Genomic DNA, 112,598 nt, shown 5'->3' on the forward strand with positions numbered 1-112,598 from the left:
GGAGCCGGCATTCCTGGCTCGCCGCGTGGAGGGCTATTACCGTGAGCGAGTCCAGAATACTTGGGACGGTGGGCATATCATGCGTGGCAGGCAGCCCGGGGAGGGCGCTATCCATTTGAGCAGCAACGACTACTTGTCATTGGCACGGCATCCGAAGATTCTGCGGGCGGCCGCAGAGTGCCTGCTGAAAAGTGGCAATGGCTTGCTGATGTCGGGTATTTTCCTGCACGGCGCCAATCCGCTGCTCGAATTCGAAAAGCGGTTGGCGAATTTCATGGGCGCGCAGGCCGGTGTGCTTTGCCAATCGGGCTTTGCCGCCAACACGGGGCTGGTTCAGTCCATCGCCGACGAGAACACACCGGTTTACGTGGACAAGATGGCTCATATGTCGTTGTGGGAGGGCATCCGTAGTGCCGGTGCGCAGGCTGTGGCCTTCCATCATAACGACATGGAACATTTAAATCGCCAAATCCTTAAATACGGTCCCGGCGTGATCCTGGTCGACTCCGTCTACAGCACCAACGGCAGCGTATGCCCGCTGGATGTGCTGGTCGAGGTGGGCGCCTCGCACGGATGCGTGCTGGTGGTGGACGAATCCCATTCGCTGGGTACCCATGGCGTGCATGGCGAGGGTCTGGTCGCGGCGCTAGGCTTGTGCGACAAGGTGCATTTTCGCACGGCGAGCTTGGCCAAGGCGTTTGCCGGGAGAGCGGGGTTTATTACTTGCTCCGAGCGCTTCAGCGAGTATTTCAAGTTCGAAGCGAACCCGGCGATCTTCAGTTCGACGCTGCTGCCCCACGAGATCGCCGGTCTCGATGCCACGCTGACGGTGATCCGCGACGAACCCTGGCGGCGCAAAGCGTTACACGGCAATGCCGCTTACCTGCGCGATCATCTGGACGATCTAGGCTACAACCTGAACGGTTGCCAGTCGCAGATCATCGCCCTGGAGTCCGGCACCGAGCGGCAAACCATTGCACTGCGAGATGCGCTCGAGGCCCGGGGGATCTTCGGTTCGGTCTTTTGCGCACCGGCCACGGCGAAGAATCGCGCGCTGATCCGGCTGTCGATCAACGGCACGCTGACGGATGACGAACTGGCGCGCATCGTCGACGTTTGTCGCCAGATCCGCGACGAGGTCGGCATGGCCGACTGGGCCTCGACACGTCGCAAGAAGGCGCAGCCGCCGGTGATCGAGCATCGCGAGGCAATCGCCGCCGTCGCGTAAGCCGGGGCGCGGGAGGGGGACTATTGTTGGCCCCCCTCCTGCTGGTCTAGCCATTCTAGGAAAGCGTTATAGGAGACGATCCCTTTGAGATCCCCGCCGGTCGGATTCGAGACCACGGCGTAATGGTACAGCTCCTCGCCCAGGAAAGCGGTCGCGGGGTGGAGATAGGCCTGCCAGTTACGACAGTGGGGCATGTACTCGCCTTCCGGTGTAGGAAAGTAAGGCACGTACAGCCTGCTGGCCAGGCGTTGCAGCAGCGCCGCGGGCGCGCCCTGGTCTTGAGCGATATCGTAATGGCTGCGCAGATCCTCTTCCGTCTTGATGATCATCAGATGCGCCTTGCCCTGCGCATCCAGCATCAAAAAACCATCTGGCGTGGCGGTCAAATAAAACTCGACGATGTTGAGCCGCGCGCGCAGTTCGGCAAACGCCACGGCGAAGTGCGCATCTCGCAGAAAGCGGTACGAACCCAGCGACAAGGCTTCCATGACCGTGCGCGCCATGTGTTCGAAATAGGCTACTTGCAGTTCCGCAATCGCCTGATTCAGCGTCGGGATGACGTCGGCGTCCTGCTTGAGAATGAAGCGGTCGATCAAGCCTTGATTAAAGGCCTGCACTGCGAGCTTCTCATCGGCTTTGCCGGTCAGCAGGATTTTCTTGATGGCTGGATTTTCGATCCCGCGACAGAATGCCAGGCCGTCGATTTCCGGCATGTCGTAGTCGACCACCACAACCGAAATTCGCTCGAAACGGTGCCGGTTGTGCACCTCTCGCAAGATGTTGTCCAGATTCAGATCGAGCACTCGGTGCGACATCGGCAGTTCGTCGCCGAACGGCGAGACCGAAAAAAATCGTTCGATCAGCGGCGAGCTGGAAGACGGTCCGTTGAGATCGGCCAGCGCGTCGAGAGGGGCGTCGTAGAGCCGAAAGGCCAGGTTGGCATCGAGCTGCAGGCTCAGGTTGTCGAGAAAGGCGCGGCTGTCGTCGACCAACGCGACCATCGATGGAAAGTACAAAGGAGGAGTGTCATTTCGTGGCATCAATGATTCACCGCAGGAAAGGTTAGTACGAACTCGCTGAACTCGCCCAGCGTCGATGTGCAGGTAATGTTGCCGTCGAATGCCTGCATCACGCTACGACAATATGCTAGCCCGATTCCTGCGCCTGAGCCATCGTCATGACCAAATGACCAGGAGTAAAAGCGAGTGAAGATATGCGGCAACACTTGTGGCGGAATGCCCGATCCGGTATCCCTGAAAATCAGCCGGCCACCCTCGGGCAACACTTCGAAGCGAATGAGAATATTGCCCTTGCCGGCCTGGGCGATGTGGCGCAGGGCATTTTTCAGCAGATTGAAGAACACATGCACCATCAGGAGTTCGTTGCCGTGGAATTGGAAATCCGCCGGTGTGTCCAGCCTGACGAGCTGGCGTTCTTTTTCTGAGGAAAAGGAGTAGCGCTGCAAGGCCATCTCCAGACAGCTCGACATGCTGCAGGTGGCAAAAGGGACGTCTTTGAAGTCGAAGGGCTTGGCATTGGCCAGCAACATGTCGATGACGATGTTGGAGTAGTTGACCTCTTCTTCGATACGCGCCAGCACGCGGCGCATCGATTCGCGGTGTACTTCGCGGATCGGCTCGACCGGCAGGCCGGCCTCCTGTGCCGAGCGGTAAGCATTGAGCAAGATCGGCAAATGCTGCATCAGGCCGGTCGCCCCCGCCTTGATGCCCAATAACGGCGTGCGCAATTCATGCGCAATCATGCTGGCCGTACTGCGCATGGCGCGCAGGCGTTCCTGTTTGACGACTTCGGAGCTGTAATTGGCCACCGCACCGAAAACGATCACGAATAGATAAATGGGCGCATGTTCCAGGCTCTGGAACGGCATATGCGTCGTTGTGCTTGTCAGGCGGTAGGCGAGCCAAGCCCCGCCGACGCCGAGGGTGACCTGGATAAAAAGGTTGCGCCAGTCCAGTAGCAGCACCATGAGCGCGGCGGCGGCCAGCGTGGAGAGCAGCCAAGCCGAGCAGCCGTTGTTCTTCAGCAGCATGAAGGTGAAAAAGAAGGGGAGTGCGAACAGCGTGGCGGCGTACCAATAGATCGGCACAAAGCGGCGCGCTGCTGCCGGCCAGTGCTTGGCCAGCATGATCGGCACGAACAGCGCGCTACCCAGCAGGCGCAGCGGTAGATTCTCGTAGGGCTGGGGAAACAGGTAGTGCCAGACGAAGTAATACAGCGGGAAGCCGATCACGGCGACCAGCCCGAAAGGCAGGAAGCGCGGTTCGAAGTATTGGGCGCTTTGCACCATGCCGTCGAGAATCCGGCGGGTAAAAGTCTGCGTGGCTTGCTGGATCTCTATCATGGTGGGCAGGCTTGGGTGGAAACGGATGCGAAGCCTCTCCGTCTAGGCGCGGCCGGACTGTCGAGGGGGTGGCGTATTGTGGCATACCCGCGGCGGGTGGTGGAATCCTTACGCAAGTGGCATCACCCGATATCGTCCAGACGTTTGGCGATCTGTACTAACCAGTGGCGCACGGCGCGTTCTTCGTCTGCCGGGATGTCGGCCAAGAGCGCCGCTTCGACCGCCTGGGTTGCGGCTTTGCCACTCGCCAGCAGCGATTCGCCCGCCGCGGTGAGTTCGATGACCTGAATGCGGCCATGTTGCGCGTGCGGTCGCCGCGATACGGCGCCGGCCCGTGCCAGGTTGCCGACGATGACGCTCAAGGTTTGCGGCGTCAGGAGCGACAATCGGGCCAGATCGGCGCTCGATGCGCCGGGGTAGCTGGCCAGCATGGTCAGCACCGAGAATTGCGGCAAGGTCAGGCCGACATCCTGGAGTGCGTGTTCCATCCTGATTCGGTGGGCGGCATGGGCTTGTCGCAGCAGGTAGCCGATGTGGCCGGCTTCACCCCGTTTACCTTCGCCGATGGCCGGCATCGGCGCCTGGTGCGTGCATGTCTTGCGCATAATGTCAGAGTTCGAATATATTCGCTGTGTTCGAATTCTGATATTAACCCATGGGGGGCGACATGACATCTCCGAGACATGACTGTGGAAGTCTTGCAACGGCGGCTTGCCTAGGTGCGATCGACGACGCAGCCGGCGTGCAGAATTGCTTCGAGCTGATGCGGCAACTGCGTCCGCAACTCGGCTCGGTGGCTGAATGGCTGGCCTATTGGCAGCGGCAGTCGGCACAGGGCTACCGGCTGGCCGGCGTGCTCGACGGCTCCCAGCCGGTGGCGTTGGCCGGTTACCGTGTGCAAGAGAACCTGGTGCACGGCCGCTATCTCTATGTCGACGACTTGGTGACCGATGCGGCGCAACGCAGCCGTGGCCATGGCGAACGGCTGATGGCCCATCTGCGCGATCAGGCGCGTGCCTTGGGCTGTGGCAAGGTGATACTGGACACGCCGCTATCGAACGCGTTGGGCCACCGTTTCTATTTCCGCTGCGGCCTGTTGGCAAGCTCCCTGCGCTTCAACGTGCCGATCGAGCCGTGACGCGCGTCAATGCGGCCAGTCGCCATCGTCTTGGCAGTTTTCAACAAAAACCTGATTGTTTTGCGCATCGTTGGGGATATAGACCTGGTTGACCGGCGAGGTAGGGTAATTCAGATCGTCGCTGCATTTCGCGCTTTGCCCCGGGCCGACCACGATCAGTGCGCCCGCCTTGATGGTGCAGTGGCTGACCTTGTTCAGCGCACTCCAGGCCGGACAGATTTCGTTTTCCTGCCGATAAGCGTCGCGCGGGCCTTGCGGCGCGCTGAACGACCACCAACCGCCCAGGGCCGTATAGGGCTTGCTTGCGTCCCAGACGCGATACACCGTCACCATGTTGCCGCCGGTTTCCGCCAACTTAAAGACCTTGCCGGTACACAATTTTCCTTGCTGCGGTGCGCCGATGGCCTTGGCGAGTAGGGTCGGATCCTGGACTTCCTCCAACCCGGCCGGCGGCGCTTGCACATCGCCGGTACACATTGTTGCGTTTTGATCGGCAGCCATGGACGGCGTGCCGATGCCGCCGATCATAACGGCCAGCACGGCGACGGTAATGAGTCTGAGCACGGTGACACTCCCTAGTTTGCTCCGGTCGGATCTGACCGGAGCCTCTAGGTAGTCTAAGTGCGACAGACGGAGATACCAACCGCACTATCGGATAGCCCGTCCAAACGCGACACACGCGATGGACGGAACCAGGGGACGAGTGGCTGGCCGGTAAACTGACTCAATAGGTTATACGCTGGATTTGGCGACAGCGCGCCGCCCGGCTATGGGGGGGTATTGAAAGGCTTCTATGCCTAAATAAAGCGATTTCAATACCTGCGTTCTTGGTCCTGAGGATATGAAATAATTTTTTTCGAAGAAAATTTGGCAATCCTTTATTTGTTCGGCCAATTCCTTCTTTATGCCACTTGCTGGATATTTGGCAATGTCGATATCCATCATGTATTTGTAAAGTTCATTTAATTTCTCGAATTTTTTCATTTTTGTGCTGAACTTTGGCGCGTTAATTGGTAAGTTAAGAATATAGGGTTTCTTTTCAAGTAACTCTGCCGTTGTTCTCAAAGCATCAAATAACATGCGCATATTGCCGGCTTGGCTTTGTGGCCATTCGCTTAATGGGGGGAGTTGGTGGGTGCCAAGATTGTCTTGATTGGAATTCATGAATGACTCAAGGCTTGCCGTTACTCTTTTGAATTTTTTCTCTATGGTGGCACTTGCCGCAATGCTGGCTTCGTTGATCTTATGAATTATTTCTTCGCTTGATTTTTCGCCGAGGCATTTGTTTTTCATGAGGTTTAGTTCGCGAAGCGCATTATCTTTTACCTTGACTAGCATGTTTTTAAGGAAATGCCCGCTGGAGTATGAAAGCATTGCCCCAAGCCGGAATGATATATTGTTGCCGTTGTATAAAAAATTATTGGTGAGCGTGTCTTGCGTTTTTTCTATAAATGTAACTATTTTGGCAATTTCGACTTTTAATTTTATTTCCTCAAGGTCGCGAAGAAATAGTGCTTGGTTCGATTGATTGGCGAAGCTTTTGCATAGATCATCCATCTCTTTTATTTTGGCAAATTGATCGTTGCTGTCGTTTTTTATGACGATAGCGTCCGCTATGTTTTTGAAGGCATCCATATACCCTTGATATTTGACGACGCCTTTGAATAGGTCTACCGTTTTTTCTTTGTTATCATTTAATTTATTTTCAATGGCTTCGGCAAAGGTCTGTTGGTGAAATTTTGCCAGAATACCCTGCTTTTTTACGATGTACTTCCCGTCTTCTAGATAAATGTCATAACGATCGGATTTGTTTGCCGATGGGATGATGGTGACATTGTCGTTGTCTTTAAGGACGGATATTATTTTTTTGCATTCTTCATTGTTTATTTCTAGTGCTTTGTTTTTTCCGTCCCAGGCGCATTCGATGTATAGCATATTAATGCCGGAACGATGGGAGCGGCTTTTGTTCCGAGGCTGTTCGATTTCTGGTGACGGTGGGCAAGAAGCGTCACTTACTTTTCGAGGGGATGAGGTCGCTCTCTTCCATGGGGCGAATGAATCTCTTGCTTCTTTCCCGAAGTCGGGTACGAAGTAGGCGATCTCACTTGTTTTCTGTATTGCATCTTCGATAAATTTGTTTCTCATAATATTTTTTCGCTTCTTTATGATGTGAGATATTGGGCACGACGGATGTCGCACGAGTAAAAAGCGCACTGCACACGCAACACAATCCGTTTTACTGGACATGAATGCCCTGGATTGATGGAGTCGAATACTCTATGGGCGTAAAAACAGAGGCAATAAGTGCTGTCCGAAATGCTTTTCCACAGGGCATTGTTGCGGGGTTAGGCTTTTGTCATGACGGGGTGGTCTGGCCGGCATCGATGCCGGCTGCTCTGCGGCGTTTCCCGGCGTTTATCCGCCATTCGCCGACACGCGCCGGCCGTTCGCCGAATGACGCGCGCCAGTCGTACAAGGATTGGTTAATGTGTCGCCATATCGTGTCGATTCCTTGAAAGGGCCGTTATGGACTACCATCGCTTTAAATCTCCGATCGAACATCGGCATGGCCGGATCGCGCATGGCTTGCTGGGCTTGGCCTTGATCGGCATCGGCGTGCTCTATGCGCTGGGCCGCCCGGATAGGTTCGGAGCGCATTCGGTCTGGGATGTTTTCCCCGCCTTGATTGCGCTGTCCGCGGCGATGCGCCTGGCCACGGCGCGGCGTGTGGCCCAGGTGGTCAAAGGTGTGCTTCGGTTCGGTGTCGCCGCATGGCTGTATGTCTGTATCGAGCATATCTGGGGGCTGACGTTTGCTTCCGGCTGGCCGTTTTTGATGATTCTCTTCGGCGCCAGCGTGTTGCTGCGGGGCCTGACGAACCGTTCGTTTGTGTGCAAGGGGGCAGTGCAATGAAGTGTCATTTCAACGATGGGCGTCGTCGACAGCAGCGCCGTATCGTCTTTGGGCTGTTCTTCATCGTGGCCGGCGTCCTGGCCTTGCTCGGCAATCTCCACCTGATCGAGATCGGCGACATCGGCCACTATTGGCCGACCGTTTTCTGCGTTTTCGGTGCCTTGCACGTGGTCCAGGCTCGGCGGCTGTCAGGCGCGGCTTTCGGTATCGCCCTCATTGTTCTCGGCGCCGGTTTGACCTTGCAGAATCTGGGTATCGTCCACCATGTCATGCCGCTGATCTTGCCGGTGTTCCTGATTCTGGCCGGACTGTCCGTGGTCGCCCGCGCGTTCCGTCCACATGGCTTGACTGTTGGCGGCTCGGAACCGGCTGTCTCGCAGATCGGGCAGCAGGACGGCGTCGTGCACATGAACGTCACGATGAGCGGTGCGCCGTTGCGCTGCGATTCGCAGGATTTCAAAGGCGGCGAGCTGCGGGCCATCATGGGGGGGATCGAACTCGATTTGCGTCAGGCCTCGATGGCGTCGCAGGCCGTGCTGCGTATTTCCGCCGTTTGCAGCGGCATTCAAATCCGCATTCCGCAGGATTGGTCGTTACAAGTGCGTATCGCACCAGTGCTCGGTGGGATCGAAGATAAGACGATACCGCCCGCCGTCGCGTCCAAGACGTTGATTCTGGAGGGCGAGATGATCATGGGCGGGATTCAGGTGCAGAACTGAGCATGCTTCGGCTATCGATCATGCATCCCTTCCTCAGCGACAACCGCAAGCTATTCCGTTACATGCTGGCATGGTTGACCGCCAGCTTGCCGGCCGCCGCCGCGCTTCATTGGAGCGGTCGCGCCGGCTGGCCGCAGGGCTTGTTGTTCGCGTTACCGCTGTGTCTGGTGTTGGGTTTCTCGGTCTTGTCGGCCTACTATGTCTGCCGCGCCTTACCCTATGCACAACGGCGGCTGGCGCGCGTCGTCGGACTTTTCGGCGCCGCGTCGCTGGTTTCGGCGGGCGCGTGGCTGTTGTTGGCGTTGGCGTGGAACGGCATATGGCCGTTGCTGGATGCCGGTCAGCCGCTAGTGAGGCTGGACGACGACGCGCAAGGCGTTCTCTTCATCGCCGCTGCCTGCCTGTATCTGCTGTCGCTGCTGGCTCACGATGTCTTGATCGCTTTCGACAATGCGCGCGATGCGACCGAGCGCGCCGCAGCCATGCGCGCCTTGGCGCGCGAGGCCGAGCTGCAGATGCTGCGGTCCCAGGTCGATCCCCATTTCCTGTTCAACAGCCTCAATTCGATCTGCGCATTGATCGATCTCGCGCCCGCCGACGCGCGCGCCATGACCATCGACCTGGCCGAGTTTTTTCGGCGCACCTTGGCTTTGTCGGCGCGCACCGAGATCACGCTCGCCGAGGAGGTGGCGCTGTGCGAGCATTATCTGGCTATCGAAAAGCGCCGTTTCGGCGCCAAGTTGGCGGTCGAGCTGCAGATCGAGGCCGAGGCGCGCCCCTGCTTGCTGCCGCCCATGTGTCTGCAACCGCTGATCGAGAACGCACTCAAGCATGGCATCCGCCACTTGGACGCGGGCGGTATGGTCAGCGTGCGCGCGGCCGTGCGCGATGGCTGGTTGCACCTGACGGTGGCCAACCCTATCGATGAGCTCGCGGTGTCCGCCGGGCCGGGCGGCGTGGGGCTCAAAAATCTGCGCGAGCGCCTTGGCGTGTTCTACGACACCCGGGCGCGCATTCGCTGGTGGCGCGAAGCGGCAAGCTTTCACATCGAATTGACCCTGCCAGGCCTGGAGAGCCGCGAACCATGAGCCATACGCTGCGCGCCCTGATCGTCGACGACGAATCGCTGGCACGACACCTGATCCGCGAGTACCTGCAACGCCATACCGACATCGATCTCGTCGGCGAGTGCGATAGCGGCCTGCAAGCCGTGCGCGACATTGACACGCTCGAACCCGATCTGATCTTTCTCGATATTCAGATGCCCAAACTCACCGGCCTTGAAGTGTTGGCGTTGACCGGCCGGCGCAGCGGCGTGATTTTCACTACCGCCTATGATGCCTATGCGTTGCAAGCTTTCGATCTACATGCCGTCGATTATCTGCTCAAGCCGTTTTCGCAAGAGCGATTCGACGCAGCGCTGGCCCGTGCCCGGGCCATGCTCGGGCGGTCGCAACCGGCGCTCGATGCCCTGATCGCCGCCTCGGCGCCTTGGCTTGAGCGCGTGCTGATCCGCGACCGGGAGCAGGTGCATGTGATTTTGGTGTCGAGCATCGACTACATCGAGGCCCAGGACGACTATATCGCCATCCATGCCGAGGGGAAGTGTTACCTGAAGACGCAAAGCCTGGCCGATATCGAAGCGCGCCTCGACCCGAAAGGCTTCGTTCGCGTGCATCGTTCCTATCTGATCAATCTGGCGCGGCTGCAGACGATCGAGCGTCACGGCAAGGACGGGCATGCCGCCCGGCTGGCGGGCGGCCACAAGGTGCCGATCAGCCGCACCGGCTACGAGCGGCTGCGCACCATCATCTAAACACGGCCGGTTGGTCTACCGCCGATATAGATCCACCGACAGCGGCCGTTGCGCGATGTCGTAGGCGACCACATAGAGCTGGCGTACCGGCGGATTGCCGCCAGCCGCCGCGGCGAGATCCAAGCGGCCACGCTCGATCGCGACGATCGGCAGCTTGCGCGTCAAAGCCAGCGGAAACTCCCGCAAATGATCCACCGACGTCCAATTGCCGAAGCGGCTTTGATCCGCGCGTAGATAGCGGATCAGACCTTGCCGCACTTCCAGCAGGTCGCGTCCGGTGGCGTCCGCCGGATAGACAATGCGTGCCGGCACCTGCTCGGCCCAGTCGGCGGATGCCGGCAGCCGATCGCGGTAAACCCGTAGAAACTGCAGGTCGGTGCCCGCCGCCGATGGCAACGCCACTCGCCCCCATTGGGCGACCGAGTGGATGCGCGGCGTCAGCGCGCGTGCCGCAGGCTCGCCCCATAACCGGGAGCGCTCCAGTGTTCCGGGCAGGCGGCCCATGGTCTTGAATGCCATCAGCACCAGGCCCGTACCGTCCAGATCCGCCTTGGCGTCGGCGGCGTAATAGGCGAAGCCGCCGTCGGCCGGGCGGTAGAGCCGATCGAACTGCAGCTGGGTCAGCAGCAACTGCCGGCGGATCTTGTCCTGTACCGCGGGGGTGAGATGGGGCCACAGGTAGCGCGTCAAGATTTTCGCGCCCTGAGACTGGTTCAGCCCCCAAGCATGCTGCTCATCCGCCTCGTCGGGCATCGGACCTGACATCGACTGCAGGATGCTGTTGGCCAAGGCATCGCCATGACGCAGCGGAAAGTCCGGTCGCAGGTTATTGCCTTGCTCGTCCAGCATCAGTTTGATGATGTGAAATGTCGAATTGATATCCGGGTTTTGCCGCCAATGTGCCGGGCTGCCGATTCGGGCGCCCCAATAGCCCGTCGCCGGATCCTGGGTGCTATTCAGCCAACGCAGTAGCGTGCTTTTCCACGCCTCGGAGAAACGATAGAGTCCCGCGTCTTCCAGCTCCTGGACACAGGCCAGCTCCGAGACGCCCGGACCATAAGGGCCGGGGCCTGGCAAGCGGGCGCTCGTTTCGTTCAAGTACAGCAGCGAGTCGAGATAGGGCACCAGTGTGGCCGGCGTGTCGATTCGACCCAGGAAGGTCAGCGGATATTTCAACTTGAGCGGGCGGCCGGTTGTGGCGGCAAGCTGTCGCAGCGCTTCGACCACGTTGCAGGTCGGCGCGATGTAACTGAACAACGGGTAGTGCCGATCCATGAAGGCCCCGGTGGCCGGGTCTTGTTGAGCGAGCAGGAAAGCCATCTGCTGCTCGGCGCTGGCATGGGGCGGCATTTGCGGCAGCGCGACGGGCGGCTGCATTTCGTCGCGTATCCGACGCAGCGTGCTAAATGCCCGCAGGTATTGGCCATCGTTCAGGTATTGCTGGCTCGCCAGCATCTTGAATTCGAATTCGCCCACGTAATAACCCTGGGCTTTCAATTGAGCGTTGCGCTGGAACAGCGCCGGCACGCTGCGGATGGTCGAGACGGCTTGATAAGCGATCAGGGACAGGGCGAGGACGGCACTGAGAATGACAAGCCAAACGATACGCGCCACCCGCGACGGCGAGGATAAGCGTTTCATGACGACACCGTTATGCCATATGAATAGGTGGCTATTCTAGCATCAGCAAAACCGCTATACCGTGTTCTCGGTCGTTTGTTGAGCGGCATCAAGGGTGGATGGCGATAGCGGCAGCTGAATCAACGCATGCGCGAGGCGCATGTGCTTGGCGTGCTGCGCCTCGCGCTCGGCTGCGGTCTTCGTCGCGTCTTCGTGCGCATCGTCGATGACCAAAGGCCGCAGATCCACTGCTCGTGCGTTTTGCTTGGGCGTGGTGGTGTCGCTGACCTTTTGTCCGCGGATATATTGTTGCTGGAGCGTGCTCTGACTCGCCGATTGTTGCACCAGCGCCTGTGCCAGTTGGGCATTGTGGTAGGCGAATTCGGTGCGGCTTTGCACGCTGTCGTCGATCTGATTGTAAATGTAGGTTTGCGTCTTGAAATTCAGCCCTTCACCCGGCACCGCCGTGTGGAAGCTAGCGCTCAGATGCGCTTGCTGTGTTTGGATGACATGGCGCTCCGCCATGTTTTTGTCGTCGATTTCGGTATGCTGCGACAACTGATAGGAGAACGTCTTCCACTCGTCCGAGCGTTTGTCGTTCGGTTGCGTGGGCGTAGCGTCGACACTCGCGCTGAAATCAGCGAGGCCGGTCAACATGGCGTGATCCTGCTCATTGAGCGAGGGCAGCACGCCCGATCCCGCCGGTTTCTGGTCGTTGCGATTGAGCTGCGAGAAGCCATCCTTCAATAGCTTCACCAAGCCATCGTCGGCCTGGCCGCGCGCGGCGGCCTGGTCGAATTGCTTCAGGGTGCTGTCGATCGAAGCGGCTTGCTGCGCCTGGTCGCCCCACTGTTGCGCATGACGGGTGTCGACCTTCAACGCGACTTTGCCGTCCGGCCCGTCGACACTCAGGCTGCGCGACTCGTTGTCGCTGTGGAAAACGAATTGCGTGGCGGGCGCATTCTCCGGCTTGATCTCCGTTTGGAAATCCACCGAACTCAGTTGCTGGCTGTCGTATTGCAGCAGGCCGCTCAGGTCGAGCTTGGACGACCCAGCGGTCAGCCCATCCACCGCCTGCTGCAAACCCTCGGCCAGACCGGCAATCGCCGCGCGCTCCTTGTCCGAAAGCTCGGCATGGGTGGTGATCCCGACGGCCAGGCTATCTTTCTGGCTGTTCAAGGTCAGCGTCACGTCGGCGCCGCCGGTGGTTTTTATCTGCAAGGTGCTGCGAATGTCCGGCAGTTGACTGCCGGACAACCCCTTGGTCGACGTCAGGCTGACCATTTGAGAAAAATCGCTGGCATCGGTGCCGAAGCGCTGCAGCAGATTGGCCGCCAAGCCCTTTAAACGTCCGCGCGACGATGTCGCCTGAATATTTTCGGCCATCAAACCGGACACCGCGTCGCGGTTATCGCTTTGCCAGATGGTTTTTGCTGGCGTATAGGTGGCCGCCGCCGGATCCGGGGTGGCGCCGAGCGTGACGATGGTCGATGGCGTGACGGCGGTCGTTGTGTCCGGCGTGCTATCGGTTGTGGGGCTGGCCTCTGGCCAGAAGGCATAGGGGCTGGTCAAGCTGAGCGAAGGTATTGTTGTCATAACCAATGACTATTTTTGATGTCATTGAGATCTTATCGGCCGGCAAACCCGTTTCTTTAGGGTGATCGGTGCCTTTTCGGCCGGGGAGCCTCGCTCCCCGCCTCCGGCTGAAGGCCTTAGTCGGCCGTGAGCACCAGGCACCCCGCCAGCTTCCGCGCCTGCGCGGCTTGCGGCAGATACAGCCAGGATGTGCCGCCATCGATCGGCTCGAATGCCCACGGCAGGCGGCTATCGACGATCAAGCGGCACTCGTCGGAATTTGGACGACTGCCACGCGGCAAGCACAACATGGAAATCAGGGAAAGTAACTGCTGTTGGCGGGAATCCGGGTTTGAAGAAGAGATAGGGACTGCATTACCATTTCGAGTAGCCATTCTGAACTCTCCGATAGTTTGGTTTGGTTAGCGGGTCCGACGGTGCTGCAACACCCCGGGCCCGCGCCTCTTACGGCAAATGCCGCGCCAAATACCTTACCCAGCAAGACGCAAACTGACAACCAAGCGCGGCCGTCAGAAAATGCTGAAATGTGGGGACGCTCATCGCGGCTCAAGCCGGCCGCGCAAAGATGGCTGTTTGTGTGTACAATGTAATTACAGTTGACGACGCGCCCCATTGGATGGGCAAGAGGCCATCATGACTTCCCCGACACTTACCCGAGCAACCACCATCAACCTGCGCGCGCCTAGCGCTCAGCGTGCGTTGATCGACCAGGCGGCGCACCTTGCCGGCAAGAGCCGCACGGAGTTCATGTTGGAAGCCGCCTGCGAAAAGGCTCAGCAGATGCTGCTGGATCGCACGGTGTTCGCGCTAGACGCCGCCGGCTTTCAGCGTTTCGCCGAGTTGCTGGACGCACCGTTGGAAAACCGCGAGGCGCTGACCCGGTTGTTGAACCGCCGCGCCGCATGGGAACCGGCTGATAAATGAGTCTAACCGCACCCACTCCGCTTCAGGACGGTCACTGCCTCGGTAGCTTCAGTTGTACCGAGCCCGGATTGGAAAGCTGGTTCAAACAGCGGGCGCGCAAGAACCAGCTGGAGGGGGCATCACGCTGCTTCGTCGTGTGTGACGGCGATACGGTCGTCGGCTATTACGCTTTGGCGGCCGGCTCTGTACTACATGCACAAGCATCCGGCAGCATTCGACGCAATATGCCCGATCCGATCCCCGTGGTGGTGCTCGGCCGTCTCGCCGTTCATGCCGGCTACCAAGGCCGTGGGCTGGGGGCCGATCTGCTCAAGGATGCCATTTTGCGCTCGCTGCGACTCGCGCAAGAAATGGGCATCCGCGCCTTGCTATGCCATGCCATCAACGAAAGCGCCAAACGCTTCTATTTACATCACGGTCTCGTCGAATCTCCCGACGAACCGATGACTCTGATGTTGAACCTGGCTAAGCTGGCCCGCGTTGCCGATTGACGGCCTCTTTGTTGTCCGCTGCCCCCTATACGGCATAGGGAAATCGCGGTTGAAACCGCTCCTACCGCAGAAGGGTCAGGCGGCTTCTTTGATGTGCATTTCGACGTACAGCCCGGCCGCCGCCGCCATATTGACCAAGGCATCTAGGCCAAACAGGTCGATTTTGCCGCGCATCAAATCGGAGATTCGCGGCTGCGTCACGCCGAACAGCTTGGCGGCTTGCGCCTGGCTCATCTCGCTCCGCGCAATATGGTTTTTGAGCGCCATGATCAGCTCGGAGCGTAGTTTCATATTTTCGGCGGCGGCCGGCGTGTCCTCAATGGCATCCCATACGCTGGCATAGCGTGGATTGGTCATTGTCCCAACTCCTTCAATAAGTCCCGGTAACGCCTGGTGGCCAGGTCGAGATCCGTTTTGCCGGTTTTCTCCGTCTTTTTCTGAAAGCAATGCAGGACGTAAATGGCATCGGCGCACTTCGCGACATAGATCACGCGAAACGTGCCAGTCGCATCGCGTATCCGGATCTCTCGCACGGTTAAGGTTCCGTGCTCTTTGAGCGAGCTTTCTCGTTCTGGTTCAGTGCGTGTTATCGAAGGTGTTGTCGGATTCACATCGCCCGCCCGCTACATCAGTAGCAGGCGGTTCCGATGCTGCCCCTACGGCCGCTTGGCCTCGTCGACCGCGTCCTTCCCCTCGCGCACGCCGTCCTTGAAGCCTTTGATGGCGCCGCCCAGGTCCTTGCCGATGTTGGGCAGTTTCCTGGTGCCGAATACCAGTACGACAATCAGCAGGACGATTGCCCAATGGAACATGCTGAATGAGCCCATATTGTCTCCTTTGCTAAAAACGATTTACTTGAGCAGTTTGATCGGGATGTAGTGGCCGTCCTTGCCCACGGGGGTGAGCGGCAGGCCATCGCGTTCTCTTTGTTTGCGTTCCTTGGCCAGCGGCGGGCAGCTGTGCTCGTCGTAGTACAGGATCATACAGTCCAGACACTGCAGGCACTCCATCTGATCGATCCGGCCTTGCTCGTCGATGGCGAGCGAGCCGCAGCCGTTGGCGCAGGCGTGGCAGGTCTGGCAGCCCGGTTTGCGGCGCAAGGCCAACATTCTAAAACGTGTCGGCAGGGCTAGCGCCGCGCCCATCGGACAGAGGTATTTACAGAACGGCCGCTCCACGAAAATGGACAACCCGACGATCACGGTCCAAAACACCGCGAATGGCCACGGCCGGTGCAATACGCCGACCAGGAAGGTGGTTTTGAAGGGTTCGACCTCGGCCAGTTTCTCGGCCCACGGCATGGAGAAAACCGACACGATGAGCAAGAGAATAAAGACGCCATATTTCAATCGTCTTAACCACTGATGAACCGGCATGGGCAGCGCAGTCTGGAAGCGCTGCAAGCCACAGGCGCGGGCGATCTTGTAGATGAGCTCGGTCATCGAGCCGAAGGGGCACATCCAACCGCAGAACAGGCCGCGCCCCCAGATGATCGTGGTGATGGCGATGACGATCCAGAACAGGAAAATCAACGGATCGGACAGGAACAGCCCCCAATGCCAGCCGTCGAACAGCGCGTGCGTCAGCGTCAGGATCTGCGTGACCGACGGTTGCGCCATGGCATACCAGCCGGCAAAGCCGACGGCGATCAGCCAGCTTGCGGTTTTGGGCCAGGAGACCCCGCGTTTCTTGATGCGTTTGGCTTTGCGCACCCAGCGGTCGCGGGTGGCGAAAAACAGCATGACGGCAATACTCCAGGCAGCGAAAGCCGCGATGGCGCCGCCGCGGGTTTGCCAGGCTTTTTGCCAGGAGGGGGTTTCTTCCGCGACCACCGGGCGGCCGCCAGTCAGGAAGTCCGCCGGCAGCCAGTAGGCGGCGTCGAACACCGAGAAGGTTTTTGCGCCGGTTTCTTGGTCCAGCTTATGACCGAGAAAATCGAACTGCCAGGGATAGGCGGCGCTGAATTTGCCGCTGCGAATGATGAAAATCCCGGTTTCGTTGAATGAAGGCGCGCCAGCCGCCTGCATGTTGTACAGGTTGAGGTAATCGGTGTCCTTGAAGGTAAAGGCATTGATACCTTGCTTGACTTGGATGCGGTCGTAAATGCCGCCGCGGACGAAGCCCGAGCCCTTGAACGATTCGGTGCCGTTGGCCACCACGAACAGTGCATGCTCGCCCGGCTTCAGGGTGTGCATCAATTGCTCGTAATCGTAATCGCCGAGGATGCTGCGCCCAATGGCCGGAGCATTGAGATAGCCGTAATACAGGTCCAGATACGGCGTGCCGGACGCCGGCAAGCCGACGTCGGTGGCGTTGATGCTCAGGTGCTGTACCGCGCCCATGTTCAACAGGCTGTTCCAGTCGTACTTGTGGGTGAAGGGCTGGAGCTTTGCTTGTGGCAGCGGCACTTCCTTCATGATGCCCACCTGGCTGGCGATGGCCACGGCGCTACGGGAAATCAATTGGTTTTCCGAGATGACCGTGACCGTGGCGCCGGAGATGGCATCGATGTCGGTGGCGCCGGTCTCGCCCTTGCCGATTTCGAAACGCGAGCCGGCGAATTTGCCGACATATTGCTGCAGAAAGGCCAGCAGCTTGTTCTCCGGAATGCCGACCAACAATATCGGTTCGCTATGCTTCAACACGCGTACGCCGGTGATGTTGCCCTTGGGATCCATGCCGATCAGGGTAACGATCGGTTTGCCGGAATAGCCCATGATGTCGACGATGTCGGTCGACAAGAAGACATAGCCTTTCAGCGTATGTTGCTGGCCTTCGTTGCGGTAGGCCTCGACATAAGGCGGCGAGCCTTTGCGGTTGGAAAAGGCGTTGGCGCCGGGCAGCACCGCTTTGCAGTCGACCCATTGGCACATATTGCCTGCGGAAAACAGTTCCGGGGGCAGTTCTTGTTCGTAGACGGAGGCCATCGCGTGCGAGGCGAAGAGGATGACCCACGTAAGACTGATCAGAGATAAAAGTGCTCGCATGACATTTTCCTGTTTTCGATGCACTTACGATTTAGCGGGGTTCATGTGGCAAGTTGCCTGCATCATGGAATAGCGTTGTTGCGGGTGATACCAGTGCATGCGCTGCATCATTCCGGGGCTGACCCAGATGTCGCCTTGCTGGGTTTCGACCAGTAGAGGGCGGCGGATTCCCTGGTGCAGGCGCTGCATGGCGCTGCCGTTGTCGGCCTTGCCGCCGGTCAGGGCGGACAGGGGCGCGAGCTCGGGCTTGGCGCGGTCTGCGAAATACTGAATCAATACGATCTGTCTGGCGGTCCGCGGCATGGCCGCCGTTTGGGCCAGTTCGCCGTCGTATAGTGGCATGTTGCCAAGCATCGCCGAACCCATTTGCGATGGGATATCGAGCCGCCAGGGCTGTCCCCGCTTATCGCCCATGGCCAGGGCAACATCGTCGATGGTGATGAGCGCATTGCTTAGATGAAGCGTTCGAGCCTGGGCATAGAGCGCGGACATACTCGATAGGGACGTGAGCCCGGCGGTGCGATCCAACTGTCGGTCGATGAGTTCGACCAATGGCGGGGTGTCGCGGGCGGTCGCCAAAAGGGCGATACGATGCCCGCCATGGTGCCACTGCCGAGTCTGCCATTGCAGTGGCATCAAGATGGCCGCGGATGCCGCCACGACGACGAGTCCGAGTCCCGCAGCCAGTGGTTTGACGCCGATCTTCATCTTGTCCTCTGCGTGTTATGAGGCTGCGAGTCCGTGATGCGTCCTGTCGGGCTCGGCGGATAAATCGTGGCCAAGCAGCGGGTCGTGCAGCAAAGACCGCAGCAGGCCGATGACGTTGTCGAGCAGGGGGTGTCCGGGCCGAGTCAACGGGTCGGCCGCCACCGTGCCGTCCGGCCGATGCAAGTGATTGGGGAAAGTGGCCAGCGCGCTATGCAGCGGCGCGGTGTCGATGCGCAGGGCCAGGTCGCCCCATTGCCACTCGAAGCTGTAGTCGTCGTCGCTGGTGGCACGGATCTGTACCGTCGTGCCAGTTGGCAGGCCGAGCAGCAAGGCATCTTGTAGCAGCTGGATTTCTCCGAGTTGCAGTTCTTCTTGCCGCGCGGTCAATTGCTCGCACAAGTGGATATGCATCATGAGTTGATCTCCAGTAGGGTGTCGCGCAGTTGGGCGCGTAACGCTTCGCGCGACGCTTCCAGCGAGACCGCGCCCAAGTAGTGTTCATAAGCCGGGTGTTCTGCGACTTCTCCTTGGCGGATTTTGTCGAGCAGTTGCGCCGGGTCGTCCACCTGGTATGGCAGCAACAACTGCTTACGGTTTTCCCTGAGTTCGTAGACCAACCGGCTCATCGTTTCGACATCGACTGCCGCCTCGTAGGGAATGCGGTCAAAAAAGCGGGCCATGATTACCTCACATGTTCTGATCTTTTACGACGCCGCCATCGGTGGTTGCCATGCCGATGGTGATGTCACCGAAGTGATACAGCTTGCCGCCTTGTTGGCGGATGAAGGCTTGGGCGGCGCTCTCTGTGCCGAATGAAGCGAAGGTCTGTCCCATCGCGCCGCGTTTGTTCGAGCCGATGACGTAGAACGCGCTGTGCGCATCGATCCAATGTCCTTGCGGGTGTTCCCAGCCGGTTTTTTCCATGTCCTGGACATACACCGCCCGCACTTTGCGGGCTTGTTCCGGTTGTAGATAAACCGAGAACATGCCGAGGGTGTCGCAGAAGAAATCCGGCTCGCCCTGGTCGTAAATGATCTGGGCCTTGGGACCGGGATAATCGGTCAGGGTCATGCCGTCGAGCACGCTGACGGTGGCGGAAGTGACTTCGTGCGGCGGCGGCAGGGCTGCGGGTTTGTCCTGACACGCCGTCAGCGACCAGGCGAGCGCCAAGGCGCCGACGAGGATGGGGAGACGTTTCATTGCTTGAACCTCCAGGCGGCAATCGCAAGGGGGGAGAGAATCCACATCACCATGATGCCGCCCAACAGCAGCGGGTCGGCCAACGACGGGGGGAAGACGCTGATGAGGCCAAACATGGCGTGCAAATCCTCCGGCCCGAAAATGTTCAGGATCCGGAAAATATCCGCGGGATTGAGTAGCAGCAGGATCGGAAACAGCGGTCCGAGCGATGCGCCGCCGCTGATGACCAAGGCGCCAAGCAGCAGCAGATCGAATACCAGCACGAAGAAGAACCAGATGCCGATCGCCAGCCCGCTGGCGGAGGTTCTGCTTTGACAGAACACCGACAGCGCCACGGCAATGCTCAGGAACACCAGGCCTAGCAGCAGCGCGCTCACGACAAACCCTGCGTACTGCAGCCAGTCCGCCGCCGGCATGCTGACATTGACGGCGATCACGGCGCCGGCGGCGCCGAAGCCGATCAGTGTGGCGCAGCTCATCGCCAGCGCCAGTCCCAGATATTTACCCGTCAGCAGCGCCAGCGGGCTGAGCGGGTAGGACAGCAGCAGGTTGAGCGTGCCTTTTTCCTTTTCGCCGACGATGGCGTCGAAGCCGAGGATGAGGGCGATCAGCGGCAGCAGGTAAATCGCCAGGCTCACCAGGCTGGCAATCAGCGGCTCGATGCCCTGGAAACCGACCAAGCCTTGTTGGGCGGAGCCGAAAAAGCTGATGGCGAGCGTGAAGATGGTGAACACCACCGCCATGGCCAGTACCCAGCGGCTGCGGATGCGGTCGCGGAACTCTTTGGCCGCCACGACCTTGACGGCATGGAGCGTGGAAAGATTAGTCATGGCGGAAGGCCTCGGTGGCGAGCAGCAACTCTTCAAGCGAGGCTTCGTGCATCGCCATATCCAGCAAGGGCAGGGACAGGGCGGTGAGCTGTTGCATGAGGGAAAGTTTTCTATCGGTCGGACAGATGACTCGGATCTGCTGACCCTCCAGGCTGACCGGCAGATCCAGCAGTTCGGTCAACTGGGCGTGAACCTCCTCCGCGAGATGCGGTGGCAGGGTCAGGAATATGCTCAACGAGGGGTTGCGGGCCTTGCGCAGATCGGCCAGGGAGCCGGCGAATTGCACGCGGCCATCGCGAAGAATCGCCATACGGTCGACGCGTTGCTGGATCTCGGAAAGAATATGGGAGGTGATGACGATGGTCGTGCCTTGCTGTTGGCACTGCCGCAGCGTCTGATAAAACTCGCGGATCCCTTCCGGATCCAGGCCGTTGGTCGGCTCGTCGAGAAACAGAATGCGCGGCTGGCCCAGCAAGGCTTGGGCAAAGCCCAGCCGCTGTTTCATCCCTTTCGAGTACTCTCGGACCTTCCTGAATTTACTGGCCGACAGGCCGACTTGTTCCAGCAGTTCATGGCATTGCGCCGGCGCGGCATGCTTCAGGCGGGCAAAGAATGCCAGGGTTTCCAGGCCGGTCAGGTTGTCGTAAAGCGCGATATTTTCCGGTAAATAGCCGATGTGCCGCTTTTGCCGCAGCAACGTATGCGCATCGATGGTTTGCCCGTCGATGGCGACCTGGCCGCTGTCGGCGCGAATCAGCCCCAGCATGATGTTGAACAGGGTGCTTTTCCCCGCGCCGTTGTGGCCGATCAAGCCGAAGATTTCGCCGGCCGAAATGCGCAGATCCACGGACTGCAGAGCCTGTATGGCGCCGAAAGATTTGCAGACCTGAGAGAGGCTAATCATGTGTCGGGCTCCACGCTTTCCAGTCTGGATGGACGGGTTTCATTTTTGGCGCCTGGTCGACCACGCCCGGGACATTCAATAAAGGGAATTGCTGAGAAATCAAACTGAGCGACTGCAAGGCCGGGCTACTCATCAGGATCTTGACCATCGGGTAGCGCCAGGTCAGCCGGTCGACGATATCGCTCGATTTGTAAGGCACGTCGCCGGTGCCGTGCCCTTTGCGGTCCCAGCCGAAATAGTTGCTCCAGTAGTTGCCGGGCCAGAGCACGTCGCGGGCGGCGACGTAGCGGATCTGTTGCCGGTTCTGGATGAAGTCGTTGTTGCTGACGTTGTTGTGGATCGAGCCGCCCCACAGGTGCACGCCGACATGGTTGCCGACGATCAGGTTGCCGGCGAGCGTGTTGTATTCGGCATCGTAAACGAATAGGCCGCGTTGATTGCCGGCGACGACATTGTTCTCGATCACCGAGTCCTGGATGGTGCGCAGCATGATGCCGTGATCGGTGTTGCCCCAGACCCGGTTGTTCTTGACCACCTGGTTGCGTGTTTCCATCAAGGCGAGCCCGCCGCGGTTATGGAACACCTCGTTGCCATCCCAGGTGTTGAAGTAGGAGTTCATGTAGTGCGTGCCATAGCGCACGTTGTGAATCACATTGCCCTTGAACATGGCGTGATGCGACACGTCGACGTAAATGCCGTCGCGGGTATAGCTGATGGTATTGGCGGTGATGGTGGCGCCGGTGGTGTTATAGAGCTGGATGCCGTTGCCTCTTTCCGGCGAGGCGATGTCGCGTTTGCCGACAATCAGGTTGTGATCGATGACGACGTTGTTGGCGCGTTCGATCCATAAACCGAACAGGTTGTAGCTGAGCTGGCAGTGCCGGACGATGGCGCGATGGGCGCCTGGCTGCAGGTAGATCCCGGCATTTTGCGCGGTCAGATCGCTGCCGCTATTGCTGACGATGAGGCCTTCGATGGTGACGTCGGTGGCCGTCACCCGGATGACGTCGCCCGACCATTCGCCATCGATCACCGGCCGGTTCTGGCCGTGCAGCGTGAGCGGTTTGGTAATGCGCAGGTGTTCCCGGTAGTGTCCGGGGGCAATGAGGATCTGGTCGCCGGGACGGGCTGCATCGATGGCTTGCTGTATCGAGTGCCCCGGTGCCACCTGTACGACCGCGCCCATGGCTGTCGCGCTGAACCATGACGTCAGGCTGAAGACAGCGGCGGTGAGGAGAGGGCGCAAGTTCATCGTGTTCGGTCGATACCAGAATAGGGCTCTGAAAAAAACGGGGGGCGAGCCCCCCGCCAGTTCGCTCATCGTACTGCGATGATGACAATCAAGCTTCAACCAGCATGCGCGAGCGCATTTCCAAGTGCAGTGCGTGGCAGAAGTTGGTACAGAAGCACCAGTACACCCCGGGTTTGTCGGCAATGAACGTGACCGACTGGGTCTGCTGCGGGTGTACGACAAAGTTGATGTTGTAGGACGGGATCGCGAAACCGTGCGTGAGATCCTCAACCTTGTCGAGGTTGGTCAAGATGATGGTGACTTCATCGCCGCGTTTGACGGTCCACTCGCGCAGGCCGAACACCGGTGCCTGGCTGGTTAGGTAGACGGTGACTTTCTTACCCTTGCGCTCGACGCGACAATCCTTCGGGCTTTTGACGGCCAATGGGAATTCGTCGAGGTTGTAGATTTGGCGCGTCTTGATGATGTCGCGGCGGACGATGATCGAGTCGTGCGGCTCCGGATAGGTCGGGTGATCCGCCACCAACAGCATCTTGTCGCCGCTGATATCGATCAATTGCGCGCTGTCGGGATGCAGCGGGCCGACCGGCAGATAGCGATCCTTGGAGAACTTGTTGTCCGAGATGAAGTACTTGCCATCCGGCTCCTTGGTTTCCCCCATCGAGGTGAAGCCGTGGCCCGGCTGATAGTGCACGTCGACACGGTCGACCACCACTTTGGCGCTCTTGTCGCCCTTGAATGCCTTGATGGCGGCGTCCAGATCCCACTTCACGATCTGGCTATCGAGGAACAGCGTGGTGTAGGCGAAGCCTTTGCCGTCGAAGCCGGTGTGCAACGGGCCAAGGCCGATTTCCGGTTCGGCGACCACGGTGTCGCGCGGTTCTTTCAATTCGCCGTTGAACCATTTGAGCACCAGCTCGTGGGCGATCAGGGTGGCAGTCGGCGAGAGCTTGCCGGCGCACGCATAGTATTTGCCGTCCGGCGAGACATTGACCCCGTGCGGGTTCTTCGGCACCGGGACATAGCAAGTCAGCGCGGTTTTCGGATCTTTGTTGCCCGCCTTGGTGCCATCGACCACCGGCACCTTGCTGTTGCCGATATGGAAGGATTTGCCGGCGGCGACGGCGGCTTCGATGCGTGCGACGTTGAAGAAGATGCAAGCATCGCGTTCGGCGGCCATCATGTCTTCGTAATGCACGCCGTTTTCGGTGTTGTACTGGTTGGAACAAGCCAGCTTGCCATCGTAGGAGGTGGCGACCAGGTCCATGTTGCCATCGATCTTGACCTGCCAGCGCGGCTGCATCGTTTCGGCATCGATACAGGTAAACAGGCAGAAATACTTCGACGGGTCGTTCAGGTCGCGGCCGTCGTTCGGGTGCGGTATGTGGAATTCATTACCGCAGAAGACGCGAGTGGTATGGTTGACCTTGTCGTCCACCGGGTCGCGCTTGTCCGGGAAGATGCCGTGGAAGCCCTGGACATTCGGTAGTTCGGTGATGTGGTCGCACTCCATGGTGTCCAGGCGCACCCGGGCAATGCGGGCATTGATCTTGTCGTTGACGAAGATGTATTTGCCGTCGTAGGTGCCGTTGCTATAGGACTGGTGGACGTGGTGGGTGTCGCCGGTCGTGTAATTCAGTTGTCCGTTCGGCCGCGTACCGATAATTTTTTTCGACTCGTTGGTGTAGCCCCAGCCAGACATGCAATCGGTGTTGAACACCGCAATACGGCGGATTTCCCGGCCGGACGGCAAGCCGCGTACGCGAAGATCGCCGGAGTGGCCGCCGCTGGAGAAGACATAGTAAGTGTCCAATTTGCCGGGGTGGACTTCGTACTTGCCATAGTCGATCTCCGTGGCACCGCCCGCGGCAGTCGCGCTGGCGTCGCCACCGCCGCCCGCTGCAGGCGCCGCGCCCTTATTACAACCGACCAGTCCTAACGACAAGCTGGCGCCGGCCAGGCTTGCGACCGCGGTGGAGGTCAAGAATTTGCGTCGGCCTTGATCCGGCGGAACCGGCTCCCCAGTATGCTGATCCTTGGAATTTATCATCATATTCTCTCGAAGAAGTTCTATATGAACCTCAGGAAGCCCATCCTTGAATCTGTCTGCTGAATGTCTTCCGGAGACTGATTTCTCTGCGGCTGCGACAATTTGCCGCAGCCAACAAGCTACGCTCACGTCATAAAGGGGTGTTTGATGCACATCAAATATCGCTTAAACATTCATTTGATATGAATCTTTAAGCGCTTGCCTACTAGTCATGACGATGTGATCGACTGCAGTGTGATCGATCGCCAAGGGCGGGGGGAATGATGAGAATCAAGCTTTTAAGGACGATAGTCGTTCGTCGTTGCCAGGACACCGGTAGGAGCCCCTCTAGAGAAGGGTTACCGGTTGCCCGCCCGGTAAAAACCGGTTATCACGACCAGCGAAGCGACAGTCAGGCCTGCCGTCAGAATCAGGCTGGAGGTCAAGGCGGGCTGTAAGTAAATCGAACATAATCGTCCACGCAGCAGATCGACCGCATAGGTCGCCGGATCGAGCTTGGCCAGTGCGCCCACCCAGCGTGGGGCAAGATCGATCGGGTAGAGCGCGCCGGACAAAAAAAACATCGGCAATAGCACGAGGTTGCTCATCACCGGAAAGACCAGGACGGATCGAAACGGTAACGCCACCATCAAGCCGATGGCCGAAAAAGTCATGGCAATCAGCAGCATCTCGATGAGCAGCATCATCAACGTCGGCGGGGTGATCCCCACGCCGAGCAAGGGGCCGAAAGGCAGCACCAATAGGCTTTGCAGCAAGGCTTGCGCAGTGCCCGACATGATCTTGCCCAATGCGATTTCCCAACGCGATGCACGACTGACCAGCAGCGCGCGCAAGAACCCCGCCTCCCGGTCGTGAACCAGCGAGATGGCCGCGGATACCGCGCTGAACATGATGATCATGCAGAGAATGCCGGGGTACAAATAGGACTGGTAACCCGCCATCTCCGCGTAAGTGCCGCTTTGCAGGGCGGCACCGAAGATAAATAGATAGAGCAGCGGCTGCACCAAGGTCAGGACAATGCGCCACGGCGATTGCAAGAACCGCAAGATATCCATTCGGACGATGCATAGGCAGCTCATGAAGATGTCTCCGGCGTTGTCAGCATCTCGCCCAATGCCAAAACCGTGTGCAAGGAGTGCCGATCGGCATCTTGCGTTGTGCCGGATAGCGCGGGGAGCCGGGAGCGAACCGGCGGCAAGGTTTTGACCAGTTCGTCCCACGGCGCCAGGCACCGCATTTTCCCTTGATCGAGCAGCATGACTTGCGATGCGCGCATGGCTTCATCGGTGTGGTGCGTGGCCAGCAAAATGGTATGGCCTTTGCCCGCCAATCGCTGCAAGGTGTTCCAGAAATGATGGCGCGCAATCGGGTCGAGCCCCTGGGTCGGCTCGTCCAGCAAGAGGATGGGCGGTTCGTGAATCAAGGCACGGGCCAGCTCCACCTTGCGCGTCTCGCCGCCCGACAGGGTTTTGACTCGCCGTTTGCCGAGCGGCTCGATCTCCAGTTCGGCCATCAGCTCGGCCAAGCGCTCTGCGATCCGTACACCGCGCAGCCCCTGCATGTAGGCCATGGCATAGAGATTTTCTGCCACGCTCAAGGAGGGTTCGAGCGCCGCCGTTTGGAAGACGACGCCAATCTGTTCGCGTGCTTTGCGTGGGGCGCGGATAGCATCGATCCCCGCCAGTGTGATGCTGCCCGCGGCAGGGAGCGCCAGGGTGGACAGCAGCGACAACAGGCTGCTTTTACCCGCGCCGTTTTTGCCGATCAAGGCGGTGATCGTGCCTGGATGGAGCCGAAAGGACAGCGACTGCAAAATGGTCTTTGCTTTGAGCCGATACTGAAGCTGACACACTTCGATGCCGGGTGCGCGGTGTTTGCTCGCATTCATCGACTTGCTCACTCGCCCAGGATGGCGGGCGGTGCTTCGCCGCGCCGGAGACTGATTCGTTTCAACATGGCAGGCGAAACCCAGACGCGGCCAGCCTGATCGACCATCAACATGGCGCTCACGCCCAGTTTCCGGCTAAGCCATAGCGCGTGCGCCGAGCCGGCGATAAACGCGGGCTTGCTGGCCCCATCAGAAAGCGCGCCGGCATACGGGCCCGGTGGAACGAGCACGGTGACCGATTCCGATCGACTCGCCGGCAAACCCGTCCTGGGGTCGAGAATATGGCAGTAGCGTTTGCCGTTGGCCACGAAGTAACGCTGATAGTCGCCGCTGGTGCCGATTGCCTCGCCGTCTTGCAATGCCAGGGTCGCCAGCGGTTCTGGGCGTCTGGGGTCTTGTATGCCCACCGTCCAGGGCTGGTCGCCTTTCCGGCCCAATGCCAGCAGATTGCCGCCGACATCGATCAGCGCATTTTTGACGCCCCGTGCGCGCAAAATGCGCGCCGCCTCGTCCAGCGCCCATCCCTTGGCATAGCCGCCCAAATCAAGGGCAATATTGCGCTGGCTGCTGCTAATCCAGCCGGATTGAGAAATATGCAATGCCTGGATCGTCGGCTGCGGTTGCATCAGCCGTTGCACCTGGCCAAGTGTCGGCGGCGTGACGCCAAACTGATCCGCCTGAAATCCCCATAGCCTGATCAAGCTGCCGATGCCCGGATCGAACAATCCCGAGGAGGCGGTCGACAGCGACTGCGCATGGCTGAGGATAGCGGCCAATTGCGGGCTGGCATGGAAGGGCTTGCCGGCGGCAATGCTGCTGTTCAAGCGGGTCAACTCCGAGGGCTTCCAGGCATGCAACCTATCCTGCATGGCGACGAAATGGGCGAACACCGCATTGGTGTCCTGCTGTGCTTCCTCCAGCGTCCGGCCGTATAACGACAACTGCACCCGCGTGCCGAAAACATAAGTGCCCTGGGCATACAGTTGGGGCTGCCGCAAAGTGAGCAGCAGGATGGCGGCAAGCGCCAGCGCCCCCAGCAACAGCATGTGCAAGCGACGAACTTTGAGCATCGTCAGGGCTGACTCGATGGTTGATTTGATTCAGTAGAGTATCAGTGTCTTGCTATGCGGGTGGAATGATATGAATCAAGCCATTCCGTTGCCGGGGAGGGCGGGATCCGATGGGGCGGTGTTGTCGTGACGTCTCACAGGTTGATCGTACAAATACAAAAGGCAGCGCTAATGGCTGCCTTTTGCATCGGCTTGTGTCGTGCCTTGGACAAGCTAGAAGCGTCGGCGGCTATTGCGCCGGTAGCTGTCTTCGTGACGATATTCGATCCTCACCAACTGGTGGCTGTCCATTCGAGGCGCGAAGTAGAACCGTACTGCCTCTTGAAGTGCCATCCAGAAACTACGCCAGAGTTGTCCCATGATTGTGCTCCCTTTTTTTTACGCCCCTTTAACTTCAGCGTAGCAAAGTTATTCTGCCTGATCTACTGCGTGATAGGTGTTTGGGCATAAATTCTCAGAAATCAGTTTTTATAGGCATAAAATGTCGATTTTTTAAATGGGTAGGCTAGTCTTTTTTGCCTGCCGTACCATTTCTAGCTGCGACCAAACGCCTGCAGGGGTTTTGTTCAAGGTATTAACAGAACCTTGCCGCTGGAACGACGACTTTCCAAAAACGCATGAGCTTGCGCGCCGTCGGCGAGCGCAAAGCGTTTGGCGATATTGACCCGCACGTCACCGCGGCGTATCCAGTCGAATAAAACCGCGGCACGTTGCCGGCGTTCGCTGGCCGAGGTCAGGACGTTCCATAGATCGCCACCGCTCAGTGTTTTCGAGCCGTCCATCAGCATGCGCGGGTCGATGTGCGGCGGGTCGCCGGCCGCCATACCGTAGAACACGACGTGGCCACCGATCCGGGTGGCGCTCAGGCTGTCTAGCAAGGTGGTGCCGACCGATTCGTACACCACGTCGACCCCTTGTCCGTCTCGGCCCAGTGCCTGTGCCTGTCGCGCCCAGTCGACGTTGTATAACAGAACCTCGTCCGCACCGGCTTCACGCACCGCCGGCATCTTGTCTGCGCGGGAAGTGAGGCCGACCACCTTTGCGCCCAGTCGTTTCGCCATCTGCACCAGCAACAGCCCCACGCCGCCGGCTGCGGCATGGATCAGTACGGTTTCCCCCGCTTGCAGCTTATGGCTATCCGACACCAGATATTGCGCGGTGAGGCCCTGCAGCGCGGCGGCTGCCGCGATGTCGGCCGAAATATCGTCCGGCAAGGCAATGAGCTTGTCGAACGGCACCGAAACCTGTTCGGCATTGGCGAAGGGCGCGTCGGCAAAAACCACGCGGGTGCCGATAGGGAACGGGCAGGCGCCTTCGAACGAGATGATGGTGCCTGCCGCTTCGTAACCGGCAATGAAGGGCGGCTGGCCTTGCAGATGATAGTTGCCGCGCCGGCGATAGATATCGGCAAAGTTCAGTCCGATCGCCTCGGTGCGAACGATGGCGCAGCCTGGCGTGGGGCGCGGGTCGGGGATTTCGATATATTCGAGTACGTCGGGCTCGCCGAATGTGCTGAAGGTGAGGGCTTTCAAGAAAAACTCCTATTGGATAATGGGGAGTCTGCCGGCGTGCCGAGCTCGCCGTTTCTGCGTGCGGCGACATGGGCACCGAAGTCTGCGCGGGCGATCAGCGTCTCGGCGATTTGTACCGCATTGAGTGCGGCGCCTTTGCGGATGTTGTCGGCCACGACCCAAAAATTCAAACCGTGAGGCACCGTCGAATCTCGACGCAAGCGGGAGACATAGACGTCATCCTTGCCCGCGCTGCTTAGTGGCGTGGCGTAGCCGCCCGGTTCGGGCTTGTCGAGTACAGCGATACCGGGGGCGTGCGTGAGGCAACGCCGAGCGGATTCCACATCCAGCCCGCGCACAAACTCGACATTGACCGCCTCCGCGTGCCCCACCATGACCGGCACGCGCACGCAGGTTGCGCTCAGGCGGATCGAAGGATCCAGGATCTTGTGCAGCTCCTGTTCCATTTTCCATTCTTCCCGGGTGCGCCCGTCATCGAGAAAAGTATCGATATGCGGAATGACGTTAAAGGCGTAGGGAACGGTATTGTCGTCCACGGTGCCTGGCGGCCAGCTTACCGTCGAGTCTTGCACGCGGGCATGTTCAATTTCTTGCCTTAACCGCGCAATCTGGCGCTTGCCGCCGCCGGAGACGGATTGATAAGTTGCAACGACGACACGACGGATGGTGGCTTCCCGATGCAGCGGCGCCAGAGCAACCGCCAACTGGATCGTCGAACAGTTGGCGACCGGCAAAATGCACCGGGCGCGCCAGTGTGCCAGATCAGGGGCATTGACCTCCGGCACTACCAGCGGTACTTCGGCATGCAGCCTGAAGGCCGAACTGTTGTCGATCACGACGCAGCCCGCGGCGGCAGCCAAAGGCGAGACCTTGCGTGAATTCTCCCCGCCCGTGGAGAGAAAGAGGATATCCGTCTGGCTGAAATCGTGCGTGGCCAAGTTGCCTACCACCAAACGGGTATCACCATAGTTCACCGTCTGTCCGACCGAACGTGCCGATGCCAGCGCTACGACCTGTGCGGCCGGGAAAGCGCGTGCCGCCAAAATAGCCAGCATTTCTGTACCGACGTTACCTGTCGCGCCGCCTATTGCAATGCGATAGCGCATTTTTTTTCCCTCCCGTTTTTGGGAAAAATGTATTGGCGCTAGCGTAGCGTGTATGGTTGAATTAGTTAAACGAATAATAGTTAAGTAAAGAATAAGGGTTTCTGATTGATGGATGCCGATCTTCTCAAGACCTTCCTCGCCGTTATCCGCCAGGGTAGTTTCATCGGTGCCGCCGAGCAGATCGGCCGGACTCAGTCGGCGGTGAGCCAGCAGATACAGCGGCTGGAAAATTTGCTGGGCGGCCCATTGTTGATCCGGACTAGCCGCGCCATCCGCTTGACCGCGGCGGGGGAGCGCTTTGTCGAATACGCCCAGCGCATGGTCGATCTGGCGGAGGAAGCCAGACGTACCGTACATGGTCTGGCCGTACAACAGACCTTACGTGTCGGTATCGTGGAGGATCTGGCCGGTTTTGTGCTGGCAGAGGTATTGCAGCGCCTGCGTGCCGAGGTGCCGCAACTTCGACTCGACATTCACTCGGCTTCGACGCGCGAGTTACTGCCGCAGCTCGGGTTTCGCTACGATGTCGTCGTGGGGATCAAACCCTCACACGCCCGGGGCGGTACCGAGCTATTGCCGTTGCCTTTGTGCTGGCTGGGCGAATGGCGTGGCGGAACCGTGCCGCTGGCCCTCCATGCGGAAGGCTGCGGCATGCGGCACGCCGCGACCAACGCGCTGGATAACGCCGGTATCGCCTGGGACGCGGCGATGATCGCCGAGGGGATCTTGCCTAACATCGCCGTGGTGCGTGCCGGCCTGGCGGTCACCGTGCTGGCCGAAGGACTCTGCCCGCCGGATCTGCCGCGTTGCGTCGGTCTGCCGGCACTGCCCTCGCTATCTCTGCGTCTCTTTGCCCACGACGAGGCCAATATCGAAGCGGTGGAAACGCTGGGGCGCGTCCTTAGAGAAACCCTGTCGATCGTGGGGCATCAAGGTCAGCCGGCCGGATCGGCTGTCGCCGGCGGCGATGTCGGCGCTGTGTCTTAATAAAGGTATTTTGCTAGCGGTTCCAAGTCGTTATCCCCAGCCCCTCTGCTTTGCAATCTCGGTAGCATCGGTGGGCTGCAATGTCGTGCCGCCCAGGACTCATGCCTTCCAGCTGACTCGTCGATTTCCTTGAGCGGCGGCATCGACGCTCGCATAGCCGTCAAAGACACGATGCAGTTTCGAGCTTTGCAGCAAGCTCGCGGGGGTGACGGTTTCACGTTGCCAAGGAATATTTCCCAAATACCAGACACGCCAAAATGTCAGATCCGTCTTGGGATTCCGGGCGAGCAAGGTCGAGAACGTTTCGACTTGCCCCACCTGCGTGCCGGTCGCCTCGTCTAATACCTCTCGAACGTAACGCGAGCAGAATTGCTGCTTGGAATGCAAATCGAAACCGGTGTCGTAGAAAATACCCAAGCGCTTTTGCGCCGCTCGCATCACCGCTATTTTTTGTTGCGGCGTGAGTGGTGTGTTCAATCGGCTGACCTCAATCCGGCCACCCTCCGAGCGCTCGAGAAAGTGCGATAAGGGTGTCGTTTTGGAGAGCGGAAAAGTACTTTCCCCGATGATCGGCTCACGTCCCGAGATATCGATCACCACCCCCACATGGTTGGTCCAGCTTTGAGTGGCGCTGGCGACTTTTTGAAATGGCAAGGCCGAAACCCGGATAAAGACGGCATCGCCGACTTGCAGTTGCGAGGCCAATTCGCGGGCACTGGTGTGCTCGACCTGGTTCATGACTTGACCTATCGCCGTAGTGGAAAGGCATAGAGCGACGATCGGCAGCATGTTCGGGGTGCGGTATCGGTTGGGAAACATGGCGCTCCCTCGTTGTTGAATTAGGGCGTACTCTGCCTTTTTTTACATTACGGTAGAATCTTTTTGTCTTATCATGCACGGTTCGAGCCAATTGGTATTGAAAAACGATACTAAACCATGTCGCAGACACATCAACTGATCACAACCCTCAAGCGTTTACTCAAGGCTCGCGGTGTGACCTATGCCCAAGTCGCCACGCATCTAAAGTTGAGCGAGGCCAGCGTGAAACGGCAGTTCTCGCAGCAAAGTTTCAGTTTGCACACCTTGGAGGCCATCTGCGATTTGATTCAGTTGGAGCTGTCGGAGCTGGTTCAGGCCGCAGAAGATGCGCAGGCCGGCGTCAGCCAGTTAAGCGAAGCGCAGGAGGCGGAATTAGTCGGCGACCCATGTCGCGTGTTGGTTGCGGTGTGTGTGTTGAATCATTGGACACTGGCCCAGATCGTGGAGACCTATCGGCTGAGCGAGGCCGAGTGCATCATTCATCTCTTACAGCTCGATCAGTTGGGGCTGATCAAGCTCATGCCGGAGAATCGTGTGAAGCTGAGGATTGCCCGCGATTTCGCTTGGCGACCTGGCGGCCCCATTCACCAGTTTTTCCGCGAGCGTGCGCAAACGGACTTCCTCAATGCCGATTTTAACCAGCCGGGCGAGTTCTTGCGTTTTCAGCACGCCATGTTGAGTCCTACCGCCAATATACGATTTCAACAACGACTCCACCGATTGCTGCAGGAGTTCGCCGAACTCCATGAGGATGACGTCGTTTGCCCAGCCAATATCCGTCACGGCACCAGCCTATTGCTGGCCTTGCGTCCGTGGGAGCCCGCCGTGTTCGAATCGCTACGGCGCACTCCGGATACCCGGGTATTCGGGGATAGCGAAACATAATAGATGACTGCTCCCCGGAGGCTCTTTCGCCTTGGCGCCGATTATTTCGTGTACCGGTAGAAATAGCCTGACAGTTCGGTCAGTTGTTATGACGTCCGACGCTATCTAGAACCACATTGGCCTGGTCGCCAACATTTCTTGCAAAACCGCGCCACGCCTCGCTTGGCTCTCCACTTCCCACATCCTGCCGCTTGCCGCCGTCATTGCGCTAGCCGGACTTTCGTCGGCAATGCTTTCAAGCGTTCTTGAATTCATTAATTCATTGTCCTAATTTTTCGTTGTAAATAATTTATTGACATATGCCAATCAGTCCAAGGCATATGCTTTGCCGTAGACATTCGCTACCAAGGAGGGACGCCAGACAAGACTTCATGACCATTGGCAAGTCGTAGAAAAAGCAACTTTAAGTTCGCATAAACACATTGCTTTGATCATTCTTGGAGATTCATGATGAAACGATTGATGTTTTCTTTGGCCGCTCTGGGCCTGGCCGCCGTTGCCCACGCCGATACCGTGAACATTGTCAGCCAAGCGGCTTTTGTTTCGCCGTCCGGCGCGCCCTCATCCACCATCAGCATGGCCTTCACGCCCAATGCGCCCATCGTATTCAAGGTGGCCGGCAAGACCTGCCGCTGGGTGAGCTCCTCCAGCCCGTGGGGTTCCGGCGGTGGCGCAGGCTGCAACTACAGCATCACTGTCGATGACGGCGGTAATCTGATCAACGCCTCCAGCAATGGCAACGGTTGCACCGCTGCCGGCCAGGCGATGATCGCTGCCTGCAACTAAGTCCGTGGCGCGGGGCCGGCGGCCAATCGTGCCGCCACACCTCGCGCCTTGTCTTTTCCCGTTTGCCACGGAGCCGCCATGTCTACACCCAATACCCCAGCTAAAAGCGTCAATGCCTGGATCTATCTCGATGAAGATGAGCCGGCTCAGACGGGTTATAACAGTCCGGATAGCTGTTATCAGACCTTGATTCGTTACGATGTTTATCGCGCGACCGACATGCTGAATATTTGCTTTTTCAACACGGTCACGCTTGCCGATGGCAGCTATAGCATCGTGATCGGCAACATCGACAAACAGCATCCCGGCGGTGGCACTAATGCCGACTACCTGAAATGGGTGGTGCGCGATGCGCGCAAAACCAACCCGGAAATCAAGATCTTGGCCACCCTGGGTTATGGCGCCAACGAACTTAACGGTATCTTTTCCGGCCCGCAAAGCAGTTGGCCGGCGAGCACCGCGGCTTTCGGCAAAAACCTGCTGACGTATCTGCAGCAACATGATCTGGATGGCTTCGATGTGGATTGGGAGGCGGAGCTGGATAGTTCGCTGACCCGGCAACAGTTCGGCATGCTGTTCACGGCGATCCGCCATGCCTTCGATACAGCCAAGGACCGTTACTACTACCTGACCCTGTCGCCGGCCAACTTCGCACCCAATCTGCAGTACATCGATGCGGAAGCGGTCAACGGTAGCTGCGATTTCGTCAACCTGCAGCTGTACAGCGGTTTCATCAATAAGCGCGAGTACCTAAAAATCGGTATCAACGACAAGCTGCTGGCTTACGGCGCCAAGTTCGAGAGCATCGATGGCAGCGATCTTGCGCCGTACCAGTGCGCACAGCAGGCGCATGACGGGATGCTGAGCGGTGGCTATAACATCGTGACGCAATGGCGTCTCAATTCCGGCGATTACCAGTTCGAGCAAGCGCAACAGATGCTATTGCATCAGCTGGTGTACGCCGAGTCGATCCCGAGCTTCGACGATGCCCCCATCGTCGGCGCAGCCGGCAACCCGCCGATCACGCAGCTGACGATTCGTAGCGGCGATGTGCTGGACGCGATCCAGGCCACCAATACCGGCTCGTTTTCCGGTATATCGCTGCCTTATCAACTGCCGCAGCACGGCGGCGACGGCGGCCGCCAGTCCGAAATAGAACTCGCGTCGGACGATGCTCTCGTGGAGGTTTCCGGCTACACCGGCACTTGGTACGGCTGGAACGTGGTCGTGCAACTGACGGTGAAGACCCGCAAGGGACTGACCTTCGGGCCGTACGGCAGCATGCACGGCGTCACGGCCAAGACGGCGTTCGCCTTCACGGCGCCGACCGGCCAGTCCATCGTGGCATTCCGAGGCACCTCGGACGTCGTGCCCCAAGCGAACGGTAAACCGTCTAGCGTCATTGCCAGCCTGAATGTCACCTGCGCCTGAGCATGGGCGAGGTCGCGCCGGCCAGGTAACACCTGGCCGGCTTTGTCGTTGATCACATCCACTGCGACACCGATACGCTCAAGCCGCTATCGCGCTGTCGGCCTGCTTTCTCAATCCAGTGCTTCCTTCAACCGATTCGACTATCGACTTGGCGAGCGGTCAAGACCTGGCCTCATTTATGCCATCGTGATTTAAATACAACAAAGAAAAATTTATTTCCATATTAAGTTTCTAGTCAGATTGACGAAGTTGTATGCGATATGAGTAGTATATTTATATGGCATATATTAAGAAGGTTTGACAAAGTGATGAACTACCATCGTTTCGGTTCGGGAACCGAACTTGGCATTTTTCTTTTACCTGGATTGTTCGCCGGCAGCTGGATATGGAACAAGGTTCAAACGGCGTTATCCGCCGCTGGCTATTCGGGCATCGCCATCGATGCCGCCTTTGCCGAAATGGTGCCGGCTGGAGATCCGCTGGAGTATTTGCAACGAGAAGTGGAGCGAATCATTGTCTCTTCCGGTTTCTCTCATGCGGTGGTCTGCGGTAATTCGCTCGGCGGTTTTTTGGCACTGAAAATTCAGTCGGACCAAAACATTCCCATTGCGGGATGCATCGCCAGCGGCGCGCCTGGCTTCGGTAAAACCTCGGATCTGGGGCTGACCGCCAAGCGGGTGTTTTCCCTGCTCGACGCTCAGCGTGTGGCCGACCTGCTCTTTGTCGACGCGTCCTGCGTTACGCAGGCACAAATGACCGAATGCCTATCGCATTTCAAAAGCCGGCGCTCGCTGCTCAATATCGCGCAATACATGAAGACGGCGAACAAGGTCGACATGGCGCCTTTGCTGCAGCGCATTGCCTCGCCCAGCCTCCTCGTTTGGGGGGCGCAGGACAAAGTCACGCCCCTCGGCGACGTGCCGGATCTGCAAGCTATCAATCGCCACTTAACCATTGAAGTGATCGAGCACTGCGGCCATTCGCCGATGATCGAGAAGCCGACTCATTTCGTCAAAGCCATGGAAAGCTACTTGGAATCGCTGCCATTAGCGGCGCTGGCGTGACCTAAGGCGTGGCGTATCCGTGACTGTCGTACTCGAATGTCATCGTTAAATGGCCTGCAACCTTACCCGCTCAGGGGGAATAATGACAACTGAAGCTGAAATTCTAAATTTGATCGAAAACGGCCCGACTCGCCCTTTTTTCGGTCCCGACGCACAAGCGTTATGGCTGCGGGAAGGCAAGGCGAAGGAGGGGGGCGCGGGGCTGGATGTCGTGCTGTTGACTCATCCGCGCGATGAGCAGGATCTGGCACGCATGTTTCCTTGGGCCGAACGGCTGCGGCGCGAGGAGATCGTCGAGCTGATGCCGCATCTGAAGCCGGTCTGGGGCGAAATGATCCAGACCGACAAGATCAATGTCGGTATCTTGTTTTTGCCTCTGCTGGCCGCTGACATCCTGGACCCACGCAAACGCGCCGCTTGCCGGCATATGCTCGAATACGACGCGCTGGACGCGATCGCGCAAATGCATGGCCGTTTCGTCTGCTTGGGGGGACTCACGGGCGCATTGTCGCAATATGGCCGTCGGCTGATTGCGCGGGCGGACAGCCTCGGGATGCAAGTGACCACCGGGCATGCCTTGACCGCGGTATCGATCGTGCAGCAGTACAACAAGGCCCTGGCCGAGATCGGCAGATCCGGCGACGAGGTGGTGTTGGCGATCGTCGGCGTCGGCAGCGTCGGCGGCGGGGTAGCCAAATTGCTCTGTCACTCCGCTCATCGGGTCAAGCCGGCGCGCGTCATCCTGATCGACACGCGACAGCAGGAAACCCGGCTCAACGATATCGCCGGCCAGTTGCGGGAACGGCTCGGGATTGCCGTCGATGTCGAGCTGCTCGACAAGCGCACCACGCTCGGCGACGACAGCCTTTGTTATCGGCAGGCCAACGTAATCATCAGCGCGGTCAGCACCCCGTATATCCTCGATGTCGATAAGGTGGCCCCCGGTACGCTGCTGATCGACGATAGCCAGCCCTATTGCTGGGATCGGGACGCCGCCTGGGCACGCTTCCAGCGCACCAACGACATCTTGCCGTGCGATGCCGGCCTGGTGGATGCGGGCAGCATCGGTTTCGTCTCCCACTTTCCTTTTGACTTCAGCGACGACCAAGGCTTTGGCAGCGCCATTTCCTGGTCGTGTCTGGCCGAAGGCCTCTTGCGAGGTATCGACAGTTCGCTGCCGAACAATATCGGCGAATTGGAAGTGGCCAACTTGCTTGCTTACGAGTCGGCCTTCCTGCGCCACGGATTCACGATACCCCAGCTGCAGTGCGGGCTACACGCCATACCAGAACGCACGCAGTCCATTCATCCGTCATTGGTGGAGCCCTGAACATGACTCATGACGCAACATCGGCACGCTGCGTTAGCTGCGGCATGCCTCTCAATTACGACCGGATCATCCATGGCGATGCCGCCAAGCCGGCCTCCGCCGACGACGGCCGCTGCACCGTCTGCCGCACGGGGCAGACGCGGCAGGAAGAGGGGGACGAGAGCCACGAACGATTGCTCGATCTGTGTATTCGTTTGGCCCAAGGCAAGAGGGGCTGGGTGCGCCGCTTGTCCTCGGCGGTCGCAAGATTGCCCGGCGTGGGGCAAACCCGCGTGGGCGCGTTGGCCAACATTCTATCCAGTGTCCCGGCACGGACCGACGCGTCGAAATACGACGCGATGGTGCTCTACAGCGGCGGCAAAGACAGCACGTATATGCTGGTCCAATTGGCGAAAAAGGGGCTGCGCGTCTGCGCTTGGATGCTGGATCCCGGTTATCAGTCGCCGCAGGCGATCCGCAATGCGGAAAACCTGACGCGTAGTCTGGGCGTGCCGTTAATTGTCGAAAAGAAAGACAAGGTCATGGCGGACGGCTTGTTTCGCGCCGGGTTCGCCATCGACCGGCACTCGGATACGGAACTGGTGAAGGGCGCCATGACGTTTGGTTCGGCATGCTGGCCCTGCTTTTCGCTGATCGCGGTCAGCGCTTGCCGCTTTGCCGACGAACACCAGATACCGCTGTGCTTTATCGGTACGCAACGTGGGCAAAACCGGTTGAATCTGGAGGGCGGCGATGTGTTGACCTCGACGGCGTTGCCCAAGGTCAGCAGCCTGGTGTCGCGGTTCGTCAAACCGTTCCGACGCGCTTTGCCCGCGCCGGTGCCGGAGTTGGCGCTCGACGCCGAGGAGAGCACCTTCCCGACCGTGCTGATCCCATTTTACGAGTTCGTTGCCAAACCGGAACGCGAGCAGCAGATTCGGGCGATTGAGGCCTATGGCTGGTCCTTGCCCAAGAATACCGGCTCGTGCAGTTCAAATTGCATGATCAATGAACTGGGGCGGGCCGTGATGCGCACCCGTTTCGATTTCGACCTTTACGACGTTATCGACGCCAACGAACGCCGGCTGGGCAATCCCGCGGATCCCCACGCGGCGCAGGGGCCCGACCCGACGGCAGTGGCGCTCGGCGCCACCTTGATCAATCTAACGGATCAGGAAAAGAAGGTTTTCAAGATCCATCCTTTACGCGAGGCGAAAAGTGCGCAACATCAGTGATACGCAGTCTTACTCGATGCAGGACCACTTCTTTAGCCGTGCGATCTATGCGCTATCGCGCGTCATCGGCGTCAAGAACATCACCCGGCCATTTTGGAACCGCTGGCGCGCGGCGCTGTTCGCCAACAGCACGCTTGAGCGCTTCTTGTCCGCCATCAAGGGGTTGAGCGACTGGGCCGATGCCGGCCAGGTTTTCCTCGAACAGGAGATCGCGGCGTTCGGCGCCGCCCGCGGGACGCTTGAGCGCGAGCAGGAGGTGGCGGAACTGCGCCGGCTGTCTTTCTTGGCGCATTTGGTGCAATGGGGCTGCATGCCGTTAACCGATCTGAAAAAGAACGCCTATCGGATGGCGCGCGATTTTTATGTCGAGGCGGAGACCCTGCAGCACGGTAGTCGCTTTGCGCGTCTGCCCGTCGATTATGGCGGTCATCGCCTCTGGGGCAATCTTCACCTGCCGGAAACGCATAACCCGACGGAAAAATGCCCGCTGGTGGTGATCATTCATGGCATGGACGACGTCAAGGAGGAGCACCTGGCGAGCGAGCTGCTGTTCCAGGCGGCCGGTTGCGCGGTGTTCTCGATCGACGGCCCGGGGCAGGGCGAGGCGTTCTTGCTCGATGGCGTGTTGTGGGAAGGGCGTTTCGAAGAAGCGATCATCGCCTCGGTCAATACGCTGGCGCGGCATCCGATCATCGATACCGAGTACTACGCGATCTGCGGCATCAGTTGGGGCGGAATGTGGGCCTACAAGGTCGCGGCCAAAGACCCGCGAGTCGCGTTTATTCTCGATTTGGGCGGCCCCATTCATGCCACGGACTTTTCCAAGCTGCCTTTCTTCTTGAAGAGCAAGTTCTGCCAAATTTTTGGATTGGCCTCACCTGATGATTATGCGGAAAGCATGTTAGAGTTCTGCATAAACGACGATGGGCTACTATCGCGCGTGCGCGCCAAGACGCATATCGTCCATGGCGACAAAGATCCGATCGTGCCGACCAAGGATAAAGTATGGCTGGCGGACACATTGAACCGCCTCGGCCACACTCAGGCCACGATTAGCGTCTACCCGGACGGGGATCATTGTTGCACGCAGCATGTGGCGGAAATCCGCCAGTTGGCGGCGCAGGCGTTTCTCCAGATCTATCAGGCGCACCGTCAGGCAGCGGCCTCGGTACGCGTGCGGGATGACGATGCACGACCGAACGCGTTGGCCGACGTATCGTCGTAATGGCGCCGGCGAGGTCGGCATCGCTCTATAACAGGCTGTGGGATGCAGGATGGTCAATAAAAATATTCAGCGTTTCTCGGGGGTTCTGTCCGTCGTCATTTGTACGGTATTGGCGACCGGGTGCGGTCAACAAAGCAGAGACGGTTATCAAGGGTATGTCGAAGGCGATTTCGTTTATATGTCCACGCCCTATGCGGGGAAAATGACGAATCTGCACGTTCGGCGCGGACAGGAAGTCGCGCCGCATCGCCTGTTGTTCGCCATCGATGCCACCGATGAAACGTATGCCATGCAGCATGCCCACGCGCAGTACGAATCGGCCAATGCCTCGTTGAAAGATCTCAAGAAAGGGCGGCGGCCAGCGGAGATCAATGCCATTCGGGCGCAATTGGCCCAAGCGGAAGCCAGTGCCAAACGGTCGGATCAACAACTTGCGCGCGATGAAGAGCTCTTCAAAGCCAATATCATTTCCCAAGCGCAGATCGAGGCCAGTCGAGCCGCCCGGGCGGCCGATCAGGCTAAGAGCGAGGAAATCCGCAGTCAGCTCGATAGCGCCACACAACCGGCCCGCCAAGATCAGATCCAATCGCAGGAGGCGCAGGTGCAGGGCGCGCGGGCCTCTTACGACCAGTCGCAATACCGGGTACAGCAAAAATCCGTCACTTCCTCGGTGCAAGCGACCATCGTCGACATCTTCTATCGCGAAGGGGAGTGGGTGCAGAGCAACGTGCCGGTGATCAAACTGCTGCCGGCGGACAACGTGAAAATCAAGTTCTTCGTGCCGGAGAACGATTTGCAGAAAGTGCATCCGGGACAAAATCTTCGCTTGACCTGCGATGGTTGCCAGCCCGGCTTGGTCGCGGTGATCGATTACGTTTCGCCGGATTCCGAATACACCCCGCCGATGATCTACAGCAACGAGTCGCGCAGCAAACTGGTCTATCTCATCGAGGCGCGACCCGACAAAGCGACCGCGCGAGCGTTGCGCGTCGGTCAACCGGTGGAGGTTCTGCTATGACGACAGCGGACTATGCCGTGACGGTTGAAGGGTTGAACAAACACTTTGGCGCGCATCACGCGGTGAAGAACCTTTCCATGCAGATTCGCCAGGGCGAAATTTTCGGTTTTCTCGGTCCCAACGGCAGCGGCAAGACCACGTCGATTCGCATGATGTGCGGCTTGTTGACGCCGGACTCCGGCTCCGGCACCTGTCTGGGGTACGACATCATCCGCCAGCGCGCCGAGGTCAAGCGCCGTGTGGGTTATATGACGCAACGGTTCTCCTACTGGGAGGATCTGTCCATTCGAGAGAACCTCGATTTCGTCGCCCGGCTCTACCAAGTGCCCAATCGCAAAGCGGTCGTCGACGAGACGTTGGAAGAATTGCAGCTGACGTCCCGCGCCAAGCAACTGGCCGGTTCGCTGTCGGGCGGCTGGAAACAGCGCCTGGCGCTCGCCGCCTCTTTGTTGCACAAACCCAAACTGCTTTTGCTGGACGAACCCACCGCAGGGGTGGATCCCACCGCGCGCCGTATCTTTTGGGAGGAGCTGCATCAGTTGGCGGCCAAAGGCATCTCCATCCTGGTCAGCACGCACTATATGGACGAAGCGGAGCGTTGCCACCGCCTGGCCTATATCTCCTATGGCGAGTTGCTGTGCCAGGGCACCTCGGCGGAAATGATCCAGCAACGGCAACTGACCACCTGGCAGATCACCGGCCGGCACTTGGTGCAACTGAATCGAACGCTTGAAGCTTGTCCCGGCGTGGAGCAGGTGGTGGCATTCGGCACTGCGCTGCATGTTTCCGGCACACAGGCCGAATTGTTGCGCGACACGGTCGAACAGCATGCCACCCGCGAGGGGTATGACGCCAAAATCATCGATACCAGCCTGGAGGATGTGTTCATCAATTTGATGAAAACGTCGGAAGGGGCGTTTAACTGACGATGCGCTACTTCAATCTTTCCCGGTGGTGGAGCATTGTGCTCAAGGAGTTTCTACAAATTCGCCGCGATCGGCTGACGCTCGGCATGATCGGCGCATTGCCCATCATTCAATTGACCCTGTTCGGTTTTGCCATCAATACGGATCCCAAGCACCTCAAAACCGACATTGTGCTCGCCGAGCAAAGCGAATTCACACGCTCTTTCATCAGCGCGTTACGCAATACCGGGTATTTCGATATCGAGGACGCCCTTTCTTCGCAGAGCGAGGCCGATGCCGCGCTGGCTAGCGGCCGGGCGCAGTTCGTCATCAGCTTTCCCAACGGATTTTCCGCGCAACTGCTCAAAGATCAAAAGCCGAAGGTTTTGGTCGAGGTCGATGCGACCGACCCGACGACGACCGCCAATGCGTTGTCCGCCTTGAATAAGGTGGCGCAATCCGCCCTCAAGCGCGATTTGAACCATGTGGTGCACGTGGTCGACAGCAACAGCCCCTACAGCTATGAGCTGATGATTCACAAACGGTACAACCCGGAAGGGATTACCCAATACAACATCATTCCCGGCCTGATGGGCGTCATTCTGTCCATGACCATGGTGATGATGACCAGCCTATCCATTACCCGCGAACGCGAACGCGGCACGCTGGAAAATCTGTTGGCCATGCCGGTCGAGGCGTTGGAGGTCATCAGCGGCAAGATCATCCCCTATATCATCGTCGGTCTGATCCAATGCACCACGATTCTGCTGTTCGCCAAGCTGCTGTTCCGAGTGCCGTTCGAGGGCAATATGCTGACGGTATACGCGGTCTCCCTCTTGCTGATTCTGGCCAACTTGATGGTCGGGATCACGATTTCCGCACTGGCGCGCAATCAATTGCAAGCGATGCAGATGACGTTTTTCTATTTCTTGCCCAGCATCCTGTTGTCGGGGTTCATGTTTCCGTTCTTTGGCATGCCGAAATGGGCGCAAATCATCGGCAACGTCTTGCCGCTGACGCACTTCAACCGCGTCATCCGCGGCATTTTGCTCAAAGGCAACGGGTGGGTGGAGATTTTCCCCAATGTGTGGCCGATCATGCTGTTCGCGTTGACGGTCATGCTGCTTGGCGTGTTCTTTTACAAAAATACGATGGATTGACCGATGAAAACATCGACATGGATCAAGACGCTGGGGATGGCGGCTGTCGTGTGCCTGCTCGCTGGGTGTACCAGTATCGGGGTGCCGACACGCCCTAAAGATAGCTGGCCGGAAAATTATTTCGACGAATCGAATCCTGTGTCGGGCACAGCCGCCGGTGGCGATGCCGCCCAGCACTATGCCGCGGCCAGCGAGATCTCTCCGCGCTGGTGGGAAAGCTTCAATAGCCCAAAAGTGAATGCGTTGGTCTTGCGCATGCTGGCCGGCAGCCCCTCCATCGATGAGGCGAAAGCGCGCTTGCGAGAGGCCGAGGCGCATCTGCAGGCGCAAACCGGTCAGGAATACTTTCCGGACATCTCGCTGGGTGCCGGCGCGCAACGGGAAAAAATCAACACCGCCGCCATGGGCTTGGGCGTCATCCCCTCGCCCAAACCGTTCACGGTGTATAACGCCAGCGTGGATGTGCGCTACAACTTCGATCTATTCGAGCGCAACCATCTGCTGTCCACCTCCTTGTTCCGCCAGACCGAAACAGAGCGGCTGAAGCTCTTGGCTCTGCGTCAGACCCTGGTGAGCAAGATGTTGACCACCATCGTGAAAGCCGCCTCCGATCAGACATCGCTGCAAAGTTACGGCGATATCTTGGCGCGCCAGCAGGCGCTGCTGGAATTCGACCGTAAAAGAATGACGTTGGGTGCGGGGGTGGAGCAGGACATCCTGAACCGGCAGCAAGAAATCGACCAGACCATGACGACGATCGCCATGTTGACGCAATCGGTTGCCGACGCGCGTCGGCAATTGGCGGTCTATGCCGGGCTGTCGTCCACCAAGGACATCCCCGCGCTGACGCTGGAAGAACTGCAACTGCCCAAACAACTTCCCTTGCGCTTGCCATCCGAACTGCTGCGGCGGCGGCCGGACGTCATGATGGCGGATGTCGCCATGTCGCGTGCCGGCGATCTCGTCGGCGTCTCCACGGCCAACCTTTTCCCGCAATTGTCGCTGAGCGCCAGTTATGGCTATGAAAGCCTGGCCGCGGGCCAGCTCTTCCGCCCCGACGCCGTGGTGTGGAACGCCGGTAGTTCGCTGTTGATGCCGCTTTTCAACGGTGGGCGTCTGCAAGCCGAACGGCGTGCAGCGGTGGCGGTGTACGACGAGTGTTACAGCGCCTACAAACAAACGGTGCTCGATGCTTTTCTGGAGGTCTCGAATGCGATGCAGGCCGCCGATCGCGCCGCGTCCATCTATGGTTTGCGCCAAACCGACCTCGATCAGCGCAGCCGTTTGAATCAGATCGTTCGGAAGCAACTGCAGATCGGCGATACCGCCATGCCGGCCATGCTCGAATCGCAGCGTCGTTTGTCGCTGAGCCAAGTCGAATTCGACCAAGCCAAGGCGCAGAGACTGATCGATACGATCTCGCTCTATCATGCGGTCGGAATGGGGAATTTCTAAGATGAGACACCCGCCCGCGTGGCTGCGCCATTCGATTCTGGCTATCTGCTTGAGCTGCGCTTGTATGGCGGCTTCGGCGGAGATTAACGATGGCGAGTCTTTCGAGCGGCAGCAATACATCGACCATCAGACCGTTACGCTCCATGGGGTCGGCAAGCGGACGTTCCTCTTTTTCGACATTTATGCGGCCGGGTTTTACGGTAACGTTCCCCCTGCGGAGAATAAGTTCGTGTTGGCCAAGATGGCGCCATGCATGATCGAATTGCACCTGTTGCGCACGGTATCGGCCAATGAACTGATGCATACGCTCTCCGGCGCCTTCCGACGCAATTCGTCCGAGAAAACGCTTTTGGCGCTAGCGAATAAAATTCAGGCGCTGCAGGGGATGATCGAACGCACCGGCACGCTCAATACCGGCGATATCGTGCAAATAAGCTTCAACGGCAAGGGTACGGCCATAGCGCTCAACGGCAAGCCGCTTGGCCCGCTCATCGATGGTTATTCCTTTGCGGAAATGATCTTCGCCATCTGGCTAGGCGACAACCCGATCGATACGGCGCTTAAGCAGCATCTTCTCTATGGCTGACCGGGGGGGACTGCCTTAGTGTAATCACATGTGTGAGGCGATGTGGGCCGCTTGCTACTGGCGGTTTTTTTCGAGGTCATCGATCAATGTGTCTACGGAGTCGAAACGGGCCGTCCGCGCCTTCATCATCGTGCGGGATTCTTCCATCGCTGCACGGGTCTGTGCGTTGGGCACCTTGAGCTCAAGCGGGAATGCCTGATCGTTGACCACGCGCGTAAGCAGGATTCGTACCGCGTCGGATACGGAGAGCCCCATGGCGGCTAGTGTCTCGCTGGCTTGTGTCTTGAGTTCGTCGTCCACCCGGACATGCAGCATAGTGGAATGGCTCATGATCCAGATCCTCCTTATTGTGAGAATTTTGTATCTCTTTTGAGATACTGTCAAGTAAGTGGCCTGTCTGTGACGGCATGGGGATAGCGGCAGGGCGATGAGCGGATGGCGAGAAGCAGTGGGGGGGCGTTACTGGGATCGGGGTGGCCAACTGCGCATGGGCCGTGTGCAATAGCCTTGCGTAGGATCAAATGACATTTAGCCTGCCACTCTAAATGGTTATGTCATAATCTCTGGCGCGCTTATGGATCCCCCCATACAGAGATAATCATAATGAAACCCGCAGATTTCGCTCTCGTATTGTTCCCCTTATTGGCAAACGCATCCCCCTATCAGCCGACTTATTCCTTCGATCGCGATGACACCATCACACAGATCAATGAGGATGGCCGCTCTCTTTGGGAGGAAACAGCCGTTGCGAGCATCGGTAGTAAAAAGGCGGTGGAGGCACTTAGCCAACAAACCTTGAGTTACAACGCGGATCGGCAAGAGGTCAAGGTCTTGGAGGCCTATACCACGACGGCGGATGGTCGACGTATTGATGTGCCGGCCGAAAAGATTTTTGATCAATCCAGTCCGCGAAGCCGGTATGCCTCGATGTATGGCAATTTCAAGGTCAAGGTCGTGGTGTTTCCCGAGGTAGACATCGGCGCCAAGTTGACCGTGCATTGGCAGCGTTTGAACACTGTGGCGCGCTGGCCGAATGCCCTTTTTGACAATGAAACGGTGGCAAATCTTTCTGAACGTCATCAAGCAACGAGTCACACGCTCAAGGCCCCCGAGGGGATGGTCTTGCACTGGCAATCGCTGGATGTGCCTCCCCCAGAGGTGCGCCATGTCAATGGCCAGCAGATTTTGCATTGGCGCTTCCCAACCCACCCCGGCCTGCCACGTGAAGATGACGCAGTGGGCAGCAATGTTTATAGCCCGCAAGTGGTGGTCACCAATGTCGGTAACGACCAGACGGCCGCCGATGCATACTGGTCTCGCGCTCGCTCCGCCATTGCCGTTACACCAGTGGTGCAAAAGCTGGCTGACCGGATTACCGTGGGCTTGACCGACCCGCATGCCAGGGCTGTGGCCCTGTATGAATGGGCACGGAAGAACCTGCGCCATATTGATCTTGAGCTATGGCGAGGCGATGTCGTGCCCCATACGGCGGAACAAGTCATCAAGAATGGCTATGCGGACAGCAAGGATGCCGCGACGCTGCTCCAAGCATTGATGGCGGCCTGCCACCTTCGTAGCAGCCAGGCACTGGTCATGGACCGTGACTCTCTGCCCACCAGCATTAATATGCCGTTGGTGGATCACGATCGCGTTGTACTTTATCTGGCCGACGAGAAACGATTCATTGATCCCGGCATGTCTCTGGCCCCATTTGGGCAGATCGACAGTAATGTGCTGGGACAGGAAGCATTGGTGATCGACCCCGAGAGTGGCAAGGCGCAACGCTTGCGCATGCCCGTGTTGCGGTCCGATCAGGACCAAGTCACCACTCTGAATACGCTGACCTGGCTTGCCAATGGCGATATGGAGGGTCAGGGCGAGGTGAATTTCAGAGGCGCGGCTGACTTGCTGGCCCGTTATATATTCCGAGACATCGAGCCGGGAACGGAAGACCGGGTCACGGAGAGGTTGCTGAATCAGGTCGGTTTGCATGGCACAGGCCGTTTTCAGTTGGCCGATATTCAAGATACCACTAGGCCGATGTGGTTCCGCTCGAATTATCGCCTGAGCCAAGTCGCCAATATGCCGGGTCCGGCCGCCTTGCGCCTGCCGGAGGGAGTGGGGATCGGGGTTTCCATTCGGGATGCGCTCGAAACCAGTTTGCCGGATACCCGTCATTTTCCATTTGAAATAAGTGCCGGGATGCGCATCGAACACACGGAAATTCGTCTGCCGCAAGGCCTGCAGATTCTGTCGCTGCCCAAGCCTGTGCAAATCGAGAATCGATTTGGTCACTATCGCGCCAGCTATCAAGTACAAGATGGCGTATTGAAAGTGGAGCGCAGCCTACAGTTGGATTGGCCCAGCACGACGGTCATGCCGCGTGATTACCCGGATTTTAAGGCGCTAGGGGATCGTGTTCGCCAGGATCTGCATGCTCAAGTGTTGTACCGGATGCCGTGAGAGAAAAAATGAAGCGCTTGGTTGTCTTCTCATACCTGCTCGCGATGGTTCCTGTGGCGACGGTCCATGCCGCCAGTTATCAGCCGGACATCACCATCGTGCGCTCGGAAACCCGGATCGAGGTTTCGGCTGATGGATCATTGGTGGAGGACGCGCAACTGGAAGTGCGGGTCAATACGCAAAGCGCACTCGCCGCCAATAGTCAGATGGCCCTCTCCTATAACCGCGATCTTGAGGATTTGCAGATCGTTGAGGCGGCCACGCGTACCTCATCGGGGCAAGTCTTGGCGGTTTCTCCCGGGCAGATCCTTGATCAAGCAGCGGGATTCAGCGGACAGCCACAATTTGGTGCCAATCGACTCCGCCAAGTGAGGTTTTCCGGGCTTGAAGTGGGAGGGCGAGCGCTATTGCATTGGCGCCGGCATGTCCGACAGGCGCTTTGGCCCTCTGGCCAGTTCGACTATACCTGGGGGCAATCGCTGCACGACCAGATTCAGTCCGCCAGTCTGACGGTCACGCTGCCAGAATCCATGCCCTTGCATTGGGAGGCAGAGGGGGTCTCGCCGATCAGTGCCTCTGTCGAATCGGGGCGCCGGGTCTGGCGCTGGACATTGCAACAGCCCAACCCACCGGCTCCCGAGGCACGTGCCGTGGAGGACGAGGACTATAGCCCGCACGTCGTGATCAGTTCCTTCGCAGACTATGCCGCGCTAGGACAGGCCTATTGGCAAGGTGCCCACGATAAGGCCTCGGTGACGCCCGATGTGCGCCGGCTTGCCCAGCGCATTACCGCGGGTAAGACCGATCGGCACGCGAAGGCTGTCGCTTTGTACGATTGGGTGAGTCAGCATATACGCTGGGTCGCGATCTATTTTGGCCATGGCGGACTTGTGCCGCACGCGGCAGACGAGGTTCTGCACAACGGTTATGGCGACTGTAAGGATCATGCAACCCTGCTACAGGCCTTGTTGTCCGCCAGTGGCATTCGTTCTTCGCAAGTGTTGATCGATGCCGGTTATCGGTATCGCTTGCCGATGTCCGCGCCCGCGCACGAAGTCTTCAACCACGCGATCAACTATTTGCCTGATGAGCACGTCTTTCTCGATAGCACACTTGCCGAGGCGCCATTCGGACAACTGTCGGAACGGGAGTATGGCAAACAAGCCTTGGTGATTGATGATCTGAATGGCCACGGCGTATTGCTTCAGACCCCCGTTGCAACTTCCATGCGTGATCAGGAGCGGGAGAAAACGATCATGACCTTATCGTCGGACGGGACCATCCACGGTAGTAGTCATGTGCAACTTGTCGGCGCGCCAGAGCTGTCAGCCAGGATGTTGTTTAGTGATCTGGCCAAAGGGGACGAAACGCGGTTGGCCATGCACATGTTGCAAAAAAGCGGCCAGACCGGCACAGGATCCTATCAGATCGGGCAACCGGATAATCTGGATATTGCTTTTAGCTTCCAGACGCATTTTGTTTTGCCAACTTTAATGAATACCGGTGAGCCGGGGGGCTTTGTCATCCCGGAAGGGGTGCGCGGCTTTGATGGGGTGGTCAGCCCATTTGCAAATACCGATAGCAAGGTCAGGCAGTTTCCTCTGCGCTTGCGGCCAGGGCATTTCCGAGAAGAGACGCAATTGACGCTTCCTCCCGGCCTGAGTGTCTTGGCGTTGCCCGTGGATACTGAACTAACCACCCGCTTTGGCCGCTATCAGGCGCATTATCGGCGGCAAGGGGCGAAATTGATGGTTGTGCGTGATCTACTGCTCGATTGGCCGACCCCATGGATCGGCCCTTCGGATTACCCTGATTTTGCGGAAATGGGGATGCGAATTTTGAATGACACGTCCGCTCAGGTGATTTATCAACCTCAGCGAAAATCGGATATTTCAACACCGTGAATGAACTGGCCGGCTCCTTTTTCTGGCTCTGGAGCCGTCATTTGTACTTCCGTCCCCTATATGCCTCGCGAGCTTCGCTGGGCGCAGTTACGGCTTGGCACCCTTTTGCTCGAATCGCTGGTGTATCTCAACGGTCAGCATCTCGATACGCTCAGACATCTGTTTGGTGAGTTCTGTCAGCTGTGTATTCTGCTTCAGTAGTTCCAGCATTTGTGCCGAGTTTTGCGCGGCGATTGCCTGGCGCTGTTCGTTGGCGGCAGCAATCGCCTCTCTATGTTGCGCATCCGCCGTTGCGTGTGCGCTGTCTCGAGCGGCCTGCCTTGTCTGAGCGAGCAAGATGAGTGGCGCGGCATAGGCGGCCTGGAGACTGAACGCCAGGTTGAGAAGAATGAACGGATAGACGTCGAACTTGGTGAGACCAAGAACGTTGACCCCAATCCAGATGGCGACAATGGTCGTCTGCGCCCCTAAGAAAAGTGGTGTTCCGAAAAAACGCGCGAATGCTTCGGCTTTGAGCGCGAACCAATCGTTACCGAAGGTGGTGGTAAGGTGCGCATGAGGGCGGTGGAAGCGCAAGTGGTCGACGTCAGGGAAGTCGGCAGAGTCGGATGGTGGTGATTTCATAGTAATCTCCCTGGTAATCCATTTGAAATTGGTATGAACTCCCGCGCATGCGCCGGCACATACCTGCATGTCATTGTGGTTGATCTCGCCCCAGTGGACAATCCGATGACAAGCTTGTCATCGGAAGGATAATTTTTCCGCGGGATGGAAGCATATCCTTGCCGAATGCCATTCAGTCTCGCCCGCAACGCGAGTGGTTCTTCAATTAGCCGCTGGCTGCCATTCTCCGGTTCCTCAAGCAAACCGTATGCGGGCTTCCTCAAAATCAAATGGTTTGGTGATGTCGTCCACTGCGCCGATTTAAATCGTGTTTTTCAAAAATCATTCCACTAGCAAATAAAATTTCTTGCAGTAAACATTCCCCGCCGTTAAGCAAAAGCTTCGCCGCGTGGCCATCCTGTGCAGGGTTGGCAGTGGTTGATCATGGCCTTGTAATTAAGTGTTTTTGAGTTTTTTTAGATTAAATCTAATTTAAATATTGAATCTTGGTAAAAACAATGACTACTTGGGTTTTTATTATTTAAATAATATGAATGTTTTTTTAAGTGGGGTGGCTGGCGAATTTTATTGGGGAAAGCGGTTTTTTCTGTTTGGCTCAATAAATATTGTGAAGCAAACTTTCTAAAACTTGGGAGAAAATATGTCTGTCATTAATCTTCAACCGCATAGCGGCGATGTCAATTTGGGTGCTATCTCCACTCAGCTTCATATTTATAACACGGGGAAACCAAGTGCAGAAACAGGGCACTATGACATCAAGATCGGTAACAATGCATGGGTGTTAGGCGTAAACATTCAGACGGGACATACCGATACTTATAACCCACAAGGCGCCGTTGTGCTGATCAATAACTGGGGCATGACCCGTTTGCAAGCATTGTACGGCACCCTTGCCATGTCTCCTGAAGAGGCCGGCCTCGAGACTTCTACTGAAGATCGCGATCTCTCGCATATCCCGAAATAAGTCGAGGCGAGTAACGCAAATCGTCCGTATCGCATCAAGGACGAAAAGCTATCTGGAAGCTTATTCAGGTCTGCAAAGGCTTGGGTGAGCTTCCAGGTGGTTAGTGGGCTGGGTCGGCGCGAGCGTTCAGTTTTCTTCCGCTTCGCCCAGCGACACTAGCAAGCTACGCGCATGGCGTGCCAGTATCGCCCGCAACGCGAGCGGTTCTTCGATCTCGAACGCAAACGGCAGACGCGCCAGCTCCCTGGCCACCCACTCGAGATCGTCGGCCTGAATGAGCAGCTGTGTACCGTTATCCCGTTCCTCAAGCAAACCGAATGCGGCAAAGATGGCCGCGCGGGCACGGCTTAAGTCGGCGTACAGATGCACGCGGATACGGTGGGTACGCTCAATCCCGGCAAAAGCCCGCGTCAGGTAAGCCAGTGGGTCGAAATCCGAGGGTTTGGCGAAATGCCGGGCGACCGGCCGTGCCGTGGCGATACGATCGAGGCGAAAGGTGCGAATGGTCTGGCGCAGATGACAGAAGCCGATCAAATACCAAGAACCGCCCAGAAAAGCCAGCCCGTAAGGATCGACCCATCTTTCGCTCTGGGGTTGGTTTGGAGTTCGATAGCCAAGTTCGACCGCCTGTTGGTCTCGCGCCGCGCCGCTTAATAAGGCAAGAACCTCTCCATCGTTCGAGGACGTGGCCTTGGCCAGGTCGAGCGAGACCGTCGCGCCTAGCGCACGCAACTGCTTCTTCAGGTTTTCCGGCATCACCCGCTCAATCTTCGATAAGGCGCTGTTACCGGCCTGCGTGCTGCTGTTCAGTCCGAGGTGACGACTAGCGACCAGTCCCAAGCCCAGGGCGATCGCCTCTTCATTGGTAAACATCATCGGCGGCAGTTTGAAGCCCTGCATCAGCCGATAGCCGCCATCGCGCCCACGCTCGGCCATGACCGGGATGCCCAGCGATTCCAGCGTTTGGATATATCGCCGCAAGGTGCGCGGATCCACGTCCAGACGCCGCGCCAATTCCGGGCCACTCATCAGGCCATGGCTTTGCATCAGTTCGAGTAGGGCGAAGACTCGTGTCGTGGATTGGCTCATGGCTTGATGATAAATCGAAACAGGGCAAATTCCGTCCTATTTCGCATTTACGCTAACGACAGCAACGGACATCCATCCCCGATGAGGAGAAGCCATGAGTGAATACGCCAATCTGTGGTTGTACTTTTTGCTGGTCTTCGGCGTCATCATCCTGCCCGGCATGGATATGGCGTTTGTCATGAGTAGCAGCATGACGGGAGGGCGACGCGTCGGGCTGGTCGCGGTAGCCGGCATCGTGGCCGGCGGGATATGCCACATGCTGATTGCGGCCACAGGGCTGAGCGTACTGCTCAAGCTCGTTCCGGCTACTTTCCTGATTTTGCTGTTTGCCGGTGCGATCTATATCGCCTGGATTGGTTGGTCCTTACTGCATACCCGCTCGCTGGCCAGTTCGGTGGCGACCAGGGGCGCGCGTACTGCCCGACAGGGCTTCTTCGGGGCGATGGCGACCTGTCTGCTCAATCCCAAAGCCTACCTGTTCATGCTCGCGATCTTCCCGCAGTTTGTACGCGCCGACCGGGGGCCGATCTGGATGCAGGCCAGTGTGCTGAGCTTGATCACCGCGGCTACGCAAGTGGCGGTCTACGGCAGCCTGGCGCTGCTGGCCGCCCAGGCCATGAAAACGCTGGCGGATAAACCCAAAGCCGGCGCCTATGCGGCACGCGGTGTCGGGCTGATGCTGATTCTGGCATCCGTCGTCACCGTATGGAGCGGCATTCGATCGCTGTAAGCGAGCCGCTGACGATCCCTCGCGTCAATGCATCGTCGATCACGAAAACCGGGGCGGTTCCCCGCGATCGTGGCGATACTGGCAGATCCGTTGCGCTCCAGGTACGCGAGCGTTCATTGCCCTGTCCATCTGTCCTGCCCCCATGCCAGATTGTCATGGCCGATTGGGCAGACGAGGAAAGCGCAAGATCTTTTATTTGCCGCTGTAGTACTAGTGTGTGGTCCTTTTGCGGCGTAATCTGCATCTGCTCACCAAACACCTGGCGCGGCACGCTTCCATGAGCAGTTTCACGCATCGCGGGCAGCTTCCTGGCGGCAGAGATATTTCCGGAAATCGACTAGCGAAAACCCATAAGGACTCCATGGAAAACCTGCCCGTTTCCGCCCCCTGTGTACTGCTGGTTGGCCTCATGCCCGGCTTCGGCGGCATGCACCTGCCCCGGCATCTGGCCCGCGTGGGCTTGCGCGTGGCCTTCCTCGGCACGAGGGCCTGTATGGCCTCTAGCTCCGGCTTCGTGGAGGAGTTTCTCCCTTGGGAGCCCGAGAACGGCGGCCACTATCAGGTGGCCCCGTTCGCCAAGGCGGTCCGGCATTGCCGGCCTGTCTGCCTCGTCCCCATCGACGAATGCGCCGCTGAACTACTTCAAATCATGGGTCGGGGAACAACGGGGCAAGAGGCGGCATTCACCCTTCCCGGAGACATTGCCGAACTGGTCCGCAATTCCCTGGGAAACCCGGATCATTACCCGCTGGCATCAGCCCGACAGCGCGCTTATCAGACCAGCCGGACGGCGGACATCCCGGTCCCGGAGCAGGCTGACGTGTCGACCCTGGGAGAGATCATTGACTTCGCGCGTCGCCATCAGTGGCGGATCGTGGTGAAGAGGGAACGCTCCATGGGGGGGGTAGGGATCCACATCCTCGATAGCGAGGCGGCCACCAGGGAGTTCGTGGCACAGGGCCTCTTCCTGGCTTCTGGCGGAAAATGGGTTGCCCAGGCCTTCATGCCGGGCCGCCTGGGCATGCATGCGGTGTTCGCCGTCCGAGGGCACGTGCTGGCTGCGGTGAGCGCCATCCAATTACTCAGGCGGAGCGAGAATGCGAGCGCGCCGAGCAGCGTGGTCATGCTCTGCGGGCACAAGGCTATGGCCGCCAGCGGTGCCGCGTTCGTCGAGGCCACGGGGGCCTCGGGTTTCCACGGCTGGGACTTTCAGGTCGATGAAGGCGGAAACGCCTTTTTGATTGAACACAATCCCCGTCCCATCTCCATCTCCCATCTGGGCGGGTTGCTGGGCAGTGACCTCATGGCCGCCCTGGCGGCTTCCTGTGGTGTTCGTGTTCCGCCGCCCCCGCATCCGCCGATGGATGAATGCCGGGTGACGCTTTTTCCCGACGAGTGGCGGCGGGATGCCGCAAGCCCGTGGCTGCACGGCCAGTTCCATGATGTCCCCTGGGATGATCCCGCCCTGCTGGGGAGAGTGATGGCGGCAAATTTCAGTTATCGGTGATCGCCGCCTGCCGGCGCTGCCCCACGGCGAACCCCGGTCTTCCCCCGCCCGGTCAAACGCATACACGTCGGTTTCCAGGATCCGCATGGTGAACCGCTCGATCGCTTCATTGCCGTACAGGAGGCGGCTCGCAGTCTGCTGGCCGCGGTGAGCTACAAGCTGGATGTCCTGCAGGCGGCCGCACGAGAATAAAGTAGGCGTCATGTGGCGCGAGCGCGTTCTACCGCAACGAAGCTGGGGCGTGCTCGCCGCAGTCCGTCGATACTAGCGTTCCGCACGTGTCCGAAAGTTTCCGCAACAGCGGGATCGCGGCGCGCAAGCTGGTCATTTCGTCGGTACTCAATGCGTGCAACATGGCGTTCGCCAGCCAATGCGATCGTCGAGCGCGCTCCTCTGCGATTTCGGCGCGTCCCAGCGCTGTGAGCGCGATCAGGACGCCTCGTCCGTCCTGTGGGTCAGGATAGCGGGTGACCAAGCCGGCTTCTTCGAGTGTCGCGATAACAAGCCGCATGCTCTGATGCTTCACCCCTCGGTTCTCCGCGATCGTCGCGATACTGACAGATCCGTTGCGCTCCAGGTATGCGAGCGTCTCCCCTTGTGCCGTCGTCGGCGTACCCGCTTGCGAGCGGACGGCACGGACGAATTGCCCAATGGCGCCACGCAGATCTTCTGCCAAAGCGGCCGCATCGCTGGTTGTATCGTATGTTTGCTTGGTCAACTTAGGCCTCTTCTTCTTTCGTAAGCTTCCGCTCCGCCTTTATTTCTCTGGCATCTGGCCAGCACGCAACTGCGCCAGGACGGATGGCAGCGTGTTGATCCCCCAATGTTCGATATAGCGCCCATCGCGAATGCGGACGATGTCGATCACCTCGATCGTCACAGGCAAGCCGGTCGCCGCGATACCCAACAGCGAGCCGGTGTGTTTGCCGGTCACGCGCTTCCGGGTGGTGACTTTGTCGCCATCGCACAATTGTTCATGGATTTGGACGGAGAGGCCGCCAAGCGCCGGTCTCAGGACATGCTCAAAGGTATGCCAGAGGCTCTCCGCATCATTGGGCGTGCCGGGCGCCGCCGAATGGTTGACGAAATCGGCATCGACCAGCGCGTCAAACGCGCTTCTGCTCCCTTGCTCTATCACTTCCCGGTTGAAGCGCCGGACAATTTCCTTGTTACTTTCCACGCCCATATCACTCTCCTCCAGAATCATCGATCGTCTCAACAAGCCGTTTAGATGATTTTATACAGTTAAACTGTATAAATGCAATGGGTATTCCGCTTCAACCCGGAGGCGGCACGTAGTCTGCTGGCCGCGGTGGGCGTTCTATCGGTTCCGGGTGGGACCGGGCCGGTTCCCGCAAGCGACGCGTCGAAATCAGTGGCGGTGCCGCTTTTAAGCAGGAAAGTCTCTGCGGTACTTGGGGTGACTTCGCCATCCGGACCTGTTTCCCAGCAGAATCATGTTGCAAATCCACTAAATGTTATTGATAATCATTCTCAATAAAGCCTTTGTGAGAATGATGTATGGACGCGATTGCTCTGGCACCTCCTTCCCGATTGAAAAGGGCTTTGGCCATTTTCGGCCCTGGCCTGGTGGTCATGCTGGCCGATACGGATGCCGGTAGCATCATCACGGCCGCCCAGAGTGGGGCCCAGTGGGGCTACAAGTTATTGCTACTGCAGATTTTGCTGATTCCCGTACTGTATATCGTGCAGGAGCTCACGGTGCGGTTGGGCACGGTGACCGGTAAGGGGCACGGCGATCTGATCAAACACCATTTCGGACGTCGATGGGGCTGGCTGTCGGTGGGCACGCTGCTGGCGGCCTGCCTGGGGGCGCTTCTGACGGAGATGAGCGGTCTGGTCGGTGTCGGGCAAATGTATGGTATTCCCGCCTGGCAAATGCTGAGTGCGGCCGTGGCCGGCTTGTCGCTGATGGCCTATACCGGCTCGTATCGATCGGTGGAACGGATCGCCATTGCTTTAGGCGCTTTCGAACTGGTGTTTGTGGTCGTGGCCTGCAAGGCGCGGCCTGAAGGCGCCGCGATGCTGGCCGGGTTGTCCAGCATGCCGCTGGGCAATCATGACTATCTTTTCCTGGTCGCCGCGAACATTGGTGCGGTCATCATGCCGTGGATGGTGTTTTATCAGCAGTCTGCGGTGGTAGAGAAAGGCCTGAGGGTGCACCATTTGCGTGCGGCGCGCTGGGACACGGCCATTGGCGCGGTGGTCACCCAGGTGATCATGGCCATGGTTTTGATTGTGACGGCAGCCACCTTGGCAAGTCGCGGACACAGCCACGCCGAATTGAATACCGTGCAGCAGATTGCCGACGCGATTACGCCGTTCCTGGGCGAACAGACAGGTAAGTTGCTGTTTGGCATGGGGATGATTGGTGCCTCACTGGTGGCGGCGATCGTTGTAACGTTGACGGCAGCACGAGCGCTGGGCGAGCTCATGGGGTATCGCCACACGTTGGAACACTCGCCGCGTCAAGCGCCTTGGTTCTATGCCACGTATACGCTGTCTCTGCTGCTGGCCGCGCTGTTTGTCGGCTCGGGGGCAAGTATGATCACCATCGGTGTTGGTGTTCAGGTGATGAATGCGTTGCTACTGCCGATCGTACTGGGTTTTCTCTATCTGTTGGCGCGGCGCCTGCCCAGCCCTTATCGACTTAAGGGCGCCTATGCCTGGGTGGCGGCCTCAATCATCGGCGTGACCGTTTGCCTTGGCGTGTATTCGGGGATTGCCGGTCTCTTCGCCTGATCGATCGCCTTGTCCCTGGACGTGGGCTTGATGACGGATGGAGGCAACAACCCGGTTTCCTTAACTAGGTTGCATTCACCTCGCGGTTGTCCGATAGCGGGACAAAATTCATGGTTTTGCCATCGAGCGCTTCAATGACGCCATCTTCAATGTTGTAAACCCAACCATGCAGATTGAGTCGGCGTTGAGCAATGGCAAGGGCAACGGACGGGTGGGTTCTGATGTTCGCGAGTTGGGCTATCACATTTTCCCGAACCAGCGCATCGGCTTTCTCCTGTTGGGTGGCATATTCTCTAGCGGAAACGATCGCCTTAGCGGAGTCGGCATAGCGTAACCAGTGAGCGACCGCCGGAAGATGGTCGAGACACTGGCAACTGGAGATGGCCGCCATCGCCCCGCAATTCGAATGACCGCAAATGACGATGTCGGTTATTTTTAGAACGGATACCGCATATTCGACCGTCGCCGAGACGCCGCCAGGCTCGGGGCCGTAGGATGGCACGATATTTCCCGCATTGCGGATGACAAAAAGATCGCCAGGTTCTTGCTGGGTTAACAGTTCCGGTACGACCCGGCTGTCGGAGCACGTCACAAAGAGTGCTTTGGGGCTCTGCTGTTCCGCCAGTTCTTTAAATAGCGCTGTTCTAGTCGGATAGACCTCTTTTTGGAATTTCAAAAAACCTTCAATCACTTTTTGCACTAGCAAAACCTCCAAATGAGCCGCCCCGGCATCGGTAGATGGCTATCTTGCCACCGGATCGGGGGACTTACAAAAACCGGGGCAGTCCGCACGGCCCGAAAGGAACTGGCTGGTGTCGTGGCTGCCGGCAGAGCATGGGATCCCCGTGCTCTGTGGCCTGGGAAGCTTTATGGTTCCGATCACAAAATTGTGTCCCGGGGAGCATAACTCTGCCGCCCTCTGGAAGCATATCGTTGTTGTTTTCTCGGCATTTCCCTGCCCCCGTGCGCGTGCTACCGCTCGTAGCTGGAAGGATAACTTGGCCGAATGCACCGTTTAGTAACCATAAAATTGCCTGGAGGCAAAAGCCGATGGATTATGGACCGAGCCGCCGCTTTTACCGCCGCTGATTCCAAAGCACGACATGCTGTCGATGCCTCGCCATTAGCCGGCTGGCTACAGGTCAGCGACTGAGCAGTTCGACGTACGCCTGGTAGCTGTAGTTGCGGTTCTTTTTTTGCCCTGTCATTTCCGTTACGATACCCAAATCTTCGAGCGCCTTCACCGCAGCCGTAGCAGTAGGAAAGCTGGTATCCAATTGCTGTCGCACTCGTTCGATCGTGAAGCGTGGCATCATCGGCAGCATCTCGAATAGCCGATAGCTTGCAGGGCCAGCCTTGGTCGACTGCAGCAGCCGTCTGCGGTCGGCCGCGATGAGACTGGCGACTTCAATGATGTTTTTCTCCGCATACCCGGCGGCGGTAGTTACCCCCTCCAGAAAGAAAGATACCCAGGATTCCCAATCTCCATCGGTACGAATGGCCGACAAGCGACGGTAGTACTCCGTCTGGTGCTGCTTCAGGTAGCCACTGAGGTACATCAACGGCTCCGACAGTAATCCCCAATGCTCGAATAATGCCGCGATCAGCAGACGACCGATGCGACCGTTGCCGTCAAGGAAGGGGTGGATGGTTTCAAACTGAGCGTGGACAAGCGCCACTTTAATCAGGAGTGGCAAATCTTTCGTTTCATCGTGAATGAACCGTTCCATGTCTGCCAGCAAGTCGGATACGCACTCCGGCGGAGGTGGTACAAATACTGCATTGCCGGGCCTGGTTCCTCCGATCCAGTTTTGCGACCGACGCAATTCGCCCGGCTGTTTTGTGGCGCCTCGCGCACCATTGAGCAATTGCCGATGAGCATCGCACAGCAGTCGCACACTGATGGGCAGCCCATTGGGGATGCGAAATTGTTCCTGAACCCAGCGGAAAGCCTGCAGGTAGTTGGTGATCTCCTCCACGTCGTCGGTGTTGCTCACCTTGAAACCAGCCTCTTCATCGAACAAGTCGGTCAGCGTGGCCTGTGTGCCCTCGATCTGGGAAGTAAGCAAGGCTTCCTTGCGGATGGCGCTGTAAAGCAGCCAGTCCACTGACGGCACCAATCCCGATACCCCTTCCAGGCGCGCCAGCGCCAGTTCTGCCTGGCGATTGAGGTCAATGAACGCCGTGGGGGATAATGCAGGATCCGTCGGTGGCAACGGGTGGGGCACGAATGCGTGTACCGTTTCACCCAGAGTCGTCGAAATCGCGTAGCTACCAGAGGTGCGAGGCATTTAAAGTACTCTTTAGTACATTGAAATCAAATTAAACCATCCTTTAATTTGATTCGCAACAATGAACGAAAGCTTTCATATCACCGTAAAGTCAGTGCATCAGGACAGGGCCGCAAAGGCGTTGGTGCCAGAGGTACTTTAATCGCGGATGACAACAACGAAGGAAAAATAAAAAAGGGGGATGGTGGACCGAAGGAGGATCGAACTCCCGACCTCTGCATTGCGAACGCAGCGCTCTCCCAGCTGAGCTATCGGCCCCCGAAGAATGCCGTAAATTCTAGAGATCCCCGTCGCGGCTGACAAGCCCCCGTCCGGCTTTCCCGTTGCAGCTCCGTCCGGCTGTTGCGCTGCAGCAGAAATTTCTTGATATACCGCAATGTCGCTTGCATTTCTTGTCAGCTTGCGGCAAGAATCGAAGCTCGACATTCAACATAAATTCAAAGACAAAGAGCATGGCACTAATCGTACAAAAGTACGGGGGCACGTCTGTCGGCACCACGGAAAGAATCAAGAACGTGGCGCGGCGTGTGGCCCGTTGGAAGGCGCAGGGGCATGACCTGGTGATCGTTGTGTCGGCGATGAGTGGAGAAACCAACCGTCTGATCGCTCTGGCGAACGATATTCAAGCCAATCCGGATCCGCGCGAACTGGATGTGGTGGTTTCCACCGGCGAGCAGGTCACCATTGGTCTGTTGTCGATGGCGCTGCAGGAAATCGGTGTACCGGCCCACAGCTATTGCGGCTGGCAGGTGCGGGTCACCACCGACAGCGCGCATGGCAAGGCACGCATTCAATCGATCGACGAAGAGGAAATCCGCGCCGATCTGTCCGCCGGCAAAGTGGTGATCGTGGCGGGTTTTCAGGGTGTGGACGAGTTGGGCCACATCACGACGCTGGGCCGCGGCGGTTCGGATACTTCGGCCGTGGCATTGGCCGCGGCGCTGGGCGCCGAGGAATGCCAGATCTACACCGATGTCGACGGGGTCTATACCACCGACCCGCGCGTGGTGCCGGAGGCGCGCCGCCTCAAGACCATCACCTTCGAGGAGATGATCGAGATGGCGAGTCTGGGCTCCAAGGTGCTGCAGATTCGTTCGGTCGAATTCGCCGGCAAGTACCGGGTTCGCTTGCGCGTGTTGTCCAGTTTCGAAGAGGACGAAGGGGAAGGCACGCTGATTACGTTTGAGGAAGATGAGAATATGGAAAAGGCAGTTGTGGCAGGCATCGCATTTGACCGCAATGAAGCGCGCATCAACGTCAAAGGGGTGCCGGACAAGCCGGGCATTGCCTATCAGATCCTCGGGCCGATCGCCGATGCCAATATCGAAGTCGACATGATCATCCAGAATGTCGGCGAAAACGGCACTACGGATTTTTCCTTCACCGTGCCGCGCGGCGAATTTCAGCGTTCGCTGACCATTCTGCGCGATGTGCAGGCGCATATCGGCGCCGCCAAGATTGATGCCAATGACAAGGTGGCCAAACTGTCGATCGTCGGCGTGGGCATGCGGTCGCATTGCGGCGTGGCGTCGACCATGTTCCGCACCCTGGCGGAGGAGGGCATCAACATCCAGATGATCTCCACTTCGGAAATCAAGGTGTCGGTGCTGGTGGACGAAAAATATCTGGAATTGGCCGTTCGCGTGTTGCATAAGGCTTTTTCCCTGGATCAGGAAGATTAATTCCTGCGAAGCTTGACAGAGGTGGCGGGTTTCCTTAATATCGCAAACCTCTGAACGGAGAAATGGCCGAGTGGTCGAAGGCACACCCCTGCTAAGGGTGCATACGGGCAAAACCTGTATCGAGGGTTCGAATCCCTCTTTCTCCGCCAGACCTCCCGCGCACCCGTAGCTCAGTTGGATAGAGTATCTGGCTACGAACCAGAGGGTCGGGCGTTCGAATCGCTCCGGGTGCGCCACTCCTGGTCCCCATCGTCTAGAGGCCTAGGACATCGCCCTTTCACGGCGGTAACCGGGGTTCGAATCCCCGTGGGGACGCCAAGATTGATTAGCCACTTATTCTTTTCGAGAAAAGTGGCTTTTTTCATGTTCGTGCGTCTCTCGCGCCGCTTCCTGATGGCGGCGATGCAACAGCGCCTATCGGCCTCCCGGTCCATGTTCTCCCGTCATTCCCTAGTAATCCGGTCGCGATGGCGCCGTCGATGACTAAGCTTAAATAATATGACTGTGTTATTTTTTGAGCATGCTGGATAGAATGTAAGCCACATTACGTTGAGATGACGATGCGCATTGCAAACCTGCTTTGGCAGTGGCTGCTCGGCCTGTTGCCGGGCGAAGTCGAGCCGAACGAAACCGGTTGGCTGGTCAGCCCGCGCTTACATATGCCGCTGATCGTGTTTAGGCGTGCGCAGATGATTCTCAACCGGGTCAGGTTGTTTGCCAGTCTGTTCGCCGTGCTGACGCCGCTATGGGTGTTGGTGGATGTCGCCACGTTTCCGATGGCGCTGTGGTTGCGCCTGGCCGCGCTGCGGCTGGTGGCCACCTGTGCCTTTGTCGCATTGGTGTTGTTATTGCCGCAGCATGGTCGCCTGCGCCATGCCTATCGCGCGATGATTGCGCTGTTCGCTATTCCCACCGTGTTCTATTTGGTTTCCCACCTGCTACTGACACAACAGCATTTGCATGGCTCGGCGGCGGCGATCAGTGCCGGCTATGCATTCCTGCCGTTTGTGTTGCTGGCCGGCCTGGCGATCTTCCCCCTGACGTTGATCGAGACGGCGTTTTTTTCACTGGCGGTGTTGGGGGCGAACATGGTGGCCTATGCCTTCAACTGGGGCGAGGTCAGCTTGCCGTCGTTCGGGGCGCAACTATGGCTGCTGATGCTGTTGGCCGGCGTGGCGAGCCTGGCCAGCCTGAGCCAATTGGCCTTTATCATCGCATTGGTCAATCAAACGATTCACGATCCGTTGACCGGGATGTTCTCGCGACGTAGCGGCGAGGAGTTGCTGGAGTTGCAGCAAAGCTATGCTTTGCGCCACAACACCCCGTTGTCGATTGCTTTCGTCGATCTGGATTGTTTCAAGCGCATCAACGACGACTTCGGACACGAGGCCGGCGACAAGGTGCTCAAGCAGGTCAATCGCGCCATCGGGCGCAATCTGCGTCATGGCGATATTCTGATCCGCTGGGGCGGCGAGGAGTTTTTGCTGGTGATGCCGAATACCGATAAGACGCAGGCGCGCCAGGCCTTGCTGCGAGTGTTGGAGAGCGGCTTGGGCAAACGTCCGGATGGCGATACCCTGACTTGCAGCATCGGCTTGGCCGAACGGCATGCCGATCGCGAGTGCGGCTGGCGTGCGCTGGTCGACATGGCCGATGTGCGCATGTATCGCGCCAAACGGGAGGGCGGCAACCGCCTGGTGACGGAGGTGGAGGAGGAGCCGGTCATGAACCGGCCCCTGGTGACGCCTTGATCAGCGGGTGATCGGCTTGTAGCGGATGCGCTTGGGTTTTGCGCCTTCCTCGCCCAATCGTTTCTTCTTGTCGGCTTCGTACTCCTGGTAGTTACCGTCGAAGAATACCCACTTGGAATCGCCTTCGCAGGCCAGGATGTGGGTGGCGATGCGGTCGAGGAACCAGCGGTCGTGGCTGATCACCATGACGCAACCGGCGAACTCCAACAGCGCGTCTTCCAGTGCGCGTAGCGTTTCCACGTCGAGGTCGTTGGACGGTTCGTCGAGCAGCAGCACGTTGCCGCCGGCGATCAGGGTCTTGGCCAAGTGCAGCCGGCCGCGTTCACCGCCCGACAGTTGGCCGACGATTTTCTGCTGATCGGCGCCCTTGAAGTTGAAGCGGCCGATGTAGGCGCGCGATGGCGTTTCGTAGCGTCCTACCGTCAACAGGTCGTGGCCGTCGGCGATTTCGTCGAAGACGGTCTTGTTGGCGTCCAGCGAGCCGCGGCTTTGATCGACGTAGGCCATCTTCGCCGTCGGCCCGATCTTGACGTCGCCGCTATCCGGCTGTTCTTGGCCGGCGATCATGCGGAATAGCGTGGACTTACCGGCGCCGTTGGGGCCGATGATGCCGACGATGGCGCCTGGCGGCACCTTGAAGCTCAGGTCGTCGATCAACAGCCGGTCGCCGAAGGCCTTGCTGACATGGTCGAACTCGATGACCTCGTTACCCAGCCGTTCGCCGACCGGGATGAAGATTTCCTGGGTTTCGTTGCGGCGCTGGTATTCCTGGCTCGACAGTTCTTCGAAACGCGACAGACGGGCCTTGGACTTGGCCTGGCGTCCCTTGGGGTTCTGACGAACCCATTCCAATTCTTTCTTGATGGCGCGCTGGCGGGCCGATTCGCTCGATTCCTCCTGTTTCAGGCGTGCCTCCTTCTGGTCGAGCCAAGAGGAGTAATTGCCCTTCCAGGGGATGCCGTGTCCGCGGTCGAGCTCGAGAATCCATTCGGCGGCGTTGTCGAGGAAGTAGCGGTCGTGCGTCACGGCCACCACGGTGCCGGGGAAACGTACCAGGAACTGTTCCAGCCATTCGACCGATTCGGCGTCCAGGTGGTTGGTCGGCTCGTCGAGCAGCAGCATGTCGGGTTTGGACAGCAGCAGGCGGCACAGCGCCACGCGGCGCTTTTCGCCGCCGGACAGATGGTCGATCTTGGCATCCCAATCCGGCAGGCGCAGCGCGTCGGCGGCGATTTCCATCTGCTGGTTGGCGCTGCCGTCGCTGGCGGCCAGGATGGCCTCGTACTTGGCTTGTTCGGCCGACAGGAAATCGAAGTCGGCATCCGGTTCGGCGTAAGCGGCGTAAATTTCGTCCAGCTTCTTCTGCGCCGTCACCACGTCGCCCAACCCTTCTTCCACCGCTTCGCGCACGGTGTGCTCGGGGTTGAGTTCCGGCTCTTGCGCCAGATAGCCGATCTTGATGCCCGGCATCGGGATGGCTTCGCCCTCGATTTCCTTGTCGAGGCCGGCCATGATGCGCAGCACGGTGGATTTGCCCGAGCCGTTCAGGCCCAACAGGCCGATCTTGGCGCCAGGGAAGAAGCTAAGCGAAATGTCCTTGATGATCTGCCGCTTGGGCGGCACCACCTTGCTGACACGCAGCATCGAAAACACGTATTGAGACATGACTATCCGCTGAAATGTGGGTCGAAAAAAAGCGATTTTACCACGCCGTCAATGGGTGTATTCCTCGAGCAGCGTGTCCTGGGCGCAGCGCAGCCTGCCGCGCACGGCTTTGCGGCGATAGCTGCCGTCCGGTTGCATTTCCCAGGCATTGACGTTGTCTTCGAGGTACAAGCGCAACGCTTCCTTGATCAGCCGGCGCTTGAGCTTCGCATCGACGATCGGCACACAGGTTTCGATGCGGCGGAAGAAGTTGCGTCCCATCCAGTCGGCGCTGGCGATGTACAGGTCTTCCTCGCGGTCGTTGTAGAAGTAGAAGACACGCGGGTGTTCCAGAAAGCGACCGACGATCGAGCGCACGGTGATGTTGTCCGACAAGCCGGGTACACCGGGACGTAGCGCACAGACGCCGCGCACGATCAATTGGATCTTCACGCCGGCTTGGCTTGCGCGGTACAGCGAGGTGATCACCTGCGGGTCGAGCAGCGCGTTCATCTTGGCGATGATCTGCGCTTGGCGGCCTGCTTCGGCATGTTGGATCTCGCGGTCGATCGATTCGAGGATCATGCTGTGCAAGGTGAACGGGCTCTGGTGCAGCAGATAGAGCTTGCTGGCGCGGCCAAGGCCGGTCAACTGCACGAAAATATCGTTGACGTCGCTCGCGACTTTCTCGTTGCAGGTCAACAAGCCGAAGTCGGTATACAGCCGTGCGGTGCGCGGATGGTAGTTGCCGGTGCCCAGATGCACGTAGCGGATAAGTCCGCGTTCTTCGCGCCGCACGACCATCAGCATCTTGGCATGCACCTTGTAGCCGAACACGCCGTACACCACGTGTGCACCGGCATCCTCCAACTGCGAGGCCCAGCTGATGTTGGCCTCCTCGTCGAAGCGCGCCATGAGTTCCACCACCACGGTCACTTGTTTGCCGGCGCGCGCGGCGGCGATCAGCGAGTCCATCAGTACCGAGTCGGTGCCGGTACGGTAAACCGTCATCTTGATCGCCACCACTTGCGGGTCGGTGGCCGCCAGGTTCAGCAAATCGATGACCGGCTGGAAGCTTTGATAGGGGTGATGCAGCAGAATGTCGCCTTGGCCGATGGCCTCGAACAGGCCGATCTTTTTATCCAGTGCGGGCGGCAGACTGGGCACGAACGGCTTGAATTTCAGGTCCGGGCGGTCGACCAGGTCGGCCAGTTGCATCAGGCGCACCAGGTTGACCGGGCCGTCGACGCGGAAGACATCGCGTTTGTCGAGGCCGAACTGGGTGAGCAGGAATTCCTCCATGTGCGGCGGGCAGGTGTCGGCCACTTCCAGCCGGACGGCGTCGCCGAACTGGCGGTGGCGCAATTCGCCTTGCAGCGCGGTGCGCAGGTTTTTCATGTCCTCTTCTTCGAGGTTGAGTTCGCTATTGCGCGTCACGCGGAATTGATAGCATCCCTTGACCGTCATGCCGAGGAACAGCTCGTGCACATGCGAGTGCAGGATCGAGGACAGGAAAACGAAGGTATGGGGGTGGCCGTCGCTGATTTCGGCCGGTAACTGGATGACGCGCGGCAAGATACGCGGCGCCTGCACGATGGCGATGCCGGACTGGCGACCGAAGGCATCGCGGCCCTCCAGCTCGACGGCGAAGTTCAGACTTTTGTTGAGCACCTTGGGGAACGGGTGCGACGGGTCGAGCCCGATCGGCGTCAGGATCGGCATCAATTCGCGGTGGAAAAACGCCTTCACCCATTCCTGTTGTTCGATGGTCCACTCGATACGGCGCAGAAACTGGATGCTCTCGTCGCGTAGCGCCGGGAAGATCACCTCGCGCATGACGCCGTATTGCTCTTGAATCAGTTGGCGCGCGCCGGCACAGACCTTCTCCAAGCACTGTTCGGCATTGCGGCCGTCCGCCAGGATGCGTTCCGGGGTGTGTTCCTTGACCTCCTTGAGCCAGGCCACGCGCACCTCGAAGAATTCGTCCAGGTTGGAGGAGACGATGCAAAGAAACTTCAGACGCTCCAGCAGGGGGAGCCTGGGGTCTTCCGCTTGTGCCAGAACTCGGCGGTTGAACTCGATCAAGCCGAGTTCGCGGTTGAGCATGGTTTGTTCTTGGTCTGCCATGATGCGATCCGTGCGGAAGGAGAAAAGAAAAAAGCCCAGTATACCGGGCTTTTATTATGTTTCATTTTTCTTCTGGTGGAACATACCCACTTGGCGTTTCGGCGCCGTCGCCGAAGAAATAAGCTTCCAATTGCTGTGACAGATACTGCCGCGCGCGCTGGTCGGCCAGGCTCAGGCGATTTTCGTTGATCAGCATGGTCTGGTAGCGGATCCAACCTTGCCAGGCTTCCTTGGAGACGTGCTCGAACACGCGTTGACCGAGGGCACCGGGCAGCGGCGGGAAATCCAGGCCATCGGCCTCGCGGCCGAGCTTAATGCATTGAACAGTGCGTGCCATTGCAAATCCTTGATGCAAGTGAATTGAGATATGGCGCTTATTGTGGCATATCCGGATGAGCGCACCAACCTCGATCTAAGTGTGGGTTCTTAAAGGTGTCGGACGAATACCTTTGAGCGTCGTTGGTTGTTGTACAGCCGCCGCCGCGCTTCGGGCAGTTCGGACGGCGGCATCTCGGAGAAGCCGCGTTCGATGAACCAGTGCGCCGTCTTGGTGGTGAGTACGAACAGCGATGCCAAGCCCTGGGTGCGCGCCTGGTATTCGACGTGGCGCAACAGCAGCTCGCCGAAGCCGCTGTTGCGGCGCTCCTGCGCCACGGCGAGGCAGGCGAGTTCGGCGGTTTCCTCTTGGTGGAACGGGTGCATGGCGACACAGCCGTAGATGCGGTTGTCGTGCTCCAGGACGGTATAGCGCCCGATCTCCATTTCGAGATGCTCGCGGCTACGTCGTACCAGGATGTTTTGCTCTTCCAGCGGACGGATGAGCGCCATCAAATCGCCGATGTCGTCGATATTGGCCGGGCGTAGTTTCACCAGCGGGTCGCGGGCGATCATGCTGCCGGAGCCGACCGAGGTGAATAGCTCGGTCAAGAGCGCGCCGTTGTCGCTGTCGCTGACCAAATGGGCGCGGGTGACGCCTTCGCGGGTCGCGCGCACGGTGTAGGGCAGGTACAGCCGCGCCTCTTCGTTGACCGTGTCGGCAGCCAGGCGCTCGTCGGCCTGTTGCGCGGTCATGTTGTGGATCAACTCGCCATCTTCATCCAGGACGCCGATGCCCTCGATCAGGAAGATCAGCTTCTCGGCGCGTAGCGCGATAGCGGTTTCGGTCGCCACCTCTTCCATGGTCAGATTGAAGGCTTCGCCGGTCGGCGAGTAGCCGATGGGCGACATCAGCACCAGGTCGCCGTTGGAAAGCCAGGCATGGATCGCCTGGGTATCCAGTCGGCGAACTTGGCCGGTGTATTGCATGTCCACGCCGTCGACCACGCCGAGCGGCTGCGCGGTCAGGACGTTGCCGCCGACCACCCGTAGATGGGCGCCGTGCATCGGCGAATTCGGCATACCGGTGGACAGGGCCGCCTCGATATCCAAACGCGCCAAACCGATGGCCTGTTTGACGATGTCGATGGTGTCGTCGTCGGTGATGCGTCGATGGTGATGGAATTGCCGGGTCAAGCCGTGGCGTGCCAGTAGCTTGTCGATTTGCGGGCGGATGCCGTGCACCAGCACAACCCGGACCCCGAGGCTGACGAGCAGGTTGATGTCCGGCGCCAGACTGGGAAAGTGTCCGTTGTCGACGGTTTCGCCGCTGATGGCCAAGACGAAGATCTTGCCGCGAAAAGTATTGATATAAGGCGCCGCTTCGCGAAACGGCTGCGCAAACTGATGAGACAGCATGATGCCCGGCTCCGACAATATGGCGAGTGTTCAAACAACCGGCCGGGGAGAGCCTGCGCACCCCGGCCGGATCGATCCCGGCGCCCGTCCGGGCGCTGGGGCATTACTGGCTGGCGGCCTTCTTCATCAGCAGCTGCTGTACCTTGAGCGTATTCAACGCCTGGCTGAGCTGGTAGTCGTTGGCCGGGTCCGGCTCGTCGCCATTGGCTGCCGGGCGTGCCGGCTTGGTGGCGTCCGAGGCCGGCGCCGGGGCGGCTGCGGTCGGCTTGGCCGGCGCCGGGCGCGTGTCGTCGCCGTTCGGGTTGGCCAAGTGGCCTTCCAGATCGGCTTCGCGCACGGAGAAGGCCTGATAGGCCGAGTCGCCGCCGTCGGCCAGGATGTCCGGCGTGATGCCCTTGGCCTGGATCGAGCGGCCGCTCGGCGTGAAGTAGCGCGACGTGGTCAGACGGATGCCGCCATCGTTGGTCAATGGCAAGATCGATTGAACCGAGCCCTTGCCGAAGGTCTGCGTGCCGAGGATCAGCGCGCGCTTGCTATCCTGCAAGGCGCCGGCGACGATTTCCGAGGCGGAGGCCGATCCGCCGTTGACCAGCACCACCATCGGTACCTTGCGGCTTTGCTGCGGCAGCTTGGCCAGCGGGTTGGAGCCGTCGGCATTGGCGTAGTTGGCCAAGGTGGCGGTCAGATGCATCTTCGAGTCGCTGGTGCGGCCCTGGGTGTAGACCACCAGCGTGTCTTTGGGCAGGAAGGCCGCCGCCACGCCGACCGCGCCGTTGAGCAGGCCGCCAGGATCGTCGCGCAGGTCGAGCACCAGGCCCTTCAGGTCGCCCTTGTTGCTGGTGTACATGTTCTGGATGGCGCTGGCCAGGTTTTCCGCCGTATGTTCCTGGAACTGGGTCACGCGCACATAGCCGTAGCCCGGTTCGATCAGCTTGAACTTGACGCTCTTGGTGCGGATGATGGCGCGCGTCAGCGTCACCACGATCGGCTTGTCGGCGTTCTTGCGCGCGATCGTCAGCGTCACCTTGGTGCCCGGTTTGCCGCGCATGCGCTTGACGGCGTCGGTGAGGCTCAGGCCGCGCACCGGCGTGTCGTCGATCTTGACGATGAAGTCGCCGCTCTTGATGCCGGCCTTCTGCGCCGGGGTGTCCTCATAGGGGGCCACCACCTTGACCAGGCCGTCCTCGGCGCCGATCTCGATACCCAGGCCGCCGAATTCGCCCTGGGTCTTCTCGCGCAGATCCTTGAATTCGTCCGGCGTCATATAGTCGGAGTGCGGGTCGAGGCCGGTCAACATACCCTTGATGGCATCGTTGATCAGCTTCTTGTCGTCCACCGGTTCGACGTAATCCTGTTTGATGCGGCCGAATACCTCGGCAAAGGTCCGCAATTCGTTCAGCGGCAAGGCGGAGAGGCTGGCATCTTTCTCGGCGTAGGCCTGAATGCTCAGGGTCAGCGCCCCGCCCGCCAGTGCGCCGGCACAGATCAGCGCGATTTTTTTCAAGCGTTGACTACTCATCTGGAAGAACTCTCCGTTGACGTTTTAATGCACCCAGGTAAGGGGATTTACTGGCTTACCTAAGTAACGTATTTCAAAGTACAGGCCGGGCTCGCCGCTGTCCAGTGCCCCGGTGCTGCCCAGGCTGTCGCCGGCCTTGACCGCGTCGCCAACGCCGCGGCCGACCACCGACAGGCCGGTGTAGACCGTCAGGTAGTTGCCGCCGTGATCGACGATGACCGCGTTGCCGAAGCCCCTTAGCGCATCGGCATAGACCACGCGTCCGTCGGCCACCACGTGGACGGCCTGACCGCGACCGGCGTGAATGAAGACGCCTTTCCAGACGGTGCCTTCATTACGCATGGTGCCGAAGCGGCCGGCGATCTCGCCGGTGACCGGCAGCTTCATACGCCCTTGCAGGCTCTTGAAGGCGCGGCCGGCATTGCTGTCGTCGGCTGCCGTATCGACCGTTTCTACCGGCACTTGGGTCTTGGCGACCTCCGGCACGGGTTTGCCCTGTTTCTGCGCGTCGGCAGCCATCCGGCGGCGGCGCTCGTTTTCCTTGCGTGCCGCTTCCTGCCGTGCCTTGAACGCGGCCTTTTCCTTCGCCTTGCGTTCGGCGATCTGCTGCTGGATCTTGCGGTTGATGTTGGCGATCAGGTCGGTGAGCCGCTTTTCGTCCTGCTTGAGCTTGGCCAATTGATCTTGCCGATTCTGAATCTCGCTGTTCAGCTGGTGAACCTGCTGCTGCTTATCGGCTCGGGTCTGCTGCAGCTGACTCTTCTCCTGCGCTTTCTTGGTGCTCATGCCGACGATGATGTGCAATTGCTGTTCCAGCTGTTCGGCCAACTGCGCCAGCGACGCTTGGCGCTGATTCAGATCCTGGATCAGTTGTTGCTGCGCGCGAGCGATGTACTGGTAGTACACCAGGTCGCGCGAGGTCTGATTCGGATCGGAGCCGTTGAACATCAGCTTCATGGCATCGTGCTCGCCGTTGCGATACTGGTGTGCCAGCATCTGCGACACTTTTTGGCGTGCGAGGGCCACTTGCTGTTGGGCCGTCTGGATCTGATGCTCAAGGTCGGCCAGCCGCTGCGTGGAAGCGTTTTGTTTCTTGCCGAGTTGATTGAGCACCTGGTCGGTTTGCTGGATGGCCAGTTCCGACTGCTGGATGGCGGATTGCGCCTGCTTTTGCACCGCCTGTTTCTGGGCGATGTCCTTTTGCAGGCTGTCGATCTCCTTGCGCACCGCCTTCAGATTCTGTTGCTGCGGGGCGGTGCTCAAGGTCGTGGTCGCGGCCCAGGTCGGGCCGGCGAGCATCAAGAGGAGGAGTAGAGAACGTTTCACTGGAAGTCGATCAGGGATTCACCGGTCATTTCTGCGGGTTTGTCGAGGCCCATGATGCTGAGCATGGATGGGGCGATGTCGCGCAATGCGCCGCCGGCACGGATATGCGCGGCGCGGCCGATGTACAGGAACGGCACTTGGTTGGTGGTGTGCTGGGTGTGCGGTTGGCCATTGACGGCATCGTACATCTTTTCGCAATTGCCGTGGTCGGCACTGATCACCACCTCGCCGCCGGCGGCCAGCATGGCATCGACACAACGGGCGATGCAGCTGTCGAGCGCTTCGACGGCACGAACGGCGGCGTCGAAGTTACCGGTGTGACCCACCATGTCGCCGTTGGCGAAGTTGCAGATGATGGCATCGTACTTGTTCGAGGCGATGGCCTCGACGATGTGATCGGCTACTTGCGGCGCGCTCATTTCCGGCTGCAGGTCATAGGTCGCGACCTTGGGCGACGGCACCAGGATACGGTCTTCGCCCGGGTAGACCTGCTCTTCGCCACCGTTGAAGAAGTAGGTGACGTGCGGGTATTTCTCGGTTTCGGCGATGCGCAGCTGATGCAGGCCGAGGCCGGCCAGGTATTCGCCCAAACCGTTCTTGATGGTTTGCGGCGCGTACAGCGTCGGCTGCGGGTATTCCTCGCCGTAGCGCGTGAGCGTCGCGAAGTAGGCGAACTTCGGTTGACGCGCCTTGAAGCCGTCGAAACGGGCGTCGGTCAGCGCGCTGACCAACTGGCGTGCGCGGTCGGCGCGGAAGTTCATGAACAGTACGCTGTCGCCGTCGGCCATGACGGTCTTGGCGCCGATGGCGGTCGGCTTGACGAATTCATCGTTCTCGCCGCGCTGGTAGGCGGCTTCCAAGGCCGCGAGGCCGGTCTCGGCGTGGAACTCGCCCGCGCCGTCGACCAGCAGACGGTAGGCGGTTTCGACGCGTTCCCAGCGCTTGTCGCGATCCATCGCCCAATAGCGGCCGGTCATCGAGGCCAGACGGGCTACGGGAATGTCGGCCAGTACGGCGTCCAAGCGCTCCAGATAGCGGCGTGCGCTTTGCGGCGGCGTATCGCGGCCGTCGAGGAAAGCGTGCATGGCGACGCGTTGCACGCCGGCCCGTTGCGCGGCGCGCAGCACGGCGTGAATGTGGTTTTCGTGGCTGTGCACGCCGCCATCGGACAGCAGGCCCATGACGTGCAGGGTGCCGTTATGCGCTTGGCGGAAGGCCTCTTGCAAGGTGGGGTTCTGCTCGAAAGTGCCCGCCTCGATATCGCAATCGATGCGGCTGATGTCTTGCTGGACGATGCGGCCGGCGCCGATATTCAGGTGACCGACCTCCGAATTGCCGAACTGACCGGCGGGCAGACCGACGGAATGTTCGGACGCCTCAATGGTGCCGAATGCATATTTTGCACACAGGGCTTTCCAGTGCGGTGCACGCGCGTGCAGAATGGCATTGTCATCGCCTTCCGGTCGGTAGCCGAAGCCGTCCATGATCAGCAGCATTACAGGTGTGGGTTTTTTCATGATATTAGCAATCAGAATATTAGAAATTCTTGATGGAAGGCGATTTTATGTTTACTATTGTACCGTATATCGCATCAGAATAATGACTACTTAGGAGTAATACCTTGTTGTTCAATAATGACCAGATCGAACAATCCTCGCGGGCGATGAAGGCCATGTCGCACCCGTTGCGGCTGAAGATCATCTCCGTGCTCGAGGATCAGGAGGTCAGCGTTCAGGATATTGTCGAACAGGTAGGCACGTCGCAAAGCAATATTTCCCAACACTTGGCCATCATGCGCGACAAAGGGGTGTTGCGGACGCGCAAGGATGCGAACCGGGTGTACTACCGGGTGGGCGATATACGAACCCTCGAAGTGCTGAAAATGATGCGCGAAGTATTCTGCGGTTTCGGCGACTGAGTATCGACCTTCTATATAGATAGTATGGCGGCCGCTGGCCGCGCGATCCTAACGGGCTACGCATGCGTAGCCCGTCGGTTTTTTAAAACGGCAAACCGGGCTGAATGTCCGTTTGCCGGTCCACCACCGCTTCGGTGCGTCCCTGTGCCAATTGCAGTTTCAACCGTTGTCCCTGCCGTAGCTCGTCCGCGGATTTCACCACTTGTCCCGCTTCGGTTTGTACGATGGCATAACCGCGTTCCAGCACGGCCTGCGGATTGTACGACGATAGCAGTGCCGCGGCGCCGTGCACGGTTTGCTGCCGATTGATCAGCCATTGCTGCATGGCGCGGCGCAAGGCGTCGGTGCGCTGCGCCAAGCGCTCGCGGCGTCTGGGCAGGTCGGGGCGGTTTTGTGCGAAGCGGTTCTGTGTCAGCTCAAGCCGCATGCGGGCGCGTTGCATATGGCGTTGCATCTGTTGGCTCAACTGCTGGCCCACATGGGCGAGTTGCATGGCTTGTTGCTTCAGCCGCTCGCCGGGGTGTCGCAGTCGTTGGGCCTTCAGGTCGAGTTGCTGCGCCTTATGGTTGAGCTGGCGTGCCATGGCGCGTGCGAGGCCTTGGCGCGCCTGATCGATCTGGCGCTGTAGTTGCTCACGACTCGGCGCCGCCAATTCGGCCGCCGCCGTCGGCGTCGGGGCGCGCAGATCCGCGGCGAAGTCGCAGATGGTGAAGTCGGTTTCGTGGCCGACGCCGCTGATGATCGGGATCGGGCTGTTCGCCACCGCCCTGGCCACCACCTCCTCGTTGAACGACCATAAATCCTCGATGCTACCGCCGCCGCGGCAGACGATCAGCACGTCGACCTCGGCGCGCGCGCCGGCGAGCTTGATGGCTTCGGCGATTTGGGCTGCTGCGGCGTCGCCTTGTACCTGGGTCGGGTACAGGATCAGCGGCAGGCCGGGCATGCGCCGGGTCAGTGTCGTGACCACGTCGCGCAGCGCGGCGGCGGCGGGAGAGGTGACGATGCCCACCGCACGCGGCAGGTGCGGGATCGGACGTTTACGCTCGGCGGCGAACAGGCCTTCGGCGCTCAATTGCGCCTTGAGCCGTTCGAAGGCTTCGAATAGCCGGCCCAGTCCCGCCGCGCGCACCGTCTCGACGTTGATCTGAAATTCGCCGCGCGCCTCGTAGAGCGAGGGTAGACCGCGCAATTCGACCTGCTGGCCATTGGCTAGCCGAAACGGCAGCAGGCCGACGCGGTTGCGGAACATGACGCAGCGCACTTGGGCGCTGGCGTCCTTGAGCGAGAAATAGGCATGGCCGGAGGCTGCGATGGTCAGATTGGAGATCTCACCGCCGATCCAGGCTGCCGGCAGGCCGGATTCGAGTAGATCGCGCGCAAGACGGTTCAGCGCCGAGACGCTGATGACATCACCGGCAAGGGGAGAAAATGGCATTTTGTCAAGTCATCCACAGCAGTTGACAACGCACGGTTTTATGTGAAGAGATCGCGCCAATTCTTTAAAACCGCCTGGTGGTAGTGGTGTAAAACCTAATAAAAACAACCGTTTGGTGGTTTATTATCAAACGATTCTAATTGCTGCCCCATCTTGGTGAATGCGCGAAGAGGGAGCGGTTTTTTCAATATTATCAACAGGTTTATCCACACCGTTGAAATCGCGCTTTAAGTGCCGTATGTAAGCGATGCCATTGTAGCAGCGCCTCGGGCACGACGGGTGTGCAAAGCGCGGCGGGAAGAGACCGCACGGTCGGCGGGCATGGCCCGCCGCCTCCGGGAAAAGCCGTTAATCGGCCGTGAGAACCAGGCACCCCGCCATATGACGCGCTTGCGCGGCCTTGGGCAGATACAACCAAGACGTGTTGGCATCGATCGGCTCGAACGCCCACGGCAAGCGGCTATCGACGATCAAACGGCACTCGTCGGAATTTTGACGATTGGCGCGCGGCAAGCACAACACGGAAATCAGGGAAAGTAACTGCTGTTGGCGGGCATCTGGGTTTGAAGAAAGGATAGGAACTGCATTACCATTTTCGGCAGCCATTCTGAACTCCAGGATAGTTTGGTTTGGTTAGCGGGCTCGGCGGTGTTCTAGCACCCCGGGTCCGCGCCTCTCGCGGCAAATGCCGCCCCCGTACATTACCCAGCCAACAAAACGCTGACAACGGCGAACGACCGTCAGAAAATGCTGAAATTGTTCGTGCGGGAGTATGGGGGGCGCCAACGGCAACCCGCCATATGCGATTGGTGCGATGCTTCGCGATCGCACCCTACGGAAAACAATGCGCCCTCATTGGCAGGGCGCATTGTCGTCTCGAGCGGATGAATTGGAAATTAAATTTTCTTGTATTCCGGTGTTAAATCGGTATTGGCACGGATGATGAGTTCATAATCGCCCTTTCCCAACTCGGCGTCGCCATTGACTTTTACTTTAAGGTCGTATCGAACGCTTGTGGTATAGAAAACGGCCGAGCCATGCTGAAAGATCTGCTTAGGCGAGTTTCCGTGAGGCGTCATCTGGATGTAGTGTGTGACGTCATCTCTAGTACCCTCAGTGCTATTATTCAGCCCATCCAGAGCGTGTTGCGAGTCACACCACGGCGTCCACATATTACATGCCATGACTTCGCCGGCTGGTACCACGACATGATTACCCGGTTTATTCGGATGTTCGTAATTGATCACATCGATCTCTTGATTGCTCAAGTTACGAACCAGCTTAATTGCCCTAATGTCACTCATCACAATCTCCTTGCATGGATGTGTTGATGCATTCGGTGACGCATGCAGAAAAAACTGCCGCTAGATCACCCGACTCACGAAATTGTTCTTTGGACAATTGGCGCCACGCAACTTAGCAAACAAGCTAAGTATATGTTATATAAAAACAAATAATGCCATTGTCAAGTCGCCTTCAAAGAGGATGCCTTGGCTGCAAGGGCGATTTTGCCGCGATGGCCGCGGGCATAAAAAACGGCCGCGCAAGGCGGCCGTGGATCGAGAGGGAAGATTCGATCAGGATTTCTTGCCAACCTTCTCGGCGGGCTTCTCGTCGGTGCGCAGATAGCTTTCGACATACGGGCGGCCGTAGAAGCTGTCGAGCAGGATCTGCTTGAGTTCGGAGATCAGCGGGAAGCGCGGGTTGGCGCCGGTGCACTGGTCGTCGAACGCTTCTTCCGCCAGGTTATCGACCTTGGCGAGGAAGTCCGCTTCGGAGACGCCGGCATCGCGGATCGAAGCCGGAATGTCGAGCACCTTCTTCATGCCGTCCACCCACTCGATCAGGCTTTCCACCTTCTGCTTGTCGCTCTTGCCGGCAAGGTGCAGGTGGTCGGCGACGGCCGCGTAACGGCACAGCGCCTGCGGACGCGAGTATTGGCTGAACGCGGCTTGCTTGGTCGGCGTGTCGGTGGCGTTGAAGCGGATGACGTTGCTGATCAAGAGCGCGTTGGCCAAGCCGTGCGGGATATGGAATTCCGCGCCCAGCTTGTGCGCCATCGAGTGGCAGATGCCGAGGAAGGCGTTGGCGAAGGCGATGCCGGCGATGGTGGCGGCGTTGTGCACCTTCTCGCGCGCTACCGGATCCTTGGCGCCATTGGCGTAGGAGGAGGGCAGGAAGTCCTTCAATAGCTGCAGCGATTGCAGTGCCTGGCCGTCGCTGTACTCGTTGGCCATGACCGATACATAGGCTTCCAGCGCGTGCGTGACCGCGTCGATGCCGCCGAAGGCGGTCAGCGACTTCGGCATGCTCATCACCAGGTTGGCGTCGACGATGGCCATGTTCGGCGTCAGTTCGTAGTCGGCCAGCGGATACTTCTTGCCGGTTTTTTCATCGGTCACCACGGCGAACGGGGTGACTTCGGAGCCGGTGCCGGAGGTGGTCGGAATCGCCACCATCTGAGCCTTCACGCCCAGTTTCGGGAACTTGTAGATGCGCTTGCGGATGTCCATGAAGCGCAGTGCCAGTTCCTCGAACGAGACGTCCGGATGTTCGTACATGACCCACATGATCTTGGCGGCATCCATCGGCGAACCGCCGCCCAGGGCGACGATGACGTCCGGCTTGAAGCGGTTGGCGACGATGGCGCCGCGACGGACGACGGCCAGGGTCGGGTCGGCTTCGACTTCGTAGAACACTTCGACTTCGACGCCGTTCTTTTTCAGGATGTCGCTGACTTGGTCGACATAGCCATTCTTAAACAGGAAGCCGTCGGTGACGATCAGCGCGCGCTTCTTGTCCGACAGCTCTTCAATGGCCACCGGCAGGCAGCCGCGACGGAAATAGATCGACTTCGGAAGTTTGTGCCACAGCATGTTTTCTGCCCGTTCTGCCACCGTCTTTTTGTTGATCAGATGCTGCGGACCGACGTTCTCGGAGATCGAGTTGCCGCCCCAGGAGCCGCAACCCAGCGTCAACGACGGTGCCAGCTTGAAGTTGTACAGGTCGCCGATGGCGCCTTGCGAGGCCGGCGAGTTGATCAGGATACGCGCGGTCTTCATGCGCTCGCCGAAGCGGCTGATGCGTTCGCGCTGCAGGTCTTGGTCGGTATACAGCACCGAGGTGTGGCCGATGCCACCCATGGTGACCAGGGCTTCGGCCTTGTCGAGCGCATCGTCGAAGTCGCGTGCGCGAATCATCGCCAGCGTCGGCGACAGCTTTTCGTGGGCGAAGGCTTCGTCCTCGCTGACCTTGGCGATTTCGCCGATCAGTACGCGGGTGGTCGGCGGTACCTTGATGCCGGCCATTTCGGCGATGCGAACGGCCGACTGGCCGACGATGTCGGCGTTGAGCGCGCCATCCTTGAGGATGACTTTGCTGACCGCCTTGCATTCTTCCGACGACAGCACATGGCCGCCGTGGCTGTGGAAGCGTTCCTTGACCTGCTTGTACACCGAGTCGACGATCACCACCGATTGCTCGGAGGCGCAGACCACGCCGTTGTCGAAGGTCTTGGACATCAGGATCGAGGCCACGGCACGCTTGATGTCGCAGGTCTCGTCGATGATCACCGGGGTGTTGCCGGCGCCGACGCCGATGGCCGGCTTGCCGGACGAGTAGGCTGCCTTGACCATGCCCGGGCCGCCGGTGGCCAGGATCAGGTTGATGTCCGGGTGGCGCATCAGTTGGTTGGAGAGCTCGACGGTCGGTTCGCCGACCCAGCCGATGATGTCGGCCGGGGCGCCTGCCTTGACGGCGGCTTCCAGCACGATGCGGGCGGCTTCGCAGGTGGCCTTCTTGGCGCGCGGGTGCGGGCTGAAGATGATGCCGTTGCGGGTCTTGAGCGAGATCAGCGCCTTGAAGATGGCGGTCGAGGTCGGGTTGGTGGTCGGCACGATGCCGCACAACAAGCCGATCGGCTCGGCGATGGTCAGGATGCCGAACGCCGGGTCGTGGTCGATGATGCCGCAGGTCTTTTCGTCTTTGTACTTGTTGTAGATGTACTCGGACGAGAAGTGGTTCTTGATCACCTTGTCTTCGACCACGCCCATGCGGGTTTCTTCGGCGGCGAGCTTGGCCAGCGGAATGCGGGCGTCGGCCGCGGCGAGCGCGGCGGCGCGGAAGATCGCGTCGACCTGTTCTTGGGTGTAGGTAGCGTAAGTGCGCTGCGCCGCTTTGACGCGGCTCACCAGTTGGTTGAGCTGGTTACTGTCCATGGTACTTCCTCTCTACATAGCAAAATTCGGGTTGTCGTCGTTGACGAGCCAAAGTCGTTCACGAATTGCAGGGCCTGTAACCGGCTGGCGTTGCGGGGGAGGCAAGCGGAAATTCGTGAAGAACCTCGCGGCGGCGATCCGGTGAGGCCGGATCGCCGCCGGCCGTACATGTACTGCTTAATTGTGCTTCAGATACTCTTGCATGTCAGTCTTCAGGTTCTCGGAACGCGGCCCGAAGATGGCCTGAACGTTGTTGCCGACTACGACCACGCCGGCCGCGCCCATCGACTTCAGGCGGGACTGATCGACCTTGGCCACGTCGGCCACGCTGACGCGCAGACGGGTGATGCAGGCATCCAGGCTAGTCAGGTTGCTGCGACCGCCAAAAGCTTCCACCAGGCCTTGCGCCATCGAACCGGCTGCCGGGGCGGCAGATGCTGCGACTGCGGCCTTGGCTTCGATCGGTGCGCCGGAACCGGCCAGAGCGTGTGCGAGGACTGCTTCGTCACGTTGCTCTTCTTCGGTGGCATCCTCGCGACCCGGGGTCTTCAGGTTCAGGGCGGAGATCAACACACGGAACACGGTGTAGTAAACAACGGCGTAGATCGGTCCCAGAATAAACACCAGCCACGGCTTGACGTCCTTGACGAAGAACAAGGTGAAGTCGATCGCGCCTTGCGAGAAGGTGAAGCCCATGTGCGCGCCGAAGGTGTTCATCAGGTAGAACGCCAGGCCCACCAGCACGGCGTGGATCGCGTACAGCACCGGAGCCACGAACAGGAACGAGAACTCGATCGGTTCGGTAATGCCGGTCAGGAACGAGGTCAGGGCGGCGGAAACCATCATCGCGCCGATCTTGGTGCGGTTTTCCGGCTTGGCGCTATGCCAGATGGCGATAGCGGCGGCAGGCAGACCCCACATTTTCGGCAGGAAGCCACCAGCCAGGATCCCGGCGGTCGGGTCGCCAGCGAAGAAGCGGTTGATGTCGCCATGAACCATCTTGCCGGAAGCGTCGACGAAGTCGCCCATCTGGAAGAAGAACGGTACGTTCCAGATATGGTGCAGACCGAACGGCAACAGCATACGTTCCACTACGCCGTACAGCGTCACGGCGACGGCCGGGTTGCTGACTGCGGCCCAGTGCGAGAACGCTTCGATGCCGGCCTGTACCGGAGCCCAAACCACGGACAGCACCACGGCCAGGAAGATCGCGCACACACCGGTGGCGATAGGCACGAAGCGCTTACCGGCAAAGAAGCCGAGGTAGGTCGGCAGTTCGATGCGGTAGTAGCGGTTGAACAGGACCGAGGCCAGGACGCCGGACAGGATGCCGCCGAACACGCCGGTATCCATGGTGTCCATGCCCATTACCTGGGTGGTGTGCGCGCCGAGCAGCGGCGCCATCACGCCCAGGCAGGCGACCAGAACCACGTAGCCGACGATGGCTGCGATCGATGCTACACCATCGTTTTCCGTCAGACCCAGTGCAACGCCAACGGCGAAGATGATCGGCAAGTTGCCGAACACCGCGCCGCCGCCCTGAGCCATCAGGTGGTTGATGATTTCCGGAATCCAACCGAAGTGGGCGCTACCGATACCCAACAGCAAACCCGCGACCGGGAGCACTGCGACAGGCATCATCAGCGACTTGCCGATTTTCTGTAGTACAGCAAATGCGTTGAATGACATGATCTACTACCCCTTTCGTTGTGTCGTGTTACCTTTGCCCGCGGCGTTATTCCTTGATTGCCTGGGTCAAACGTGCGCGAACTTCGGACGCGGTGGAAAGCGTCAATACTTCAGCGGCCAGTGCCTCGCATTCGGTCTTGCTGAACTTGCGCACCAGTGCCTTGATTTCAGGAATCGACGGTACCGAAACCGACAATTCATCCACCCCCATCCCCACTAGCACCGGTACGGCCAGCGGGTCGGATGCCAGACCGCCGCACACCCCGACCCATTTGCCGTGGCGATGCGCAGCCTGCACCGTGCTTGCCATCAACTGCAGCACGGCAGGATTCAATGCGTCCGCTTGGCGACCGACCCCCGGGTGGTTGCGATCCATCGCAAGCACGTACTGGGTCAGGTCGTTGGTGCCGATCGAGAAGAAATCGACTTCGCGGGCGAACTGCTCGGCCATGATGGCGGCCGATGGAACTTCGATCATGATGCCGACTTGCACCGGCGGAACATTGAGCGCCTTGCGCTCTTCTTCCACCATCGCCTTGCACTCGCGCAGTTCGTCGAGGGTGGCGATCATCGGGAACATGATGCATAGCTTGGCGTAGGGCGCAGCGCGCAGGATGGCGCGCAACTGGCTCTTCATGATGTCGGGTTGGGCCAGCGATAGGCGCACGCCGCGCACGCCGAGGAAGGGGTTCTCCTCGGCCGGCATCGGCAGGTAGGCCAGCGGCTTGTCGCCACCGACGTCGAGCGTGCGGATCACCAGCGGGCGGCTGTGGCCGACGGCGCGGGCGATGCTCATGTAGGCATCGGCCTGCTCGGCTTCCCCCGGCGCGTCCTCGCGTTGCAGGAACAGGAATTCCGAACGCAGTAGGCCGACGCCCTCGGCGCCTTTGTCCATGCCCTTCTCGGCATCCGACAGGCCGCCGATGTTGGCGACGACCTCGACGCGATGACCGTCGGAGGTGCAGGCCGGCTGGGCGGCGTTTTCCAGGTCGGCTTCGCGCTGTTCGGCTTGGCGTTGCTGCTGGGTGCGGATGCTCGACAGTTCGTCGACGGTCGGATTGATGCGCAGGGTGCCGCGGCTACCGTCGAGAATCAGCGGCGTGCCGTCTTCGATCTGCAAGGCCTGGCGGTCGATGCCGACCACGGCCGGGATGTCGAGCGAGCGAGCCAGGATGGCCACGTGGCTGGTCGAGCTGCCGCCGCTGGTGCAGAAGCCCAGCACCTTGCTGCGATCGAGGCTGACGGTGAGCGACGGCGTCAGATCCTCGGCGATCAGAATGGTATTGGCCGGCAGTTCCGGCGCGGTCATGCGGCTGCCGGTCAGGATCTGCAGCACGCGCAGACCGACGTCGCGCAGGTCGTTGGCGCGAGCGGCCAACAGCGGGTTCGGCAGGTGAGACAGACGCTCGGCGTGCAGCGTGAACGCTTGCTTCCAGGCGAAGGCGGCGCTCTTGCCGTTGGCGATGCCACCCATCACCATGTCGAGCAGATCCGGGTCTTCCAGCAGCTCCTGGTGTGCGGCGAAGATTTCGGCGCGACCGCTGGTGGTCTTGCCGTGCGTCTGGTACTTCAGTTGCTCGAGCTGGGTGTGGGCTTCGGCCAGCGCGTTTTGCAGCGCCTCGCGTTCCGGGGTCTCGCCGATGCCGTTCTCGGTCAGCGTGATGGCCTGGTGGCTCAGAATGAATGCCTGGCCGACGGCGATGCCAGCCGAGGCGCCCACGCCGCGCAACAGGTTCGGGTCGCTGTCGACGACCGTTTCCTGCGTTGCGGCGGCTTCCGGCGTCTGGCTTTCCGGCGCGGCTTCATGCGCGTCGCCAGCGGCCAGTAGCGTCAGTTTTTCGATCGCAGCCTGGGCATCCTCGCCATCGGCGACCACGCGCACCACGTCGCCGTGGCGCACATTGAGGCCCAGCAGGGCGACCACGCTCTTGGCGTTGGCCTGTTCGCTGCCGCAAATCAGCTTGATGTCGGATTTGAATTGCTTGGCGGCATGGGCCAGCACCGCACAGGGGCGGGCGTGCAGGCCGGCGCGGCCGACCACGGTGATGGAGGGCGATTCGGCGCGCAGGCTGACGGCGGTGTCCGTCAGTCGGCTGGAGAATTCGCCGGTGCGCGAGAGGGTCAGAATGCGGTCGCGTCCGGCGACCACGTGGCCGCTGGCGCTGTCCATCGCGGCCACTTTGTCGCCGGTCAGAATGACGATCGGGGTGATCAGGCTGCGCGCGTGCGTCGCGAGGAAGGCATCGTCGAATTCGATCAGCGCATCGCCCGCATTGACGCGGTCGCCTTGGTTGACGCGGGTGGTGAAGCCCTGGCCTTTGAGGTCGACGGTGTCCAGCCCGATGTGCATCAGGATTTCGATGCCGTCATCGGAGGTCAGCGTCAGCGCATGGCGTGCGGAGTGAATGTGGGTGATCGTACCGGCGCAAGGTGCGCGAAGCATGTTGCTGGCCGGCGAGATGGCGATGCCGTCGCCGATCATCTTTTCCGCAAAAACGGGATCCGGTACCGCGCTCAGGGGCAGCAGCATGCCGGAAAGGGGTGCATTCAGGATCAGCTCCTGGTGCAGTTCGGAAGTACCCATATTGAAAACCTCTCGGCTTGCCACGGCCTCCTCGGAGGCGTTGCGCCTGATGCGACCCTGGCATGCAAAACAAGATTGAAGATATCCGTGTGGCGCCAACGTCCATTGCGGTGGGAAATGCCGTCGGCGAGTCAGAGAATATTCTCATTTATAACCAAAATCCATTGATTTGGATCAATCGAGTCGGTACTTCCTTTGGCGGAATTAAATACTTGCGTCATGTAACATCGCTACATTGCACGATTTGATCAGCGTTAAGACCAGTATTTGCTAATAGTTACGGGATGCTAGGCAAAGACTGGCGCGGGCGCTGTTCTGTTCGTGTTGCCATTGCCGGAAGGCTTGCATGCCGGTTACTTTGTTTTACTGTAGTATTGCTACAACATTTTGCCTGAAACTGTTGGGCGCCTAATGGTGTGATCTATGTTTGAAGAGTTTTTTAGGTCGTTTGTTTAACAAACAGTTTAAAATGCCATCTTGGTCTAGGCGGTATAGCGTATTGCCCTGGGACGTGCGAAACGGATAAAGTCTCTGGTTTTATAGCGTGTATTTGGGAGAATGACTCGTGTGGTCGATCATTGAAGCGGCCGGCTGGCCGATTTGGACAATTGTTGCCGCCTCCGTGGTATCCCTCGCCATTATCCTCGAACGCCTGTATTCGCTGCGCCAGAGCCTGGTTGCGCCTGCCGGCCTCCTGGCTCAGACCCTCGACGAATACCGTCGACACGGCACGGAAAGCGCCACGTTGCGGCAAATGGCAGACGCCTCGCCGCTCGGTCGCATTCTGAATGCCGGTCTGCGCAATGCCGACGTCAGTCGCGAGGTAATGAAGGAAGCGATTGAAGATGAAGGGCGGGTGGTGTTGTTTCAACTCGAACGATTTTTAACCACTCTGGGGTCGATCGCCGCCATGGCGCCGCTGCTCGGTTTGCTGGGCACCGTCGTCGGCATGATCGAGCTGTTCGGCTCGCAGAGCCCGGCCGGCACCAATCCGCACGTGTTGGCCCACGGCATTTCCGTGGCGCTCTACAACACGGCCTTCGGTCTGATCGTGGCGATTCCGAGCATGATGTTCTATCGCTACTTCCGCGCCAAGGTGGACGCTTTGCTGGTGGAGATGGAGTCCCAGGCGGTGCGCCTGGTCGAAGTCATCCACGGCGAACGTCGCCAGGGGTAACGCCATGAATTTTCGCCGCGGACATCATCGGGACGAACCCGAAATCAATTTGATCCCGCTGATCGACGTCTTGTTGGTCATTCTGATCTTTCTGATGGTCACCACCACCTACCAGCACTACGCGGAAATGCAGGTCAACCTGCCGCTGGGGCAGGGCGACGTGGTCAAGGAAAAACCGCGCGCCGTCCAGGTGGGCATCGCCGCCGATGGCCGCATGACCGTCAATGGCCATCCGCTGGCGGCCGGCGACGACAAGGGATTGCTCGACGCCTTGCGCCAAGTGCAAGCGGATAGCGAGGTGGTGATCAGTGCCGACGGCAAGGCCACGCACCAGTCTGTGGTCAGTGTGATGGAGGCTGCGCGTACCGCCGGGTTGACCCGTTTGACCTTCGCCACGCAGGCGCCGCGTTCGTGACCTGGCTCGAACGGCACTGGTACCGGCCGTGCGTCGGGCTCACCTGGCTGCTCGCTCCGCTGGAAGCGCTGTTCGCGCTCTTGGCCATGCTGCGCCGTGCCGGTTTCCGTGCCGGCTGGTTCAAGCGCGAGCGCTTGCCGGTGCCCGTCGTGGTGATCGGCAATATCAATGTCGGCGGGGTAGGTAAAACGCCGCTGACCGTCGCGTTGCTGCAGGCGCTTCGTGCGCGTGGCATCCAAGTCGGTGTGATTAGCCGCGGCTATGGCGGCCGGCACGAAACGCCGACCGCCGTGCTGCCGGACAGCGATCCGCGCGACGTGGGCGACGAGCCGCTACTCTTGGCCGCGGCCGGCGCCCCGGTGTTCGTCGGGCGCGATCGGGTCGCCGCCGGCCGCGCGCTGCTCGCCGCGCATCCGCAAGTTCAACTGATCCTGACCGACGACGGTTTGCAGCACTATCGGCTGGCGCGGGATCTGGAAGTGGTGGTGATCGATGCCGTGCGCGGCTTCGGTAGCGCACGGCTGTTGCCCAACGGCCCGCTGCGCGAGCCGCTGAGCCGTTTGCGCCGGGTCGATGCCGTCGTGGTCAACGGCGTGTCGGATCGGGCTTTGCCGATTCCCGCGACGGTGGCGCGTTTCGCCATGACGCTGCGGCCGGGCGAGGTGTATGCGCTGGCCGATCCCGCCCGGCGTCGGCATCCTGGCGACTTCGCCGGGCTCTCGGTCGCGGCGTTGGCCGGTATCGGCAACCCTCAGCGCTTCTTCACCACTTTGCGCGAGCTGGGCATCGTCGCGGAGCGCGAGCTGGCCTTTCCCGATCACCATGCCTTCAGTCAGACGGACATGCCGGACGATGTCGATGCCATCGTTATGACCAGTAAGGATGCGGTCAAGATGCGCCACGTCAATCATGATAAACTGTGGGTACTGCCGGTAGAGGCGCAGATCGCACCCGATCTGGCCGACTGGATTCTGAAGGCAAGCAATGGACGCTAAATTTCTCGATATTCTGGTGTGCCCGGTGTGCAAGGGGCCGCTGGTTCTCCTCAAGTCGCAGCAGGAATTGGTCTGCAAGGGCGATCGCCTGGCTTACCCGATTCGCGACGGTATCCCGATGATGCTGGAAGAAGAAGCGCGCGAGCTCGCGCCCGAGGAAGAGGTCGAATGACCGATTTCACGGTCGTGATCCCGGCGCGCATGGCGTCGAGCCGTTTGCCGGACAAGCCGCTGGCCGACATCGCCGGGTTGCCGATGGTGGTGCGCGTGGCGCGCCAGGCGATGCAAAGCGTCGCTAGCCGCGTGTTGGTGGCCACCGATCACGAGGCGGTGCGCGCCGCTTGCGCGGCGCACGGCGTGGAAGCGGTGATGACGCGCGCCGACCATGCCTCCGGCACCGATCGCCTGGCCGAGGTGGCCACGCTGACCGGGTTGCCCGACGAGGCGGTGCTGGTCAACGTGCAGGGCGACGAGCCCTTGATCGAACCGGCGCTGATCGACCGTTTGGCGGCGCTGCTCGATGACGGTGCCATGCCGATGGCCACCTTGGCGCATCCGATCCGCGATGCCGACGAAATGTTCAATCCCAACGTGGTCAAGGCGGTGGTCGACCGCGATGGGCGGGCGCTGTATTTCAGCCGCGCGCCGATCCCCTTCGCCCGCGACGCTTTCGCCGTCGGGCGCGATGCGTTGCCCGACGGGTTGCCGGTGTTGCGCCACATCGGCATGTACGCCTACCGGGCCGGCTTCCTGAAAACCTATGCCGCGCTGGCACCCGCGCCGCTGGAAATCTTCGAGTCGCTGGAGCAATTGCGCGCCCTGTGGTACGGCTACCCGATCGCCGTGGCGGTGGTGGACGAAGCGCCGATGGCCGGCGTGGATACGCCGGAAGATCTGGCGCGCGTTCGTCGACACTTCATCCGAACCTGAAACCAATAAATCCTAATTCCTGGAGAGATATATGAGACTGATTCTGTTGGGCGCACCGGGCGCCGGCAAGGGTACCCAGGCCAACTTCATCAAGGAGAAGTTCGGCATTCCGCAAATCTCCACCGGCGATATGCTGCGCGCCGCCGTCAAAGCCGGCACCGAGCTGGGCCTGGCCGCCAAGAAGATCATGGACGAAGGCGGCTTGGTGCGCGACGACATCATCATCGGTCTGGTCAAGGAGCGCATCGCCGAACCCGACTGCGCCAACGGCTTTCTGTTCGATGGATTTCCGCGCACCATCCCGCAGGCGGAAGCCATGCGGGAAGCCGGCGTGGATATCGATTTCGTGGTCGAGATCGATGTGCCGGACGAACTGATCGTGGATCGCATGTCCGGCCGCCGCGTGCACGTGGCCTCCGGCCGTACCTATCACGTCAAGTACAACCCGCCCAAACGCGACGGCCTTGACGACCTGACCGGCGAGCCGCTGATCCAACGCGACGACGACAAAGCGGAAACCGTCAAGAAACGGCTGCATGTGTATCACGAGCAGACCGAAGTATTGGTCTCGTTCTACTCCAAGCTGGCGACGACCGACGGCCCTGCGCCGGCATACATCAAGGTCGACGGTACGCAGGCGGTGGAAACCGTGCGCGACAACGTGCTCAAGGCGCTGGGCGCCTGAGGCCAACCGGCCTGGCGGCCGGTTGCTAGGGTTGGATTCGGCAAGGGCAGGTCAGGATTTCGATCCGGCCTGCCCTTGTTGGTTTACTGGGATACGAAACCTGTACGCTGCGCAGTTGTCACAGAAAATTCCCACGAAAGAGCGAGCGAATCTGTAAACTGATCATAGGGCTCGGTACGGAATGCCCGCATGGAGAATTTTATGTATCACGGAGAACGCTTCAACGGCATCTCCCATTTGGTCGGCACGCTGCTGGCCATTACCGGTTTGGCGGTGCTGGTCACCCGGGCCGGTATCGAGGGCGACCCCTGGCGGGTGGTCAGCTTTTCCCTGTATGGCGCGACCTTGGTGATTCTTTACCTGGTTTCGACGCTGTATCACAGCGTGCGCGGACGGGCGAAAGCCATTTTGCAAAAATGCGACCATTCGGCGATCTATCTGCTGATCGCCGGCAGCTACACGCCATTTGCCCTGGTGACGCTACGCGGCCCCTGGGGCTGGACATTGTTCGGCTTGAGCTGGGGCTTGGCGCTATTCGGCATCGTGCAAGAACTGACCATCGGCCGGCGCACCAGGTTGTTGTCGATGATTCTGTATGTGCTGATGGGATGGATGGTGCTGATCGCCATCAAACCGCTGGTGTTGTCGCTGGCTACGCCTGGCCTGGTTTGGCTAGCGCTTGGCGGGCTGTTCTACAGCATCGGCATCTACTGGTTTCTCAATGACGAGAAGATCCGCCACGGTCACGGCATCTGGCACCTGTTCGTATTGGCCGGCAGCCTAAGCCAATTCGTGTGCGTGATGTTCTACGTTTGAATGGGGGTGGGGGTGCGTTACTTCGCGAACGCACCCCACATAGGGTAGCGTGCATCCGCCGAAGCACCGCACTTCCTTCTTGTCAGACGTCGAACGGCAGCCGATCCTCTTCCACCAGCGTGATCAGCGCGGTCACGACATGCGGGTCGAACTGACTCCCTGCGCGCTGCCTGATGTAATCCATGGTGTCCTTCAGTGTCCAGGGCTCTTTGTACGGACGCTTGTGCAGCAAGGCGTCGAACACATCCACCACCGCGACGATACGGGCGGATAGCGGGATATCCTCGCCACGCTTGCGCTGCGGATAGCCGCAACCATCGTAGTGCTCATGATGACTGGCGGCGATTTCGCTGCCGAACGCCAAGTAGCTGTTACCTTCGACCATCAGGCTGGCTTTGTGCAGAATCTGCGCGCCGATATTGGCGTGTTGTTCCATGATGGTGCGCTCGTCCGGATCCAGCTTGCCGGGCTTGAACAGGATATGATCCGGCGTGCCGACCTTGCCGACGTCGTGCAAGATGCTGGCCATGCCGATCATTTCCATAAACTCCGCGGTCAAGTCCTGCGGATAGTGCTTCATCTTCTTCAATTCTTCAGCAAGCGCATCAGTCAATTTCTGTACGCGCAGCACATGCTGACCGGTATCGGAATCGCGAAATTCAGCCAGGTCGGCCAGCGCGACCACGGTGGCCTCTTGCGACTTGCGCAGTTGCTGGTAGAGGTAGAGGTTGTCGTAGGCGGCGGAGATGCGCTGGCAGAATACCTCCAGCAGATTGCGCTCGACGTCCTCCAGCGGCCAGGGCGGGCTGAAATGCACCACGAACTCGCGATTGTTTTGCGAAGTGATGTACAGCACGTCGTAGGGGTGGCGGTAAATGCTTTTCTTCTGGGTCAGCGATTCGTGAATGGCCTCGGCCAGCTCCGGCAGGGAGCTGAAGTCGTTGGTATGGGTCAGGTATTCGTAGGAGCCGGTGGCGGCGATCACCTCGACGGCCAAGCGGCCATTGACCTGGTTGCCGTTTTCCACGCACAGAATGCCGTCCATGCCGACATCCAGCAGGGTGCTGACCTGTTTGAGTACGCCCGAGGCGAACTCCTTGAGCGAGTGTAATTGGTAGAGATCGCCCGCGCCTTCCAGTATTTTGGCCAGGCCCTGGCGGTTTTTCTCGATGGTGAGCAGATTTTCGTGTGCGCGCAGCGACGAAATGACCGTGGTGAACAGTTTTTGTACGGTCAGTTCGGTCTTGGTTTTGTAGTCGTTGATGTCGTAATCGAGGATGACTTCCTGCTCGGGCGCCTGGCCGGGCTGGCCGGTGCGCAAGACGATGCGAACGGTCTGGTTGTTGAGCTCCCCGCGGATGCGGCGCACAAGTTTAAGGCCGGCATCGTCGGTTTCCATCACCACATCCAATAGGATCAGTGCGGTATCCGGATGCTCGGTGATCATCCGGAATCCCTCTTCGGCTGACGAAGCGTACAGCAGCTGCAGCCCCTTGTCCTTGAAGCGGATGTCCTGGATCGCTAGCCTGGTCGCCGTGTGCACGTCTTTTTCGTCGTCGACGACCAGCACCGTCCATGGGCGCTTGCGCGGGGACTGCGACTCTTCGTCGGCCTCGGCGTGATCGTCGTCCAGTAGCCAGTTTTCCTCATCGTGCTGATTGTTATTGTCGATCATCAGGAGCCCTCCTTGGGCGCGATCGAAGGCGCGATGCAGGGGAGTCGAATCGAGAAGACGGTGCCTTCGCCAAGCGCACTGGATACATCGATGCTGCCACCCAAACGCTGTCGCACCACATTGTAGACGATATGCAGCCCGAGCCCGCTGCCGCCGCTGCCGCGACGCGTGGTGAAGAAGGGCTGGAAGATCTTGCCCATGTTCTCCGGTGCGATACCTTTGCCGTTATCTTTTACCGTTAGCGACAAATAGCCGTTTTCCAGCCTGTGAGCGGCGATCTCGATCCGGCCGGGCTGGCTTTCGTCGAAGGCGTGAGTGACGGCGTTCACTAGTAGATTGGTCATCACCTGGGACAGTGCACCCGGGTAGCTGTCCATCAGCAGATCCGGCTCGCAGTCGATCTGGATCTCGATCGAGGTCCGTTTGAATTTTGGGCGCAGGCTGGTGATGATCTCGTGTAGATAATCCTCAAGCTGAAAGTCGCGGCGCGCTTCGCTGGTCTGGTCGACCGCCACCTGCTTGAAGCTATGGATCAGGTTGGCGGCGCGCTCGGCATTGGAGAGGATCAGCTCGCAGCTCTCCTTGGCGGTCGCCAGGTAGTTCTGAAAATCGCTTTTCTTGATGGCGCCGGCTTCTAGTTCGCTGTTCAACTGTTGGGTAACGGCAGCCAAGTGCGAGGCGGCTGTAAGCGAAATGCCGACCGGCGTGTTGATCTCGTGGGCGACGCCGGCTACGAGTCCTCCTAGCGAGGCGAGTTTCTCCGATTCGACCAGGGTCTGCTGGGTCTGTACCAGTCGACGGTAGGCATCCTGGGCTTTTTCCTTTTCCTCGCGGGCGTTCGCCTCCGCCTGAGTCCGCATCTTCAGGTCGTCCATGATACGCGCGACGATGCGGTTGAAACTGTGCATCACGTCGCCGAACTCGTTTTTCTGGTTGACGCTGAAGGTGGCCGACTCCAAGTCGGAGCTGCTGGCCGCCAAATCCAGTGCGTCCTGTAGCTCTTTGAGCGGATGGAACACGAAATGGCGGAGGGCGTAACTCATCATGAACAGGATCAGCACGTCGAGCAGCACGATCTGCATCAAGCTTTCCATCAGGTGGCTGCGTAGTTGAGCGTTTAGATCGCTGCGCGATAGGAAAACCTCGGCGACGCCGAGTTTTTCCTTCCCTTGATAAACGATAGGGATGGTGAGTATATCGTCGGCCGCCGGTTCTTCGGTCGGCGTCATGTCGCGCAGACCGCGGCTGTCGCGGATGCGGCCGATATTCAGGCCCGCGTCGCCTTTGATGCGAATGGCGATCAGCGACTGCCAGCCGAGTTCGGCGTCCAGGGTCAGCTGAATATACTGATCGTCGAGTTGCCACACCCCATGAGGAAGCGATAGTGCCAAGCGCTCCTGCAATGCGGTTCGCAACGCCTGATAATCGGCTTCCCCTTGTGCCTTGCTGGTGCTGAACGAGACGTAGCCCATGACCGAGAGGATCACGGTAATGCCAACGATCAGCCAAACGGTTAATTGAGCCTTGATGCTTTTCATCATAATGGGCGGCTTCCTCACTCACTCTCATCGTAAATAAGCTGGATGTAAAATGCAAAAGCCCAATCATAAATACTTGATTAAAGCAAAGTGTTTGGCTCGGATCAAAACGAACACGCGTGTCGCGAGCTTAGCGACAAGCAGCGGGGTGCTAATGTGCCAGGGCGCGCGGTGCCGGCAGTTTCTGTAGCAGCAATCCCGCTAGGATCAGCCCCAAACCGGCCAGCGTCGACGGCAGGATCGCCTCGCCAAGTAGCCAATGAATGAGTAGCAAGGAAACCAGCGGCGACAGAAAAATCAGATTGGCAATGCGTGCGGCACTGTGCGCTCGCTTGAGGGCAAAAAGCCACAGCACGAAGGTGAAGCCCATTTCGAAGGCGCCGACGTAGGCGGCACCGGCAAGTCCAGTCCAGGATGGTAGCGTCAGCTCGCCGCGCCAGGCGCACCACAGCGCGATCAGCGGCAGCGAACAGGAGAAATTGAGCGTCAAGCCGATCACCGGTTCTCGATTGTCGCGGGTGTTGGCCAGCCAATAGCCGGCCCACAGTAGCGTCGAGACAAGCGCCAGCATGACGCCGCGCGGATTGCCGAAATGCAGGCTGAAGAGCTTGCCGTGGGTGGCGATGGCCAGCACGCCGAGATAACACACCAGGGCGGCCAGTGCATCGCGCCGCCGCAGCCGTTGCTTGAGAACCGGCACCGACAACAGGGTCAGGGTCAGCGCCCAGGTATAGTTGATGGCCTGCGCCTCTTGCGCGGGGAGCAGCGAATAGGCTTGGAACAATACGAGGTAATAGGCAAAGGGGTTGACCGCCCCCAGGAGCAGCGAACGGCGCCAATGTTGCCGAAGTGCTGCGCGGGTCTCAAGCAGTCGACCTTGGCTGATCAGAATACCGAGCAACACCGCCAACGAAACCAGATTGGCCCAAAACAGCAGTTGTGCCGGCGACAGGTGCGCCAGGCTGATCTTGAAGGCGGTGGCCACCGTCGACCAGGCGAGCACGGCGCCGAGGCCGGCGGCGTAAGCGCCGAATTGATCATGATCGCGCATACATGCCCGTTCGGCGGTTGGCCGATGCGACCAGTCGGTTGAGTTCGGCCGATAGGGCGACCACGGTGGCATCGGCGCTCAGGCCGATAGGGCCGCCATGGCTGGCGGTATAGGCGTCGCCGGCCAGTCCGTGGACGTGTACGGCCAGCGAGGCGGCGGCGAAGGGCTCCATGTGTTGGGCCAGCAAGGCGGCGATCAGCCCGCTGAGCACATCGCCCTGGCCTGCGCTCGCCAATGCCGGTCCACCGCTGCGATTGACATGGTAGTAACGATCGGGCCCGACGATCAGCGAACCTGCACCCTTGAGTACGGTGACGGCATTCAGCCGCTCGGCAAGTCGGCGCGCGGCCTCGAGACGATCGGCTTGAATTTCCGCTGTGTGGCACGCCAGTAGGCGGGCGGCTTCAGCCGGATGCGGCGTGAGGACGGTCGGCGCGCGTCGTTCGGCTATTCGAGTTTGCCAGCTCGGTTCTGCGGCCAGCAGATTGAGCGCGTCGGCATCGAGCACGAGCGGCAGCGGTTGGTCGATGGCCGCGTCGAGCAGCGCTTGTGCCGCGCCTTCCCGTCCCATGCCCGGCCCCAGTGCCAGTACGTCGCAGATCGGCAGGGCGTCGGCGGCGCGAATCATCAACGCCGGTGCCTGCGGATCGACCGGCAAGCGGGGGTCGAGCGCGGCGATCAGCACCTTGCCCGCGCCGCCGGCCAGCGCCGCGCGACCGGCCAGGAGCGCCGCACCCAGCATGCCCTCGCTGCCGCCGACGATACCGACGCACCCGTAGCTGCCTTTGTGGCTGTTGTGCGCCCGGCTGAGCTTGTCTAGTCCGGCAGGGTGGTACACCGCGCCTTCCGGTGCCTCGCCCGCCCAGCCGGGATGCTGCAAGGTGTCGAGTTGCACCTGGCCGGCCAGATCCGGGCCCTCGCCGGTGAACAGTCCAGGTTTGTGGCAGAGGAAAGTCAGCGTGGCATCGGCGCGTAGCACGGCGTTGAGCGCCGTGCCGCGCCAGGCGTCGAGGCCGGTCGGCACATCCAGCGCCAATACCGGGGCGCCGAGTGCGTTTAATTGATGGATCAGTGCGCACCAGTCGTTGTCGAACGGCCGGCTGATGCCAATGCCGAATAGGCCGTCCACCAGTAGATCCGGTCGCGGCTCATGGGGGGCGAGCATCGTCCGTACCGTGCCGCCTGCGGCCTGCCAACGGGCCAGGGCTTGTCGGGCGGCGGGTGTCTGCGGTGCCCGGGGCTGCAGCACGTCGACGCGAAAACCGCCGCGTGCGAGCAAATCGGCGACGACCAGCGCATCGCCGCCGTTGTTGCCGGGACCGGCCGCCAGCAAAATGCGCGCGCCTGTCGCCCAGCGGGCGGCGATCCAGTCCGCCGCCGCTTGGCCCGCGCGCGCCATCAGATCCACGCCCAGGGCGTCTGCCCGCTGTTCCAGCGCGCGTAGCGCGGCTTGGCTATAGATGGCAGCGCTCACGATGGCGTCTCTCCCCAGCGGCGGATCAGCGAGTGGGGAATGTCGAGTTGATCCATGATGCGGGCCACGACGAAGTCGACCATGTCCTCGATCGTTTGCGGGTGAGTGTAAAAGCCAGGCGAGGGCGGCAGAATCACCGCGCCCAGGCGAGCCAGCTTGAGCATGTTCTCCAGGTGCAGTGCCGAGAACGGGGTTTCGCGCGGAACCAGGATCAGCTTGCGGCCTTCCTTGAGGCTGACGTCGGCGGCGCGCTCGATCAGGTTGTCGGACAGACCATGGGCGATCGACGCTAGAGTGCCCATGGTGCAGGGACAGACCACCATGGCGTCGGCCGGGTTGGTGCCCGATGCGACCGGGGCAAACCATTCTTCGCGGCCGAATACCCGCAACTGCCCGGCGTTCGCCCCGCTACGCTCGATGAACCACTGTTCTGCATCGGCCGGGCGACTTGGCAGCGTCAAACCCAGCTCCTGCTGCGCCACGACTTGGGCCGCCTGGGAGTACAACACCCAGACGCGCGTACCGGCGGCGATCAGGCAGTCGATTAGGCGTAGGCCGTAGGGCAGGCCGGAGGCGCCGGTCAGGGCGACGGTGACGGTTTGGATGGGGCGCATGGGGAGGTCAATCTATGACGGGCCGATTATTCGGCGTGTTGTAGTTGGCGGTGGCGAATGATCACCTGCTGATCCGAAAAACGTTGTGCCAATTGCTCGGCGATGTAGACCGAGCGGTGCTGCCCGCCGGTACAGCCGATGGCCACGGTCAGGTAGCTGCGGCTTTCCTGACTGAAACAGGGTAGCCAGCGCGCGATGATACGGTGGATGTCCTCGGTCATTTCGGCCACCGCCGGTTCTTGCTGGAAGTAGTCGATCACCGGCTGGTCGCAACCGGTCAGCGGGCGCAGTTCGGGGACGTAATAGGGATTGGGCAGGCAACGCACGTCGAAGGCGAAGTCCAGGTCGAGCGGTACGCCGTGCTTGAAACCGAACGATTGCAGCACCAGGGTCAGTCGGCTGCTGTCGGCCGATACCAGATCTTTGACCCAACTGCGCAAGCTATTGGGCACCAGGTCGGTGGTGTCGAAACGCGCACCTAGTTCCTGGATGCTGGCCAGCATGTCTTTCTCGGCCAGAATGCATTCGTTGATGGTCAAGAGGCCGTTACCGGCGAGCGGGTGGCGCCGACGGGTTTCGGAAAAACGTTTGACCAGCGTGTCGTCCTGCGCTTCCAGGAACAGCAGGCGAACGTCGACGCCTTGCTCGCGCAGTTTGCGCATCTCGTGCGGCAGCGCGCCGAGCGACGGGCTGGAGCGTACGTCGACGCTGATGCCGATGTGTTCGAAGCCGTAATCCTGGTACAGGGCCATTGCCTCGGACAACATGGTGGCGGGCAGGTTGTCGACACAGTAGAAGCCCGAATCCTCCAGAGCGCGCAATGCGATCGATTTACCGGAGCCGGACTGCCCGCTAATCAATATCAGTTGCATGCTCCTGATCCTTGAGGAAATTGGTGTGTCGTTCGATAAATTCGCGCGTGCTGTCGATACCGCGCAATTGCAGTATATAGTTGCGCACAGCGGCTTCCACCAGCACCGCCAGGTTGCGGCCGGCCGCGACCGGCAGGACCACCTTGCGAACCGTGACGCCCAGGATGTCCTGGGTCTCCGACTGGATGTTCAGGCGGTCGAGCGCTTGCATCGCCTGGTCGTTGGCCTTGACCAGGTGGATGATCAGCTTCAGTACCTTTTTCGGTCGTACGGCGGTTTCGCCGAAAATGGTGCGGATGTTCAGGATGCCCAGCCCGCGTACCTCCAGGAAATCGCGCAACAGCGGCGGGCAGCGTCCCTCCAATGTTTCCGGGCCGATGCGGTACAGTTCGACCGCATCGTCGGCGACCAGGCCGTGACCGCGCGAGATCAGATCCAGCGCCAGTTCGCTCTTGCCCATCGCCGAGTCGCCCATGATCAGTACGCCGATCTCCAGCACGTCGAGGAATACGCCGTGCAACACGGTGGACACTGCCAGCGCCCGCGCCAGATAGATGCGCAGCACATCCATCAGGTAGGGGCTTTCCAGCGGCGTGGACATCAGCGGTACGCTGTGCGAATGGCAATAGTCGCGCAAAAGTTTGGGCACCGGCTGGCCGTTGGCCACCATCACGACCGACATGCTCTTGTGGAACAGCTGGTCGAGCGCGGTCTTGGCGGCGGACTGCTCCAACCGGTTCAGGTAGTCGACCTCGGCCAGCCCCAGCACCTGCACCCGGTTCGGGTGGATGAAGTTCAAGTGGCCGACCAATGCCAGCGTCGGTCGCGCATCGTCGATGCCGATGATATTGTCGGCGCCGGCTGTGCCGACGACCCAGCTGAGATTGAGTTTCTGCTGGTTTTCCTGGTACAGCTTGCGCACCGTGATACTAGGCATGGTTCGACCACTCGGACAGGATCTGATAGAGCTCGTCCACGCTTTGCGCGGCGAGCATTTGCTCGCGCAACGGACGGCTGGAGAATAACTGCGCCAGTTCCGACAGCACCTGTAGATGCAGATCGGTCGCCTGCTCCGGCACCAGTAGCACGAACAGGCTTTGTACCGGTTTGCCGTCGGGGGCATCGAAAGGAATCGGGGCCTTCAAGCGGATGAAGACCGCCGCGGCCTCTTTCAGACTCTGTGCCCGTCCGTGCGGGATCGCCACACCCTGGCCGAGACCGGTCGACCCCAACTTTTCACGGGCGAACAGGCAGTCGAAAACTTCGCTGCGGGCGATGCCGCAGGTATTCTCCATCAACAGGCCGACTTGCTCGAAAACACGTTTTTTGCTGCTAACGTCGAGATCGAGCATGATGTGGTCGCGCGAGAGAATTTTACCGATCTGTTTCATATCGTTTGGCGGAAATCGGGCGCCGGCACGGGCCGGCGTCTGCAAAAGGTCAGACAAACAAAAACGGGAACCCGAAGGTTCCCGGCGGTACGGGTTACCACGTTACAGAGAAGCTTCCGGGTGAGCGCCAGCACCGCGGTGCTCGCTTTGCTTTTCCTTGAACTTCAGCACTTGGCGGTCCAGCTTATCCATCAGCAGATCGATGGCGGCGTACATGTCGGATTCGGTGGCTTCAACGTGAATGTCCTTGCCGGACAGATGAACATTGACCTCGGCTTTCTGGATCAGTTTGTCCACGGACAGGGTGACGGAGACATCGATAAGGTCGTCGACATGACGGCTGATGCGCTCGAGTTTGCTCTCGATGTAGTCGCGCAGCGACGGGGTGATCTCGAGGTGAAGACCAGTCACTTTGATGTTCATAACCCTTACTCCTTTTTGTTGCCATGATGACTGCCCGGTCGGGTCGGCCGAACAGCCGGATGTTGGACTACAGCGCCTTTCTCTGATTGACCGGTGCGATCTGCATGGCTTCACGATACTTGGCAACGGTACGTCTTGCAACCTGAATGCCCTGACTGGATAGCTGCTCGGCAATAGCGCTATCGGACAGAGGCTTGGCGGGGCTCTCGTCCTCGATCAATTTACGGATATGAGCCTTGATTGCCGTGGCGGAGCATTCCTCGCCACTGTCGGTTTCCAGGGCGCTGCCGAAGAAATATTTCAGCTCGAATAATCCGCGCGGGCAGAGTAGATATTTCTGAGTGGTGACTCTGGAAACGGTGGATTCATGCAGCCCGAGCTCTTCGGCGATATCGCGTAGGATCATCGGCCGCATGGCCACTTCGCCTTGTTCAAAGAACGCTTGCTGCTTGTCGACTATAGCTTCCGACACTTTCAGGATAGTGTCAAATCGCTGTTGGATGTTCTTGACCAGCCAACGTGCTTCTTGCAATCGGCCCGACATCTCGCCGGCCTGTTGGCGATTTTCCGACAGCATTTGCGCATAGATCTGGTTGACGCGCAGGTGCGGTACAGCCCCGGCGTTCAACTCCGCTACCCAGCGGCCTTTGCGTTTTCTGACGGTGACGTCGGGCGTGACGTAGTGGGTGTCGCGGGCATCGAACCCCATGGCCGGGCGGGGGTTCAAGGTGGCGATCAGCGCCTGCGCCAGGCGCAAGGCTTCGTCATTGGCGCCGAGCAGTTTGCGCAGCCGGGTATAGTCGCGCGCACCGAGCAAATCCAGGTGGCCGAGGACGATCTGGCGCGCCAGCGGCAACCCCGGCGCGTCGGTAGGCAGGCAATCCAACTGCAGCGCCAGCGATTCGGACAGCGAACGCGCGCCGACCCCGGGCGGATCGAATTGCTGCAACAGGTGCAGGCCGGCCGACAGTTCGGTTTCGTCGATGTCCAGTTCCGTCGGCAGCGTGGCGGCCAGTTCGGCCAGCGACGTGGTCAGATAGCCGTCATCGTCCAATTCTTCGATCAGAAGCTGCACGACTGCGTGATCGCGGCGCGCCAGGGCGATTTCGCCCAACTGCGACAGCAGGAGTTCGCGCAGCGTCTGGTGGCAGGGTACGTTGTGGAAGGGATCGTAATCGTCGTCGTAGCCGCCGCTGCCGCCCGATCCGCCGCTGCCCCAATCCTGCAAAGCCTCCATGCCAGGTTCGGCGGGCGCGGAGTCTTCCTGCCCGCTGCTCGGCTCGGCGACGGCAGGCGTTTCAGCCGGCTGTTGGTCGCTCTGCGGAGGCTCGTCGGCGCGCTCCAGCAACGGGTTTTCCAGCAGGTAGCGCTCGACTTCTGCTTGCAGCTCGACGGTGGATAGTTGCAGCAGCTTGATCGACTGCTGCAACTGCGGTGTCAGGGTTAACTGCTGGGAGACTTTTAGCTGGAGGCTCTGCTTCATCATGCTTACAAGTGGAAATGCTCGCCCAGATAGACCTTGCGCACCCGCTCGTCGCTGACCAGCGCCTCGGGGTCGCCCGAAGCCAGTACCGCGCCGTCGCTGATGATATAAGCCCGGTCGCAGATGCGCAGCGTCTCGCGCACGTTGTGGTCGGTGATCAGTACGCCGATGCCGCGCTCCTTCAGGAAAGAGATGATTTTCTGAATATCGATGACCGCGATCGGGTCGACGCCGGCGAACGGTTCGTCCAGTAGGATGAAGCGCGGCCGCGTGGCCAGTACGCGCGCGATCTCCACCCGGCGGCGCTCGCCGCCGGAGAGCGACAAAGCATTGCTGTTACGCAAGTGCGCGATGTTCAGATCGTCGAGCAGCAGGTCGAGTTCCTTTTCCAGCTCTTCGCCTTTGAACCCGGTGATCTCCAGGATGGCGCGGATGTTCTCGTCCACGGTCATCTTGCGGAAAATCGACGCCTCCTGCGGCAGATAGCCGAGGCCGAGCCTGGCGCGGCGGTGGATCGGCATGTGCGTGATCGATTGTCCGTTGAGCGTGATCTCGCCGTCATCGACGCCGACCAGGCCGACAATCATATAGAAACTGGTGGTTTTGCCGGCGCCGTTCGGACCCAATAGGCCGACGACTTCGCCGCTTTCGATGTCCAGCGAGACATCTTTGACTACGGTTCGGCTCTTGTAGCGCTTCTTCAGGCGCTGCACCGTCAATACACTGTCTGTCATGGTTGCTTTCCGGCGCCGTTGCTGGCGTTTTTCTTCTGCGGCTGGATGATGGCCGTTACCCGACCCTTGTTGGCGGTGTTCGTGCCGCCGCCCTGGCTCTGGTAAATCTGGGTTTCCGTGTTGTAGACAATCACGTCGCCGATCAACAGATCGGTATCTTTCTTGACTCGGGCATTGGTCGTCAGTACGGCGGTATGGTTGACCGTACTGTAATCGATGCGGTTGGCTTGCCCATCAATCCAGACGTTCTTCTTTTCCGGGGTGTCGTCGGCCTTTTGGCGGAACGTGACCAGCTTGCCGGTCGCCACCATGGTCTGGTTGCCTTGTGCGTCGCGGGTGACCGTCAGATGGTCGGAGTGCATCAGCAAGGTGCCTTGAATCACCACCACGGCGCCATCCCATTGGGTGATGCCCTTGAGTTGATCGAGCGAGGCACGGTCGGCGCTGATCTGGATGGGTTTGTCGGCGTCGGCCTTTTCGGCGTGCGCCAGCGGTGCGGTCAGGGCAAGCGGTATCAGCAGCGCTGCGAATTTATTTGACATAAGTTGCCTTTGCGAAAGAAAGCAAATTCACGACGCCGGTCTTGTAGTCATAATTGAAGCCGGTCGAGTTTGCTACGCTGTTACCGTAGTGCACCGTGGTCGGCATCGCCGAACTGGCGTAGCGGCGCACGGTGTCCACGGTCATGGCGCTACTGTCGAGCGTCATCGCCGGTTGACCGGCCGCGGGTGGTTTCTGCAGATGGGCTTTGTGGTCGAAGTAGGCAACCCGAGTGCGCGTATTGTAGCGGCCTGTCTCGGCAACGAGAGTGTAGTCTGGCTGACCGGTTTGGAATACATCGATCGTGGTTTTGACGAAATACAGATCATTCTGATTCGGATATTGCCACAATTTGTCGGCCACCATGCGCTGTTGCACCCGCCCTTGCGTATCGAAGCGCGTGGAGAGAACGTGCTCGGAGACATATTCCGGCCTGGACGGATCCAGTTCGCGCCCGAAGCTGCCGAGCTTCGACACCTGATCCAGCCAGATGGTCAATAAGGCCATCAATGCCACCAGTGCGATCGGGAATAGGCGTGCGGAACGTCCGATTTTCATGACAGATAGCCCGCCATCAGGCCGTCGAAGGTACCTTGCGCCTGCATGATCAGTTCGCAGGTCTCACGGATGGCGCCGCGTCCGCCGCTGTTGCCGGTAACGTAATGCGCGTTCTTGCGCACGATGCTGGGTGCCTCGGGCACCGCGATGGCCATGCCGACGCGGCACATCACCGGCAGGTCGACCACGTCGTCGCCGACATAGGCGCACTGGCTGGCGTCGACGCCCGCCTTGCCGATCAGCTCCAGAAAGGCCGCGCGCTTGTCGTGGATGCCGGCATAGTAATAGTCGATGCCGAGGCCACGGGCGCGCGCTTCGACGCAGGCTGCGGCGCGTCCGGTGATGATGGCGAGTTTGACGCCGGTGGACTGAAGCATCTTCAGGCCGTGGCCATCGAGCGTGTTGAAGCCTTTCAGCTCTTCGCCGCTGGCCGTGATGAAAATCGTGCCGTCGGTCAGCACGCCGTCCACATCCATGATCAACAGGCTGACCTTGCGGGCCAGATCGTGTGTCGCTTGCATGTTATTCCTTGAGTCGGGCGCGAACGCGGATCAAACCACGCCGGCCTTGAACAGGTCGTGCATATTGAGGGCGCCGACCAGTTGCTGCCGGTCGTCGACGACCAACAAGCATAGGATTTTGGCGGCTTCCATCTGTTCGACGGCTTCGGTGGCCAAGCAGTTTTCGGCAACGGTGCGCGGCGCGCGCGTCATGACGTCTTCGATGGCAATGCCGGACAAATCGAGTGTCCGATCCAGCGTGCGGCGCAGATCGCCATCGGTGTAGACGCCGACCAGCGCGCCTTGTGCATCGATCACCGCGGTCATGCCCAGGCCCTTGGTGGACATTTCCAGCAACGCTTCCTTGAGCGAGGCGCCAATGCGCACGCAAGGCAATGCTTCGCCGCTGTGCATCACGTCGGCCACCCGCACCAGCAATCGGCGCCCCAGGCTGCCGGCCGGGTGCGACATGGCGAAATCTTCTTCGCGGAACTGGCGCTCGTTCATCAGCGCGACCGCTAGCGCATCGCCCAGCGCCAACTGCGCCGTGGTGCTGGTGGTCGGGGCGAGCCCGAGCGGGCAGGCTTCCTTGTCGACATGCGCGTCGAGATGGACGTCGGCAAGCTTGGCCATGGTCGAGCCGTCGCGGCCGGTCATGCAGATGGTGCGAATGCCTTTGCGCTTGAGCGCGGGCCACATCGCCAAGACTTCGTCGCTCTCGCCCGAGTTGGATAGCGCCAACAGCACGTCTTCGCGCATGATCATGCCCAGGTCGCCGTGCACGGCTTCGGCCGGGTGCAGGAAAAACGCCGGTGTGCCGGTGCTGGCCAGTGTGGCGGCGATCTTGCGCGCCACATGACCCGACTTGCCCATGCCGGTGACGACCAGACGGCCCTTGCAGGTCAGAATCAGATCCACTGCATGGGAGAAATCGCCATTCAAACGCGCGGCCAGCGCCTCCAGCGCCGCAGCCTCGATACGCAAGACTTCACGGGCGCTTTCCAGGCGGTTCGTGTAAATTTGGGTTTCCATAAGCGTGAATTATATCAAGGTTATACCCGCAAGAGTCGCAGGCTTTATGCAACTTTTACGGAAACAGCTGTTTATGTCATTCGATTTCAATAAAAGTTTGGGAGATCGTTTTTTCAATGCACTCGCTCGCCGTCGTCGTTCAGGTTTTGTTGCTCGTGGTGCTGGTCATCACCTTGTGCCGCCGGGTGCGCGTGCCGTCCTTGCTGGCCTATCTGGTCATCGGTTTCCTGGCCGGCCCAGCCGTCGCCGGGTTGGTGCCCCAGGGCGAGATGACCGAGCTATTGGGCGAGATCGGCATCGTTTTCCTGATGTTCACCATCGGGCTGGAGTTTTCGCTGGCCAAGCTCAAGGCCATGCAACAACTGGTATTCGGTGTTGGTTTGTTGCAAGTCACGCTGACCATGCTGCTGACCGGCGCTGTCTGCTATCTGGCGACCGGTAGCGCGGAGGCGGCCTTCGCCCTGGGCGGGGTGCTGGCCATGTCGTCCACCGCCATCGTCAGCCGCCTCTTGACCGAACAGCGCGAACTTGGCCAGCCGCACGGGCAGTTGGCCATCGGCGTACTGCTGTTCCAGGACATCGCCGTCGTGCCGTTGCTGATCCTGCTGCCGGCGATGGCCGGCAACCCCGAACACCTGTGGCAGGATCTCGGGCTGGCCGCGGTCAAGGTGGTCGCGGTGCTGACCTTGCTGCTGGTGGTCGGACAGCGGCTGGTGCGGCCATGGTTTCATCTGGTGGCGCGTCAGCGCTCCAGCGAGCTTTTCATGCTCAATGTGCTGCTGGTGACGCTTGGCGTGGCCTGGTTGACCGAGCTGTCCGGCCTGTCGCTGGCGCTGGGCGCCTTTGTCGCCGGCATGCTGATTTCCGAAACCGAATATCGCTACCAAGTGGAGGAGGACATCCGGCCGTTCCGCGATCTGTTGCTCGGCTTCTTCTTCATGACCGTGGGCATGCGCCTGTCGCTGCCGGTGCTGATCGAGCATTTTGCGCTGGTTCTGTTGCTGGTGTGCCTGCTGCTGCCGGTCAAATTGGCGGTCGTGTACGGAGTGGCGCGGCTGTTCGGGCATCGCAGCATGGACGCCATGCGCGCCGGCCTGGCTCTGGCCCAGGGGGGGGAGTTCGGGTTCGTGTTGCTGACGCTGGCTTTTCGGTTGGATTTGATCGCACAACCCGTCATCCAGGCGGCGGTGGCGGCGGTGCTGCTCTCCATGCTGATCGCCCCCTTCGTTCTGCTGCACGGCGAGGCCATCGCCCGCCGCCTGGTGCGCCAGGACTGGACTATGCAGGCTTTCGATCTACATCACTTGCTGGTGGAGAGCATGTCCAAAAACGAGCACGTGCTGATCTGCGGCTACGGCCGTAGCGGCCAGGCATTGGCCCGCCTGCTCGACGCCGAGGACATCCCCTTCTTCGCGCTCGATATGGATCCGGTGCGGATACAAGAAGCGGCCGATGCCGGCGATCCGGTGGTGTTCGGCAATGCCAGCAAGACCGAGGTTCTGCTGGCCGCCGGCATCCAGCGCGCCAAGGTCATGGTGATCTCCTTCGACGACACCGAGGCCGCCTGCCGCATTCTGAATAGCGTGCAGCGGTTGCGCACCGATCTGCCGGTCATCGTTCGCACGGTCGACGATGGCGATATCGACCGCCTGCGCGCTGCCGGCGCCGACGAAGTCGTGCCGGAATTGCTGGAAGGCAGCCTGATGCTGGCCTCGCAGGCCTTGATGGAGGCCGGTGTGCCGCTCGCGCGGGTCTTGCGCCGTATCCGCCGTGTGCGCGAAGAGCGCTACGGACTGTTCCGCGGCTTTTTTCATGGTGTGGACGATATCGATTCGCTGGAAGACGAGGCGCGTATTCCACGCTTGCAAAGCGTGGTGCTATGCGAAGGGGCGGCGGCCATCGGCCACCCGCTGCACGCGTTACGGCTCGACGAATTGGGTGTGGCCATCAAGTCGATGCGCAGCAATCACCGGCGCTATTTCGACCTCGACCAGAGCCAACTGCTCAACCAAGGCGATGTCCTGGTGCTCTTGGGCAGCCCGGAGCAACTGGCGCGCGCCGAGGCGCGAATCCTGAACGGGTAGGGCGGGATGCCTGCCGGGTGGGTGCGCTTCGCGATTGCACCCTACGGCAGGATGGTGGTGATCTGTTTCTTCAACTCCTGCTTCAGCGCCTGTTGTTTCTCGGTTTCGGTCTTCTTACCCTTGACCAAGGCATTGAAGTTGAGCGCATACACCGGTGCGTTCAGCGGGCCGGTGATTTTCAGTGGGATCGAGACGCCGCGCAGGCTGGAGAATTCGCGCGGATTCGCTGCGACATTCATGTTGTAATCGATGATGCTGTGCTTCAGATCGATCTTGCCGCCGCCGTTGACGTTGACCAATTGCGAAGCCAGTTTCAAATCCTGGTTGCGCCCCACGCCCTGTTCCATGCGGAAGCCCGCCTGCAGCGTCGAGAAAGTGGTTTTCTGGTTGGCGCGTGACGGTGTGTTCATTTCCTTCAGTTCGGCCGGCAGGTTCTTCAGCGCCGACACCAGGTCGATACCGGTGAGCGCGCCCTGATTCAGACTCATTTGCACGTTGCCGCTCAGGCTGTTGCGCAGGTCGACGAACGAATCGCCTTGCGCTGCCAGCATGACCTGGCCATTACCCTTGCCGTCCAATTGGCCGAAGTTGAACAGGTCCACCAGCAGCGGGCGGATGTTCATGCCGCGCAGCGTCTGGCGAACTTCGTAGCGATTGGTCTGCCCGCGCTTGAGGCTGGCGTCGCCCTGCAGTTGGCCGCTATAGATGTTGGCCGAAATATGGTTCAGCTCCATTTCCTGCGGCAGGATGCGTACCGAGGCCGATACGTCCTTCATGCGGAACCGCCCCATCGACAGTTCGCCCGCGCTGACTTTGCCGTTGAGATCGAAAAAGTCCATCCAGTCGAGCGGAATCGGATTTTTGTTCTGGAAGATCGCCACCGCCTCGCCTTTGGTTTCCGGCAAGTAGCGGTTCAGGTCGAGCGCGCCGATCGATAGCGCCGCCTCGTGGCGTGGGTGCATCAGCCCATACTGCGTCACGTCCAGTGCGATATCCGAGCCGTCGATCTTGCCCTTGCCGTGCAGGTCGAAGCGCTCGTCGCCAAGTGTGCCGGTCAGCGCGCCCTGCATATTGGCGATCAGTTGCCCGCGCGGCAGTAGCGGCGTAATCGCCTGGGCGGTCAGCGTCAGTGGCGAGAGCTGTAGATCGTTCAATCCGGCCAGCGTGAACGGTGCATCGAGTTGAAGTTTGACGCGGGTCGTGCCCACCTGCCAGTTGAAGTCCCCGCTCAAGCGGCTGGCGTTCATCGCTTTGCGGCCGATATTCAGATTGGCCAGATTGGCTTCCAACTGATACTGGCTGCGTTCGTATTGCATGTTGGCCGAAAGATGGCTTTGCGGAATCTGTACCCGCTCAAGGCTGGCGTCCAGGTGCGGCACCCGCAAGGTGGCACTGCTTTGCGGTTGCTCGGTGGTGAATTCGAACGCCAGATCCTCGCCGGCGGCGCTCAAGTTGTTCAAATCCAGGTGCAATTCGCCGGTGGTGCGCAGTTGCGTCTTGCCGAGCGTCGGCGTGTCGCTTTCCACCTGGGCATCGATCTGACCGAAGTCCAGGCGGTTGTTGTCGATGGTCAGCGGGGTGTTCATCGCCATGCGCAGCGGGCGCGTGTCGTCGTCCAGCACGGCGCTGGCCTTGAGCATTGCGCTGCTCTTCAGGCCATCCGCGTCGATGGTGATCGACGACAGCCGTTGCTTGGCGCCGCTGATGTCGTCGTGGTAGGAGAACACGCCGTCGTGGACGACCAAGGTGTTGAGATTGATGTTGAAGCCGGGTTGCTCGCGGCGCATGAACAGATCGCTGATCGACAAGACGCCGTCTTTTTGGCGCACGACGTCGATCTCGGGGGCATACAGCGTCAGCGAGCGCACTTCGCGCTTGCCGAACAGCAGCGGCCACCAGGCCAGGCGCGCCTCCATCCGGGCGATCTTCGCAAACTTGGCGGTGCTGCCGGGTTGGCTGACGGTGATATCGTTGATGTCGATACCCGGAATCGGGAACACCCGCGGGCTGATGGTGCCTTCGATCAGCACCTGGCGGCCGGTATCTCGTAGCGACTCGCCGATCGCGTGGCGCACGGCCGTTTCGTCGAATTGCCAAAAAATCAGACTTTGCGTCACGACGCCAAGGCACAGCAACGCCAGCGACGTATAAACGGTGATGCGCAACCAGAGTCGGCCGGAATTCCAGTTCATGGCAGAAGACGGGAAAAGGTTGGACTAACGGGGCGGATCGGCATGGTCGGTTGGAGCGGGTGAAGGGAATCGAACCCTCGTCGTAAGCTTGGGAAGCTTCTGCTCTACCATTGAGCTACACCCGCGTGCTTTCGCATAAGGCCGACAAATTTAGCTGTTTTTGCCGCTTTTGGCAAGGCAATGTGCGTTTGCAAAAGGTCGGCGCCCGGATCGGTCATGAAGCTGCAGCCGCACCGTCATATTTCTGCCATCCATATTTGAAACAATTGCGCTCAAATCGGCGATGGCATTGCCACACGATTTCTTTAAACCCCGAACACCGCGAGGCCGAACGTGACTATCCGCAGTCGAATCGCATTGTTGGTGCTGGCGAGTTTCCTGGCCATTCTGACCATTGGCGGCTACGCGATCTGGCAGGCCGACGCCAACGCGCGAGCGGTCCGCTCGGTCACCGAAGGGGCGGTGCCCAGCGCCTTGGCCTCGTCCGACCTGGTCTCGACCCTGAAGGACGTGCAGCTCGCCACCATGAATATTCTGCAGGCCAGCGACGAGCGTTTGCTGGCGCAGGCCCATGAACAACTGGGCGCCAGCGAACAGGCATTGAAAGCACAACTCGCCTTGCAGGCCAGCCTGGCCGCCAACGACGTGCAGCGCGGCTTGGTGGTGCAGGCGCAAGACGTGCTCGACAACTATTTCGATGCCATCGGCGCGACCGCCCACTTCAAGCAGGTCGGCCAGAACGATATGGCGGCCGCCACCTTCGCCGCCGGCGTACAGCAATATCAAGACAACCTGCAACAGATCGTCGCCACCTTGCGCGTGGAGAAGACGCGCAGCAAGGACGACGCCATCCAGGCGCTGCAGCGCAGCCTGGCGCGCACTCTGACCACTCTGTCGCTGGTGACCGTCGCCACCTTGCTGTTGTTGGTGGCTTTGGGCTGGCTGCTCTATCGCCAGATCGTGCGGCCGATCAGCCGCATGCAGCAGACCATGAGCGAGATCGCCGACAACCAGGATTTCTCGCGCCGAGTCGCCGTCGAGCGCGAGGACGAAATCGGCAAGTCGGTCATGGCCTTCAACAGCATGGTGGCGCGCATCGAGGAACGCACCGCTTTGCTGCGCCAGAAGACCAGCGACATCCAGAGTATGTTGCAGAACATTCCGCAGGGGATCCTGACCCTGGTCGAGGGCGGCACGATCCACCCGGAATACTCGGCGCACCTGGAGAGCATTCTGGAAACACGCGACATCGCCGGGCGCCACATCATGGCGCTGCTGTTCGCCGACACCGGCCTGGGGGCCGATGCGCTGTCCCAAGTCGAGGCGGCGATTGCCTCTTGTCTCGGCGAGGACAGCATGAATTTCGATTTCAACCGGCATCTGTTGGTGGGCGAATTGACCAAGCAGCTGCCTGGCGGCCGGATCAAGACCCTGGATTTGAGCTGGTCGGCCATCGCCGGCGATGACGGCACCGTGGCGCGCTTGATGCTGTGCGTACGCGATGTGACCGAACTGCGTGCGCTTGCGGCGGAAGCCAACGAACAAAAGCGCGAATTGGCCATCATCGGCGAAATCCTGGCGGTGGCGCAGGAGAAATTCCACGATTTCATCGTCGGGGCGCTGAAGTTCATCGCCGACAGCGAGCAATTGCTGCGCGATCACCCCAACGGCAACGGCGAGGTGATCGCACAGTTGTTCCGCAACTTGCACACCATCAAGGGCAATGCCCGCACTTACGGCCTGGGGCATCTAACCGACACCGTGCATCAGGCGGAGCAGACTTACGAATACTTGCGCCGGCCGCAACCGGCCATCGCTTGGGATCAGTCGCAGCTGCTATTGGAGTTGGAGTCGGTGCGCGGCGCCGTCGAGCATTACGCCCGCATCAACGAAGTGAGCCTGGGACGCAAGGGGCCTGGCCGGCCTGGCGGCGCCGACCGTTACTTGTTGGTGGATCGCCAGCAGATCCGCGATACGCTCGCCCGTCTGGAAAAGGTCAACACCGGCAACCTGCATGAACTGATCGCCGCGCATCAGGCCATGTGCGCCTTGTTCAACCGCATCGGCACCGAGCCGCTACGCGAGATGCTGGCCGGTGTGCTCGACTCGCTGCCTTCGCTGGCGCGCGAACTGGGCAAGGCGGTGCCGAACGTGGTGCTGCAAGACAACGGCATCGTCATCCGCAGCCAGGCCTCCGGCATATTGAAGAACGTTTTCATGCATTTGCTGCGTAATGCGATCGACCATGGACTGGAGGCAGAGGACGAACGCGTCGCGCTGGGCAAACCGGTCGCCGGCACCCTGCGCCTCGGTCTGCAATTGGCGGACGGCAAGCTGACCCTGGTGCTTGGCGACGACGGTCGCGGCCTGGCGCTGGGGCGCATCCGCGAGCGGGCGCAGGCACAAGGCTTGATCGCCGCCGACGCTGTGCTGAGCGACGAAGCCGTGGCCCAGTTGATTTTCCGTCCGGGCTTCTCCACCGCCGCGCGCGTGAGCGAAGTGTCCGGGCGCGGGGTAGGGATGGACGCCGTTCAGTCGTTCGTCAAACGCGAAAACGGCCAGATTGTCCTGCGCTTCCTGGATAACGAGGCCGGCGCGGACTTCCGTCGCTTCGAGACCGTGCTGACATTGCCGGACAGCTACGCCGTGCGCATCGAGGATGCCGCTCCGGCCCGGAAGGCTGTCGGCGAGCCCGAATTTTTTTGATCGATTTGTTTTAGAGAGGTTGTGTCATGGCCCAAGTACTCATGGTGGACGACTCCAGTACCGTCCGAAACGAGGTGTGCGATTTCCTCAAGGCCAATGGCCTGTCGGTGATTCCGGCGGTCGACGGCAAGGACGGCTTGGATAAGCTGCGCGCCAACCCCGGCATCCGCCTGGTGGTCAGCGATGTCAACATGCCGAATATGGACGGCCTGACCATGGCCGAGAAGATTCGCGGCGAACTGAACAACAGCACGGTCAGCGTCATCATGCTGACCACCGAGAACAGCCCGGCGATGAAAGAGCGCGGCCGCGCAGCCGGCATCAAGGGCTGGATCGTCAAGCCATTCAACGGTCCGGCGGTGCTGGCGACCTTCAAGAAGCTGATCGGCTGAGGCCGGGGCGATGAATCGATTGTCGGAAAATATTTTATGAATGTCGTTTTTGCCGGCCTTGTGCTGGTGTTGTTTGTGTCGTTGGTGGTTTTTCTGTGTGTATGGCATGGCGTGCGTTTGCGCCGCCTGCGTCGACAAGTGGCGGAACGCGATCGTCTGATCGCCGAATTGCGAGATCGCGCGCCGGTCGACGCCATCGAGGCGCGCTATCTGGCGCGTATCGCCGAGCAGGAGGCGGCATTCGCCGCAGAGCGTACACAGTGGCAGGCAAGCCGGGAGGCCGACGCGCAGGGGGAGCTGGCGCGCATCGATGCCGCCCGTGTCGAGGCCCAGGCCGCAAGCGAACAGCAACTTAGCCGCCATTTCGAGCGGCTATGCGACGATTTGCGCGGCGAACAGGCCATCTTGACGCAGGAATTGACGCGTCTGCTTGGCCTAGTGCAGACGGTCGAACGCTGGCACGACGAAATGCAGACCATCCTGACCAACAATCGTCGGTTGAAAGAGCAGAACGAAAGCTTTGCCACCATCGTGAAAAGCGTGGTGATGCTGGCGCTCAACGCCGCCATCGAGGCGGCACGCGCCGGCGAGCACGGTCGCGGCTTTGCCGTGGTGGCCGACGGCGTGCGCGCATTGGCGCAGGGCGCCGGCGAGCTGTCGGGCGAATACAAGAAAAACCTGGAGCGCAACGACCTGATCACCACGACCACGTTCCAGGACCTGCAAGCCAGCGGCAACATGATCCGCACGGCGATCTTCAGCCTGCGTTCCGCCAGCGACCGGGTGTTCGCCCGACTCGACGCACCGGAGGCCGCATGATCGCTTCCACGTCGGCCGAGGCGCTCGACCAACTCTATTTGCAGGCTTTGCACGATAACTGCCCGGACGAGCAGGGTGCCGCCAGCCGGGTAACCGTCTTGGGCGACAAGCTGCCCGTGATCGACCGGCAGGAACTGATCTTGCTCAATATTTCCAGTTACCACTTCCGCTTGGTCAATTGGCTGTACTTCGACGACAGCGCGGCACTACGTTCGTCGCTGGCGCGGTTGTTGCGCAGCCCGGTACCGTTGTCCGGCAGCGCCTTGGCCGACGCCCACGGCGAGATGGCCAATATGATTTGCGGCTCGGTCAATCGCGGTCTGTGCAACGCCTTCCACCATGTCGGTATGTCGACGCCGTTGGCGCTGGAGCGGCAGTGCTTGGCGCATTTCGATATGCTCAAGCCCGCGCTTAAGCGCAGCTATCAAGTGTCTTTTTCCGACGATGCTCGCTTTTGGCTCACCAGCAGCCTGCACCTGACACCCGGTGCAAGCTTCGAATTCCACTACCAACGTCCGACAGTGCCCGCCGATAGCGTCGGCGAACTCGAACTTTTCTGATTCCGCCTTACCCGGTGCGTCGACAATATGTCGCCGCACCGACCAGTAATGACGCCACAGCCGGTGCCAAATCATTTAATATTACGGGTTGCTAACCTATGGCCCACTTTTGTGCGCGCGGTTAGCTGCATCCAACGAACATATATCTCATCCAGGACAACCGGCATGTCTGATCTTGTGGTCCACGGCGGCCTACCCCTTAAAGGCCGTATTTCCCCTTCCGCCAACAAAAACGCGGTGTTGCCGATTCTGTGTGCGACGTTGCTGACCCGCGAGCCGGTGACTCTGCGCGGCGTGCCGGACATCACCGACGTGCGCAAGATTTTGTCGGTATTCCGCGACCTGGGCAGCCAGATCGATGGCGAGTTGGAACAGGGCGTGCTGACCATCCATCACCGCGACACCCATTTCGATATCGCCCACAACCGACTGCCGGAAGAAATGCGTTCTTCTATCATGCTGGTGCCGCCGCTGTTGGCGCGTTTCGGCTGCGCTCGCATCGAGAACGACGTACAGGGCTGCACCCTGGGTGTGCGCGAGATCGACCCGCATGTCGAAATCTTCCAGGGATTCGGCGCCGAAGTACTGCGCGGGACGGAAATGCTGTTGGTCAAGGCACCGCAACCGTTGCATGCGCAGGATTGCTGGCTGGACTACGCCTCGGTGACCACCACCGAGAACTTCGTCATGGGGGCGGCGCTGGCCGACGGCACCTCGACGTTGACCAATGCCGCTTGCGAACCGCACGTACAGGAGTTCTGCCGCTTCATGAGCCAAATGGGCGCTGAGATCGACGGCATCGGCACGTCGCGCCTGACCATCAAGGGCGTCGACCGGCTCGGCGGCATCGACTTCAGTTTTGTCGAAGATTTCCACGAAGTGGTCACCTTCCTGGCCTTGGGCGCCATTACCGGCGGCGACATCGTCGTCAAGAACGGCGCACCGGAATTCTTCCCGTTGATTGACCGCACCTTCGCCAAGTTCGGTGTGCGCGTGGTGCACGAGAACGGTTGGTCGCGCGCCTTCGTCGACGACGGTTTGCGCGTCAAGGAGCCGTTCACCCGCAATATGCTGCAAAAAGTCGAAGCGGCGCCCTGGCCTTATCTGGCTGTCGATCTGCTGCCGATCTTCATCGCGCTCGGCGTGCGTGCGGAAGGCAATATGATGTTCTGGAACAAGGTCTACGACGGCGCACTCGGCTGGACCTCCGAACTGAGCAAGTTCGGGGCGCATGCCTTCATCTCCGACCCGCACCGGGTAGTGACCTTCGGCGGCAAGCACTTGGTGCCGGCCGAAGTGGAAAGCCCCTACATCATTCGCGTCGCCATCGCGCTACTGATGCTGGCATCCAGCATCGACGGCAAATCGAAGATTTTCAACGCCACGCCGATTCGCCGTGCCCATCCGCGCTTCGTGGAAAACCTGGTTTCGCTCGGTGCGCGCATCGAGTGGGTCGAGAACGGTCACTAAGGGCGGGGCATGAGCAAGCTGAGAGTCGGTTTGATCTTCGGCGGTCAATCCGCCGAGCATGAAGTGTCGTTGCAATCGGCGAAGAACATCGCCCAGGCGATCGACCCCGAGCGTTTCGAGGTGCTGCTGATCGGCATCGACAAACAGGGCCGTTGGCACATCAGCGAAGCGCGCGATTATCTGGCGCATGCCGACGATCCGGCGCGCATCGCGCTCAACCCCTCGGGGCAGGGCTTGGCGCTGGTGCCGGGCGAACAGCAGCGACAATTGCTGGCGGCCGGTACGGCGAATCCGCTGGCACAGGTCGAC

The 112,598-nt window shown here is 59.8% G+C and carries 106 protein-coding genes, 5 tRNA genes and 1 pseudogene (2 of these 112 running past the window's edge); 47 read left to right on the forward strand and 65 right to left on the reverse strand.

Translation table 11 applies throughout. The features are described 5' to 3' along the window. Nucleotides 1-1,228, forward strand: partial view of an alpha-hydroxyketone-type quorum-sensing autoinducer synthase gene (cqsA, locus tag DFP86_RS04810; RefSeq protein WP_133678880.1) — the 3' portion only. It extends 53 nt beyond the left edge of the window; only the last 1,228 of its 1,281 coding nucleotides appear in the window; its start codon lies beyond the left edge, outside the window; its stop codon occupies nucleotides 1,226-1,228. A gap of 20 nt (nucleotides 1,229-1,248) precedes the next feature. On the opposite strand, the gene DFP86_RS04815 is transcribed toward cqsA, so the two are convergent. From DFP86_RS04815 to DFP86_RS04825, 3 genes are all read right to left on the reverse strand, one after another. Beyond that, entirely contained in the window at nucleotides 1,249-2,268 is a 1,020-nt protein-coding gene (locus DFP86_RS04815) for a response regulator (RefSeq protein ID WP_133678881.1), read from the reverse strand. Then, entirely contained in the window at nucleotides 2,268-3,590 is a 1,323-nt protein-coding gene (locus DFP86_RS04820) for a sensor histidine kinase (protein WP_243729306.1), read from the reverse strand. The genes DFP86_RS04815 and DFP86_RS04820 overlap by 1 nt, the downstream gene beginning before the upstream one ends. Nucleotides 3,591-3,712: 122 nt before the next feature. Next, nucleotides 3,713-4,195 carry a MarR family winged helix-turn-helix transcriptional regulator gene (locus tag DFP86_RS04825; RefSeq protein WP_133678882.1) on the reverse strand — a complete coding sequence of 161 codons (483 nt, stop codon included), beginning with the start codon at nucleotides 4,193-4,195 and terminating at the stop codon, nucleotides 3,713-3,715. A 62-nt stretch (nucleotides 4,196-4,257) separates the two neighbouring features. Between DFP86_RS04825 and DFP86_RS04830 the strand changes: the two genes are divergently transcribed. Beyond that, the gene (locus tag DFP86_RS04830; protein WP_133678883.1) at nucleotides 4,258-4,728 is read left to right on the forward strand and encodes a GNAT family N-acetyltransferase; all 471 of its coding nucleotides are present in this window, start codon (nucleotides 4,258-4,260) and stop codon (nucleotides 4,726-4,728) included. Nucleotides 4,729-4,734: 6 nt separating this feature from the next. On the opposite strand, the gene DFP86_RS04835 is transcribed toward DFP86_RS04830, so the two are convergent. Next, nucleotides 4,735-5,292, reverse strand: a complete 558-nt coding sequence (locus tag DFP86_RS04835) for a hypothetical protein (RefSeq protein ID WP_133678884.1) — start codon at nucleotides 5,290-5,292, stop codon at nucleotides 4,735-4,737. A gap of 168 nt (nucleotides 5,293-5,460) precedes the next feature. After that, nucleotides 5,461-6,873: a hypothetical protein gene (locus tag DFP86_RS04840; RefSeq protein WP_133678885.1), complete on the reverse strand. Its 1,413-nt coding sequence runs from the start codon at nucleotides 6,871-6,873 to the stop codon at nucleotides 5,461-5,463. A 381-nt stretch (nucleotides 6,874-7,254) separates the two neighbouring features. Here DFP86_RS04840 and DFP86_RS04845 point away from each other — a divergent pair, with 381 nt between their 5' ends. From DFP86_RS04845 to DFP86_RS04860, 4 genes are read left to right on the forward strand one after another with little or no spacing between them, the layout of a single operon-like run. Then, on the forward strand, nucleotides 7,255-7,641 hold the full coding sequence (locus DFP86_RS04845; protein WP_133678886.1) for a hypothetical protein: 387 nt from the start codon (nucleotides 7,255-7,257) through the stop codon (nucleotides 7,639-7,641). Further along, complete coding sequence (locus DFP86_RS04850; protein WP_133678887.1) at nucleotides 7,638-8,360, forward strand: LiaF transmembrane domain-containing protein; 723 nt, start codon at nucleotides 7,638-7,640, stop codon at nucleotides 8,358-8,360. Before DFP86_RS04845 ends, DFP86_RS04850 begins: the two co-directional genes overlap by 4 nt. A 2-nt stretch (nucleotides 8,361-8,362) precedes the next feature. After that, on the forward strand, nucleotides 8,363-9,448 hold the full coding sequence (locus tag DFP86_RS04855) for a sensor histidine kinase (RefSeq protein ID WP_133678888.1): 1,086 nt from the start codon (nucleotides 8,363-8,365) through the stop codon (nucleotides 9,446-9,448). Further along, the gene (locus DFP86_RS04860; protein WP_208108228.1) at nucleotides 9,445-10,176 is read left to right on the forward strand and encodes a LytR/AlgR family response regulator transcription factor; all 732 of its coding nucleotides are present in this window, start codon (nucleotides 9,445-9,447) and stop codon (nucleotides 10,174-10,176) included. Before DFP86_RS04855 ends, DFP86_RS04860 begins: the two co-directional genes overlap by 4 nt. A 15-nt stretch (nucleotides 10,177-10,191) precedes the next feature. Here DFP86_RS04860 and DFP86_RS04865 read toward each other — a convergent pair whose 3' ends face one another. The 3 genes from DFP86_RS04865 to DFP86_RS04875 all read right to left on the reverse strand — a co-directional run bounded on the left by DFP86_RS04865 (nucleotide 10,192) and on the right by DFP86_RS04875 (nucleotide 13,766). Continuing rightward, nucleotides 10,192-11,817, reverse strand: coding sequence for a hypothetical protein (locus DFP86_RS04865; protein ID WP_133678889.1), 1,626 nt, complete (start codon nucleotides 11,815-11,817; stop codon nucleotides 10,192-10,194). A gap of 54 nt (nucleotides 11,818-11,871) precedes the next feature. Continuing rightward, complete coding sequence (locus DFP86_RS04870) at nucleotides 11,872-13,392, reverse strand: hypothetical protein (protein WP_133678890.1); 1,521 nt, start codon at nucleotides 13,390-13,392, stop codon at nucleotides 11,872-11,874. Between the two features lie 116 nt (nucleotides 13,393-13,508). Next, nucleotides 13,509-13,766: a hypothetical protein gene (locus tag DFP86_RS04875; protein WP_133678891.1), complete on the reverse strand. Its 258-nt coding sequence runs from the start codon at nucleotides 13,764-13,766 to the stop codon at nucleotides 13,509-13,511. A 259-nt stretch (nucleotides 13,767-14,025) separates the two neighbouring features. Here DFP86_RS04875 and DFP86_RS04880 point away from each other — a divergent pair, with 259 nt between their 5' ends. Beyond that, nucleotides 14,026-14,316 (forward strand): type II toxin-antitoxin system TacA family antitoxin, encoded by a 291-nt coding sequence (locus DFP86_RS04880; RefSeq protein ID WP_133678892.1) that lies wholly within the window; start codon nucleotides 14,026-14,028, stop codon nucleotides 14,314-14,316. Continuing rightward, nucleotides 14,313-14,807 carry a GNAT family N-acetyltransferase gene (locus DFP86_RS04885; RefSeq protein ID WP_133678893.1) on the forward strand — a complete coding sequence of 165 codons (495 nt, stop codon included), beginning with the start codon at nucleotides 14,313-14,315 and terminating at the stop codon, nucleotides 14,805-14,807. Before DFP86_RS04880 ends, DFP86_RS04885 begins: the two co-directional genes overlap by 4 nt. 75 nt (nucleotides 14,808-14,882) lie before the next feature. Here DFP86_RS04885 and DFP86_RS04890 read toward each other — a convergent pair whose 3' ends face one another. The 18 genes from DFP86_RS04890 to DFP86_RS04970 form a co-directional block, all read right to left on the reverse strand. Further along, a complete protein-coding gene (locus DFP86_RS04890) occupies nucleotides 14,883-15,164 on the reverse strand; it encodes a helix-turn-helix domain-containing protein (RefSeq protein ID WP_133678894.1) in 282 nt (93 codons plus the stop codon). Continuing rightward, complete coding sequence (locus tag DFP86_RS04895; protein WP_133678895.1) at nucleotides 15,161-15,418, reverse strand: type II toxin-antitoxin system RelE/ParE family toxin; 258 nt, start codon at nucleotides 15,416-15,418, stop codon at nucleotides 15,161-15,163. The genes DFP86_RS04890 and DFP86_RS04895 overlap by 4 nt, the downstream gene beginning before the upstream one ends. 45 nt (nucleotides 15,419-15,463) lie before the next feature. Further along, nucleotides 15,464-15,634 carry a Sec-independent protein translocase subunit TatA gene (gene tatA, locus DFP86_RS04900; RefSeq protein ID WP_133678896.1) on the reverse strand — a complete coding sequence of 57 codons (171 nt, stop codon included), beginning with the start codon at nucleotides 15,632-15,634 and terminating at the stop codon, nucleotides 15,464-15,466. A gap of 24 nt (nucleotides 15,635-15,658) precedes the next feature. Next, nucleotides 15,659-17,794 (reverse strand): 4Fe-4S binding protein, encoded by a 2,136-nt coding sequence (locus DFP86_RS04905; protein ID WP_133678897.1) that lies wholly within the window; start codon nucleotides 17,792-17,794, stop codon nucleotides 15,659-15,661. 24 nt (nucleotides 17,795-17,818) lie between these two features. Beyond that, nucleotides 17,819-18,502: a hypothetical protein gene (locus DFP86_RS04910; protein ID WP_133678898.1), complete on the reverse strand. Its 684-nt coding sequence runs from the start codon at nucleotides 18,500-18,502 to the stop codon at nucleotides 17,819-17,821. A 15-nt stretch (nucleotides 18,503-18,517) separates the two neighbouring features. After that, complete coding sequence (locus DFP86_RS04915) at nucleotides 18,518-18,916, reverse strand: toxin-antitoxin system TumE family protein (protein ID WP_133678899.1); 399 nt, start codon at nucleotides 18,914-18,916, stop codon at nucleotides 18,518-18,520. Then, entirely contained in the window at nucleotides 18,913-19,182 is a 270-nt protein-coding gene (locus DFP86_RS04920; RefSeq protein WP_133678900.1) for a hypothetical protein, read from the reverse strand. The genes DFP86_RS04915 and DFP86_RS04920 overlap by 4 nt, the downstream gene beginning before the upstream one ends. 7 nt (nucleotides 19,183-19,189) lie before the next feature. Further along, the gene (locus DFP86_RS04925; protein ID WP_133678901.1) at nucleotides 19,190-19,702 is read right to left on the reverse strand and encodes a nitrous oxide reductase accessory protein NosL; all 513 of its coding nucleotides are present in this window, start codon (nucleotides 19,700-19,702) and stop codon (nucleotides 19,190-19,192) included. Beyond that, nucleotides 19,699-20,532, reverse strand: coding sequence for an ABC transporter permease (locus DFP86_RS04930; protein WP_133678902.1), 834 nt, complete (start codon nucleotides 20,530-20,532; stop codon nucleotides 19,699-19,701). The genes DFP86_RS04925 and DFP86_RS04930 overlap by 4 nt, the downstream gene beginning before the upstream one ends. Further along, nucleotides 20,525-21,436, reverse strand: a complete 912-nt coding sequence (locus tag DFP86_RS04935) for an ABC transporter ATP-binding protein (RefSeq protein ID WP_133678903.1) — start codon at nucleotides 21,434-21,436, stop codon at nucleotides 20,525-20,527. Before DFP86_RS04935 ends, DFP86_RS04930 begins: the two co-directional genes overlap by 8 nt. Continuing rightward, on the reverse strand, nucleotides 21,429-22,688 hold the full coding sequence (locus DFP86_RS04940; RefSeq protein WP_208108229.1) for a nitrous oxide reductase family maturation protein NosD: 1,260 nt from the start codon (nucleotides 22,686-22,688) through the stop codon (nucleotides 21,429-21,431). The genes DFP86_RS04935 and DFP86_RS04940 overlap by 8 nt, the downstream gene beginning before the upstream one ends. A gap of 88 nt (nucleotides 22,689-22,776) precedes the next feature. Continuing rightward, on the reverse strand, nucleotides 22,777-24,741 hold the full coding sequence (gene nosZ / locus DFP86_RS04945; RefSeq protein WP_166642156.1) for a TAT-dependent nitrous-oxide reductase: 1,965 nt from the start codon (nucleotides 24,739-24,741) through the stop codon (nucleotides 22,777-22,779). Nucleotides 24,742-25,076: 335 nt separating this feature from the next. Next, complete coding sequence (locus DFP86_RS04950; protein WP_208108230.1) at nucleotides 25,077-25,793, reverse strand: ABC transporter permease; 717 nt, start codon at nucleotides 25,791-25,793, stop codon at nucleotides 25,077-25,079. Nucleotides 25,794-25,813: 20 nt separating this feature from the next. Next, nucleotides 25,814-26,626, reverse strand: coding sequence for an ABC transporter ATP-binding protein (locus DFP86_RS04955; RefSeq protein ID WP_133678905.1), 813 nt, complete (start codon nucleotides 26,624-26,626; stop codon nucleotides 25,814-25,816). An 8-nt stretch (nucleotides 26,627-26,634) separates the two neighbouring features. After that, nucleotides 26,635-27,696, reverse strand: a complete 1,062-nt coding sequence (locus DFP86_RS04960; RefSeq protein ID WP_133678906.1) for an FAD:protein FMN transferase — start codon at nucleotides 27,694-27,696, stop codon at nucleotides 26,635-26,637. 213 nt (nucleotides 27,697-27,909) lie between these two features. Continuing rightward, entirely contained in the window at nucleotides 27,910-28,056 is a 147-nt protein-coding gene (locus tag DFP86_RS19250) for a hypothetical protein (RefSeq protein WP_166642157.1), read from the reverse strand. Between the two features lie 206 nt (nucleotides 28,057-28,262). Beyond that, the gene (locus tag DFP86_RS04965; RefSeq protein WP_133678907.1) at nucleotides 28,263-29,228 is read right to left on the reverse strand and encodes a quinone oxidoreductase family protein; all 966 of its coding nucleotides are present in this window, start codon (nucleotides 29,226-29,228) and stop codon (nucleotides 28,263-28,265) included. Then, nucleotides 29,225-30,334 (reverse strand): aspartate-semialdehyde dehydrogenase, encoded by a 1,110-nt coding sequence (locus DFP86_RS04970; RefSeq protein ID WP_133678908.1) that lies wholly within the window; start codon nucleotides 30,332-30,334, stop codon nucleotides 29,225-29,227. The genes DFP86_RS04965 and DFP86_RS04970 overlap by 4 nt, the downstream gene beginning before the upstream one ends. Before the next feature lie 108 nt (nucleotides 30,335-30,442). Here DFP86_RS04970 and DFP86_RS04975 point away from each other — a divergent pair, with 108 nt between their 5' ends. Beyond that, nucleotides 30,443-31,321 (forward strand): LysR family transcriptional regulator, encoded by an 879-nt coding sequence (locus tag DFP86_RS04975; protein WP_133678909.1) that lies wholly within the window; start codon nucleotides 30,443-30,445, stop codon nucleotides 31,319-31,321. 99 nt (nucleotides 31,322-31,420) lie between these two features. On the opposite strand, the gene DFP86_RS04980 is transcribed toward DFP86_RS04975, so the two are convergent. Beyond that, nucleotides 31,421-32,140, reverse strand: coding sequence for a YebB family permuted papain-like enzyme (locus DFP86_RS04980; protein WP_208108231.1), 720 nt, complete (start codon nucleotides 32,138-32,140; stop codon nucleotides 31,421-31,423). Between the two features lie 117 nt (nucleotides 32,141-32,257). On the opposite strand from DFP86_RS04980, the gene DFP86_RS04985 reads away from it, so the two are divergent. The 12 genes from DFP86_RS04985 (at nucleotide 32,258) to DFP86_RS05040 (ending at nucleotide 45,199) form a co-directional block, all read left to right on the forward strand. Beyond that, nucleotides 32,258-33,025: a helix-turn-helix domain-containing protein gene (locus tag DFP86_RS04985; RefSeq protein ID WP_133678911.1), complete on the forward strand. Its 768-nt coding sequence runs from the start codon at nucleotides 32,258-32,260 to the stop codon at nucleotides 33,023-33,025. Nucleotides 33,026-33,472: 447 nt separating this feature from the next. Beyond that, complete coding sequence (locus tag DFP86_RS04990) at nucleotides 33,473-33,811, forward strand: hypothetical protein (protein ID WP_133678912.1); 339 nt, start codon at nucleotides 33,473-33,475, stop codon at nucleotides 33,809-33,811. 78 nt (nucleotides 33,812-33,889) lie between these two features. After that, the gene (locus DFP86_RS04995; protein WP_133678913.1) at nucleotides 33,890-35,242 is read left to right on the forward strand and encodes a jacalin-like lectin; all 1,353 of its coding nucleotides are present in this window, start codon (nucleotides 33,890-33,892) and stop codon (nucleotides 35,240-35,242) included. A gap of 308 nt (nucleotides 35,243-35,550) precedes the next feature. Further along, a complete protein-coding gene (locus DFP86_RS05000; protein ID WP_166642158.1) occupies nucleotides 35,551-36,306 on the forward strand; it encodes an alpha/beta fold hydrolase in 756 nt (251 codons plus the stop codon). Between the two features lie 82 nt (nucleotides 36,307-36,388). After that, entirely contained in the window at nucleotides 36,389-37,636 is a 1,248-nt protein-coding gene (locus DFP86_RS05005; protein ID WP_133678915.1) for a hypothetical protein, read from the forward strand. A 2-nt stretch (nucleotides 37,637-37,638) separates the two neighbouring features. Beyond that, nucleotides 37,639-38,850 carry a phosphoadenosine phosphosulfate reductase domain-containing protein gene (locus DFP86_RS05010; protein WP_133678916.1) on the forward strand — a complete coding sequence of 404 codons (1,212 nt, stop codon included), beginning with the start codon at nucleotides 37,639-37,641 and terminating at the stop codon, nucleotides 38,848-38,850. Next, on the forward strand, nucleotides 38,834-40,075 hold the full coding sequence (locus DFP86_RS05015) for an alpha/beta hydrolase family protein (protein WP_133678917.1): 1,242 nt from the start codon (nucleotides 38,834-38,836) through the stop codon (nucleotides 40,073-40,075). Before DFP86_RS05010 ends, DFP86_RS05015 begins: the two co-directional genes overlap by 17 nt. A gap of 202 nt (nucleotides 40,076-40,277) precedes the next feature. Then, entirely contained in the window at nucleotides 40,278-41,093 is an 816-nt protein-coding gene (locus DFP86_RS05020; protein WP_166642159.1) for an HlyD family secretion protein, read from the forward strand. Then, complete coding sequence (locus tag DFP86_RS05025; protein ID WP_133678919.1) at nucleotides 41,090-42,019, forward strand: ABC transporter ATP-binding protein; 930 nt, start codon at nucleotides 41,090-41,092, stop codon at nucleotides 42,017-42,019. The genes DFP86_RS05020 and DFP86_RS05025 overlap by 4 nt, the downstream gene beginning before the upstream one ends. Before the next feature lie 2 nt (nucleotides 42,020-42,021). Continuing rightward, complete coding sequence (locus DFP86_RS05030) at nucleotides 42,022-43,158, forward strand: ABC transporter permease (protein ID WP_133678920.1); 1,137 nt, start codon at nucleotides 42,022-42,024, stop codon at nucleotides 43,156-43,158. 3 nt (nucleotides 43,159-43,161) lie between these two features. Continuing rightward, nucleotides 43,162-44,613, forward strand: a complete 1,452-nt coding sequence (locus DFP86_RS05035) for an efflux transporter outer membrane subunit (protein WP_133678921.1) — start codon at nucleotides 43,162-43,164, stop codon at nucleotides 44,611-44,613. Nucleotide 44,614: 1 nt separating this feature from the next. Then, complete coding sequence (locus DFP86_RS05040) at nucleotides 44,615-45,199, forward strand: chalcone isomerase family protein (protein WP_166642160.1); 585 nt, start codon at nucleotides 44,615-44,617, stop codon at nucleotides 45,197-45,199. 54 nt (nucleotides 45,200-45,253) lie between these two features. On the opposite strand, the gene DFP86_RS05045 is transcribed toward DFP86_RS05040, so the two are convergent. Continuing rightward, nucleotides 45,254-45,529 (reverse strand): type II toxin-antitoxin system RelB/DinJ family antitoxin, encoded by a 276-nt coding sequence (locus tag DFP86_RS05045; protein WP_133678923.1) that lies wholly within the window; start codon nucleotides 45,527-45,529, stop codon nucleotides 45,254-45,256. 273 nt (nucleotides 45,530-45,802) lie between these two features. Here DFP86_RS05045 and DFP86_RS05050 point away from each other — a divergent pair, with 273 nt between their 5' ends. Both DFP86_RS05050 and DFP86_RS05055 read left to right on the forward strand, forming a co-directional pair. Then, nucleotides 45,803-47,662: a DUF3857 domain-containing protein gene (locus DFP86_RS05050; RefSeq protein ID WP_133678924.1), complete on the forward strand. Its 1,860-nt coding sequence runs from the start codon at nucleotides 45,803-45,805 to the stop codon at nucleotides 47,660-47,662. An 8-nt stretch (nucleotides 47,663-47,670) separates the two neighbouring features. Further along, a complete protein-coding gene (locus DFP86_RS05055; RefSeq protein ID WP_133678925.1) occupies nucleotides 47,671-49,566 on the forward strand; it encodes a DUF3857 domain-containing protein in 1,896 nt (631 codons plus the stop codon). Between the two features lie 87 nt (nucleotides 49,567-49,653). Here DFP86_RS05055 and DFP86_RS05060 read toward each other — a convergent pair whose 3' ends face one another. Then, nucleotides 49,654-50,190 carry a DUF1003 domain-containing protein gene (locus DFP86_RS05060; RefSeq protein ID WP_133678926.1) on the reverse strand — a complete coding sequence of 179 codons (537 nt, stop codon included), beginning with the start codon at nucleotides 50,188-50,190 and terminating at the stop codon, nucleotides 49,654-49,656. A 640-nt stretch (nucleotides 50,191-50,830) separates the two neighbouring features. Between DFP86_RS05060 and DFP86_RS05065 the strand changes: the two genes are divergently transcribed. Then, on the forward strand, nucleotides 50,831-51,154 hold the full coding sequence (locus DFP86_RS05065; protein WP_133678927.1) for a hypothetical protein: 324 nt from the start codon (nucleotides 50,831-50,833) through the stop codon (nucleotides 51,152-51,154). A gap of 126 nt (nucleotides 51,155-51,280) precedes the next feature. On the opposite strand, the gene DFP86_RS05070 is transcribed toward DFP86_RS05065, so the two are convergent. Beyond that, a complete protein-coding gene (locus DFP86_RS05070; RefSeq protein ID WP_133678928.1) occupies nucleotides 51,281-52,243 on the reverse strand; it encodes a helix-turn-helix transcriptional regulator in 963 nt (320 codons plus the stop codon). A gap of 94 nt (nucleotides 52,244-52,337) precedes the next feature. On the opposite strand from DFP86_RS05070, the gene DFP86_RS05075 reads away from it, so the two are divergent. Continuing rightward, complete coding sequence (locus DFP86_RS05075; protein ID WP_133678929.1) at nucleotides 52,338-52,973, forward strand: LysE family translocator; 636 nt, start codon at nucleotides 52,338-52,340, stop codon at nucleotides 52,971-52,973. A 277-nt stretch (nucleotides 52,974-53,250) separates the two neighbouring features. Next, nucleotides 53,251-54,480 (forward strand): ATP-grasp domain-containing protein, encoded by a 1,230-nt coding sequence (locus DFP86_RS05080; protein ID WP_133678930.1) that lies wholly within the window; start codon nucleotides 53,251-53,253, stop codon nucleotides 54,478-54,480. Nucleotides 54,481-54,700: 220 nt separating this feature from the next. On the opposite strand, the gene DFP86_RS05085 is transcribed toward DFP86_RS05080, so the two are convergent. Both DFP86_RS05085 and DFP86_RS05090 read right to left on the reverse strand, forming a co-directional pair. Further along, nucleotides 54,701-55,198: a MarR family winged helix-turn-helix transcriptional regulator gene (locus DFP86_RS05085; protein ID WP_208108232.1), complete on the reverse strand. Its 498-nt coding sequence runs from the start codon at nucleotides 55,196-55,198 to the stop codon at nucleotides 54,701-54,703. A 39-nt stretch (nucleotides 55,199-55,237) separates the two neighbouring features. After that, nucleotides 55,238-55,687 (reverse strand): ester cyclase, encoded by a 450-nt coding sequence (locus DFP86_RS05090; protein WP_208108233.1) that lies wholly within the window; start codon nucleotides 55,685-55,687, stop codon nucleotides 55,238-55,240. A gap of 314 nt (nucleotides 55,688-56,001) precedes the next feature. On the opposite strand from DFP86_RS05090, the gene DFP86_RS05095 reads away from it, so the two are divergent. Next, entirely contained in the window at nucleotides 56,002-57,243 is a 1,242-nt protein-coding gene (locus DFP86_RS05095) for an NRAMP family divalent metal transporter (protein WP_133678931.1), read from the forward strand. A gap of 64 nt (nucleotides 57,244-57,307) precedes the next feature. On the opposite strand, the gene DFP86_RS05100 is transcribed toward DFP86_RS05095, so the two are convergent. The 3 genes from DFP86_RS05100 to DFP86_RS05110 all read right to left on the reverse strand — a co-directional run bounded on the left by DFP86_RS05100 (nucleotide 57,308) and on the right by DFP86_RS05110 (nucleotide 59,792). Further along, nucleotides 57,308-57,943 carry a carbonic anhydrase gene (locus tag DFP86_RS05100; RefSeq protein ID WP_133678932.1) on the reverse strand — a complete coding sequence of 212 codons (636 nt, stop codon included), beginning with the start codon at nucleotides 57,941-57,943 and terminating at the stop codon, nucleotides 57,308-57,310. Nucleotides 57,944-58,385: 442 nt separating this feature from the next. Next, a complete protein-coding gene (locus DFP86_RS05105; protein WP_133678933.1) occupies nucleotides 58,386-59,534 on the reverse strand; it encodes a Fic family protein in 1,149 nt (382 codons plus the stop codon). A gap of 182 nt (nucleotides 59,535-59,716) precedes the next feature. Then, nucleotides 59,717-59,792, reverse strand: a tRNA-Ala gene (locus DFP86_RS05110). Between the two features lie 194 nt (nucleotides 59,793-59,986). Here DFP86_RS05110 and DFP86_RS05115 point away from each other — a divergent pair. The 5 genes from DFP86_RS05115 (at nucleotide 59,987) to DFP86_RS05135 (ending at nucleotide 62,967) form a co-directional block, all read left to right on the forward strand. Next, a complete protein-coding gene (locus DFP86_RS05115; protein ID WP_133678934.1) occupies nucleotides 59,987-61,216 on the forward strand; it encodes an aspartate kinase in 1,230 nt (409 codons plus the stop codon). A 56-nt stretch (nucleotides 61,217-61,272) separates the two neighbouring features. Continuing rightward, a tRNA-Ser gene (locus DFP86_RS05120) sits at nucleotides 61,273-61,365 on the forward strand. Nucleotides 61,366-61,375: 10 nt separating this feature from the next. Beyond that, nucleotides 61,376-61,452 (forward strand) — tRNA-Arg (locus DFP86_RS05125). A gap of 6 nt (nucleotides 61,453-61,458) precedes the next feature. Beyond that, nucleotides 61,459-61,534, forward strand: a tRNA-Glu gene (locus DFP86_RS05130). Between the two features lie 242 nt (nucleotides 61,535-61,776). Then, the gene (locus tag DFP86_RS05135; protein WP_133678935.1) at nucleotides 61,777-62,967 is read left to right on the forward strand and encodes a GGDEF domain-containing protein; all 1,191 of its coding nucleotides are present in this window, start codon (nucleotides 61,777-61,779) and stop codon (nucleotides 62,965-62,967) included. Here the strand turns inward: DFP86_RS05135 and ettA are convergent, their stop codons facing one another. The 7 genes from ettA to gpmI all read right to left on the reverse strand — a co-directional run bounded on the left by ettA (nucleotide 62,968) and on the right by gpmI (nucleotide 72,834). Continuing rightward, on the reverse strand, nucleotides 62,968-64,632 hold the full coding sequence (gene ettA / locus DFP86_RS05140; RefSeq protein ID WP_133678936.1) for an energy-dependent translational throttle protein EttA: 1,665 nt from the start codon (nucleotides 64,630-64,632) through the stop codon (nucleotides 62,968-62,970). It lies immediately after the preceding gene. A gap of 48 nt (nucleotides 64,633-64,680) precedes the next feature. Next, nucleotides 64,681-66,738 (reverse strand): polyphosphate kinase 1, encoded by a 2,058-nt coding sequence (ppk1, locus tag DFP86_RS05145; protein WP_133678937.1) that lies wholly within the window; start codon nucleotides 66,736-66,738, stop codon nucleotides 64,681-64,683. Nucleotides 66,739-66,799: 61 nt separating this feature from the next. Beyond that, nucleotides 66,800-67,075 (reverse strand): oxidative damage protection protein, encoded by a 276-nt coding sequence (locus DFP86_RS05150; RefSeq protein WP_133678938.1) that lies wholly within the window; start codon nucleotides 67,073-67,075, stop codon nucleotides 66,800-66,802. A gap of 89 nt (nucleotides 67,076-67,164) precedes the next feature. Continuing rightward, a complete protein-coding gene (gene argA / locus DFP86_RS05155; protein ID WP_133678939.1) occupies nucleotides 67,165-68,472 on the reverse strand; it encodes an amino-acid N-acetyltransferase in 1,308 nt (435 codons plus the stop codon). A gap of 103 nt (nucleotides 68,473-68,575) precedes the next feature. Further along, the gene (locus tag DFP86_RS05160) at nucleotides 68,576-69,991 is read right to left on the reverse strand and encodes a S41 family peptidase (protein ID WP_243729307.1); all 1,416 of its coding nucleotides are present in this window, start codon (nucleotides 69,989-69,991) and stop codon (nucleotides 68,576-68,578) included. Nucleotides 69,992-70,015: 24 nt separating this feature from the next. Continuing rightward, a complete protein-coding gene (locus DFP86_RS05165) occupies nucleotides 70,016-71,317 on the reverse strand; it encodes a murein hydrolase activator EnvC family protein (RefSeq protein ID WP_243729308.1) in 1,302 nt (433 codons plus the stop codon). Next, entirely contained in the window at nucleotides 71,314-72,834 is a 1,521-nt protein-coding gene (gene gpmI / locus DFP86_RS05170) for a 2,3-bisphosphoglycerate-independent phosphoglycerate mutase (RefSeq protein WP_133678940.1), read from the reverse strand. Before gpmI ends, DFP86_RS05165 begins: the two co-directional genes overlap by 4 nt. Nucleotides 72,835-72,938: 104 nt before the next feature. On the opposite strand from gpmI, the gene DFP86_RS05175 reads away from it, so the two are divergent. After that, entirely contained in the window at nucleotides 72,939-73,235 is a 297-nt protein-coding gene (locus tag DFP86_RS05175) for an ArsR/SmtB family transcription factor (RefSeq protein ID WP_133678941.1), read from the forward strand. 82 nt (nucleotides 73,236-73,317) lie between these two features. Here DFP86_RS05175 and xseA read toward each other — a convergent pair whose 3' ends face one another. The 6 genes from xseA to ptsP form a co-directional block, all read right to left on the reverse strand. After that, nucleotides 73,318-74,673 (reverse strand): exodeoxyribonuclease VII large subunit, encoded by a 1,356-nt coding sequence (gene xseA, locus DFP86_RS05180; RefSeq protein ID WP_133678942.1) that lies wholly within the window; start codon nucleotides 74,671-74,673, stop codon nucleotides 73,318-73,320. Nucleotides 74,674-75,021: 348 nt separating this feature from the next. Continuing rightward, complete coding sequence (locus DFP86_RS05185) at nucleotides 75,022-75,279, reverse strand: hypothetical protein (protein WP_133678943.1); 258 nt, start codon at nucleotides 75,277-75,279, stop codon at nucleotides 75,022-75,024. 290 nt (nucleotides 75,280-75,569) lie between these two features. Further along, entirely contained in the window at nucleotides 75,570-75,977 is a 408-nt protein-coding gene (locus tag DFP86_RS05190) for a hypothetical protein (protein WP_133678944.1), read from the reverse strand. A 273-nt stretch (nucleotides 75,978-76,250) separates the two neighbouring features. Then, nucleotides 76,251-78,890 (reverse strand): bifunctional acetaldehyde-CoA/alcohol dehydrogenase, encoded by a 2,640-nt coding sequence (gene adhE / locus DFP86_RS05195; RefSeq protein WP_133678945.1) that lies wholly within the window; start codon nucleotides 78,888-78,890, stop codon nucleotides 76,251-76,253. 177 nt (nucleotides 78,891-79,067) lie between these two features. Continuing rightward, nucleotides 79,068-80,579 carry a PTS transporter subunit EIIC gene (locus DFP86_RS05200; RefSeq protein ID WP_133678946.1) on the reverse strand — a complete coding sequence of 504 codons (1,512 nt, stop codon included), beginning with the start codon at nucleotides 80,577-80,579 and terminating at the stop codon, nucleotides 79,068-79,070. Nucleotides 80,580-80,625: 46 nt separating this feature from the next. Then, entirely contained in the window at nucleotides 80,626-83,163 is a 2,538-nt protein-coding gene (gene ptsP, locus DFP86_RS05205; RefSeq protein WP_133678947.1) for a phosphoenolpyruvate--protein phosphotransferase, read from the reverse strand. A gap of 565 nt (nucleotides 83,164-83,728) precedes the next feature. Here ptsP and DFP86_RS05210 point away from each other — a divergent pair. The 7 genes from DFP86_RS05210 to trhA all read left to right on the forward strand — a co-directional run bounded on the left by DFP86_RS05210 (nucleotide 83,729) and on the right by trhA (nucleotide 88,181). Beyond that, nucleotides 83,729-84,340, forward strand: a complete 612-nt coding sequence (locus DFP86_RS05210; protein WP_133678948.1) for a MotA/TolQ/ExbB proton channel family protein — start codon at nucleotides 83,729-83,731, stop codon at nucleotides 84,338-84,340. Between the two features lie 4 nt (nucleotides 84,341-84,344). Beyond that, complete coding sequence (locus DFP86_RS05215; protein WP_133678949.1) at nucleotides 84,345-84,755, forward strand: ExbD/TolR family protein; 411 nt, start codon at nucleotides 84,345-84,347, stop codon at nucleotides 84,753-84,755. Next, on the forward strand, nucleotides 84,752-85,750 hold the full coding sequence (gene lpxK / locus DFP86_RS05220) for a tetraacyldisaccharide 4'-kinase (protein ID WP_133678950.1): 999 nt from the start codon (nucleotides 84,752-84,754) through the stop codon (nucleotides 85,748-85,750). Before DFP86_RS05215 ends, lpxK begins: the two co-directional genes overlap by 4 nt. Further along, entirely contained in the window at nucleotides 85,740-85,922 is a 183-nt protein-coding gene (locus DFP86_RS05225) for a Trm112 family protein (RefSeq protein WP_133678951.1), read from the forward strand. The genes lpxK and DFP86_RS05225 overlap by 11 nt, the downstream gene beginning before the upstream one ends. Then, nucleotides 85,919-86,680: a 3-deoxy-manno-octulosonate cytidylyltransferase gene (gene kdsB, locus DFP86_RS05230; RefSeq protein ID WP_133678952.1), complete on the forward strand. Its 762-nt coding sequence runs from the start codon at nucleotides 85,919-85,921 to the stop codon at nucleotides 86,678-86,680. The genes DFP86_RS05225 and kdsB overlap by 4 nt, the downstream gene beginning before the upstream one ends. A 31-nt stretch (nucleotides 86,681-86,711) precedes the next feature. Beyond that, nucleotides 86,712-87,365: an adenylate kinase gene (gene adk, locus DFP86_RS05235; protein ID WP_133678953.1), complete on the forward strand. Its 654-nt coding sequence runs from the start codon at nucleotides 86,712-86,714 to the stop codon at nucleotides 87,363-87,365. 201 nt (nucleotides 87,366-87,566) lie between these two features. Then, nucleotides 87,567-88,181 carry a PAQR family membrane homeostasis protein TrhA gene (gene trhA, locus DFP86_RS05240; protein WP_133678954.1) on the forward strand — a complete coding sequence of 205 codons (615 nt, stop codon included), beginning with the start codon at nucleotides 87,567-87,569 and terminating at the stop codon, nucleotides 88,179-88,181. An 82-nt stretch (nucleotides 88,182-88,263) separates the two neighbouring features. Here the strand turns inward: trhA and DFP86_RS05245 are convergent, their stop codons facing one another. From DFP86_RS05245 to DFP86_RS05315, 15 genes are all read right to left on the reverse strand, one after another. Next, nucleotides 88,264-89,856: a DUF3369 domain-containing protein gene (locus DFP86_RS05245; protein ID WP_133678955.1), complete on the reverse strand. Its 1,593-nt coding sequence runs from the start codon at nucleotides 89,854-89,856 to the stop codon at nucleotides 88,264-88,266. Beyond that, nucleotides 89,856-91,397: a sensor histidine kinase gene (locus DFP86_RS05250; RefSeq protein ID WP_133678956.1), complete on the reverse strand. Its 1,542-nt coding sequence runs from the start codon at nucleotides 91,395-91,397 to the stop codon at nucleotides 89,856-89,858. The genes DFP86_RS05245 and DFP86_RS05250 overlap by 1 nt, the downstream gene beginning before the upstream one ends. Nucleotides 91,398-91,545: 148 nt before the next feature. Continuing rightward, complete coding sequence (locus tag DFP86_RS05255; RefSeq protein WP_133678957.1) at nucleotides 91,546-92,445, reverse strand: DMT family transporter; 900 nt, start codon at nucleotides 92,443-92,445, stop codon at nucleotides 91,546-91,548. Then, nucleotides 92,432-93,919 (reverse strand): NAD(P)H-hydrate dehydratase, encoded by a 1,488-nt coding sequence (locus tag DFP86_RS05260; RefSeq protein WP_243729309.1) that lies wholly within the window; start codon nucleotides 93,917-93,919, stop codon nucleotides 92,432-92,434. The genes DFP86_RS05255 and DFP86_RS05260 overlap by 14 nt, the downstream gene beginning before the upstream one ends. Beyond that, entirely contained in the window at nucleotides 93,916-94,533 is a 618-nt protein-coding gene (locus DFP86_RS05265) for a flavin prenyltransferase UbiX (protein WP_133678958.1), read from the reverse strand. Before DFP86_RS05265 ends, DFP86_RS05260 begins: the two co-directional genes overlap by 4 nt. A 26-nt stretch (nucleotides 94,534-94,559) precedes the next feature. Beyond that, nucleotides 94,560-95,405 (reverse strand): RNase adapter RapZ, encoded by an 846-nt coding sequence (gene rapZ / locus DFP86_RS05270; RefSeq protein ID WP_133678959.1) that lies wholly within the window; start codon nucleotides 95,403-95,405, stop codon nucleotides 94,560-94,562. Next, the gene (hprK, locus tag DFP86_RS05275) at nucleotides 95,386-96,342 is read right to left on the reverse strand and encodes an HPr(Ser) kinase/phosphatase (protein ID WP_133678960.1); all 957 of its coding nucleotides are present in this window, start codon (nucleotides 96,340-96,342) and stop codon (nucleotides 95,386-95,388) included. Before hprK ends, rapZ begins: the two co-directional genes overlap by 20 nt. Then, entirely contained in the window at nucleotides 96,335-96,796 is a 462-nt protein-coding gene (gene ptsN, locus DFP86_RS05280) for a PTS IIA-like nitrogen regulatory protein PtsN (protein ID WP_133678961.1), read from the reverse strand. The genes hprK and ptsN overlap by 8 nt, the downstream gene beginning before the upstream one ends. A 102-nt stretch (nucleotides 96,797-96,898) precedes the next feature. Next, nucleotides 96,899-97,219: a ribosome hibernation-promoting factor, HPF/YfiA family gene (hpf, locus tag DFP86_RS05285; RefSeq protein WP_133678962.1), complete on the reverse strand. Its 321-nt coding sequence runs from the start codon at nucleotides 97,217-97,219 to the stop codon at nucleotides 96,899-96,901. A gap of 67 nt (nucleotides 97,220-97,286) precedes the next feature. After that, nucleotides 97,287-98,702, reverse strand: a complete 1,416-nt coding sequence (locus tag DFP86_RS05290) for an RNA polymerase factor sigma-54 (protein WP_133678995.1) — start codon at nucleotides 98,700-98,702, stop codon at nucleotides 97,287-97,289. Between the two features lie 5 nt (nucleotides 98,703-98,707). After that, nucleotides 98,708-99,436 carry an LPS export ABC transporter ATP-binding protein gene (gene lptB, locus DFP86_RS05295; RefSeq protein ID WP_133678963.1) on the reverse strand — a complete coding sequence of 243 codons (729 nt, stop codon included), beginning with the start codon at nucleotides 99,434-99,436 and terminating at the stop codon, nucleotides 98,708-98,710. After that, entirely contained in the window at nucleotides 99,433-99,978 is a 546-nt protein-coding gene (gene lptA / locus DFP86_RS05300; protein ID WP_133678964.1) for a lipopolysaccharide transport periplasmic protein LptA, read from the reverse strand. Before lptA ends, lptB begins: the two co-directional genes overlap by 4 nt. Next, nucleotides 99,968-100,534 (reverse strand): LPS export ABC transporter periplasmic protein LptC, encoded by a 567-nt coding sequence (lptC, locus tag DFP86_RS05305; protein WP_133678965.1) that lies wholly within the window; start codon nucleotides 100,532-100,534, stop codon nucleotides 99,968-99,970. Before lptC ends, lptA begins: the two co-directional genes overlap by 11 nt. Continuing rightward, the gene (locus DFP86_RS05310; RefSeq protein WP_133678966.1) at nucleotides 100,531-101,055 is read right to left on the reverse strand and encodes a KdsC family phosphatase; all 525 of its coding nucleotides are present in this window, start codon (nucleotides 101,053-101,055) and stop codon (nucleotides 100,531-100,533) included. Before DFP86_RS05310 ends, lptC begins: the two co-directional genes overlap by 4 nt. A gap of 30 nt (nucleotides 101,056-101,085) precedes the next feature. Further along, complete coding sequence (locus DFP86_RS05315) at nucleotides 101,086-102,066, reverse strand: KpsF/GutQ family sugar-phosphate isomerase (protein WP_133678967.1); 981 nt, start codon at nucleotides 102,064-102,066, stop codon at nucleotides 101,086-101,088. A 116-nt stretch (nucleotides 102,067-102,182) separates the two neighbouring features. Here DFP86_RS05315 and DFP86_RS05320 point away from each other — a divergent pair, with 116 nt between their 5' ends. Then, on the forward strand, nucleotides 102,183-104,150 hold the full coding sequence (locus tag DFP86_RS05320) for a monovalent cation:proton antiporter-2 (CPA2) family protein (RefSeq protein WP_133678968.1): 1,968 nt from the start codon (nucleotides 102,183-102,185) through the stop codon (nucleotides 104,148-104,150). A gap of 41 nt (nucleotides 104,151-104,191) precedes the next feature. Here DFP86_RS05320 and DFP86_RS05325 read toward each other — a convergent pair whose 3' ends face one another. Further along, nucleotides 104,192-106,342 (reverse strand): AsmA family protein, encoded by a 2,151-nt coding sequence (locus tag DFP86_RS05325; protein WP_133678969.1) that lies wholly within the window; start codon nucleotides 106,340-106,342, stop codon nucleotides 104,192-104,194. A 51-nt stretch (nucleotides 106,343-106,393) separates the two neighbouring features. Continuing rightward, a tRNA-Gly gene (locus DFP86_RS05330) sits at nucleotides 106,394-106,467 on the reverse strand. Nucleotides 106,468-106,675: 208 nt separating this feature from the next. On the opposite strand from DFP86_RS05330, the gene DFP86_RS05335 reads away from it, so the two are divergent. From DFP86_RS05335 to ddlA, 6 genes and pseudogenes are all read left to right on the forward strand, one after another. After that, a complete protein-coding gene (locus tag DFP86_RS05335; protein ID WP_133678970.1) occupies nucleotides 106,676-109,048 on the forward strand; it encodes a HAMP domain-containing protein in 2,373 nt (790 codons plus the stop codon). A gap of 26 nt (nucleotides 109,049-109,074) precedes the next feature. Further along, on the forward strand, nucleotides 109,075-109,440 hold the full coding sequence (locus DFP86_RS05340; RefSeq protein WP_133678971.1) for a response regulator: 366 nt from the start codon (nucleotides 109,075-109,077) through the stop codon (nucleotides 109,438-109,440). Nucleotides 109,441-109,908: 468 nt separating this feature from the next. Further along, nucleotides 109,909-110,080, forward strand: a pseudogene (locus DFP86_RS19815) (methyl-accepting chemotaxis protein); the annotation flags it as partial. A gap of 175 nt (nucleotides 110,081-110,255) precedes the next feature. Continuing rightward, entirely contained in the window at nucleotides 110,256-110,819 is a 564-nt protein-coding gene (locus DFP86_RS05350) for a hypothetical protein (RefSeq protein ID WP_133678972.1), read from the forward strand. Between the two features lie 165 nt (nucleotides 110,820-110,984). Further along, nucleotides 110,985-112,289, forward strand: a complete 1,305-nt coding sequence (locus DFP86_RS05355) for a UDP-N-acetylglucosamine 1-carboxyvinyltransferase (RefSeq protein WP_133678973.1) — start codon at nucleotides 110,985-110,987, stop codon at nucleotides 112,287-112,289. A gap of 9 nt (nucleotides 112,290-112,298) precedes the next feature. Beyond that, nucleotides 112,299-112,598: the beginning of a D-alanine--D-alanine ligase gene (ddlA, locus tag DFP86_RS05360; protein ID WP_133678974.1), read on the forward strand. 801 nt of this gene lie beyond the right edge of the window; 300 of the gene's 1,101 nt are visible here — the first part of the coding sequence; the start codon lies at nucleotides 112,299-112,301; its stop codon lies beyond the right edge, outside the window.

Source organism: Paludibacterium purpuratum (assembly GCF_004363805.1).
GTDB lineage: Bacteria > Pseudomonadota > Gammaproteobacteria > Burkholderiales > Chromobacteriaceae > Paludibacterium > Paludibacterium purpuratum.

What these genes read in the sequence shown, in the direction of transcription:
- DFP86_RS04815 (WP_133678881.1), bottom strand. Translation starts at nt 2,268, where the DNA reads ATGCCACGAAATGACACTCCTCCTTTGTACTTTCCATCGATGGTCGCG.
- DFP86_RS04820 (WP_243729306.1), bottom strand. Translation starts at nt 3,590, where the DNA reads ATGATAGAGATCCAGCAAGCCACGCAGACTTTTACCCGCCGGATTCTC.
- DFP86_RS04825 (WP_133678882.1), bottom strand. Translation starts at nt 4,195, where the DNA reads ATGCGCAAGACATGCACGCACCAGGCGCCGATGCCGGCCATCGGCGAA.
- DFP86_RS04830 (WP_133678883.1), top strand. Translation starts at nt 4,258, where the DNA reads ATGACATCTCCGAGACATGACTGTGGAAGTCTTGCAACGGCGGCTTGC.
- DFP86_RS04840 (WP_133678885.1), bottom strand. Translation starts at nt 6,873, where the DNA reads ATGAGAAACAAATTTATCGAAGATGCAATACAGAAAACAAGTGAGATC.
- DFP86_RS04845 (WP_133678886.1), top strand. Translation starts at nt 7,255, where the DNA reads ATGGACTACCATCGCTTTAAATCTCCGATCGAACATCGGCATGGCCGG.
- DFP86_RS04850 (WP_133678887.1), top strand. Translation starts at nt 7,638, where the DNA reads ATGAAGTGTCATTTCAACGATGGGCGTCGTCGACAGCAGCGCCGTATC.
- DFP86_RS04855 (WP_133678888.1), top strand. Translation starts at nt 8,363, where the DNA reads ATGCTTCGGCTATCGATCATGCATCCCTTCCTCAGCGACAACCGCAAG.
- DFP86_RS04860 (WP_208108228.1), top strand. Translation starts at nt 9,445, where the DNA reads ATGAGCCATACGCTGCGCGCCCTGATCGTCGACGACGAATCGCTGGCA.
- DFP86_RS04865 (WP_133678889.1), bottom strand. Translation starts at nt 11,817, where the DNA reads ATGAAACGCTTATCCTCGCCGTCGCGGGTGGCGCGTATCGTTTGGCTT.
- DFP86_RS04870 (WP_133678890.1), bottom strand. Translation starts at nt 13,392, where the DNA reads ATGACAACAATACCTTCGCTCAGCTTGACCAGCCCCTATGCCTTCTGG.
- DFP86_RS04875 (WP_133678891.1), bottom strand. Translation starts at nt 13,766, where the DNA reads ATGGCTACTCGAAATGGTAATGCAGTCCCTATCTCTTCTTCAAACCCG.
- DFP86_RS04880 (WP_133678892.1), top strand. Translation starts at nt 14,026, where the DNA reads ATGACTTCCCCGACACTTACCCGAGCAACCACCATCAACCTGCGCGCG.
- DFP86_RS04885 (WP_133678893.1), top strand. Translation starts at nt 14,313, where the DNA reads ATGAGTCTAACCGCACCCACTCCGCTTCAGGACGGTCACTGCCTCGGT.
- DFP86_RS04890 (WP_133678894.1), bottom strand. Translation starts at nt 15,164, where the DNA reads ATGACCAATCCACGCTATGCCAGCGTATGGGATGCCATTGAGGACACG.
- tatA (WP_133678896.1), bottom strand. Translation starts at nt 15,634, where the DNA reads ATGGGCTCATTCAGCATGTTCCATTGGGCAATCGTCCTGCTGATTGTC.
- DFP86_RS04905 (WP_133678897.1), bottom strand. Translation starts at nt 17,794, where the DNA reads ATGCGAGCACTTTTATCTCTGATCAGTCTTACGTGGGTCATCCTCTTC.
- DFP86_RS04910 (WP_133678898.1), bottom strand. Translation starts at nt 18,502, where the DNA reads ATGAAGATCGGCGTCAAACCACTGGCTGCGGGACTCGGACTCGTCGTC.
- DFP86_RS04915 (WP_133678899.1), bottom strand. Translation starts at nt 18,916, where the DNA reads ATGATGCATATCCACTTGTGCGAGCAATTGACCGCGCGGCAAGAAGAA.
- DFP86_RS04920 (WP_133678900.1), bottom strand. Translation starts at nt 19,182, where the DNA reads ATGGCCCGCTTTTTTGACCGCATTCCCTACGAGGCGGCAGTCGATGTC.
- DFP86_RS04925 (WP_133678901.1), bottom strand. Translation starts at nt 19,702, where the DNA reads ATGAAACGTCTCCCCATCCTCGTCGGCGCCTTGGCGCTCGCCTGGTCG.
- DFP86_RS04930 (WP_133678902.1), bottom strand. Translation starts at nt 20,532, where the DNA reads ATGACTAATCTTTCCACGCTCCATGCCGTCAAGGTCGTGGCGGCCAAA.
- DFP86_RS04935 (WP_133678903.1), bottom strand. Translation starts at nt 21,436, where the DNA reads ATGATTAGCCTCTCTCAGGTCTGCAAATCTTTCGGCGCCATACAGGCT.
- DFP86_RS04940 (WP_208108229.1), bottom strand. Translation starts at nt 22,688, where the DNA reads ATGAACTTGCGCCCTCTCCTCACCGCCGCTGTCTTCAGCCTGACGTCA.
- nosZ (WP_166642156.1), bottom strand. Translation starts at nt 24,741, where the DNA reads ATGATGATAAATTCCAAGGATCAGCATACTGGGGAGCCGGTTCCGCCG.
- DFP86_RS04950 (WP_208108230.1), bottom strand. Translation starts at nt 25,793, where the DNA reads ATGGATATCTTGCGGTTCTTGCAATCGCCGTGGCGCATTGTCCTGACC.
- DFP86_RS04955 (WP_133678905.1), bottom strand. Translation starts at nt 26,626, where the DNA reads ATGAATGCGAGCAAACACCGCGCACCCGGCATCGAAGTGTGTCAGCTT.
- DFP86_RS04960 (WP_133678906.1), bottom strand. Translation starts at nt 27,696, where the DNA reads ATGCTCAAAGTTCGTCGCTTGCACATGCTGTTGCTGGGGGCGCTGGCG.
- DFP86_RS19250 (WP_166642157.1), bottom strand. Translation starts at nt 28,056, where the DNA reads ATGGGACAACTCTGGCGTAGTTTCTGGATGGCACTTCAAGAGGCAGTA.
- DFP86_RS04970 (WP_133678908.1), bottom strand. Translation starts at nt 30,334, where the DNA reads ATGCGCTATCGCATTGCAATAGGCGGCGCGACAGGTAACGTCGGTACA.
- DFP86_RS04975 (WP_133678909.1), top strand. Translation starts at nt 30,443, where the DNA reads ATGGATGCCGATCTTCTCAAGACCTTCCTCGCCGTTATCCGCCAGGGT.
- DFP86_RS04980 (WP_208108231.1), bottom strand. Translation starts at nt 32,140, where the DNA reads ATGTTTCCCAACCGATACCGCACCCCGAACATGCTGCCGATCGTCGCT.
- DFP86_RS04985 (WP_133678911.1), top strand. Translation starts at nt 32,258, where the DNA reads ATGTCGCAGACACATCAACTGATCACAACCCTCAAGCGTTTACTCAAG.
- DFP86_RS04990 (WP_133678912.1), top strand. Translation starts at nt 33,473, where the DNA reads ATGATGAAACGATTGATGTTTTCTTTGGCCGCTCTGGGCCTGGCCGCC.
- DFP86_RS04995 (WP_133678913.1), top strand. Translation starts at nt 33,890, where the DNA reads ATGTCTACACCCAATACCCCAGCTAAAAGCGTCAATGCCTGGATCTAT.
- DFP86_RS05000 (WP_166642158.1), top strand. Translation starts at nt 35,551, where the DNA reads ATGAACTACCATCGTTTCGGTTCGGGAACCGAACTTGGCATTTTTCTT.
- DFP86_RS05005 (WP_133678915.1), top strand. Translation starts at nt 36,389, where the DNA reads ATGACAACTGAAGCTGAAATTCTAAATTTGATCGAAAACGGCCCGACT.
- DFP86_RS05010 (WP_133678916.1), top strand. Translation starts at nt 37,639, where the DNA reads ATGACTCATGACGCAACATCGGCACGCTGCGTTAGCTGCGGCATGCCT.
- DFP86_RS05020 (WP_166642159.1), top strand. Translation starts at nt 40,278, where the DNA reads ATGACGAATCTGCACGTTCGGCGCGGACAGGAAGTCGCGCCGCATCGC.
- DFP86_RS05025 (WP_133678919.1), top strand. Translation starts at nt 41,090, where the DNA reads ATGACGACAGCGGACTATGCCGTGACGGTTGAAGGGTTGAACAAACAC.
- DFP86_RS05030 (WP_133678920.1), top strand. Translation starts at nt 42,022, where the DNA reads ATGCGCTACTTCAATCTTTCCCGGTGGTGGAGCATTGTGCTCAAGGAG.
- DFP86_RS05035 (WP_133678921.1), top strand. Translation starts at nt 43,162, where the DNA reads ATGAAAACATCGACATGGATCAAGACGCTGGGGATGGCGGCTGTCGTG.
- DFP86_RS05040 (WP_166642160.1), top strand. Translation starts at nt 44,615, where the DNA reads ATGAGACACCCGCCCGCGTGGCTGCGCCATTCGATTCTGGCTATCTGC.
- DFP86_RS05045 (WP_133678923.1), bottom strand. Translation starts at nt 45,529, where the DNA reads ATGAGCCATTCCACTATGCTGCATGTCCGGGTGGACGACGAACTCAAG.
- DFP86_RS05050 (WP_133678924.1), top strand. Translation starts at nt 45,803, where the DNA reads ATGAAACCCGCAGATTTCGCTCTCGTATTGTTCCCCTTATTGGCAAAC.
- DFP86_RS05055 (WP_133678925.1), top strand. Translation starts at nt 47,671, where the DNA reads ATGAAGCGCTTGGTTGTCTTCTCATACCTGCTCGCGATGGTTCCTGTG.
- DFP86_RS05060 (WP_133678926.1), bottom strand. Translation starts at nt 50,190, where the DNA reads ATGAAATCACCACCATCCGACTCTGCCGACTTCCCTGACGTCGACCAC.
- DFP86_RS05065 (WP_133678927.1), top strand. Translation starts at nt 50,831, where the DNA reads ATGTCTGTCATTAATCTTCAACCGCATAGCGGCGATGTCAATTTGGGT.
- DFP86_RS05070 (WP_133678928.1), bottom strand. Translation starts at nt 52,243, where the DNA reads ATGAGCCAATCCACGACACGAGTCTTCGCCCTACTCGAACTGATGCAA.
- DFP86_RS05075 (WP_133678929.1), top strand. Translation starts at nt 52,338, where the DNA reads ATGAGTGAATACGCCAATCTGTGGTTGTACTTTTTGCTGGTCTTCGGC.
- DFP86_RS05080 (WP_133678930.1), top strand. Translation starts at nt 53,251, where the DNA reads ATGAGCAGTTTCACGCATCGCGGGCAGCTTCCTGGCGGCAGAGATATT.
- DFP86_RS05090 (WP_208108233.1), bottom strand. Translation starts at nt 55,687, where the DNA reads ATGATTCTGGAGGAGAGTGATATGGGCGTGGAAAGTAACAAGGAAATT.
- DFP86_RS05095 (WP_133678931.1), top strand. Translation starts at nt 56,002, where the DNA reads ATGGACGCGATTGCTCTGGCACCTCCTTCCCGATTGAAAAGGGCTTTG.
- DFP86_RS05105 (WP_133678933.1), bottom strand. Translation starts at nt 59,534, where the DNA reads ATGCCTCGCACCTCTGGTAGCTACGCGATTTCGACGACTCTGGGTGAA.
- DFP86_RS05115 (WP_133678934.1), top strand. Translation starts at nt 59,987, where the DNA reads ATGGCACTAATCGTACAAAAGTACGGGGGCACGTCTGTCGGCACCACG.
- DFP86_RS05135 (WP_133678935.1), top strand. Translation starts at nt 61,777, where the DNA reads ATGCGCATTGCAAACCTGCTTTGGCAGTGGCTGCTCGGCCTGTTGCCG.
- ettA (WP_133678936.1), bottom strand. Translation starts at nt 64,632, where the DNA reads ATGTCTCAATACGTGTTTTCGATGCTGCGTGTCAGCAAGGTGGTGCCG.
- ppk1 (WP_133678937.1), bottom strand. Translation starts at nt 66,738, where the DNA reads ATGGCAGACCAAGAACAAACCATGCTCAACCGCGAACTCGGCTTGATC.
- DFP86_RS05150 (WP_133678938.1), bottom strand. Translation starts at nt 67,075, where the DNA reads ATGGCACGCACTGTTCAATGCATTAAGCTCGGCCGCGAGGCCGATGGC.
- argA (WP_133678939.1), bottom strand. Translation starts at nt 68,472, where the DNA reads ATGCTGTCTCATCAGTTTGCGCAGCCGTTTCGCGAAGCGGCGCCTTAT.
- DFP86_RS05160 (WP_243729307.1), bottom strand. Translation starts at nt 69,991, where the DNA reads ATGAGTAGTCAACGCTTGAAAAAAATCGCGCTGATCTGTGCCGGCGCA.
- gpmI (WP_133678940.1), bottom strand. Translation starts at nt 72,834, where the DNA reads ATGAAAAAACCCACACCTGTAATGCTGCTGATCATGGACGGCTTCGGC.
- xseA (WP_133678942.1), bottom strand. Translation starts at nt 74,673, where the DNA reads ATGCCATTTTCTCCCCTTGCCGGTGATGTCATCAGCGTCTCGGCGCTG.
- DFP86_RS05185 (WP_133678943.1), bottom strand. Translation starts at nt 75,279, where the DNA reads ATGGCTGCCGAAAATGGTAATGCAGTTCCTATCCTTTCTTCAAACCCA.
- DFP86_RS05190 (WP_133678944.1), bottom strand. Translation starts at nt 75,977, where the DNA reads ATGAGTGACATTAGGGCAATTAAGCTGGTTCGTAACTTGAGCAATCAA.
- adhE (WP_133678945.1), bottom strand. Translation starts at nt 78,890, where the DNA reads ATGGACAGTAACCAGCTCAACCAACTGGTGAGCCGCGTCAAAGCGGCG.
- DFP86_RS05200 (WP_133678946.1), bottom strand. Translation starts at nt 80,579, where the DNA reads ATGTCATTCAACGCATTTGCTGTACTACAGAAAATCGGCAAGTCGCTG.
- ptsP (WP_133678947.1), bottom strand. Translation starts at nt 83,163, where the DNA reads ATGGGTACTTCCGAACTGCACCAGGAGCTGATCCTGAATGCACCCCTT.
- DFP86_RS05215 (WP_133678949.1), top strand. Translation starts at nt 84,345, where the DNA reads ATGAATTTTCGCCGCGGACATCATCGGGACGAACCCGAAATCAATTTG.
- DFP86_RS05225 (WP_133678951.1), top strand. Translation starts at nt 85,740, where the DNA reads ATGGACGCTAAATTTCTCGATATTCTGGTGTGCCCGGTGTGCAAGGGG.
- kdsB (WP_133678952.1), top strand. Translation starts at nt 85,919, where the DNA reads ATGACCGATTTCACGGTCGTGATCCCGGCGCGCATGGCGTCGAGCCGT.
- adk (WP_133678953.1), top strand. Translation starts at nt 86,712, where the DNA reads ATGAGACTGATTCTGTTGGGCGCACCGGGCGCCGGCAAGGGTACCCAG.
- trhA (WP_133678954.1), top strand. Translation starts at nt 87,567, where the DNA reads ATGTATCACGGAGAACGCTTCAACGGCATCTCCCATTTGGTCGGCACG.
- DFP86_RS05245 (WP_133678955.1), bottom strand. Translation starts at nt 89,856, where the DNA reads ATGATCGACAATAACAATCAGCACGATGAGGAAAACTGGCTACTGGAC.
- DFP86_RS05250 (WP_133678956.1), bottom strand. Translation starts at nt 91,397, where the DNA reads ATGATGAAAAGCATCAAGGCTCAATTAACCGTTTGGCTGATCGTTGGC.
- DFP86_RS05255 (WP_133678957.1), bottom strand. Translation starts at nt 92,445, where the DNA reads ATGCGCGATCATGATCAATTCGGCGCTTACGCCGCCGGCCTCGGCGCC.
- DFP86_RS05265 (WP_133678958.1), bottom strand. Translation starts at nt 94,533, where the DNA reads ATGCGCCCCATCCAAACCGTCACCGTCGCCCTGACCGGCGCCTCCGGC.
- rapZ (WP_133678959.1), bottom strand. Translation starts at nt 95,405, where the DNA reads ATGCAACTGATATTGATTAGCGGGCAGTCCGGCTCCGGTAAATCGATC.
- hprK (WP_133678960.1), bottom strand. Translation starts at nt 96,342, where the DNA reads ATGCCTAGTATCACGGTGCGCAAGCTGTACCAGGAAAACCAGCAGAAA.
- ptsN (WP_133678961.1), bottom strand. Translation starts at nt 96,796, where the DNA reads ATGAAACAGATCGGTAAAATTCTCTCGCGCGACCACATCATGCTCGAT.
- hpf (WP_133678962.1), bottom strand. Translation starts at nt 97,219, where the DNA reads ATGAACATCAAAGTGACTGGTCTTCACCTCGAGATCACCCCGTCGCTG.
- DFP86_RS05290 (WP_133678995.1), bottom strand. Translation starts at nt 98,702, where the DNA reads ATGAAGCAGAGCCTCCAGCTAAAAGTCTCCCAGCAGTTAACCCTGACA.
- lptB (WP_133678963.1), bottom strand. Translation starts at nt 99,436, where the DNA reads ATGACAGACAGTGTATTGACGGTGCAGCGCCTGAAGAAGCGCTACAAG.
- lptA (WP_133678964.1), bottom strand. Translation starts at nt 99,978, where the DNA reads ATGTCAAATAAATTCGCAGCGCTGCTGATACCGCTTGCCCTGACCGCA.
- lptC (WP_133678965.1), bottom strand. Translation starts at nt 100,534, where the DNA reads ATGAAAATCGGACGTTCCGCACGCCTATTCCCGATCGCACTGGTGGCA.
- DFP86_RS05310 (WP_133678966.1), bottom strand. Translation starts at nt 101,055, where the DNA reads ATGCAAGCGACACACGATCTGGCCCGCAAGGTCAGCCTGTTGATCATG.
- DFP86_RS05315 (WP_133678967.1), bottom strand. Translation starts at nt 102,066, where the DNA reads ATGGAAACCCAAATTTACACGAACCGCCTGGAAAGCGCCCGTGAAGTC.
- DFP86_RS05320 (WP_133678968.1), top strand. Translation starts at nt 102,183, where the DNA reads ATGCACTCGCTCGCCGTCGTCGTTCAGGTTTTGTTGCTCGTGGTGCTG.
- DFP86_RS05325 (WP_133678969.1), bottom strand. Translation starts at nt 106,342, where the DNA reads ATGAACTGGAATTCCGGCCGACTCTGGTTGCGCATCACCGTTTATACG.
- DFP86_RS05340 (WP_133678971.1), top strand. Translation starts at nt 109,075, where the DNA reads ATGGCCCAAGTACTCATGGTGGACGACTCCAGTACCGTCCGAAACGAG.
- DFP86_RS05350 (WP_133678972.1), top strand. Translation starts at nt 110,256, where the DNA reads ATGATCGCTTCCACGTCGGCCGAGGCGCTCGACCAACTCTATTTGCAG.
- DFP86_RS05355 (WP_133678973.1), top strand. Translation starts at nt 110,985, where the DNA reads ATGTCTGATCTTGTGGTCCACGGCGGCCTACCCCTTAAAGGCCGTATT.